The 81,836-nt window shown below is 48.4% G+C and carries 80 protein-coding genes; 38 read left to right on the top strand and 42 right to left on the bottom strand.

Going from position 1 to position 81,836, the window contains the following annotated elements:
* The first annotated feature begins 544 nt into the window (after nt 1-544).
* Nucleotides 545-1,480, top strand: a complete 936-nt coding sequence (znuA, locus tag KBW69_RS17040) for a zinc ABC transporter substrate-binding protein ZnuA (protein WP_257254129.1) — start codon at nt 545-547, stop codon at nt 1,478-1,480.
* 153 nt (nt 1,481-1,633) lie between these two features.
* Here the strand turns inward: znuA and KBW69_RS17035 are convergent, their stop codons facing one another.
* The 3 genes from KBW69_RS17035 to KBW69_RS17025 all read right to left on the bottom strand — a co-directional run bounded on the left by KBW69_RS17035 (nt 1,634) and on the right by KBW69_RS17025 (nt 5,347).
* Nucleotides 1,634-1,900 (bottom strand): Lar family restriction alleviation protein, encoded by a 267-nt coding sequence (locus KBW69_RS17035; RefSeq protein WP_257281630.1) that lies wholly within the window; start codon nt 1,898-1,900, stop codon nt 1,634-1,636.
* Nucleotides 1,901-2,049: 149 nt separating this feature from the next.
* Nucleotides 2,050-3,699 carry a hypothetical protein gene (locus KBW69_RS17030; protein WP_257254127.1) on the bottom strand — a complete coding sequence of 550 codons (1,650 nt, stop codon included), beginning with the start codon at nt 3,697-3,699 and terminating at the stop codon, nt 2,050-2,052.
* Nucleotides 3,700-3,757: 58 nt separating this feature from the next.
* On the bottom strand, nt 3,758-5,347 hold the full coding sequence (locus KBW69_RS17025; protein WP_257281629.1) for an FGGY-family carbohydrate kinase: 1,590 nt from the start codon (nt 5,345-5,347) through the stop codon (nt 3,758-3,760).
* A gap of 160 nt (nt 5,348-5,507) precedes the next feature.
* Here KBW69_RS17025 and def (KBW69_RS17020) point away from each other — a divergent pair, with 160 nt between their 5' ends.
* Nucleotides 5,508-6,116, top strand: a complete 609-nt coding sequence (gene def, locus KBW69_RS17020; protein WP_257281628.1) for a peptide deformylase — start codon at nt 5,508-5,510, stop codon at nt 6,114-6,116.
* Nucleotides 6,117-6,121: 5 nt separating this feature from the next.
* On the opposite strand, the gene KBW69_RS17015 is transcribed toward def (KBW69_RS17020), so the two are convergent.
* The 8 genes from KBW69_RS17015 to KBW69_RS16980 form a co-directional block, all read right to left on the bottom strand.
* The gene (locus KBW69_RS17015; protein WP_257252901.1) at nt 6,122-6,463 is read right to left on the bottom strand and encodes a hypothetical protein; all 342 of its coding nucleotides are present in this window, start codon (nt 6,461-6,463) and stop codon (nt 6,122-6,124) included.
* A 10-nt stretch (nt 6,464-6,473) separates the two neighbouring features.
* On the bottom strand, nt 6,474-7,055 hold the full coding sequence (locus KBW69_RS17010; RefSeq protein ID WP_257275351.1) for a hypothetical protein: 582 nt from the start codon (nt 7,053-7,055) through the stop codon (nt 6,474-6,476).
* Nucleotides 7,045-7,659, bottom strand: coding sequence for an NUDIX domain-containing protein (locus KBW69_RS17005; RefSeq protein WP_257252903.1), 615 nt, complete (start codon nt 7,657-7,659; stop codon nt 7,045-7,047). The genes KBW69_RS17010 and KBW69_RS17005 overlap by 11 nt, the downstream gene beginning before the upstream one ends.
* Nucleotides 7,660-7,667: 8 nt before the next feature.
* Nucleotides 7,668-8,231: an adenylyltransferase/cytidyltransferase family protein gene (locus KBW69_RS17000; protein WP_257281627.1), complete on the bottom strand. Its 564-nt coding sequence runs from the start codon at nt 8,229-8,231 to the stop codon at nt 7,668-7,670.
* Nucleotides 8,228-9,100, bottom strand: coding sequence for an endonuclease/exonuclease/phosphatase family protein (locus KBW69_RS16995; RefSeq protein ID WP_257275869.1), 873 nt, complete (start codon nt 9,098-9,100; stop codon nt 8,228-8,230). Before KBW69_RS16995 ends, KBW69_RS17000 begins: the two co-directional genes overlap by 4 nt.
* A gap of 65 nt (nt 9,101-9,165) precedes the next feature.
* Nucleotides 9,166-9,861: a thiol:disulfide interchange protein DsbA/DsbL gene (locus KBW69_RS16990; protein ID WP_257281626.1), complete on the bottom strand. Its 696-nt coding sequence runs from the start codon at nt 9,859-9,861 to the stop codon at nt 9,166-9,168.
* A gap of 304 nt (nt 9,862-10,165) precedes the next feature.
* A complete protein-coding gene (locus KBW69_RS16985; RefSeq protein WP_257253240.1) occupies nt 10,166-10,771 on the bottom strand; it encodes a cytochrome c in 606 nt (201 codons plus the stop codon).
* A gap of 123 nt (nt 10,772-10,894) precedes the next feature.
* The gene (locus KBW69_RS16980) at nt 10,895-11,152 is read right to left on the bottom strand and encodes a hypothetical protein (RefSeq protein WP_257275871.1); all 258 of its coding nucleotides are present in this window, start codon (nt 11,150-11,152) and stop codon (nt 10,895-10,897) included.
* A gap of 56 nt (nt 11,153-11,208) precedes the next feature.
* Here KBW69_RS16980 and yihA point away from each other — a divergent pair, with 56 nt between their 5' ends.
* Nucleotides 11,209-11,841 (top strand): ribosome biogenesis GTP-binding protein YihA/YsxC, encoded by a 633-nt coding sequence (yihA, locus tag KBW69_RS16975; RefSeq protein ID WP_257253237.1) that lies wholly within the window; start codon nt 11,209-11,211, stop codon nt 11,839-11,841.
* A gap of 98 nt (nt 11,842-11,939) precedes the next feature.
* Here yihA and KBW69_RS16970 read toward each other — a convergent pair whose 3' ends face one another.
* A complete protein-coding gene (locus KBW69_RS16970; RefSeq protein ID WP_257281625.1) occupies nt 11,940-13,064 on the bottom strand; it encodes a transposase in 1,125 nt (374 codons plus the stop codon).
* Nucleotides 13,065-13,783: 719 nt separating this feature from the next.
* Nucleotides 13,784-16,522: a DNA polymerase I gene (polA, locus tag KBW69_RS16965; RefSeq protein WP_257281624.1), complete on the bottom strand. Its 2,739-nt coding sequence runs from the start codon at nt 16,520-16,522 to the stop codon at nt 13,784-13,786.
* A gap of 151 nt (nt 16,523-16,673) precedes the next feature.
* Here polA and KBW69_RS16960 point away from each other — a divergent pair, with 151 nt between their 5' ends.
* From KBW69_RS16960 to znuB, 4 genes are all read left to right on the top strand, one after another.
* Nucleotides 16,674-17,084 carry a DUF2782 domain-containing protein gene (locus tag KBW69_RS16960; protein ID WP_257281623.1) on the top strand — a complete coding sequence of 137 codons (411 nt, stop codon included), beginning with the start codon at nt 16,674-16,676 and terminating at the stop codon, nt 17,082-17,084.
* 158 nt (nt 17,085-17,242) lie between these two features.
* A complete protein-coding gene (locus KBW69_RS16955) occupies nt 17,243-17,728 on the top strand; it encodes a Fur family transcriptional regulator (protein WP_257253355.1) in 486 nt (161 codons plus the stop codon).
* A gap of 50 nt (nt 17,729-17,778) precedes the next feature.
* Nucleotides 17,779-18,558, top strand: a complete 780-nt coding sequence (gene znuC / locus KBW69_RS16950; RefSeq protein ID WP_257253357.1) for a zinc ABC transporter ATP-binding protein ZnuC — start codon at nt 17,779-17,781, stop codon at nt 18,556-18,558.
* Nucleotides 18,551-19,333 carry a zinc ABC transporter permease subunit ZnuB gene (gene znuB, locus KBW69_RS16945; protein WP_257253353.1) on the top strand — a complete coding sequence of 261 codons (783 nt, stop codon included), beginning with the start codon at nt 18,551-18,553 and terminating at the stop codon, nt 19,331-19,333. Before znuC ends, znuB begins: the two co-directional genes overlap by 8 nt.
* A 5-nt stretch (nt 19,334-19,338) precedes the next feature.
* On the opposite strand, the gene KBW69_RS16940 is transcribed toward znuB, so the two are convergent.
* The 8 genes from KBW69_RS16940 to KBW69_RS16905 all read right to left on the bottom strand — a co-directional run bounded on the left by KBW69_RS16940 (nt 19,339) and on the right by KBW69_RS16905 (nt 27,097).
* Nucleotides 19,339-20,001, bottom strand: a complete 663-nt coding sequence (locus tag KBW69_RS16940) for an SCO family protein (protein ID WP_257253350.1) — start codon at nt 19,999-20,001, stop codon at nt 19,339-19,341.
* Nucleotides 20,002-20,045: 44 nt separating this feature from the next.
* Nucleotides 20,046-20,963: a heme o synthase gene (cyoE, locus tag KBW69_RS16935; protein WP_257253349.1), complete on the bottom strand. Its 918-nt coding sequence runs from the start codon at nt 20,961-20,963 to the stop codon at nt 20,046-20,048.
* Nucleotides 20,960-22,045: a heme A synthase gene (locus KBW69_RS16930; RefSeq protein WP_257281622.1), complete on the bottom strand. Its 1,086-nt coding sequence runs from the start codon at nt 22,043-22,045 to the stop codon at nt 20,960-20,962. The genes cyoE and KBW69_RS16930 overlap by 4 nt, the downstream gene beginning before the upstream one ends.
* Before the next feature lie 16 nt (nt 22,046-22,061).
* The gene (locus KBW69_RS16925) at nt 22,062-22,667 is read right to left on the bottom strand and encodes a hypothetical protein (RefSeq protein WP_257281621.1); all 606 of its coding nucleotides are present in this window, start codon (nt 22,665-22,667) and stop codon (nt 22,062-22,064) included.
* Between the two features lie 48 nt (nt 22,668-22,715).
* Nucleotides 22,716-23,903 carry a diacylglycerol kinase family protein gene (locus tag KBW69_RS16920; RefSeq protein WP_257281620.1) on the bottom strand — a complete coding sequence of 396 codons (1,188 nt, stop codon included), beginning with the start codon at nt 23,901-23,903 and terminating at the stop codon, nt 22,716-22,718.
* Nucleotides 23,904-23,964: 61 nt separating this feature from the next.
* The gene (locus KBW69_RS16915; protein WP_257253343.1) at nt 23,965-25,191 is read right to left on the bottom strand and encodes a diacylglycerol kinase family protein; all 1,227 of its coding nucleotides are present in this window, start codon (nt 25,189-25,191) and stop codon (nt 23,965-23,967) included.
* On the bottom strand, nt 25,188-26,339 hold the full coding sequence (locus KBW69_RS16910) for a diacylglycerol kinase family protein (RefSeq protein ID WP_257253342.1): 1,152 nt from the start codon (nt 26,337-26,339) through the stop codon (nt 25,188-25,190). Before KBW69_RS16910 ends, KBW69_RS16915 begins: the two co-directional genes overlap by 4 nt.
* A complete protein-coding gene (locus KBW69_RS16905; protein WP_257281619.1) occupies nt 26,336-27,097 on the bottom strand; it encodes an SURF1 family protein in 762 nt (253 codons plus the stop codon). The genes KBW69_RS16910 and KBW69_RS16905 overlap by 4 nt, the downstream gene beginning before the upstream one ends.
* Nucleotides 27,098-27,235: 138 nt before the next feature.
* Between KBW69_RS16905 and KBW69_RS16900 the strand changes: the two genes are divergently transcribed.
* On the top strand, nt 27,236-27,451 hold the full coding sequence (locus KBW69_RS16900) for a twin transmembrane helix small protein (protein ID WP_257253340.1): 216 nt from the start codon (nt 27,236-27,238) through the stop codon (nt 27,449-27,451).
* Between the two features lie 50 nt (nt 27,452-27,501).
* On the opposite strand, the gene KBW69_RS16895 is transcribed toward KBW69_RS16900, so the two are convergent.
* From KBW69_RS16895 to coxB, 5 genes are all read right to left on the bottom strand, one after another.
* Nucleotides 27,502-28,398 (bottom strand): cytochrome c oxidase subunit 3, encoded by an 897-nt coding sequence (locus tag KBW69_RS16895; RefSeq protein WP_257253338.1) that lies wholly within the window; start codon nt 28,396-28,398, stop codon nt 27,502-27,504.
* A 10-nt stretch (nt 28,399-28,408) separates the two neighbouring features.
* Complete coding sequence (locus tag KBW69_RS16890) at nt 28,409-28,978, bottom strand: cytochrome c oxidase assembly protein (protein ID WP_257281618.1); 570 nt, start codon at nt 28,976-28,978, stop codon at nt 28,409-28,411.
* Between the two features lie 12 nt (nt 28,979-28,990).
* Nucleotides 28,991-29,575, bottom strand: a complete 585-nt coding sequence (locus tag KBW69_RS16885) for a Uma2 family endonuclease (protein ID WP_257253751.1) — start codon at nt 29,573-29,575, stop codon at nt 28,991-28,993.
* A 96-nt stretch (nt 29,576-29,671) separates the two neighbouring features.
* Nucleotides 29,672-31,273: a cytochrome c oxidase subunit I gene (gene ctaD, locus KBW69_RS16880; RefSeq protein WP_257281617.1), complete on the bottom strand. Its 1,602-nt coding sequence runs from the start codon at nt 31,271-31,273 to the stop codon at nt 29,672-29,674.
* An 11-nt stretch (nt 31,274-31,284) separates the two neighbouring features.
* The gene (coxB, locus tag KBW69_RS16875) at nt 31,285-32,718 is read right to left on the bottom strand and encodes a cytochrome c oxidase subunit II (protein ID WP_257281616.1); all 1,434 of its coding nucleotides are present in this window, start codon (nt 32,716-32,718) and stop codon (nt 31,285-31,287) included.
* 972 nt (nt 32,719-33,690) lie between these two features.
* Between coxB and KBW69_RS16870 the strand changes: the two genes are divergently transcribed.
* Complete coding sequence (locus KBW69_RS16870) at nt 33,691-34,341, top strand: hypothetical protein (protein ID WP_257281615.1); 651 nt, start codon at nt 33,691-33,693, stop codon at nt 34,339-34,341.
* 147 nt (nt 34,342-34,488) lie between these two features.
* On the opposite strand, the gene KBW69_RS16865 is transcribed toward KBW69_RS16870, so the two are convergent.
* On the bottom strand, nt 34,489-34,740 hold the full coding sequence (locus KBW69_RS16865) for a YheV family putative zinc ribbon protein (RefSeq protein ID WP_257254639.1): 252 nt from the start codon (nt 34,738-34,740) through the stop codon (nt 34,489-34,491).
* Nucleotides 34,741-34,840: 100 nt separating this feature from the next.
* Nucleotides 34,841-36,886, bottom strand: coding sequence for an oligopeptidase A (gene prlC / locus KBW69_RS16860; protein WP_257281614.1), 2,046 nt, complete (start codon nt 36,884-36,886; stop codon nt 34,841-34,843).
* A 115-nt stretch (nt 36,887-37,001) separates the two neighbouring features.
* Between prlC and KBW69_RS16855 the strand changes: the two genes are divergently transcribed.
* From KBW69_RS16855 to oppF, 9 genes are all read left to right on the top strand, one after another.
* Nucleotides 37,002-37,541, top strand: a complete 540-nt coding sequence (locus tag KBW69_RS16855) for a gamma carbonic anhydrase family protein (RefSeq protein WP_257253374.1) — start codon at nt 37,002-37,004, stop codon at nt 37,539-37,541.
* 120 nt (nt 37,542-37,661) lie between these two features.
* The gene (locus KBW69_RS16850; protein WP_257253375.1) at nt 37,662-37,883 is read left to right on the top strand and encodes a hypothetical protein; all 222 of its coding nucleotides are present in this window, start codon (nt 37,662-37,664) and stop codon (nt 37,881-37,883) included.
* Between the two features lie 65 nt (nt 37,884-37,948).
* The gene (locus KBW69_RS16845; RefSeq protein WP_257253377.1) at nt 37,949-38,380 is read left to right on the top strand and encodes a hypothetical protein; all 432 of its coding nucleotides are present in this window, start codon (nt 37,949-37,951) and stop codon (nt 38,378-38,380) included.
* Between the two features lie 160 nt (nt 38,381-38,540).
* Nucleotides 38,541-39,131, top strand: a complete 591-nt coding sequence (locus tag KBW69_RS16840) for a YhgN family NAAT transporter (RefSeq protein ID WP_368736448.1) — start codon at nt 38,541-38,543, stop codon at nt 39,129-39,131.
* A 659-nt stretch (nt 39,132-39,790) separates the two neighbouring features.
* On the top strand, nt 39,791-41,428 hold the full coding sequence (locus KBW69_RS16835; protein ID WP_257281613.1) for an ABC transporter substrate-binding protein: 1,638 nt from the start codon (nt 39,791-39,793) through the stop codon (nt 41,426-41,428).
* A 175-nt stretch (nt 41,429-41,603) separates the two neighbouring features.
* On the top strand, nt 41,604-42,530 hold the full coding sequence (gene oppB / locus KBW69_RS16830) for an oligopeptide ABC transporter permease OppB (protein WP_257281612.1): 927 nt from the start codon (nt 41,604-41,606) through the stop codon (nt 42,528-42,530).
* A 42-nt stretch (nt 42,531-42,572) separates the two neighbouring features.
* A complete protein-coding gene (gene oppC, locus KBW69_RS16825) occupies nt 42,573-43,493 on the top strand; it encodes an oligopeptide ABC transporter permease OppC (protein WP_257281631.1) in 921 nt (306 codons plus the stop codon).
* A 1-nt stretch (nt 43,494) separates the two neighbouring features.
* Nucleotides 43,495-44,490, top strand: a complete 996-nt coding sequence (locus KBW69_RS16820) for an ABC transporter ATP-binding protein (RefSeq protein WP_257281611.1) — start codon at nt 43,495-43,497, stop codon at nt 44,488-44,490.
* Complete coding sequence (oppF, locus tag KBW69_RS16815; protein ID WP_257281610.1) at nt 44,487-45,509, top strand: murein tripeptide/oligopeptide ABC transporter ATP binding protein OppF; 1,023 nt, start codon at nt 44,487-44,489, stop codon at nt 45,507-45,509. Before KBW69_RS16820 ends, oppF begins: the two co-directional genes overlap by 4 nt.
* Nucleotides 45,510-45,718: 209 nt before the next feature.
* Here the strand turns inward: oppF and KBW69_RS16810 are convergent, their stop codons facing one another.
* A complete protein-coding gene (locus KBW69_RS16810) occupies nt 45,719-46,201 on the bottom strand; it encodes a DUF29 domain-containing protein (RefSeq protein ID WP_257281609.1) in 483 nt (160 codons plus the stop codon).
* A gap of 397 nt (nt 46,202-46,598) precedes the next feature.
* Here KBW69_RS16810 and KBW69_RS16805 point away from each other — a divergent pair, with 397 nt between their 5' ends.
* The 5 genes from KBW69_RS16805 to speB all read left to right on the top strand — a co-directional run bounded on the left by KBW69_RS16805 (nt 46,599) and on the right by speB (nt 52,088).
* Nucleotides 46,599-47,087 carry a hypothetical protein gene (locus KBW69_RS16805; RefSeq protein WP_257281608.1) on the top strand — a complete coding sequence of 163 codons (489 nt, stop codon included), beginning with the start codon at nt 46,599-46,601 and terminating at the stop codon, nt 47,085-47,087.
* A gap of 287 nt (nt 47,088-47,374) precedes the next feature.
* Nucleotides 47,375-48,253: a polyamine aminopropyltransferase gene (speE, locus tag KBW69_RS16800; protein WP_257281607.1), complete on the top strand. Its 879-nt coding sequence runs from the start codon at nt 47,375-47,377 to the stop codon at nt 48,251-48,253.
* Entirely contained in the window at nt 48,246-50,228 is a 1,983-nt protein-coding gene (gene speA / locus KBW69_RS16795) for a biosynthetic arginine decarboxylase (protein ID WP_257281606.1), read from the top strand. Before speE ends, speA begins: the two co-directional genes overlap by 8 nt.
* Complete coding sequence (locus KBW69_RS16790; RefSeq protein WP_257253405.1) at nt 50,228-51,157, top strand: S-adenosylmethionine decarboxylase proenzyme; 930 nt, start codon at nt 50,228-50,230, stop codon at nt 51,155-51,157. The genes speA and KBW69_RS16790 overlap by 1 nt, the downstream gene beginning before the upstream one ends.
* Before the next feature lie 4 nt (nt 51,158-51,161).
* Nucleotides 51,162-52,088, top strand: coding sequence for an agmatinase (gene speB, locus KBW69_RS16785; protein ID WP_257253402.1), 927 nt, complete (start codon nt 51,162-51,164; stop codon nt 52,086-52,088).
* Between the two features lie 12 nt (nt 52,089-52,100).
* Here speB and KBW69_RS16780 read toward each other — a convergent pair whose 3' ends face one another.
* The 5 genes from KBW69_RS16780 to aroE all read right to left on the bottom strand — a co-directional run bounded on the left by KBW69_RS16780 (nt 52,101) and on the right by aroE (nt 58,165).
* A complete protein-coding gene (locus tag KBW69_RS16780) occupies nt 52,101-52,766 on the bottom strand; it encodes a YiiX/YebB-like N1pC/P60 family cysteine hydrolase (RefSeq protein WP_257253401.1) in 666 nt (221 codons plus the stop codon).
* Between the two features lie 12 nt (nt 52,767-52,778).
* Nucleotides 52,779-55,982, bottom strand: coding sequence for a hypothetical protein (locus tag KBW69_RS16775; RefSeq protein ID WP_257281605.1), 3,204 nt, complete (start codon nt 55,980-55,982; stop codon nt 52,779-52,781).
* A 503-nt stretch (nt 55,983-56,485) separates the two neighbouring features.
* A complete protein-coding gene (locus tag KBW69_RS16770) occupies nt 56,486-56,794 on the bottom strand; it encodes a type II toxin-antitoxin system RelE/ParE family toxin (RefSeq protein ID WP_257281604.1) in 309 nt (102 codons plus the stop codon).
* Nucleotides 56,794-57,054 (bottom strand): type II toxin-antitoxin system Phd/YefM family antitoxin, encoded by a 261-nt coding sequence (locus tag KBW69_RS16765; RefSeq protein ID WP_257254905.1) that lies wholly within the window; start codon nt 57,052-57,054, stop codon nt 56,794-56,796. Before KBW69_RS16765 ends, KBW69_RS16770 begins: the two co-directional genes overlap by 1 nt.
* Nucleotides 57,055-57,328: 274 nt before the next feature.
* Nucleotides 57,329-58,165 carry a shikimate dehydrogenase gene (aroE, locus tag KBW69_RS16760; protein WP_257281603.1) on the bottom strand — a complete coding sequence of 279 codons (837 nt, stop codon included), beginning with the start codon at nt 58,163-58,165 and terminating at the stop codon, nt 57,329-57,331.
* Nucleotides 58,166-58,347: 182 nt separating this feature from the next.
* Here aroE and KBW69_RS16755 point away from each other — a divergent pair, with 182 nt between their 5' ends.
* Nucleotides 58,348-58,578 (top strand): CopG family ribbon-helix-helix protein, encoded by a 231-nt coding sequence (locus KBW69_RS16755; protein WP_257281602.1) that lies wholly within the window; start codon nt 58,348-58,350, stop codon nt 58,576-58,578.
* A gap of 3 nt (nt 58,579-58,581) precedes the next feature.
* Nucleotides 58,582-58,848 carry a type II toxin-antitoxin system RelE/ParE family toxin gene (locus tag KBW69_RS16750; RefSeq protein ID WP_257254902.1) on the top strand — a complete coding sequence of 89 codons (267 nt, stop codon included), beginning with the start codon at nt 58,582-58,584 and terminating at the stop codon, nt 58,846-58,848.
* 11 nt (nt 58,849-58,859) lie between these two features.
* Here the strand turns inward: KBW69_RS16750 and hemF are convergent, their stop codons facing one another.
* The 4 genes from hemF to purE form a co-directional block, all read right to left on the bottom strand.
* Nucleotides 58,860-59,846 (bottom strand): oxygen-dependent coproporphyrinogen oxidase, encoded by a 987-nt coding sequence (gene hemF / locus KBW69_RS16745; RefSeq protein WP_257281601.1) that lies wholly within the window; start codon nt 59,844-59,846, stop codon nt 58,860-58,862.
* Between the two features lie 54 nt (nt 59,847-59,900).
* Complete coding sequence (locus tag KBW69_RS16740) at nt 59,901-60,446, bottom strand: L-threonylcarbamoyladenylate synthase (RefSeq protein ID WP_257281600.1); 546 nt, start codon at nt 60,444-60,446, stop codon at nt 59,901-59,903.
* A 77-nt stretch (nt 60,447-60,523) separates the two neighbouring features.
* The gene (locus tag KBW69_RS16735; protein ID WP_257255482.1) at nt 60,524-61,663 is read right to left on the bottom strand and encodes a 5-(carboxyamino)imidazole ribonucleotide synthase; all 1,140 of its coding nucleotides are present in this window, start codon (nt 61,661-61,663) and stop codon (nt 60,524-60,526) included.
* 4 nt (nt 61,664-61,667) lie between these two features.
* Nucleotides 61,668-62,153 carry a 5-(carboxyamino)imidazole ribonucleotide mutase gene (purE, locus tag KBW69_RS16730; RefSeq protein ID WP_257255483.1) on the bottom strand — a complete coding sequence of 162 codons (486 nt, stop codon included), beginning with the start codon at nt 62,151-62,153 and terminating at the stop codon, nt 61,668-61,670.
* Between the two features lie 588 nt (nt 62,154-62,741).
* Between purE and KBW69_RS16725 the strand changes: the two genes are divergently transcribed.
* The 4 genes from KBW69_RS16725 to KBW69_RS16710 all read left to right on the top strand — a co-directional run bounded on the left by KBW69_RS16725 (nt 62,742) and on the right by KBW69_RS16710 (nt 66,264).
* Nucleotides 62,742-62,966, top strand: a complete 225-nt coding sequence (locus KBW69_RS16725) for a hypothetical protein (RefSeq protein ID WP_257253742.1) — start codon at nt 62,742-62,744, stop codon at nt 62,964-62,966.
* Nucleotides 62,967-63,040: 74 nt separating this feature from the next.
* A complete protein-coding gene (locus KBW69_RS16720; RefSeq protein WP_257281599.1) occupies nt 63,041-64,087 on the top strand; it encodes an SIR2 family protein in 1,047 nt (348 codons plus the stop codon).
* Nucleotides 64,072-65,112, top strand: coding sequence for a DUF262 domain-containing protein (locus KBW69_RS16715; protein ID WP_257281598.1), 1,041 nt, complete (start codon nt 64,072-64,074; stop codon nt 65,110-65,112). The genes KBW69_RS16720 and KBW69_RS16715 overlap by 16 nt, the downstream gene beginning before the upstream one ends.
* A gap of 60 nt (nt 65,113-65,172) precedes the next feature.
* Nucleotides 65,173-66,264, top strand: coding sequence for a DNA cytosine methyltransferase (locus tag KBW69_RS16710; RefSeq protein WP_257254288.1), 1,092 nt, complete (start codon nt 65,173-65,175; stop codon nt 66,262-66,264).
* Between the two features lie 221 nt (nt 66,265-66,485).
* Here the strand turns inward: KBW69_RS16710 and KBW69_RS16705 are convergent, their stop codons facing one another.
* Complete coding sequence (locus KBW69_RS16705) at nt 66,486-66,989, bottom strand: HNH endonuclease (RefSeq protein WP_257275702.1); 504 nt, start codon at nt 66,987-66,989, stop codon at nt 66,486-66,488.
* Between the two features lie 125 nt (nt 66,990-67,114).
* Here KBW69_RS16705 and KBW69_RS16700 point away from each other — a divergent pair, with 125 nt between their 5' ends.
* Complete coding sequence (locus tag KBW69_RS16700) at nt 67,115-67,243, top strand: hypothetical protein (protein ID WP_257254290.1); 129 nt, start codon at nt 67,115-67,117, stop codon at nt 67,241-67,243.
* Here the strand turns inward: KBW69_RS16700 and dprA are convergent, their stop codons facing one another.
* The 3 genes from dprA to KBW69_RS16685 all read right to left on the bottom strand — a co-directional run bounded on the left by dprA (nt 67,244) and on the right by KBW69_RS16685 (nt 70,507).
* Nucleotides 67,244-68,371 carry a DNA-processing protein DprA gene (gene dprA / locus KBW69_RS16695; RefSeq protein WP_257275701.1) on the bottom strand — a complete coding sequence of 376 codons (1,128 nt, stop codon included), beginning with the start codon at nt 68,369-68,371 and terminating at the stop codon, nt 67,244-67,246.
* A 6-nt stretch (nt 68,372-68,377) separates the two neighbouring features.
* Nucleotides 68,378-69,406 (bottom strand): LysM peptidoglycan-binding domain-containing protein, encoded by a 1,029-nt coding sequence (locus tag KBW69_RS16690; RefSeq protein ID WP_257275700.1) that lies wholly within the window; start codon nt 69,404-69,406, stop codon nt 68,378-68,380.
* A 321-nt stretch (nt 69,407-69,727) separates the two neighbouring features.
* On the bottom strand, nt 69,728-70,507 hold the full coding sequence (locus tag KBW69_RS16685) for an SPRY domain-containing protein (RefSeq protein WP_257281597.1): 780 nt from the start codon (nt 70,505-70,507) through the stop codon (nt 69,728-69,730).
* A gap of 636 nt (nt 70,508-71,143) precedes the next feature.
* Here KBW69_RS16685 and def (KBW69_RS16680) point away from each other — a divergent pair.
* From def (KBW69_RS16680) to KBW69_RS16645, 8 genes are all read left to right on the top strand, one after another.
* The gene (gene def, locus KBW69_RS16680) at nt 71,144-71,653 is read left to right on the top strand and encodes a peptide deformylase (protein WP_257254811.1); all 510 of its coding nucleotides are present in this window, start codon (nt 71,144-71,146) and stop codon (nt 71,651-71,653) included.
* Nucleotides 71,654-71,770: 117 nt separating this feature from the next.
* Entirely contained in the window at nt 71,771-72,736 is a 966-nt protein-coding gene (fmt, locus tag KBW69_RS16675) for a methionyl-tRNA formyltransferase (RefSeq protein ID WP_257254810.1), read from the top strand.
* A complete protein-coding gene (rsmB, locus tag KBW69_RS16670; RefSeq protein WP_257274413.1) occupies nt 72,736-74,130 on the top strand; it encodes a 16S rRNA (cytosine(967)-C(5))-methyltransferase RsmB in 1,395 nt (464 codons plus the stop codon). The genes fmt and rsmB overlap by 1 nt, the downstream gene beginning before the upstream one ends.
* Nucleotides 74,127-75,500, top strand: a complete 1,374-nt coding sequence (gene trkA, locus KBW69_RS16665) for a Trk system potassium transporter TrkA (protein ID WP_257281596.1) — start codon at nt 74,127-74,129, stop codon at nt 75,498-75,500. Before rsmB ends, trkA begins: the two co-directional genes overlap by 4 nt.
* An 86-nt stretch (nt 75,501-75,586) precedes the next feature.
* Nucleotides 75,587-77,035 carry a TrkH family potassium uptake protein gene (locus tag KBW69_RS16660; protein ID WP_257281595.1) on the top strand — a complete coding sequence of 483 codons (1,449 nt, stop codon included), beginning with the start codon at nt 75,587-75,589 and terminating at the stop codon, nt 77,033-77,035.
* A gap of 357 nt (nt 77,036-77,392) precedes the next feature.
* A complete protein-coding gene (gene glyQ / locus KBW69_RS16655; RefSeq protein ID WP_257274410.1) occupies nt 77,393-78,358 on the top strand; it encodes a glycine--tRNA ligase subunit alpha in 966 nt (321 codons plus the stop codon).
* Nucleotides 78,358-80,457, top strand: coding sequence for a glycine--tRNA ligase subunit beta (gene glyS, locus KBW69_RS16650; RefSeq protein ID WP_257281594.1), 2,100 nt, complete (start codon nt 78,358-78,360; stop codon nt 80,455-80,457). Before glyQ ends, glyS begins: the two co-directional genes overlap by 1 nt.
* Before the next feature lie 98 nt (nt 80,458-80,555).
* Nucleotides 80,556-81,304 (top strand): IS5 family transposase gene (locus KBW69_RS16645; RefSeq protein ID WP_257281593.1). Its coding sequence is split into 2 segments (ribosomal slippage): nt 80,556-80,886 and nt 80,886-81,304, totalling 750 coding nucleotides; the frame shifts between segments, so codons are not numbered across the junction.
* The last annotated feature ends 532 nt before the right edge of the window (nt 81,305-81,836 follow it).

Raw genomic sequence — 81,836 nt, 5'->3', positions numbered from 1 at the left:
GAGACACGTTACAGCTCGACGTTAAACCCTACGCAAGAGTGGAGTTAGACACGATTCGTCGTGCATCCACGGTGACGGCGTAGATAAGTCTACATAATTACAGATTATGTTAGATTTTTAGTAGCGGTATCATTGGGTTCAGGACACACCTGCCTCTGGGATCTTTTATCAGCACGAACAGTCACAGGATAAGACGATTGAACACCAGCGACCTCATCCGGTGCGGCAGGCTTAACCAAGTACCGCTTGTATCGCCCTGCCATTTTTGTCAGCCCGTTCCAGAAGTCTCGATAATAACTGGAATGGGTAGTGGCTCCGTTTATTTTATCATTTCCGTCCATTTCTTTTATTTCCCTCTATGGGTCCAGAGTCCGGTAATAGCACTCAGTTGTCATTATAGTTTCAACGAAGAAGCCGGGTATTTAGAGGACGATCACGATTTTTATCAGAGCTGCAAACCAATTCGTTGCAAAAACATGGGCATTCACTCTTAGCAATAGTTATAATATAACGTTTCACTTACAGACTGACACAGTTGCCCTTTATGATTTTTTCGAGAAAACCAAAGATACTATTCTGGCTGTCAGGCCTTTTACTCTCTCTATCACTGCCGACCCAGAGTCAAGAACCCCCCAAAGTGCTAACCTCCATTAAGCCCGTTCAGCTGATTGCTGCTGCTATCACCGAAGGTGTCACTTCGGCTGAAGTGCTGCTTCCTCCGGGAGCCTCTCCCCATAGTCATAGCCTGAAGCCTTCAGACGCCAGAAAGCTTTATGAAGCCGATGTTATGTTCTGGGTCGGACCCGATATGGAAGTCTTTCTGGATAAAACCCTGTCAGGTTCAACAAAAGCGGCCTCCGTGCCCTTGATGCAGGAAAGCAATCTGGAGCTTCTGAAGATGAATGAAGGAGAAGAAGAGATCCATCATCATCATGCCGAAGAAAGCGACCATCATCATCATGGCGAATACGACGTTCACATCTGGCTGAGCCCGAATAACGCCATAGCCATAGCCGAAACCATATCAGAGAAGCTGAGCGAGCTGGATCCTGAGCATAAAAAACAATACACGGATAATTACCATGTATTCAAAAAAGCGGTTCAGGCAGCTGACAAGCACAACATCAGCAAACTTGCTGTCTACCACAATCAACCCATGTTCGTTTTCCATGATGCTTATGGTTACCTGCAAAGGCATTACGAGTTGAATATTGTCGATCATTTCACTGCTAACCCGGAACAGCAGCCGGGTGCGAAACATCTTACTCAATTGCAAGAAAAGCTGAAAAAAGCCGGCAATAGCTGCGTTTTCCGTGAACCACAGTTCCAGCCTGCTTATATTGACCGGATCATTGATGGTACTGATGCCCATGTTGCTGTGCTCGACCCTCTGGCAACAGATGCAGCTGTAGGCCCTGATGGTTATATAGAGTTCATGGGCAGTTTGACGGATAACATTATCAGCTGCCTGAAGCAGTAACCATCGCTTAGTGCATGACACTCTATAAGGATGGAAATGCATGCATCAATCTCTATAACTTGAGATATTGTCTTGGTTCCCATGTTTTGTTCCACAGGGCATGGAAGCCAGACCCTTGCCCCGACGATTGGACGAGGGTTTACGGCGATTTAGCTAAAGCCTGAGCCCCATAAAACTACCGCCAAGAAACGCGGTCACAACCAGAAAGGGCAGAAGGGAAGCCAGCAGGGTTACCCACATTTTGAGCTTTGAGCGTTCCAGACGCAGATTCCATCGTTCTGCCGAAAAAGTCTGATCATCATCAAGTTCTGTGGATAACCCGCAGCTTGAACAGGTCACCTGCCACATTTCAGTGTCCCCAACCATCATCCTTGCCAATTCGGCTTCACCCAGACAACAGGGACACTTTTCCAGCTTCATAACGTCTCCTTCCTGTTTATGCACACATGAATGACAGCTTTTTCCAATACTTTTAACAGGTTATCCACAGATAGAGCTGTTATTCAAGGGCTATCTCATTAAGGAGCACTGCATTAGAAATGAGAGACGTGGCAATGTCCGTGAAGGTTTTAGACGGCAATATCGCCAGCTAAATGAACACGTATGTTTTGTGTCAGGGCCTGTGTGGCAAATGCCTGAACCACTTCTTTCAGGTTTTCTTGCGGTACATAGGCAATAGAGATGTGATTGCTCTGGTGACCCGCCATCAGGTCATCGCGGCCTACACCGTCCAGTACACAGTTCATCAAAGGCCACTCTTTACAGGTTGCATGAAGACGCCGCTGGAACTCTTCCTGAGGCAGTTCGAAGGCAGTGCCGGTGCCGATATGCATATGAACTTCCGTACCTTCATAATGTGCACGAGCCCATATAAACCTGCCTGCTTTACTCTGGCCGCTCACAGTAGAACCGCCTAACGGGAAATACATGGCAGGCTGACGGTGACCGACAGCACCAGCAATACCACCATTGATGTGTTCAAAAGGTATAGAACCGGAAATTTCGAAATCCCAGTAGAACGTGCCTTCAAACTCACTGCCCCAGCGAATATCGTGCAGGGTTGTCTCCGATGGCAGACCCAGACTGTCGAGCAGACGGAACATCATGGTTTGTGGTATGGCGGTCCCCATGTCAACTTCGTTAATGCATGGAATGGGCTTGCCTTCGGAAATCACTTCGCCATTTTCGTCTTTTATAGGGAAGCGGGCGGTTGAGCCGATGGCACCTTCCGCAAAGTCCGAGGCAGCACAACTGTCTTTCAGGCCTTGTTGATACTGAACACCCACGCTTGTCAGGCCAAAGCGTTTGGTGGCGCGAGCCATGGCGATCATCATGGCGCACTGCTCTTTTACCTGCTCACGAGTCAGTTCTGTGGCTGCATCGGTACCAAATCTGAAGTCCATGCCGCGATCGATATACCACTGCAAACATTCTTCGCGCTGCTCTTCGGAAACAAGGTTCATGTCATGTAAAAGGGCGGACTGGGATAATGCCTCAATGGGCATACCAATCCTGACCAGGGATTCCTGAGGAAATATGCCGTTCATCATGCCCATGCAGAACATGTCGTATAGCCCCATAATCTCCTTGTTTTTGAGAATGAATTCCCCTACCCGCTGACCTATTTTACCTGCCTCTGTGTTAGTCATTGGGTGTTCTTTGGTGATTTCTTTCAAATAAGAGGTATCGTGTTCAATCTGTCCGCTTTCCAGCCACGATTGCAGGCTCATGTAGAAGAAATCATCGTCAAAGTTTTCGGACCAGAGGCGGCTGTAATCTCTACCCAGGCTGGTCAGGGTGCCAGCCATGCACAGAGCCCCCACCAGACCGGGCCATGTTCCATCGAAGTTAGCCAGCAGCAGGATGGGGCCTTCATGATGCACCAGAGATGGTGCCACATGGTGAGAATATTGCCATGCGGTCATCAGCATAATAATCGGAGCCTCAGGGTCAAGAGAGGCCAGTACATCAGAGCCTTCACGCTGGTTGCTGATAAAACCATGTCCCTGCGCGTCCTTTACGGGATGAGCACGTCGGACTCTGAAATCAAACTTCTCTTTTAAGACGGCTTCCAGTTTTTTCTCAAAAGATTGCTGAACTCCCCAGCATGTCCGGTTAGCAGTATCCCGCAAGTCGCCATTGGCAATAACGAAGACTTCTTTATTTTCCAGAGAACCAGGTTCTTTTTTCTCGGGCAGGGTCAGAGTTATAGCAGTCACAATATGCCTCCATCAGGCTATGAGTTCCAAAAGCTCAGGTTATTTTGTGTTCATCTGACTAAAATCCACACATCATGGCTTTGTACTTCATCTGGTCTTCGTGCATTTCGTGAAAGACCTTGTACTTGGCATCATGAAAAGCCCGGGTTGATGTTTGAGGTTTGATGACGTTGCCTGTGGATGACATAGCAGACATGGCGTCCTTTAACTCGTCATAATCACCACAGGCCGTTGCCGCCAGCATGGCAGAGCCAAGGACGACTGCTTCGTCCTCTTTACTGAGGACGATTTCACAACCTGTTGCATTAGCGTGTTCACGAAGCCACAGAGGATTTTTCGTACCTCCGCCGCACATATGAATGCGATTTATTTGATGACCAGCGAGGTTCATCGTTTCGATGATGTGACGTGTACCATAGGACACTGACTGAATAGCAGCCATATAAATTTTGGCCAGCTCGGTCAGGCTCTCATTCAGTGATAAGCCTGAAACCATGCCCTTTAAATAAGGGTTAGCCCGGGGTGAACGATTGCCATGATGATAGCCCAGCAAATGAAAGTGAGCAGTAAAATAGGGGTTTTCAGTCTCAAGCCGGGCAACCTCTTCATTCAGAATTTCATACTCACTGCGCTCCTGCCGTCCGGCCAGTTTCATGAGTTCCGGATAAAAAACATGGTCGCGAATAACGTGGTCGATCAGAGAGCCGACAGATGACTGTCCTCCTTCACTCAGCCACATGCCCGGAACCATAGCACCCCAGTATGGCCCCCAGACACCATCAACAAAAACCGGTGTTGTGCTGACGGCCATATGACAGGAAGAGGTTCCACCAATAATGGCGAGGGTTGATTCCGGCTGGTCGCCAATAATGCCAACGCCTCCTGCATGGGCATCGATCATGCCCACAGAAACAATAGTACTGGTGGTCAGCCCCAACGCTATTGCTGCGGCATCCGTCAACTGTCCGGCAGGCGTGCCCGGGTCAACGATGGCCTGACCGATTTTTTCACCAACAATCAGGTCTTCCAAATCCAGCTGCCGGAACAAAGAGGTATCCCAACGTTTGTCGTGGGCAAGATAAGTCCATTTGCAAACTTTGGTACAAGTGCTCCGAACATCCCTGCCAGTGGAGCGATAAACCAGATAATCCGACAGGTCGAAAAAACGCGCAGTGCGTTCATAGTGCTTTGGTAGGTGGCGTTTCAACCATTTCAGTTTAGGCAGTTCCATTTCAGGACTGACTTCACCACCCACAAACTTCAGGACCTCACTTCGTGTGGCATTCATTTCGGCAGTCTCTGCCAACGCCCGGTGATCCATCCACATGATGATATTCTGATCATCCAGTTCCGTCGGCGAGACGGTTACAGGGCAATCATCCGCGTCCACAGCAACCAGAGAGCAAGTTGCGTCAAATCCGATTCCCTTTACCTGCTCCGGCTTGATTGCTGAATCAGTCACTACATCTTTTACAACGTTACATACCTGCTTCCAGATATCAGACGACGATTGTTCAACAAAGTCCGTAGCAGGACGAAACTGCTTGATTGGGCTGGCAGCCAGGGCGATTTTCTCTCCCTTCGCGTTGAACAATCCCGCCCGCACACTGCCCGAACCCACATCCACACCAATGTACAAATGTTGCATAAATCGTCGTCAGGGTACGCCATTACATGAATTCAGGGAGATTGAATATTTGTAGCGTAAACAGATTCTTGTCATAGAAGCACTACTCCTCAGGCTATCTTGCTGCAACAATATTAGGCTATAAACCAAAGAGCGTATTTTATTCTGGAATCTATTTGTTATGAGACTGAATCAAGAGCCTGAGGTATTACTCATGGGCCACCCTCTGTTGTTTCAGGAACAACCTCAGGTCGCTGTCGGAGAAATAACTTCAGATGACTTCCAGCACAACCTTGAGATCCTCAAGCAAAAGCAATTGTGTACCCTGGGAGTAGGGCTTGCGGCTCCCCAAATAGGTTGGCCCGCCCGTGTTTTCAGTCTCGGTATTTCAGAAATCAACCGATCCAGATATCCTCAGGCTCCAGACATCCCTTTTGCATTCTGGATCAATCCACAAATCATCAACTTCAGCAGCAACACTTGCTGGACCTGGGAAGGCTGCCTTTCGGTTCCGGGCATGAGGGCATGGATTGAGCGTCCTGAGAGCATCACAGTGGTTGGCTATAACGAACAGGGAGAGCGCCAGCAAAGAGACCTGTCAGGTTTTACAGCCCGGGTCATGCAGCATGAACTGGATCACCTCGATGGAAAACTGTTCCCTATGAGGGTGGAAGATAAAAGTCTGATTATTCCCAACCAATCGATTGAGCATCAGGAAGAATGGGCAAAAGATTGGCCAACCGGAAGTGCTCGCAAAACGATACGTGGCCAGATTTCCGATACGCGGTAATGAAACTAGAAAATCTCATCACCGCCATCAATCAGATGAGTCGTGTCATCCTGAACACGTAACTCCTCACGATATCGGCGACGGTTCAGCAGTTTATTCTGTACTGGATCTGGCAACTCGGTAAACTGAATGATCTGCTTATCAATGAGCAGGTCGATCAGGTCTTCAAGCACGCGAATAAAATCGGCATCCGCCGCCTGCATAACCTTGCCACCAAGGGTTGGGTTTTGTTGCAGGAAGGTATGTACGGCTTCGTCTTCCAGATTGACGAGCTCCCAGTCTTCTGTAAGTTGCTTGTCTGCAACTGCCTGAATTTCACCTTTTTCATCTTTGAGTGCGTATAGCATCCTGCCGCTCCTAAATCCGCCGGTTGATAGGTAATGACTGTAGCAAATCAGAAATCAGCCCCCGGCTGATATCAAACAGATCATCGCCCTGCAGGCCTTCACTGGCACCGTTTACATCCCAGATCACTTCACCACTGCGGATATCAATAACCGTCAACCCCATGGAAACATGGGGCCTGCCACTGTCATCGTAATACCACTCGAAAATCTCACCGGCGAGCGCGAAGCTGATGTCATTCTGCTTGGCCCACTGCATGCCATTCTGGTAACGATGAGCTGCTTGCAGAGATTTTGAGGCTGTCGTCACTTCCGACTCAGGGTACAAACGGGCCTCCTCAATGCCCCGCGAAGGCAAATTAACCATCAGTATTCTTTCTACCTGAGTGGTAATACTGGTCGCTTTACTGTGATTAACAAAGGGAAGGACGGCCCAGTCAGCGGTACCTGGCAACCCTTCCCGATAAAGACCTGAAGTAGCCGCTGTACCACCCAGGCCACCCGAGATATTAAAACCGCCAGACTGACACCCTGTCAGAACCAGCATTGCTGTTAGCATCAGTATTAAAAATCCGGGCCTGGTTTCATTGAACATAATCTTTAAGTTCTCCATGGTTCAACCTTAACCATTGCAGCGCAATGACAGCCGGAGCGTTGGAAATACGACCATCTACAACCATCTGCCAGGCTTGTTCTGCTGTTAACACATGCACTCTGATATCTTCACCTTCTTCCGCCAGTCCGTAAACCCCGCCAGCCGATGAGGCATCGACAATGCCGCAATAAAGCATCATACGTTCATTGGTTGCACCGGGGCTGACGTAAAAATTGGAAACCGGTAAAAGATGCTTCACTTCACAATCAGCTTCTTCTTTTACTTCACGAATAGCAACCGATTCCAGGGATTCACCCGGCTCAGATATGCCCGCAACCACTTCGAGCAACCAGGGGTCGTCATCGCTCATCAGAGGGCCTATGCGAAACTGCTCGACCAGCACCACTTTTTCCAGAACCGGGTCATAAAGAAGTACACCTACAGAGGGCACTCGCAAAACCGCTTCCCGATCCAGTGCTTTACTCCACCCTCCCCGGAAAAGGGCATGTCTGACTTTATATCGGCATAGCTTCAGAAATCCAGACCAGACTCGTTCTTCGCTTTCAATATGAGTGTCTTCGACTCCAAAACCAGATAATTTCATAGCACACCTTATTGATATAAATGATGCTGAAGAATGTAATCATGAACCGAAGGCAGCAGCAAAGCAGCCAGGGCTTTTTGGTTGTTATCGTCTGAACTCCCCGAAACCAATAACTCCCTTACCCGGGTACTGCGAATATTCTGACGTTCACGGGCAGTAAAGACCTGCCAGCGCTGTTCAATGTCCTTAGATCGATAGAAGCGCTTCCAGTTCCGGGGATCCGCATTATCGGGTCCTCTGATAAACCCGAGCTGATCCCCGGGGTACTTCTGCTCTAAACGTTCCAGCAAATCAAAGGTATAGACTGGCTTTTCGGGATTATCTGCCAGCATTTCCTGCTCAATCCCAGAAACTTCTATCTGACATTGGGGCAGTTGTACTGAGTTCATCAGCCGCTGGCACATGGCCATCCGGTGATGAAACGGTAGCATCGACTTGGAAAAAGCATGGGCAGCGCTGGGCACCAGCAATATCAGGTCAAACTGCTGCCGGGCCTGTTCCAATACATCCAGATGCCCCAATGTTGGCGGGTTAAACGCAGAACCCAATATGCCTATTTTCCTGGCGGTCATAGTGTTGTTTCCAAAATCACACTCTTTGGTACTTCCACTTCCACTGCGATGGGCAAATGATCTGAAATAGGCAGATTAAGGACACCGAACTGATGGACTATCAAGGAAGGGCTGACCAGAATATGGTCCAGTGAGCGACTGGGGCGCCAGCTGGGAAAAGTATTTAGTTCTGAATGAACAGCCTGCAAGTCAGTGTCTTTCAGTGGTGAGTTATTGAGCAGTTGTTCAGCGTGGGTATTCATATCGCCCATCAGAACCACATGATTGTAAGTTCTGACCAAGTCTCTGATATAGGAAAGTTGGCCATTTCTGGCCCTCTGGCTGAGAGCCAGATGCATCATCACCACGACTAAAGGGTTCCGGGTATCTCCAAACCGGGCAACGATTGCTCCCCGTCCCGGAATCAATCCGGGCAGTTTGTGATCTTCAAGAATAGTGGGCTTGAAGCGACTCAGGAATCCATTGCTGTGCTGCGCCAGCTTGCCGAGATTTCGATTCAACTGGTGATACCAATATGGAAACTGGCATTTAAGGGCAAGGTATTCGGTTTGATTGATAAAACCGCTTCTGAGGCTTCCACCGTCGGCTTCCTGAAGAGCGACCAGATCAAAATCGGGGAGGGCAGCAGCAATCTGATCCAGTGTTCTTGCCCGCCTGGAATGAGGTAAAAGGTGTTGCCAGCCGCGAGTCAGATAATGACCATATTGCTGAGTATTGATGCCTACCTGAATATTAAAGCTCAGCAGACGAATGTGCCCGGGCTTTTGTGATCGGGGGTTGTAAACCAGCTCACTGCGGTGAACGGATCCCGGAGCTCTGTCCCTCTTCAAACGAGAAGACAAGGCCCCCTTCAAAGCTCTAATCGGCATCAGTGAAACCTGAATTCCGGATGCTGTTCAGTCCAGCATCTATCTTGTTGAAGGGGTCATAATGTTCAGCTTTTTGCCTGTGACGCTTGCTTAGCCTCAGGCTCTGCCTTGGCTGCACGCTCATCACGCACTTTCTTGATCAGGAAATCAGCAATAACAGGCATGTTTTCCAACCCCACCCTGGGTTCAATAACATATCGGCCATCAACTACCAAAGCTGGAACACCGTTTAACTGATAACCTTTGATTTTTGAACCACCCTGATTCATCAGGTTCAGAACTCCGAAGGAGTTATAGAAGCTGGCAAATTGCTTGGGATCAATACCGTGGCGATTCTGAAGAAAGTCCCCCATGGCTCTCACGTCGCCAAGACGGTTATTCCGATTCTGAATTTCAGCAAAAATACTTTCGTGTATTTCGTTCAGTTTTTTCTCTTCAGGAATCATAGTTTCCAGAGTGTAGTAAAGCTGGGCATGGACTTTCCAGATGTTTGGACCAAAGAAACCAGGCGTACGAACTACACGAGTGTCCTTTTCCAGAGAAGGCTTCCAACGCGCAACAATGGGTTCCAGAGTGTAACAATGCGGGCAGCCATACCAGAAGACTTCTGCCACTTCGATCTGGCTTTTCTTCACTGAAGTCTGAACCGGGTTAGACAGAACCTGGTAATCCTGACCTTCCTTGTATTTGTCCTCTACAGCAGCCTGCGCCATTAATGGCAAAACCAGAGCCAACCATAAAAATTTCAGTTGTTTTGGCATCTAAATACACTCCAAGCCTTTTATAATGATCTATCTGATGACAAGTTAACAGAAGTCCGGGGGCCCGTCTGCCTGAATTTGATACGTTCGTTGGTTCGTAAATCGGTTATACGCAGGGCAGGCTTGCACAGGAGTACCATTGATTGGCTTTTTTCATGGTAAAAAGCTCAGACGAAGAAAATATGTCCCTCTTCCTTCCAGTCATAAAAAACGGTTTGCAACTCATCATTGCAAACCGCTTTTTGCGCTTATGGCTAAACCACTGCACTATCAGCTCTTCTTAAACAGCCGATAGTGTTATCTGTTATCGCAGACCACTGATATAACTGGACAGAGCGTCCACTTCCTTATTGCTCAGCTTTTCAGCGATGCTTCTCATCACTTTGGTGTCGCCATCATTCATACGAACGCCCTCGCGGAAATCACGCAACTGCTTAGCCGTGTACTGAGCGTGCTGACCACTGATTTTCGGGAAGCCTGCCAAAGGGTTACCCTGACCGGTTGGAGAGTGACAGGCAGCGCAAGCAGGAATGCCTTTCTTCTGATCACCAAAGCGGTATAGCTGTTCGCCCAGCCCCACCATTTCAGGATCGGCTACCCCCTCAGGCGCAGGCTGACTGGCATAGAAAGCAGCGATATCTTCGATATCCTGTTCTGTCAGCTGCCCTACGAAAGGCATCATTTCCGGAACACTGCGGTTACCGGCCTTAATGTCTGAAATCTGTTTAACCAGATAGCGTTCGCCTTGCCCTGCCAGATTGGGGAAATTGGGAGCCAGGCTTACACCTGTTGCTCCATGGCAGGCGGTACAGTTTGCCACTTTGGCTTTTCCAGCATTTGCATCCCCTTTCGCAAATGCCACACCTGATACCCCCAAGGACACTACCAGAGCGAAAATAACTTTTTTCATTAACCTGACCCAGCTACGGCACTTGCCATGAGTGACTGTTATTATTCCAACCTTTCCAGTCAGCTGTTCAGCATCTGTTTGTAAAGGCGGAGACCTCTCTGTCTTTACAAACATCCTCATTATTCAGCTGATTTTTTCGACCTGTTTTCGGCCTTTATTCTGAAAATGGTGGATTAAAATGGCTGCATATGCCTCAAAACGACCGCCATTATATACCTTATTGCTATTTTCCGATAGGTGGTCGAGCCCAGTAAATTCGCCGCTGTTCAGACAAACTGTTTTTTCCCGGGACATCTGGCTCATGATAACCGGCTGCCAATCGTCGGCAATTGCTTCGCAGCTATTCCATTTGATCCACAAGTCAAGCAAAATTGCGCCCACTTTTCATTTCTATGGTAAAACTCCCTGACCAGGGAGCTTGCTGACAGGTCTGACACATGAGTGAACCCAGAAGCGGTTTAAATTATCGCAAGGCCAAATTTCTAACCAGCGCCCCCAGGCTGAAACTGTGCCCGCCCGATAATGGCAGGGAAGTCGCTTTTGCGGGTCGCTCCAACGCCGGTAAATCCAGTGCCCTGAATACTCTGGTGGGCTCAAAAATTGCCCGCACCAGTAAAACACCCGGACGCACCCAGCTGATCAACTACTTCAATATTGAAGAGAGCATCCATCTGGTTGATCTTCCCGGTTACGGCTACGCAAAAGTGCCGGAAGCGATGAAAATCGAATGGCAAAAACATCTCGATGATTATTTAACCAACAGAGAGTCTCTGATTGGTCTTGTGCTACTGGTGGATATCCGCCACCCTCTGAAGGAGTTTGACCGGATGATGGTCCAGTGGAGCATTGAATCTGAAATGCCACTGCATATTCTGTTAACCAAGAGTGACAAGCTGAAGTCTGGTGTCGCCAAACAAGCCCTGAATCATCTAAAAAGAGAGCTCTCTGAGTATCCGCAAATTTCCATGCAACTTTTTTCTGCCCTGAAGAAAACCGGTGTTGATCAACTGGCACAGCGTCTGGATACCTGGCTGCTGGTCGATGATGAAGAACTGGAAATGCAGGATTGACATCCTCCCACCACTAAACCGCAAGCGGTTATAGTGGGGGATTCCCGTTAGTCACCTAACAGGCTTCCTGTTTCAACACGCCTTCCCTAGATGGTTGCTTACGCAGCCACCCCCGTTCCAGTCGCTCCACAGGCTAACCCCGCCAGCCCGGCGGTTTTGATATTCAATGCTGCATTAATGTCCCTGTCGTGATGGGTTTTACACTCTGGGCACTCCCATTCACGAATAGACAACGGCAGACTTTCATGGACAAACCCGCAACCGGAGCAACGCTTTGAGCTTGGAAAGAATCGGTCGATCTGAACCAGTTCTCTCTCAGCCCACTCTGCCTTGTACTGCAACTGTCGGACAAATTCTCCCCAGTTTGCATCGGCTATGTGTTTTGCCAGTTTTGGATTCTTAATCATGCCTTTCACGTTCAGAGACTCTACACAAACAACTTGGTTCTCGTTAATGAGTTTGCGGGATGCCTTGTGAGTGGCATCCATCCGGCAATCGGCGATCTTGGCATGAAGGCGAGCAACCTTAAGCTTTGCTTTGGCTCTGTTGCTGCTGCCTTCCTGCTTTTTTGACATTTGGCACTGAAGGTAGGCGAGCTTTTGCTTGTAGCGTTTGGTGTACCTTGGATTACCGGATTTTTCACCGTCTGAAGTGATGAACAGATCATTTAAACCTAAATCAATGCCCACTGTCTTATTTCTAATAGGCATTGCTTTAGCTTCAAATTCGCACAGCATGGAAACAAAGTACCGGCCTGCCCGATCTTTGCTGATAGTGACACTGGAAGGCTCAGAAGACGGTTCTCTGCTCCAGCGGATACTCAGTGGCTCCTTGCTCTTGGCAATGAATATTTGCCCGTCTTTGAACTTGAAAGCAGACGAAGCAAAAGTTGCACTCTGTTTTGCGTGTCTCTTCTTGAAGGTCGGGTACTTAGCCCTACCTTCCCAAAAGTTCTTGAAGGAGGTTTGTTGATGGCGCAGTGATTGCTGAATGGGTACTGAAGAAACATCGTTTAGCCACTGATATTCAGGGTTCTTTTTCAGTTCGGTAAGCTGCTTTGATGCTGCGTTGTAATTAACACTGTTGCCGTTCTTGTAGTACTCGTCGGTACGCCAGCGAAGAATATGGTTGTAGACAAAACGTACGCAGCCGAAAGTTTGGGCAAGTAGCTGTTCTTGCTCAAACGTTGGATAGAATCGGTATTTGTAAGCTCGTTTAGTCATTTTTACAAACATATTATCTTTTGTGTAAGGATTCAAGCTTTTGCCAGTCCTATCGGACTGGTCGCTATCTATCTCCACCCAAGCTCTGCGAGCTATGGATGGAGTATTCCGCGAGAATTGATAAAAAAGTTCCAGCCGTCGGGGGAGAGACGACTGGAGCGATAAGCTCCGCCACAAAAAGGCAGAGTGTTCGCAGTCACTCAACACACAAGGAGTGCTGTGAGAGAAAATGGCAGCCTTAAGACACTCGTCCAATGCCTGGCTTTCTTTGAGGCAAAAAAAAACCAGTTACCGAAGGGGGGGGTGGTAACTGGTTCATTGCAGGCTACGTCGGGGAACACAGCACTGCTTTTATTGCCAACACTCAACACACAAGGAGTTTGCAGAAAGGATTTTTTCCTCTCTACATATATTGAGACAACAGAATCTGAAAAAAGTTCCCGAAAGATGAATTTTTTTTTGTTTTTTTTCTGGCAGGTATCCAGGAAAAAAAAACCGGCGACCAAGGGGGACGGTCACCGGTTTATTGCACACTGTGCCGGGGCACAGCACTGCTATTATTGCCAACACTCAACACACAAGGAGTTTGCAGGAGGTTTTTTCCTCGCTACATATATTGAGACAACAGAATCTGAAAAAAGTTCCCAATGATGTGAAAAAAATACAAAATTCTTAAGCATCATGAAATTTTCAGGGAGACGATTATCATCAGAGAAGCTTCAGTGAGCTTCATCCCAGTTGTATCCATTGCCCGCTTCAACCAGCAAGGGCACATTCAGCTCTGCGGCTTGGGACATCTTCTCTACGATGCCGTCTTTTACGACCTCAAGCTGATCTTCCGCAACTTCCAGCACCAGCTCATCGTGCACTTGCATAATCATTCTGGCATCCAGATCACTCTTTAAAAGCCACTGATCCACTCGGGCCATCGCTTTTTTTATGATATCTGCAGCCGTTCCCTGCATTGGGGCGTTGATAGCAGTGCGCTCAGCTGCCTGACGACGCATACCATTGCGGGCATTGATTTCCGGAAGGTATAGCCTTCGCCCAAACAAAGTCTCAACATACCCTGTCTCTCTGGCAGACTCTTTCGTTCGATCCATATAGTGAAGAACACCTGGGTAACGATCGAAATAAAGATCGATGTACTCTTGTGCAGACTTTCTGGAAATACCCAGCTGTTTGGCCAATCCGAAAGAAGACATCCCGTAGATCAGACCAAAGTTAATCGCCTTGGCACTTCTGCGCTGATCAGAACTGACCTCTTCCAGTGCGACACTGAAGACTTCCGCAGCCGTGGCTTTGTGAATATCCAGACCCTGATCAAAGGCTTCCAGCAAACCGGCATCATTAGAAAGATGTGCCATGATTCTCAGCTCTATCTGTGAATAGTCAGCGGCAATCAACTGATACCCTTCAGGCGCGACAAAGGCCTGACGAACCCTGCGTCCTTCCTCGGTACGAATAGGAATGTTCTGAAGGTTTGGATCAGAGGAGGACAAACGACCTGTTGCTGTTACCGCCTGATGATAAGAAGTATGAATTCTTCCAGTGGCTGGATTGATCATCTGGGGCAACTTATCGGTGTAAGTCGACTTCAACTTGCTCAGGCCACGATGCTCAATCAGGAGCTTCGGCAGGGGATAATCCAATGCCAGCTCCTGAAGCACGTCTTCTGCGGTAGAAGGCTGTCCTTTAGGCGTTTTCTTGATGACCGGCAGACCCAATTTCTCAAACAAAATCGTCTGCAACTGCTTGGGAGATGCCAGGTTAAAAAGCTCTCCCGCTTCATCATGGGCCTGCTTTTCAAGCTCATGGAGACGCTTCCCAAGCTCCATACTCTGCTGTCCCAGCAGGCGGCCATCCACCTTGGCTCCCTGTCTTTCCATCCGCGACATAACGCCTACCAGTGGCATTTCTATGTCACGAAATACAGAGCACAGAGACTGCTCAAGCTCCAGCTGAGGCGAAATCGTTTCATGCAGTCTCAGGGTAATGTCGGCATCTTCTGCGGCGTAGGGTGCTGCTGTTTCAAGATCAATCTGGTTGAAGGTGAGCTGCTTTTTACCTTTGCCAGCAATCTCTTCAAAGGTGATGCATTGATGGTCGAGGTATTTCTGAGCCAGACTGTCCATATCATGGCGGGTAGCGGTTGAGTTCAACACATACGACTCAAGCATGGTATCCCAGTAGATACCTTCCAGACTGATATCATAGTTAGCCAGTACACTTTTATCGTATTTCAGGTTCTGGCCTACTTTTTTCCTGTCAGGATTCTCCAGCAACGGTTTAATCTGCTCCAGCACCCAGTTTCGATCCAGCTGATCGGGTGCACCAACATAGTCATGAGCTACTGGCACATAGGCTGCCTTACCCGCTTCTACAGCAAAAGAGAGTCCGACCAGTTCCGCTTCCATATAATCCAGGCTGGTGGTTTCGGTATCAAAAGAAAACAGTTCCGAGTCATTCAATACGTTCAGCCAACGGCCAAAGGTCTCTTTATCAAGAACCGTCTCATATTCAGCATGAATAGCAGGCCTGACGGGCTCAGGTTCTGCACCTCCGCCCATGCCTTTTTCCAGTTCAGCGATCATGGAACGGAATTCATACTCTTTGTACAGAGTCAACAGAGCTTCTTTGTCAATGGGTTCCGCTTTCAGATCTTCAATCGCAACAGGCAACGCCACATCGGTTTTGATGGTGGCCAGATCCCGGGAGAGCAAGACAATATCTTTATGTTCTTCAAACTTACTGGCAAAATTTTTGCTGCCCCTGAAGCCCAGGGCAGGTACTTCTTCCAGACGTCTTGCAATCTCATCAATACCACCAATCCCCTGTAACAGAGCCAGAGCGGTTTTCTGCCCAACACCGGGCATACCGGGAATATTGTCACTGGAGTCACCCATCAGGGCCAGGTAATCAATAATCAGGTGAGCAGGAATACCAAACTTGTCCACGACGCCGTCCAGATCGGTACGGGTATCATTCATGGTATCGATCAAAGTCACATGCCCGGAAACCAATTGAGCAATGTCCTTGTCACCGGTTGAGATGACGGTATCAATTTTCTTCTCTGTGGCTTCTTTGGCCAGTGTGCCAATGACATCGTCCGCTTCTACGCCATCAATCATCAACAATGGCATACCCAGGGCACGAACCATTTCGTGAATCGGCTGAACCTGTGAGCGCAGATCGTCCGGCATGGGCTTGCGGGTGGCCTTGTAATCTTCGTACATATCGTGCCGGAAGTTTTTCCCCTTGGCATCAAAGACCACTGCCACCGGACTGCCCGGATACTCCTTAAGCAGACTCTTCAACATGTTCGTCATCACACGGATAGCCCCTGTTGGACGACCGTCTGATGTTCTCAGGTTCGCTCGTTCTGAAGCATGGAAAGCCCGATAGAGGTAAGAAGACCCATCTACGAGCACAAGGGGCGTACAGGCTTGATCTGACATTGCTGAATTGATCTCTGGTTAATGGGTAACAGTAGCATTCAGACATTGATGTGGGTGAACACCGAGAGCTACAGCCTCCCAAATATTGGAGTAGACTGCTATTCTAATCCCTTTTTCCCGCTAGACACATGGTTATTCCTTGAGGCGCGCGATGAAATCAATAACAGGTTCACTGGCTTTTGCGACAATCATGTCTTTATTTCTCGTCGGCTGTGCCAGCTCTCCACCGTCCACTAACCCAACAGAAGCTGCATTGGAAAAGCCTCCCAAAGTTGTTCAACCTGAATCGGCAACAATCAGCAAAGAAGATTTTGAAAAAATCCCTAAAAATCTGCGTCCCGAAGATCTGGAGCAAAGGCATGACACCACTGTGGTCATTCGTTCCGGCGACAATGAAACCATCAGGGAATACCGGATAAATGGTTTTCTTTATGGTATTCAGGTTATCCCCAAAGTGGGCGAACCTTATTACCTCATTGCAGCAGATCACATGGGCAACTTTATAGACCCCACCAAACCCGAGATGTTGATTCCGTCCTGGACTATTTTTCGGTGGAAGTAGATAGCTGAGCCTTCCCCTGTGATGGCGTCTCAGAAAAATCTGACAAAGCTAACTGTGACCGAAGAGCACTCCCGTCCGGTTCTTCGAGAGTATTATTTCGATTATAAATAGAAGTTTGGTTATAATATAACATCGTTCATTCGCCACCTTTCATTGTCATGACCAGTGTCCACCAGCCTCACGATCATCACCACTGTATTTCAGGAGCTTTGCAGGAAGCTCGTACTCTCTGTCAACAGAGGGGAGCCAGGCTGACCCATCTCCGTGAGAAAGTACTGGAACTGATCTGGCAAAGTCATCAGCCCGTGGGAGCCTATGACATTCTTGCCGAACTGGCTAAGCAGGAAGAACGGGTGGCCCAACCCCCCACCGTTTATCGCGCCCTTGATTTCCTGATGGAGCAGGGTCTGATTCACCGTCTATCCTCACTTAACGCTTTTATTGGATGCCCCCACCCCGGCACAAAACATAACAGCTGTTTTCTGATCTGCCAGAACTGCCGCGTGACACAGGAAATCGATCATCAGGCCATTAATCAGTCCATTACCTCTTGTGCCTTTGATCAGGGATTCAAAATCACTGATGCCGCAATTGAACTCACCGGTTTATGCTCAAACTGCCAGAAATCCCGGGAGTCATTATGAGTTCAGACAAAGACAATAAAACAGCAACAACCAAGGATCTGAGTAAACCTATGTCTGAAGAAACATTGATCAGACTGAACAACATCCATGTTGCTTTTCGGGAACGAGAAGTCGTTACCGATATTTCACTGGACGTGGAAGCTGGTGAAATCGTGACCCTGATAGGCCCGAATGGAGCTGGTAAAACGACACTGGTCAGAGTTGTTCTGGGTCTGCTGTCTCCTGATTCCGGAAGCCGTTCGGTAAAAGAAGGTCTGCGTATCGGCTATATGCCTCAAAAATTGCATGTTGACGAAAGCATGCCCCTGAGCGTAAGACGCTTTCTTTCCCTGACAGGACAGTCAGAAAAACACATTTGTTCGGCACTGGCAAGAACCGGTGTCGCCCACGTCATGAACTCACCGGTTCATTCACTTTCAGGCGGAGAGCTGCAGCGAACATTGTTAGCCAGGGCATTGCTGAACAGACCTCATCTGCTGGTGCTCGATGAACCGGTTCAGGGTGTGGATGTCAATGGCCAGAAAGAGCTTTATCATCTGATTACCGAACTCAGAAATGGGAGCAGCCCCGAGCTGAAAGACGGCTGCTCTGTTTTAATGGTCTCCCATGACCTTCATCTGGTGATGGCTTCAACAGATCGGGTTATTTGTCTGAACCAGCATCTCTGTTGCTCAGGCCACCCCCATCAGGTTCGTCAACACCCTGCTTACCTGAAGCTTTTTGGTGGAGAGTCCGAAGAGCTGGCTATCTACACCCACCATCATGATCATGAACATACCGTTGATGGTCATATCATCCACAAGAATGACAATAGGAGCACTCATGCCTGAACTGCTCCTTACCGCACTGCTGGCAGGATCAGGGGTTGCCATAGTGGCAGGACCTCTGGGTTGTTTTGTTGTCTGGAGGAAGATGGCCTACTTTGGCGATACTCTCTCTCATTCGGCACTGCTGGGCGTAGCCTTGGGGTTGCTGCTCGATATTGATCTTAACCTGACCATCATAGTGTGTTCGCTGTTTCTTGCTGTTCTTCTGGTCTCGCTTCAGGAACAACAAAAAATGGCATCCGACACGTTACTGGGAATACTTGCCCATAGCAGTCTTTCCCTGGGCCTTGTTGCAGTCAGTTTTTCCGAGAACGTCCGAATCGACATGATGTCTTACCTGTTTGGAGACATTCTGGCGACCGCACCTACAGACCTGCTCTGGATATACGGCGGCGGCGCACTGGTCCTCACCACACTGGCCTGGCTGTGGCGGCCCCTTCTGGCCATGACCATTCATGCAGAGCTGGCACAGGTTGAAGGTTTTCCAGTTAAAAGAACCAAACTGATTCTGACCTTACTGATGGCCCTGGTCATTGCTGTGGCTATGAAAATTGTTGGTGTACTTCTGATCACTTCTTTAATGATTATTCCAGCCGCAACAGCCCAGAGGTTTTCCCGAACACCAGAACAAATGGCGATCATTGCCGGCATCATTGGCTTACTGAGCGTTGCAGGAGGACTGACTGCCTCCTGGCAGCTGGATACCCCATCAGGACCTTCCGTTGTCGTCTGTAGCTTCCTGATTTTTGTTCTGGGTTTGAGCTTCAAGCGCAGCTGACGAGATTAGTCCTGATACAATTCATCCACGCCCACCATCACCCGTGCCAGCTTGTCTGAATCCAGGGGTGGGCGAATAAAGCCGTGATAATCCCCCCTCGGATTGATGATGACCAGGTTGGCGCCATGATCCACCAGGTAATACTCATCCACCGGATCAATGACCGGTGTGTAGGGGATGTTCATTTGTACGGTCAGGTTATGGATATCTTTCTGGTTGCCCGTCACTCCCACAAAATCAGGGTTGAAGTGAGGGACGTAGCCATTCAGCTTCTCCACAGTGTCCCTGCGAGGATCCACTGTCACCATAAAATAGTGCATTTTCTTCGCGATTTCAGGGTTATCCTTCTTCAACAGTTTATCCATCTGGTTCAACTGACCCAACGTAGTGGGGCAGATGTCCGGGCAAAAGGTATAGCCAAAGTACACCAGAGACCATTTCCCTTCGAGATTAGCCTCAGTAAAAGGCTGACCCTTGTTATCCACCATGCCCTTCATTTCAAAGGTCCGTGGCTTGTCAAAAACCACTGCCCCCATCCGCTGCAAGTGCTCCAGTGTGAGCGATGGTTTGTTCATGTATTTGTAGAATGTCAGACCCATAATGACCGCGACAATAGCCACCAGAATCAATACTGTTTTATTCACGCTGTTTTTCATCCCGGATGCCATGAAAAATCCTTTGAGCCTTCAGCCTCAGTCTAACCGATAGCCTGTTAAAGCCATAAATAGAACGCATAATGATCCAGCAGCAGTACCACGAAGAGCAACATCAAATAAGTAATGGAATACTTGAATGTCTTGATAGCAGCATGGGGCCTGCTTTCTTGCAGGAGAGCAATAGCCCAGTAAAGAAACCGCCCTCCGAGAATCAATGCACCCGCCAGATAAAGAATGCCACTCATACCGGTCAGGAAAGGCAAAACACTGACCAGGACCATAATCACGGTGTACAGCAAAATATGCAGCTTGGTGTAAGCCTCACCGTGCGTCACCGGCAACATGGGAATGTCGGCCTTGGCATATTCAGCTTTGCGATGGATAGCCAAAGCCCAGAAGTGGGGTGGCGTCCAGGCAAAAATAATCAAAACCAGAAGTAAGGCATTACCTTCAAAGTGTCCGGTCACTGCCGTCCATCCCAGCAGGGGAGGGGAGGCACCGGCAATCCCGCCAATGACAATATTCTGTGGGGTCGCACGCTTTAAAATCAGAGTGTAAACCACGGCATAGCCCATCAGTGAGGCCAGTGTCAGCCAGGCGGTCAAAGGGTTGACCAGAAACACCAGAATTCCTATGCCCAACACACCCAGAGTAAAGGCAAACAGCAAAGCCTGAAGCGGCTCAACTCGCCCTGTGGCTATCGGTCTCTTGTGGGTTCTGGCCATCACCGAATCAATCTGTCGGTCGACCACATGATTGATCACTGCGGCGGATGCAGCCGAGAGGGCAACACCCAGATTACCAAAGATGAGAATATCCATAGGTACCATGCCCGGCGTCGCCAAACACATACCAATCACCACCGTCAGAACCATCAGGGCGACCACTCTGGGTTTGGTCAGCTCAAGATAATCACGCCAGTGAACGGATTCCTGAAGGGATGCGCCGCCCTGCTTTTGAATGATCTTACTCATGATTGAACCTCACTGAATCCTTCAGACACGTTCAGACGGAAGTTGAGAGCGACCAGAATCAGCAACAAAACCGCACCTCCCAGGTTATGAGCCACCGCCACTGAAAGTGGCAGGCTGCCCAGAATGTTACTGATCCCCAAAGTGACCTGTACCAGCAGAGCCAACAGCATCAGTGTAGCCAGCACTATCAGGCTGCTTCGGTTACTAGACGACTGAGCATTACTATATCGAAGTATCTGCATAAACAGAAACAGCAGCAACACGGTCGTCACCAGTGCCCCCAATCGATGTAAAAAATGTATCGCGGTCCGTGCTTCAGAGTCCATTTTCCCACCCAGATAATTCGGGCCAATGGACTGACTGAAATTCAAACCTTCTGCAAAATCAGCACCGGGCAGCCATTGCCCCTGACACATGGGGAAATCAGGACAGGCCAGAGCCGCATAATTGGAACTGGTCCAGCCCCCCAATGTGATCTGCAAAATCACCACTAACAGCCCGACCGCAGCTAACCCTCTCAAGCGATCTTTCTGTTCAGAGGAGGGGAGTTTTTCCCAACACAATCCGGACAAACGAAGGGTCATCAGAAACAACAAACTGAACGTAGCAAAACCACCCAAAAGATGTGCCGTCACCACTTGGGGCCAGAGCTTCAAGGTCACGGTCCACATTCCGAATGCCGCCTGCAGAATAATCAGCCCCAGAATGAATATAGGCAGCTTTAATGGCTGCCCAGGCTCTTGTCGGTTCCGAAAGGCTTGAATAGCGATCATCAGAACCAGCAGCAGTAGAGAGCCTGCTACATATCGATGCACCATTTCTGCCCAGCCTTTGTCCACCTCAACCGGCGCATGGGGAAAAAGTGTTTCCGCTATGGCTATTTCCTGCGCTGTTTCAGGCACTGTCAGGAAGCCATAACATCCTGGCCAGTCAGGACAACCCAACCCTGCATGAACCAGTCGTGTATAAGCCCCTAACCCGACAACCACAGCGGCCAGCAAGGTTGCGAACAGAGAGAGATAAAAACCCGTTCTCTGTCGCTTTGTCTGGCTTATTGTTTTTGTAATCGATGCTGTTGTCATGGAACACCTTTCAATGTCAGCCAATGTTTGATGCTTTAAGCAACTTCCTCAAGTCTTTTAATAAATCTCCACCGTACTGCCCTGGCTGATACTTCATCATGATATTCCCCAAGGGGTCAACGATGTAAAAGCCATTCGTTGGCCACGCTCTTTTTTCACCCGGTTTTTTACCCAGAGTGTTCAACACCGATTCTTTACGACTGCCCAACCAGATCAGATCAGGATGTTCACTGAGTACACGCTGGTTCAATTCAGGATTGGATGAGGAAGAGATAAAAAGCCGGACGACCCGGTCGCTGTCTCTGCCGAGCGCCAGATGAGCCTGACGGGTTTGATAGAGCGTTTCCTGACAGGCCTGATCGGAGCAGGCATCGTCACCAAATACCAGAATCCCCCAGCGACCCTCCAGTGCCTGCTGGTCAAACATTTCATTATTTTTCTCAAGCATCATACTTTGGAAGCTGGCGGGGGGTAATAGCAGCTCTCCCTTATTCGTACGACCATCCGGCACAAACTGCGTACCGAAGAAATAAAAGTACCAAGCCAACCCCATAGCCAGAGAAGGCATGAGAATGACCAGAGCCAGTTGCCAGCGACTTTTTGCTTTCTTTACTCTTTTCATTCTTATAATACCCGGTTGATTAAATAGTCATATTTCTACATTCAAAATTTAAAAGGAATCCGGATCATCACTAGCTTGCTCGAGGCCCATAAGGGAATAACCGGGTTCTCCATATTTGGGAGGTCCCATAAACCGTAACACAAACGGCAACCAGGTTATTTTTGCCGGTGTCTGCAGTAAAATATCGCCGTCGACCTGAATAGAAAGCGGTGTCTCATCCTGATGTTCAATGTCCAATTGAGTAAAGACAAGCGCTCGTTGACCTGACCAATTACGTAATCTCTCCATAGTCGTCCAAACCAGACCTGACCAATTGAGTAATCTGCCTATAGTCATCTGAATAAATGTCCATATAGGATGCATCCTCTGCTGACTATAAAGCACCTTCCCCCGCGTACAGAACGGCTTCATATAATTAAAAAGGGCAATTCCTCCTCCGAACGTTGGCCCTGTACTCGCAGCCAGAAAATTCAATGGAATATTGAACCTGCCTTTATCAGAAGTGCACCTGACCATGGGTGTATTCCATCTCATGGCTGAACTGATGGCTAACATTGCAGAAGCCATACTTCTGGGTGAATACCTGAGCAGTCGGCTTGGTCGCTCACCACTGTCGTGATCGTTTTTATTTTTTGTCATCTGAGTCGTCACACCCAGATTAAACCCGCTCACTGCCAGAACCGTTTGCTTCTCACAACTGCCTGTTTGACAACCTTCAATTTTGTAGGCACCAAAGGGCATAGAGGCTCCGTAAACCAGCGACCGAAGGGCATGCATCGGGTTACACAGTTTGAGTGTTCTCGCTATATCGTTTCCCTTGCCCGCCGGTATCACACCAATAACAACTTGCGGTTCACTTGCCAGACCCTGAACCACCTCGCGGACGGTGCCATCCCCACCAACGGCAACCAACAATAACTGATCTTCCTCAGCGTGTTGCCCCTGCTGCCAGTCCTCATATGCCTGCACTGCCAGGTACGTTGCATGACCGGCGTTTTCTGTAAAAAACACTTCAAATGTCGCTTGTTCCTGAGCAGCAGCCTGGTCTTGTGAGCCGACTGCTGTGTAGTACAGGTTGACAGCTTCTTCAATTCTGTCCCAGACCCTGGCACCTTTACCATTATTACTTGCAGGATTAACGATAAAGCAGACATGGCGAATCGTTGCAAATCCGTTTACAGGAACAAGAAATACAAAAAGCAGCAGGCCAGATAAACAAAAAACTTTGCTATTCACAGTGAGCTATCCTCTTTTCTGTTAGTCGCGTATACCTGTCCATAACCGCCACGTTCAAAATTTAAATGGAATCCTGCCTTTCCTTCGCTCTTTCATCCTCCGCTTCTTCAAGGTACATTCCGTGATAACCGTGATCACCAAATACGGGGGGTCTCAAAAACCGGAACACTTCCGGCAACCAGATTATTCGTGCCGGCGTTTGCAGTAAAATATCACCATCAACCTGGATATCCTGAGGTGTCTCTTTCACGTGCTCAATGTCCAATTGAGTAAACTGAGCCCGTTTCAGACCTGACCAATTGAGTAATCTCTGCATAGCGACCTGAGCAAGTGTCCAAAGGGGGGGATCCCATTTCTCACCATAAAGCAGCTCTCCCCGCTTACTTTCCGCTCTCTCGCCATATAAAAAGCCAAACTCGCCCCCGATCGTAGGCCCCGTCGCCCCTCCAGCCATAATATTCAAGGGGATATGGAACCTGCTACCCCCATCAATACTGCACTTGACCATAGGTGTATTCCATCTCATTGCAGAAGTGAAGTCTGATAGCGAATAGACCCTACTTCCGGGTGAAAAGCTCATCAGGCGACCCGCTCGCTCACCGCTCTGGTAATCGTTTTCCCTTTTTTTCACTTGAGTCGTCACACCCAGATCAAACTCATTGACAGCCAGAACCGTTTTCTTCTGGCAACTTCCTCTTTCACAAGCTTCAATTTTATAAGCACCTAAAGGCAGAGCGGTCCCATAAACCAGTGTCCGAAGGGCTCGAGCCGTGTCACGCAATCGAAGTGATCTCGCTATATTGTTTCCCGTACCCGCCGGTATAACCCCAAAAACAACCTGCTCCCGGTGAGCTTCCAGACCCTGAACCACCTCATGAACAGTGCCATCCCCTCCCACTGCAACCATTAATAACTGGTCAGGAATTCGGCTCCCTTCGCGCTGCCCTTGCTGCCAGCTCTGGTACGCTTGCGTTGCCAGCTCCGTTGCATGACCTGCATGTTCTGTAAAAAACACTTCAAATGTCGCTCGTTCCTGAACAGCCGCCTCATCCTGTGAGCCCACTGCTGCGAAATAATGATTGACAGCCTGTTCAATACTTTCCCAGACTCTCGCACCCTGACCGTTATTACTGGTTGGATTAACGATAAAGCAAACGTGGCGTATCTTTGCCAATCCGGTTTCCGGAATCACTGGAAATCGGTTTTTCGGAATCACTGCAAATCCGTTATTCGGAATAAGAAATACAAAAAGCAGCAGTCCATACACATAAAACACTCTGCTATTCACAGTGAATCCCCCCCTTTCCAATCAGGATCATCTCCGGCTTCGTCAAGGTCCATTAAAGCACGACCGAGCTCTCCATATTCGGGGGGTCGCATAAACTGGAACACTGCCCGCAGCCAGGTTATTTGTGCCGGTGTTTGTAGTAAAACATCACCATCGACCTGAATAGAAAGAGGCGTCTCATCCTCGTGTTCAATATCCAATTGAGTAAAGCAAAACCGTTGCAGATCGGACCAATTGAGAAATTTCTCCATAGTCATCTGAATAAGTGTCCAAAAAGGGTTGGTCCTCTGCTGACTAAAAAGCATCTGTCCATGGCAACTGTATGGAGTCATATCGTTAAAAAGGGCAACTCCACCTCCGATCGTTGGTCCTGTCCCCGCTACCAGAAGATTTAAGGGGATACTGAACCTCTCACGATTAATACTGCACCTGACCGTGGGTGTATCCCATGTCATTGCTGAACTGACAGCTAACATTGAATAGGCCACACTTCCGGGTAAGTATCTCAGCAGTCGGCTCGGTCGCTCACCACTGTCGTGATCGTTTTTCTTTTTTGTCATCCGGGTCGTCACACCCAGCCCGAACTCACTCACTGCCAGAACCGTTTTCCGCTCGCAACTGCCTCTTTGACAACCTTCAATTTTGTAGGCACCAAAAGGCATAGCGATTCCATAAACCAGCGTCCGAAGAGCATGCATCGGGCTCCTCAATTGGAGTGTTCTTGCTATATCGTTTCCCTCACCCGCTGGTATAACACCGAACACAACTTGCGGTTGACTTTCAAGACCCTGAACCACCTCATGAACAGTGCCATCCCCACCAACGGCAACAATCAATAAATGACCTTCCTGCTCCAGCTGCCAGTTAAAACTTGCCTGAGCTGCCAGCTCCGTTGCATGACCGGCGTGTTCCGTAAAAAATACTTCAAATGTCGCTTGCACCTGAGCAGCAGCCTGATCTTGCGAGCCGACAGCTGTGAAGTAACGATTGACATCTCTTTGAATACGGTTCCAAACCCTCGCACCCTGCCCATTATTACTGGCAGGATTAACAATAAAGCAGGCGTGGCGAATCACGGCAAACCCGTTTTTCGGAATAAGAAATACAAAAAGCAGCAGGGCATATAAATAAAAAAATCTGCCAGTCACGTTGAGCCATCCTCTTTTTCGTCAGTCCCGGATACCTGTTTATGTTTATGTTGGCTTTGACCCAAGCCTGAGGATCGCATCTGCCAGAGATACAGACCCAGCAGGACCAGAGCCATTAAAAACCATTGAATAGCGTAGCCGAGATGTTTCTGAGAGGTGGTTTTCATTGTCAGAGGGCGAATCAGATAGGTGCCGGGCTGATTCTGTTCCAGCTTAAGAATATAAACGGGTAGAGACTGTCCCAGCGCTTCCCCCATTCGCTCAAAGTTGACGACCTGGATTCGCTTGGGCCATTCTTCGTGCCAGATATCTTCACCCAGTGTGAAGGGGTTCCCCAATAACCGATACAGTTTGCCCCTTAACTCAAGCTCTCCATCGAGTGTTTCGATTTCCGGCAATCGTTCTCTCGATTCAGCAGGCAGCCAGCCTCTGTTGACTAGCAGATACTGACCGTCATTGACCAGAAAAGGCATGATCAGGTCGTAACCGGCACGACCTTCGTGAATCTGGTTATCAAGAAAAAAAGCCCGATCGGAAAGAAAACGACCACGGACACTGACAGGCAGATACATGGAATCAGAGTAACCACTGACATCAGACAGACTGAGTGCAGGCATGGTCTGTCGCTCTGCCAGAGTTCGCTCAAGCTCAAGCTTCTCCTGGTATCGTGACATCTGCCAGAACCCCAGTTTGATCAGCAGGGGTAAAAGCAGCACCACCAACAACGACAACTTAACGCGATAGCTATACTTCGACATCGGGTGCTCTACCAAACTCCACTGTTATTCTGATCTGAATGCCGATAACGTAAGAAAAACAGTTACACCACAGATTTATTTAAAAACCGGTTTAGCAAACTGTTTTTCATAAACTCAGGCTTCAGCAGGGAGCGTTATATGTGGTTAAAAGTTATTATTGTTCTTCTCTTTTTTGCCGTCGTATTCTGCTTGGGCAGAGGTCTGTACTTTCTACTTAAAGGTGATAGCGGTTCCGCCAAACTGGTGAATTCGCTCACTGCCCGGGTTGGCCTGACCGCCCTGATCATGCTGATCATTGTGGTGGCCTGGCTGTTTGGAGATATTCACAGCAACGCTCCCTGGCTTTACCGTTAAACGACTGAAATCGTTAACCGCCACTTCCTTCAGGGAGTGACGGCATTACCTCAAATCAGATAGACAAAAATGAACAGGCCGATCCAGACCACGTCGACAAAGTGCCAGTACCAGCAGGATGACTCAAAAGCAAAATGGTTATCCGGCTCAAAATGCCCCTTATAGATACGAATCAGCATGACCAGTAACATCATGGCACCGAGAGTGACATGTGCCCCGTGAAAGCCGGTCAAAATAAAAAACGTTGAGCCATAAATACCTGCGCTCAAAGTCAACCCAAGCTCATTGTAGGCTTCAGCATATTCTGCAGCCTGAAAGTAAAGGAAGGTAAAACCCAGAATCAGGGTGAGTATCATCCATACCTTAACCTTGGCTCTTTCCGCCTTTCTGAGGGCATGGTGAGCAATCGTCAGGGTGATACTGGAAGCGACCAGTAACAGGGTGTTCAGCAGTGGAAGATGGAAGGGATCGATGACCCCACTGGCTCCCGGAAATGTTTCATTATCTGGATTGGTCATCAGCGGCCAAGCCGCTTCGAACTCTGGCCAGAGGTGTTCATGAGTGGAAGCACCATCTCCCTCACCAGCCAACCAGGGCACGGCGAAGTAACGGATATAGAAAAGCACTCCAAAGAAAGCCGCGAAGAACATGACTTCAGAAAAGATAAACCAGCTCATACTCCAACGGAAGCTCCGGTCCATCTGATCACTGTAGAGCCCTTTGCGGGACTCTTCGATGACGTTACTGAACCAGCCAAACAGCATATAGGCCATGATCAGGGAGCCACCGAAAAACACATAATGTGCAAACGAATCTTTTACCCCGGCAGACATGTCATTCATCATCATGCCTGCACCCAACAGCGTGGTAAAAAGACCTATCGAAGCAATGATCGGCCACTTGCTCTGGGCCGGAACATAATAGGTACCTTCACCTTCTTGCGCCATCAGAATCTCCTCAGGACGGCTGCGTCCTCTCTCCCATTGTCGTCACATCAAACAAGGTGTACGACAACGTTAGTTTGGTGATATGCCGGGGTAATGCCTGATCCACAATAATTCTCAGCGGCATGATTTTTTCTTCGCCTGCTTCCAAAGTCTGGGTGGTGAAGCAAAAACACTCCACCTTGTGCAAATAGTTGGTGGCCTGAAACGGTGAAACACTGGGAATGGCCTGGCCAATCATTCGCTCACCGGTTGGGTTGCGGGCAAAGAACTCCAGCTCTCCAACCTCTCCGGGATGAACTACTACTTCTGTGACGCTGGGCTTGAAGTCCCAGCTCATCTCAGCATTGTTGGTGGCCACAAACTGCACTTTCACACTACGGCTGGTATCTACTTCAGCCGTCTCGGCGTTATACCGGTATGGATTCGGATCGGTTTTGCCGTTGAGACCCGTTACCTTGCAGAACACGTCGTACAGGGGAACCATGGCAAAGCCGAAGCCAAACATACCGCCAGCCACCAGACCTGTCTTGATGACGGTTCTTCGCGACAGGTCGTCCGGGGTATCATCGTCAGCATTCATTCAAACACTTCCCTACCGTTCGGAAAGAAACTCAACCGTATCATAAATATCGCTCATAGAAAGGCCGGTATTCAAGCTATCCAGCATGACGCCCGGCTCTCCATGACAGGCTGCCTTTTCTAAAAAAACATCTCCTTTCCAGCCCCAGAGACTGACCAGTTGACAACTACTATCAACTATCAGGTATTCACCTTTTTGAGCTTTCAGAGCCTCTTGATATTCTTCAAGTTTGGTCTCACAATCCACTTCGCGGATGCCAGGACTGAGCACCTCGACTAAGAACCGTGCGCTATTTTGTATATCCTTGTTATTTCTGGGACCACAATAAACCATAAAATCAGGATATCGATAGCTGACTTTCTGTTTACTTTGAATTCGCAGCTTCATATCACTGACAAACTGATCACACCCCATAGCTTTAGTGCGTGAAAACAAAGCACCAGCAATGTTAGTGATAATGACACCATGATTTCTGTTCCCAACGGCCATATCAAAAATTCTGCCATTGACGTATTCATGACGAATGTCTGAAGACCGCTCCCATTGCAGGTACTGTTCCTCTGGGTAAATTTCCAGAGAGCTATTAGGTTTTGCCAATCCCACTGGTCACACTCCTGACCGCCATTATTGTCTCCTCCATTACAAAAAACCGCCCTGCACAGACCCAACCACTGAAACTCAGCGGACAGCTTTTTACTTCACATCCGGTGGCGTGGTAAAGGTGTGGTAAGGTGCCGGTGAAGGCAGACTCCACTCAAGACCTTCTGCACCTTCCCAACTTTCAGCTTTGGCTTTCTCGCCCCCCTTGATGCACTTGACCACGATAAACAGGAACAGCAGCTGAGTGGTTCCGAACATAAAGCCGCCAATACTGGCAATCATGTTGAAGTCTGCAAACTGCAGGGCGTAATCAGGAATCCGGCGAGGCATGCCTGCCAGCCCGATAAAGTGCATCGGGAAGAAGGTCAGATTCATTCCAATGAAGGACAACCAGAAATGCGTCTTGCCCAGCGTCTCGTCATACATATGACCTGTCCATTTGGGCAACCAGTAATAGACTGCGGCAAAGATGGCAAAAATCGCTCCGGGTACCAGTACATAGTGGAAGTGAGCCACTACAAAATAGGTGTCGTGATACTGGAAGTCAGCAGGGGCGATTGACAGCATCAGTCCGGAAAAACCACCAATTGTGAACAGCACTACGAAAGCAATACTGAACAGCATGGGGGTTTCGAAGGTCATGGCTCCCCTGAACATGGTGGTGACCCAATTAAAGACCTTCACACCGGTGGGCACAGCAATCAACATGGTGGCATACATAAAGAACAGCTCACCCACCAGAGGAATGCCCACGGTAAACATATGGTGCGCCCAGACAATAAACGACAAAAAGGCAATACTTGCGGTGGCGTAAACCATTGAGGTGTAGCCAAACAGGGGTTTCCTTGCAAAAGTTGGCAGAATGGCTGACACAATCCCGAAAGAAGGCAGGATCATGATGTAAACTTCCGGGTGCCCGAAGAACCAGAAAATGTGCTGGAACAGCACAGGGTCACCACCGCCACCGGCGTTAAAGAAGCTGGTGCCAAAGTGGATGTCCATCAACATCATGGTTACAGCACCGGCCAACACTGGCATAACAGCAATCAATAGATAAGCGGTAATCAACCAGGTCCATACGAACAAAGGCATCTTCATCATGGTCATTCCAGGTGCCCGCAGGTTCAGAATGGTGGCGATAATATTGATCGCTCCCATAATCGACGAAATCCCCAGCATGTGGATGGCAAAGATAAAGAAGGTGGTTGACGGTGGTCCATAGGTGGTTGATAGAGGCGCATAGAATGTCCAGCCAAAGTTTGGGCCGCCACCTTCCATAAACAGTGTGCTGATCAGCATTACTGCTGCAAAGGGCAGAATCCAGAAACTCCAGTTATTCATTCTCGGCAGCGCCATGTCTGGCGCACCAATCATCAATGGAATCATCCAGTTAGCCAGACCGACAAAGGCCGGCATAACTGCACCGAATACCATAATAAGACCGTGCATGGTGGTCATCTGGTTAAAGAAGCCGGGATCAACAATCTGCATCCCTGGCTGGAACAGTTCCGCCCGGATGACCATCGCCATCGCACCACCGGTCAGGAACATGATAAAACTGAACCAGAGATACAGGGTGCCAATGTCTTTATGGTTCGTAGTCAGTACCCAGCGCATCAGTCCCCTGGCAGGGCCGTGATGGTCATGATGCTCGCTTGGCTTTTCATTTGAACATGTGTCTGTCACAGCAGTCATGGTTGTATTCCTCACAGTCCAGCCTGATGTGTATTGGTATTCGGCTCATTAGCCGTTGGCTTATCAACGGCAGCGGACCCGCCTGAATGTCCGGTAGCTGACGGTTTGTACTCCCCGGTATTCTTGTATTCCAGAATCTGCTTCGGCGTCACCAGATCACCGGTATTATTGCCCCAGGCGTTTCTTTCATAGGTAATGACTGCCGCCAGATCGACTTCGCTTAACTGGGCAGCAAAGGCCTGCATAGCGGTACCCTTCTTGCCGTTCAGCACAATGTCGATATGGGCTTTGACCTGATCTTTCTCAACGGTCATTTTTGATCCCTTGAGAGCAGGAAACAGCGGTGGCATACCTTCACCATTAACTTGATGACAGGCCGCACAGACTCTTTCGTAAGTATTTTTGCCACGCTCCATCAGCTCAGCCATGGTCCAGTTTTTACTGGTTAACTCACGCTCTCTGGCGGCCAGTGTTTTCTTCTCGGACAACCAGTCTTCATAGTCATCGGGTGACCTGACATCCACCACAATGGGCATAAAACCATGGTCCTTCCCACACAGTTCTGCACATTGACCACGATAAATTCCGGGACGATCGACGTTGGTCCAGGCTTCGTTAATAAAACCCGGAATAGCATCCCGTTTAACGGCAAATGAAGGTACCCACCATGAATGAATAACATCTGCTGCTGTCACCAGGAAACGGATCTTTTTACCCGCAGGTAGTACCAGTGGTTCGTCAACCTCCAGAAGATAGTTGGGGTCTTTGCTGCGAACGTTATAAATCTGTTCCGGTGTTGTTTTGAGATTACTGAAGAAGGACACTCCTTCTCCCAGATACTCGTATTGCCACTTCCATTGATACCCGGTAATTTTGATATCAATTTCAGCTTCATCCGTATCGTAAATATCAATCAGTGTTTTTGTTGCCGGAATTGCCATACCCACCAGAATTAAGAGAGGAATGGTCGTCCACAGTATTTCAACTATCGTACTTTCATGGAAGGGATGGGGCTTAGCGCCTCTTGATTTACGGTGCATGAAAATGGAGTAAAACATAACACCGAATACCAGAATGCCAATGACCACACAAATAATAAATATGGTCATATGCAAGTCGTAAACAGAACGACTGACTGCTGTAACCCCCTCGGTCATATTGACTTTCCAATCAGCTAACAGACGGCTGGGAATCAAAAAGCCTGATAAGATGGTCAAAAAAACCAGGAAAGATTTTCGACTTCCGGAAGGTAAACGAGCGGAATAGACCAGAAATTTTCTTGATCCCGGCCACGACAAAAATGACCGAATGGTTCGAAATACATCGGCATATCCGAAACCCGCCACTGGCACCGTCCAGAGTGGGCGATATTTACCGCTCATGGTTTTTGTCCCGCTCATGGCAGTTTTTATCAAAAGAAAGAGAGCTAGCGCGTGCTGCATCATTCCCTTACATCCCCTGACTGTCCGCCCAGACAGGCGGTGACTTTTTGTTATTATCCAGCAGACCCAAGTCTTGCTTTCAGAGGTGTTGGAGCAGTAAGCGTTATGGCCTGGACGTTCCAGAGCCACGCTTACTGACTTAATTGATTGCCGCTACTACACAGGAGCCATTACAGCATCTTGCCTGAAAACTTCAGTGCACTTTAACCATCAGAGCTTTCGACGACAGAACCTTCAGTCAAACATCGGCCTTTAGTTTGTTTTACCCTTCAGAGGAAAACAAACCAGCACTGCCCATGGTTGCCTGCCGATACTCAGAGTGCCAATATCCAATCGCAAGAGACCACTCAGTAACTGACAATGTCATACTACTTCGGACCCAACCTGCAAAACCCAAAACACAGGAACATCCTGCAAATACTAATACCCTTCAGACGCATCTCGTAAGACATTTAGTCTGACAACAATCGCTCAATGAGTATAGTCCCAGTACCTCATTAAACAACATGATTGCACAAAATGAAAAGAGTCTTTTCAAAAAACATCTTAAACTAAAATGTCACTTGTCGTTTAAATAAGTTATAAGAAATTTAATAGAAAGAAAACTTTTTTGAGCTTCATTCTGATGACTTTTCTGAGCCACCTCAGTTCTGTGTCGCTTATGACAGCTCTAAAATCCATTCAACTGAAAAACAAAATCTTCATTACGCCATAAAGTGATCTCTTCAGAATCATTTCTTCAAGCACATATAGTGCGTCATTTTTTTGACTACACAAGCGCTTGCACTTTTTCATTTTCATCGTGATTTACAGTCTTTTTTTAATTCTAATTTAATGAATAAAAGATCTTATTATTATGAAAAAGAGGTATTTAAAAAGGCTTGTGTTCTGATTGGCACTATGGTCTTTTTAACACCTTCAAGGTGGCGTTGCAGTACCCCAATTAATAGCAACCGCAACGGAGACGAGACAATCATGGACGTGCAGGCAATCAGCAATCTGATCGATTGCGCCCGAAAGCATGAAGAAGGCTCAGGCCACCTTCAGTCGCTTGTCTGTCAGCAGGTGGAGTATTTGCACCACACGATCGAACTTCCCGAAGACATGGCCAGTGAAACACTGCTGAAATTTGCAGTTGAATACATTGACCATATACCTGACTTTCTTGAAGCACTGGACCAGGCTTCAAAGGAACTGGATATTGAGGCTTTCATATCCCCGTTTCTGAGCATTGCCGAAGAGAACTTTCTTGCACCGGTTCTACAGTCCCAAAATAATGTGGGACTGTTTGATCTGCTCGATAAAGCCTACTTTACTCATCGCCTGATTGAGGAAGTAAACGACAGTTACCTGTCCCGAATCGGCTGTACCCTGATCCCGATGAACATGACCTGGGCCAACCTGATCATTCATGCCATTCTGGGTGAAGAGTTCGGCAATGAGCTGGACAAAATTGCTGAGCAGACGGCAAGACATATGATGCGTTCGCAGGAACTATACAATGACCGTATGCTCAAGGACTTCGCCAATAAGCGTAATCCGGAGCAGTGGGTATCAACCTGGTCAAAATGGAATTGCCTGTCCAGCCGGATGGGCATTGAACTGAAGTTTACGTCAGCAGCCTGACCCTGAACGCTGACGATTGAAGTAGACGTTAATGCAGAGGACTGTATTTGAAAGTCGCTTGTTAAACCCCGACAGCCATGGTGCTTCACTAAAGCAAAGCACCTCAGCAGGAATGGTTTATGACAACGTCTGATTTCGAACTCCAGGTTATTGATCCAGTATTCGTACGATCTGAACACCCTTGTCCTTGTTAGCATCATCATCCGACTCACCACCTTCCGGGGAGACCCTCGTCACTGGAGGCTTCCCCGCAAGAGAAGGGTCTTTTTCCATCACATCCGAATAATGGCAATCCACGCACTCGCGATAGTTTTCACCGTTCTCAGTGTACATTCTCACCGAATCCTGCCGACCACAGGAAGGGCAGACGGCTCCGGCAATAAATCTTTTCGTTGTCATAACTCTGAGGCCTACAGCGCATAGATGACCATGGCGCATAAAAAAATAACGAGGCTTCAAGACCCGGTGGCCTCAAAACCTTTGACTCATGACCGTCTGATCAGGAGATACCCGAATGGCGCAGCAAGGCATCCACTTCTGGCTCACGGCCCCGGAAATTCACAAACAGCTCCATCGGCTCGGCTGAACCGCCTTTTTCCAGAATTTCCTCAAGAAAGGACTCACCGGTCTGGCGGTTGAATATACCTGCTTCCTCAAATCGTGAAAATGCATCCGCAGACAGCACCTCAGCCCATTTGTAGCTGTAGTAGCCCGCCGCATACCCCCCCGCAAAAATATGACTGAAGCCATGCTGGAAACGATTGAAGGCCGGAGGCGTGACCACAGACACTTGGCTGCGAACTTCATCCAGTACCGATTGAACCGTTTTCCCTTCGCTATCGCTCTTTAAGAAATCTTTATGCAGTCTGAAATCAAAGAGCGAGAACTCCAGCTGACGCACCATCATCATGGCGGACTGGAAGTTTTTAGCGGCCAGCAGCCTGTCCAACTTATCCTTTGGCAGGGGTTCACCTGTTTCAAAGTGGCCGGAGATAAGAGCCAGACTTTCTTCTTCCCAGCACCAATTCTCAAGGAACTGACTGGGCAGTTCTACCGCATCCCAGGCTACGCCATTGATTCCGGATACTGCAGAATAATCAACCCGGGTCAGCATATGATGCAGGCCGTGACCAAACTCATGGAACAGGGTCACCACTTCATCGTGTGTCAGCAGGGCAGGTTGGTTCCCAACCGGTGGCGTGAAGTTGCAAGTCAGGTAGGCCACTGGCAGCTGGACTTTGTCGCCAATCTTGCGACGCACCCGGCACTCACCCATCCAGGCACCGCCCCGCTTGTGTTCACGGGCATAAAGGTCGAGATAGAATCGACCAATCACACCGCCATCACGAATGACATTGAAGAAACCAACGTCTTTGTGCCAGGTTTCAACGTCGGTCACCTTTTCAAAGGTAATACCGAATAGGCGCTCCACGACAGAGAACATGCCATTCACTACTTTCTCAGCCGGGAACCAGGGACGCAACTCTTCCTGAGAAATAGCGTAGCGTTGCTGCCTGAGCTTCTCGGCATAGTAACCAATGTCCCAGGCCTGCAAATCATCAGCACCATGCTCTGCTTTGGCAAACGCTCTCAGTTCATTCAGTTCTTTTTCTGCCTGAGGCTTACTCTTACTGGCCAGATCTTCCAGAAACGCCATGACCTTATCAGTAGAGTCAGCCATTTTGGTCGCCAGTGAGTATTCTGCATAATTGTTGAAACCCAGCAATTCGGCCAGCTCCTGACGCAGTTTGAGAATTTCATTAATGTTGTCTGAATTATCAAATTCGCCCGCATTCGGGCCCTGATCTGATGCCCGGGTACTGAATGCTGTATAAACCTCTTCACGCAGTTCACGATTGTCTGCATAGGTGATCACCGGGAAATAGCTTGGAAAATCCAGATTCAGCATCCAGCCTTCGCTGTGTCCTTTGGACTCAGCCAGCTGTTTCGCGCCTGCCAATGCCGATTCAGGCAAACCGATCAGCTCTGACTCATCGGTCATCAGCTTGGACCAGGCCATGGTGGCGTCCAAAACGTTGTCGGAAAACTGGCTGGTCAGTTCAGAAAGGCGTTTTTGGATGTCACCATAACGGGCTTTTTTCTCTTGGGGTAAGGCAACGCCCGCCAGTTTGAAATCACGTAAATTATCCGTAATGACTTTTTTCTGGGCCTTATCCAGCTTTTCGAACTCTGCTGACTCAGACAGCGTCAGATAGGCCTGATAGAGGTCCTGATTCTGACCCAGCCGTGTTGAATATTCAGAGAGCAGAGGCAGACAGGCATTGTAAGCATCTCTTAATTCATCGGTATTCACGACAGCATTCATGTGGCCCACCGGAGACCAGGCCTGATTAAGCCTGTCACCCAGACTGTCCATGGGTTCCTGAAGAGTCTTCCAGCTGAACGATTGATTTTTATCCGCCAGAAGTGCGTCTACCGCTTGCTCACTCTCGGCAATAATGGTCTCTATAGCCGGTTTTATATACTCTGGTTTAATCTTGGCAAAGGGAGGCAGTTCGCAGGTTTCCAGCAGTGGGTTGCTCATAATTCAGATGCTCGCTGTTTATTGTCCAAACTGAACGTTCTTTTTATGTCTATGGGTGCAGGATTATCGGTTTTCAAGGACAATGCAATACCTACGAGCAAAGAAGCCAAACACCATGACAAGCCATTCCATCAGAACCTTCAGAGGTCATACCCCAACACTGGGTGACCGGGTATTTATTGACGAAACCGCTCTGGTCCTGGGCGATGTAGAAATTGGTGAAGACAGCTCTGTCTGGCCCATGGCAGTAGTGCGTGGAGATATGCACCGCATCCGCATAGGCTCACGCACCAGTATCCAGGACGGTTCGGTGTTGCATATCACCCATGCCAGCACTTTCAACCCTGATGGTTACCCGTTGATTATTGGTGATGAAGTGACGGTCGGTCACAAGGTCACCCTGCATGGCTGCACGATCCACAATCGTTGCCTGATTGGCATTGGAGCTGTGGTAATGGATGGCGCAGTGGTCGAAGAGGAAGTCATTGTTGCTGCGGGCAGCCTGGTGCCACCGGGAAAACGACTGGAAAGCGGATTCGTGTACAAAGGCAATCCAGCCCAGAAAGCTCGCCCAATCAGTGAAAAAGAGAAAGCTCTCTTCTCTTACGGTGCGAACAACTATGTGAAGTTGAAAGACGAATACCTGGGCATTTAAAAAAGTTATTAAAAATTAATTTAATATAATTAAAATTCATTTTCGCCCATAGTATTACAGACGGTTGAACTAACCAGACCTAATCTTCCCATATCAGTTGATGATTTGGGGAGATTCACCATGAGCGAAACTATCAAGCCTATCGACAGACCTGCCTCTCAACAAGCCCACTGGATCGCAGACAGCCAAATGGATAATCAGGAAATCTACAATGCTGAAAAGCAGGCTGAGAAATTCCATGAAAATCTCAGTGCCCTAACCGCTGAGCAGAGTTCTGGACCTATGAAAGATAAACAGGCCAGATTGGCATTGTTGGTGAGCCAAAAGAATTTTGTTATTTAAGCCTGTGCAAGTTAAAAGGTCTGCTAAGCTGACGACTTCATTCACTTAAACAGGCTCCATGATTTATGTCCTTAGAAGCAAGACTCGAAAAGCTTGAAGCACAGCATAAAAATCTTGGCGCAGATGTGCACAGTCTGGCCAGGGTGTGTGCAGATATAAAAAACATTGCACTCACTAATCAGAGTGATATTACCGGATTAAAGTTAGATGTTTCCGAGGTGAAGACGGATCTCGCTGCCGTCAAAGCCTGCATAGCCGCACTGACAGAAGCTACCCACGCAGGGTTCAAAAGGGCGGATGAACAACACAACGAGTTCGTCAGGGAAACCCGTCAACGCTTTGATGAACATGATAAGCGCTTTGATGAACATGATAAGCGCTTTGATGAAGTCGATCAGCGCTTTGACAAGGTCGATGAGCGTTTTGACAAGGTCGATGAGCGTTTTGATCAGCTTGAGTTACTCATCCGTCAGAGGATTCCCAATACTCAAAACTGATCACTTCCCAAAGCTTATCCCTCCCCAAAAAGCTCGCCAGACTTCACTGGTCGGGCTTTTTCATACCAACATCAACAAATCAGGATTGGTTTTTTAAAAGCCAGATGATATAAGCCCGCTTAATCCTTTTTATTCCAATTTTCGAGTCTGAGCTGCACTGATGGAAATCTACTCCACAGCCATATTGCTGTTCCTGATTATGGATCCGCTCGGCAATATGCCAATCTTTATCTCTGTTCTAAAAGCTGTGCCTCCCAGGCGTCGGGTCAAAATCCTGATGCGGGAAATGCTGATCGCTTTGTTGATTCTGGTGATTTTCCTATTCGTCGGTGATGCCATGCTGCAAGTGCTCCACCTCAGGCAGGAAGCAGTCAGCATTGCAGGGGCGATCATCCTCTTTATTATTGCCATCAAGATGATTTTCCCGCCCAGCCGGGGTGGTGGCATTATGGGTGACTCCCCTGATGGCGAACCTTTCATCGTACCTTTGGCCATCCCTCTGATTGCTGGTCCTTCTATTCTGGCCACCCTGATTCTGCTGGGTAATCAGCATCCGGGAGAACAGGGTAAACTGGTGACAGCAATTTTGATCGCCTGGGCCGCATCTGCAGCCATCCTGATGTGCTCAAATCAATTTATGAGAGTCTTGGGCAACCGTGGTGTATTCGCTATTGAGCGATTGATGGGGATGATTCTGGTGATGCTTTCTGTGCAAATGTTTATGGACGGTATTGCCAAGTATCTGAGCTGACCACTAAACGCCTGGAGGCTGTCACAAGTCAGCCTCCAACGTCAAAACTCGTAAAATCATCCTTATTTATATCCTCCATGTAAAATACTTATCTCCTGATGCGCTGTAAAAAAAGTGTAACTTCGCCAGCATAAAAAAACTGCATCACCCTTATGAAAAAAATTTATAACTATATATCAAGGAAAAGCGAGTTTATTCACCTGTATTTTTATAAATTTCAACAAGTCTACCTTTTTGAATGATTCAATTTTTATGCACCTACGTTCAAAACCTTCTTGATCCTTTTTAAAACTTTTAGTTATATTCGGTTACCCGCCCGTTGTGATTCGGTTTTTCTGTATTAAAAATACAAAGTCCGAAGAGCCGATGAGCAGGGTCGGGGAAGATTTCCGTAATCTGTTTTTCGGGATCAATGCAATGCCCGGCGGAATTGACGACAGTAGTCCATCAAATAAAAACAACCACCATTAGATGACTCTTCGCTCAGGTTGAGATCATTGAACAAGGTGTTATAAAACGGCAATACACAGGATCGTGTGTTACTCGTCTTGCTCTGACACATTCGTCAGCAGCAACAGCACCCGCCCATTACCATAACTCCAATCAGAATTATGCGTTGACCGTTATCAGACCGGTCATCGAATGAAGGGGATAAGAATATGAAGAAGCCATTCAAGGCTCTGAAACTGGTCGGCATTCCGGCTTTGACTCTGGCCGCCAGCATCATGGCAGCCACCAGCGCCAGCGCCGCTGTCGTCCCGGCAGGCACACAACTGGCACAGGTCCAGGAACTGGTTCGCGGGAACGGCTCAGAACCTGCCTCTATCGACCCTCAGAAAGTGGAAGGTGTTCCAGGCTCTAACATCACCAAAGATCTGTTTGAAGGTCTGGTAACTCAGGATTCTGAAGGCAACACTATCCCGGGGCAAGCTGAAAGCTGGACTGTTTCCAAGGATAATAAAGTATTTACATTTAAAATTCGTGACACCGCGAAATGGTCCAATGGAGACCCGGTAACAGCGGGCGATTTTGTGTTTGCTTTCCAGCGTGCGGTTGATCCTGAAACAGCCTCCCGTTATGCCTGGTTCATGGAAATCCCAACCATCGTCAACGCTTCTGCTATCGTCAAAGGCCAAAAGCCAGCCGACAGTCTGGGCGTTAAAGCTATTGATGACAAAACCTTCCAGGTCACTCTGGAGCAACCTGTTCCTTACTTCATCAAAATGTTGGCTCACCAGACCACTTTTCCGGTTCCCCGGAAAGTCGTTGAAAAGTTAGGAGACAGCTGGACCCGTCCGGGCAACATGGTATCCAACGGGGCTTACAAGCTGGCTGACTGGCGTGTTAACGAAAAAATCGTTCTGGAGCGTAACAATAACTACTGGAACAATAATGAAACCGTTATCAACAAGGTGACTTACCTGCCTCTCCAGAACACTCCTGAGCTGAACCGCTACAAGGCCGGTGAAATGGACATGACTTACGTGATTCCTATTGAACATTTCAAGTCCCTGAAAAAGGCGAGCCCCAATGAAGTGAAGGTAACCCCATATCTGGGTACCTACTACTACAGCTTTAACACTCAACGTAAGCCTTTTGATGATGCTCGTGTTCGCAAGGCTCTGTCCTACGCCATCGATCGTGATGCAATCACCCAATACGTGAAAGGTCAGGGTGAGAAGTCTGCTTACACCTTCACCCCTGATACCATCAGCGGCTTTGTACCACCGACCACTGCCTACAGCAAAATGCCCCAGGCTGAGCGAAATGCACAAGCCAAGCGTCTGATGACTGAAGCTGGATACGGCCCGGACAAGCCTCTGGAGCTGGAAATCCTGTACAACACGGACGAGTCTCACAAGAAAATCGCTATCGCCATTGCCCAGATGTGGAAGCCACTGGGTGTGAAGGTCACTCTGGTGAACCAGGAGTGGAAAACCTTCCTCGATTCCCGTAACGACGGCAAGTTCGAAGTAGCCCGTGCCGGATGGATTGGCGACTACAATGAAGCCTCTACCATGCTGGATCTGAATACCTCCACCCACGGTCAGAATGACTCCCAGTTTGTAAACGAGATGTATGACGAGCTGATGGCTAAATCCAGAGTCGTGACCAGCGACGAAGAACGCTCCCACCTCTACACTGAAGCCGAGAAGATTCTGGCTGATGAGATGCCTGTCGCTCCTATCTACCAATACGTAACCAGCCGACTGGTTAAGCCCCACGTCGGCGGTTACCCCATGAGCAATGTTGAGGACAACGTTTACACCAGAGATTTGTATATCAAGAAGCATTAATCTCTCTGGCGTGGAAAACCCCTGGTTCCCACGCTCTTGAGGGATGTCGCAAACCTCTGATTCCCGGGCTCAAGCACGGGAATCAGAGGTTTCGTGACTGCCTCTCCTGCATGGAAACAAGTTTTACATACAGTCAGGGACACATAGTCGTCTAAGACTAACAAAGAGTGTACCTATGTTTATATTTATTCTGAAACGCATCGGCGTTGCCATTCCGACACTGTTCATTCTCGTTCTTTTGTCGTTTTTTCTGATGCAGATGGCTCCGGGCAGCCCTTTCACGGGCGATTTCAACATGCCGCCGGAAATCCTGGCCAACCTTGAAGCCAAGTACCACCTCGACAAGCCGCTCTGGCAACAATTTGCCTATTACCTGAAAGACCTTCTGCAGGGCGACCTGGGACCGTCTTTCAAGTACAAGGATTACACCGTTAACGAACTGGTGGCGCAGAGCTTCCCGGTTTCCCTGACCATTGGCTCACTGGCGTTTTTGTTCACCGTTATTGTGGGGGTTGGGCTGGGAACTCTGGCAGCCCTGAAACAAAACTCCTGGATCGACTACACCGTTATGACGTTCTCCATGGTGGGTGTCGTGCTTCCTTCTTTTGTGATTGCGCCGCTGATGGTACTGATCTTCTCCATCAGCCTGAAGTGGCTGCCAGCGGGTGGCTGGAACGATGGTAGCTGGCAGAACATGATTCTTCCCGTTGCTGCCATGGGTATTCTTTATGTAGCGGCAATAGCCCGTATCATGCGTTCCAGCATGATTGAAACCCTGAACAGCAACTTTATTCGTACTGCCCGGGCCAAGGGTCTGCCAAGGCATCACATTATTCTCAAACATGCCCTGAAACCGTCACTGCTGCCGGTTGTTTCTTATCTGGGTCCGGCTTTCGTCGGCATTATTACCGGCTCAGTGGTCATCGAAACCGTGTTTGGCTTGCCCGGCATGGGTCAGCACTTTGTTAATGGTGCACTGAACAGAGACTACTCGCTGGTACTGGGACTGACTATCATCATCGGATCACTGACCATTTTGTTCACCGCTATCGTCGATATTCTCTACGGGCTGATCGATCCAAAAATCAGGGTGGGGAGTTAAACCATGGCGTCTATTTCCTTGAAAAGCGGCACTGTGAATAACATGGTGAAAAATGAGAGCCACAAGGCTGTGGAAAACTTTTCTGAACAACTTGCCAACGGGCGGTTGGAGATTGAAGGGCGCAGCCTCTGGGCCGATGCCCGCCGACGATTTCTGAATAACAAGGCTGCTGTCGCCAGTATGATGGTTCTGGCAGCGGTGACGTTACTCATTATCTTTGGCCCTATGGCCAGTCAGTTCAGTTACGAAGAAATTGATTGGGCCAATATGGCTGCACCGCCCTCTATGGAAACCGGCCATTTCTTTGGTACCGACCATCTGGGCCGGGACCTTTTCGTACGTACCCTTGAAGGTGGACGAATCTCTTTTATGGTAGGCGCACTGGGGGCTCTGGTAGCCGTGATCATCGGAACCATCTACGGTGCCATGGCGGGCTTTTTGGGCGGCCGTGTTGATAACCTGATGATGCGGGCGCTGGAAATTCTTCAGTCTTTCCCGTTTATGTTCCTGGTTATCCTGATGATCACCTTCTTCGGACGCTCCATATTGCTGATCTTTATCGCCATAGGGGCCGTCTCATGGCTCGATATGGCACGTATCGTCAGGGGTCAGACCCTGAGCCTGAAGAGCAAAGAGTTTGTCGAAGCAGCCATCATCAGTGGTGCCAATTCCAGCCAGATTATTTTCCGTCACCTGATTCCGAACCTGCTCGGCATTGTGGTGGTTTACGCTTCCCTGTTGGTACCCGGCATGATTCTGTTTGAATCCTTCCTGAGCTTCCTGGGGCTGGGTGTTCAGGAGCCCATGACCAGCTGGGGCGCATTGGTCAACGAGGGCGCCATCTCTATGGAAGTGGCAATCTGGCAGCTGGCCTTCCCGACTGCTTTTTTGGTGATTACCCTGTTTTGTTTTAACTTTATTGGCGACGGGCTCCGCGATGCCCTGGACCCGAAGGATCGTTGATATGCAACTATTAGATGTCGATAACCTGCGGGTTAAATTTACGACACCCGACGGAGATGTCACGGCCGTAAACAATATGACCTTTTCTCTGAACGCCGGTGAAACACTGGGTCTGGTAGGGGAGTCGGGGTCAGGTAAAAGTCAGACCGCTTTTGCCCTCATGGGACTGCTGGCCAAAAACGGTATTATTGAGGGTTCTGCCAAATTTGAAGGCCAGGATATTCTGTCTCTGAGTGAAGCTGAGCTGAACCGTATCCGTGCCCAAAAGATCTCCATGATCTTCCAGGATCCCATGACCTCGCTGAACCCTTACATGAAAGTAGGGCCTCAGCTGATGGAAGTTCTCCAGCTGCACAAAGGCATGAGTAAAAAAGAGGCCTTTGAAGAATCCGTAAAGATGCTGGATGCGGTAAAAATGCCCGAAGCTCGCAAGCGTATGAGTATGTATCCCCATGAGTTTTCAGGGGGTATGCGTCAGCGGGTTATGATTGCCATGGCGTTGCTGTGTCGTCCCAAACTGTTGATTGCTGACGAACCAACCACCGCTCTGGACGTCACCGTTCAGGCCCAGATCATGGAACTGTTGAATGAGCTGAAGACCGAGTTTAACACCGCCATCATTATGATTACTCACGACCTTGGCGTTGTAGCTGGCATCTGTGACAAGGTGCTGGTGATGTATGCCGGTCGCACCATGGAATATGGCACCACTAACGAGGTCTTCTACGATCCTCGTCATCCATACTCCCGAGGTCTGCTGGGTGCGATTCCCCGATTGGATACAGAGGGTGAGACTCTGCCGACCATTCCGGGTAATCCTCCGAACCTGCTGAGCCTGCCACAGGGCTGCCCTTTCCAGGAGCGCTGCCCTCATGTCATACCACGTTGCCAGCAGGAAGCCGCCCCTCTGGAAAACTTTGGTGACGGTCGCCAGAAAGCCTGCTTCTGGACACCCGATACCCCCGTTAATACTTCCGGCAGGGAGGTGGCAGCATGAGCCTTCAGCGCAACAAAGATAGCTTTCAGCGCAAAAATAGCCTTCAGCCTATTTTGAAAGTTCGGGATGTAAAGGTTCACTTCCCGATTCATAAAGCCAAAAACTGGCCCTGGGAGAAATCCCCGGTTCTGAAAGCCGTTGATGGTGTCAGTTTTGATCTCTTCGAAGGAGAAACTCTCGGCGTCGTGGGTGAGTCTGGTTGCGGCAAATCAACACTGGCCCGCTCGATCATTGGTCTGGTGAAAGCTACAGAGGGTGAAATCCTTTGGCAGGAAAGCAATATTGCCGGGCTACCAGAAAAAGCCATGAGAGAGATCCGCAAAGATATCCAGATGATCTTTCAGGATCCTCTGGCGTCACTGAACCCGAGAATGACCGTAGGCGATATCATTGCCGAACCTCTGCGCAACTATTATCCGGAACTCTCGAAAGATGACATTCTTTCTCAGGTTCGTGAAATGATGGCCAAGGTAGGTCTTCTGCCAAACGTGATTAACCGTTATCCCCATGAGTTCTCTGGTGGTCAGTGCCAACGGATTGGTATTGCCCGGGCACTGATTCTCAAGCCGAAGCTGGTGATCTGTGATGAGCCGGTGAGTGCTCTGGACGTTTCCATTCAGGCGCAGGTAGTTAACCTGCTGAAAGAGCTTCAGAAACAAATGGGTCTGTCCCTGATCTTTATTGCTCACGACCTGAGCGTAGTGAAACACATCAGTGACCGGGTCTTGGTGATGTATTTGGGTAATGAAGTGGAAACCGCCAAAGCTGAACCCATGTATGATACTCCGCGTCATCCTTATACCAAAGCTCTGCTGTCAGCGGTGCCTATCCCTGATCCGGAAATGGAAAAAAAGAAGGAGATTGAACTGCTGGAGGGCGACCTGCCATCGCCTATCAATCCGCCCAGCGGCTGTGTCTTCAGAACCCGTTGCCCGATAGCAGGGGCCAGCTGCGCTGAGCATCGTCCAAGGCTGATGGATTTAGGTAGCCAGCATTTTGCGGCCTGTCCCAAGGCCTGATTGACTGCTCACCTGTCCAAGCAGCCTGTCGGAATTAAGGCTGTCCTACTGCGGTTGCAATAAATTGGTCTAAAAATTCCTGCTTCTTCGTCAAATAGCTCGCTATTCTCCTCAGAAGCAGAAATTTTTATCCTCAATTTCTTGCAATCCTCGCTACGGACGCTTAAGTCCGACAGGCTGCAAGGCAGGTGAGTCGTCTTGCCGTTCAACTAACCTTCCGGCAACCAATTCTCTGTCATGATTTGTTCAAAATCCCAGGGACAGGTTTCAGGAAAACTCCTCTCATTCAGTCTCTGATGCGGCTGGACATAATCATTCATGGCTTGAATAGCCAGTTTCTTGCCACTGGCGAAAGCGTCGCCAAATACCTCACAGACTTTGTGATTCAGGTGGGAACGGTCCTGTAGCAGAATGACCAGCTGTTCCCTCTGTTCCCGGATGGCGCCTTTCCAGCTTCGGCAGCTATAAGGCTCTGGAAGCAACGGATTAATGACCTGAGTCTGGTACTGGTATTTGAGCAAGTGCAGCAAGAGAGTCGTTAGCCTGGATCGAAGGGTGTTTCGATCATTGCCCGTATCATCAAACTCCTCAATGACTCTCTCCAGATCAAGTTGATCAAAGCGCCGGTTGATCAAGTGATCTTTCTGTTGCTCTTTCCAGCGGTAAAAGTCAGTTTCGTACAGGTTTTCCATAAGCTACCTCCATTGCTCTTCCACTTTAGGCAAAAACAAAAAAGGGAGCAAAGGCGAACTAAAGATTCATGATGATACAGAGCATATTTTTGACCAAATTGGATTTTGGATACGACTATTATGGATTTTTGGTGTGACTATTATGAATTTCAATCACTCAGTCATATTGCGTATCGGCTGGGTAAGTCAGTAAGGACAAGACTCCCCGACCTGATCCTCCCAGACAAAACAAACAATTGACCGGCACAGTGATTAGCTTATCCGAGAAGGGTAGGGTAACGACTTAATCGAAGAAGAAACGGGGGATTTTCACGGTAACAAACAGAACATAGTACGTGACACGCGTCCAATTTCAAATTGATAATCCGCTCCGATTGTGGCAACCCGGAGAAACATCGTGGACGTAAAGAAAACCGTCATCTTTGCTGTATTCGCTGGTCTGGCCTGCACTCATGCTTCTTCCAACGGCGATTATGTCTGTGGCGATGATACATTGGAGTACCTGACCTTCAAGTTAGAGAACCATACCAGTGAAGACATGCTACTGGATATGGGGCATCCCAAGTATGGCATCATCGAAGGCGGCAGAACACGTTATACTGTGTTCTCTCAAGGATCTATCACGCTACACGGATGTAACGGCTCGATCCTTGCCGGATTTGAGACCTATGTGCATCTGTACGGAGAACAATACCGTCAAATGTTTGACTGGCATATAAACATGCCTCTCTTTAAAACCGACAACAGCATTAGCTTCAATCGCTATGAACCCAAGCATACCTGTGATGTGACCTACTCCTATGAAGGTCACGGTTCCCTGAAAATGCAGGCGCATCAAAGCTTTCCTGGCGATATGGCCTCGATAGTGGTGGCCTGTCACGATTGATGGCACCTGAATTGGATTACCAACACAGCTCCCCGATGTGCACCCCCTGAGGGATAATGATTAAATCTGCCTCAGGGGTTGTCATCCTGACATTTCAAGGGTTTAATTCGCGCGTTCTAACAGCCTTGAGCTTGATCAAGGGTCGAGTCCCTCGCCAGAGTGAGGCACCTCTATAATGGTTCCAATTCACTGCTGGTCCTGAATTTCCAGACTCTCTACTGCTGTCCCGACAACTGGCTGGTTGGACCTTCCCGTTATTGAAGGTCGGTTTTAAAAGGAAAGGCATCATGCTAAAAGACAACACATACCTTGAGACCCTCTATGATGGCTACGGCCAGAGCTTTTCCGTCGATGAGATGCTGTTCGAACAGAAAACCGAACACCAGCATCTGGTCATATTCAACAACAAGATGTTTGGTCGCATGATGGCGCTGGATGGTGTTATCCAGACTACAGAGAAAGATGAGTTCATCTATCACGAAATGATGACTCATGTGCCGATCCTGACTCACGGAAACGCCCGGCGAGTACTGATCATCGGTGGTGGTGACGGTGGTATCCTGCGTGAAGTGCTAAAGCACAAAAACGTTGAGCACGTCACCATGGTTGAAATTGATGGCGCTGTGGTCGACATGTGCAAAAAGTGGCTGCCCAACCACTCCGCTGGCGCCTACGAAGACCCACGAGCCCACCTGGTGATTGACGACGGCATCAATTTTGTCAGTGACCGTGAAAAAACACCCGACGGCAGCTTTGACGTCATCATTTCTGACTGCACAGATCCCATTGGTCCTGGTGAAGTGCTGTTCTCTTCAGAGTTCTATGCTGGCTGCAAACGTCTGCTGAAAGAAGGCGGCATCTTTGTCGCTCAGAACGGCGTCTGCTTCATGCAACTGGAAGAAGTAGAAACCACCACCCGGCGTCTGGGCCATTATATGGATGACTGCTACTTCTACAGTGCTGCTGTACCCACTTATGCAGGCGGTATCATGACCTTTGCCTGGGGTTCCGACAATCCTGAAGCCCGTCATGTTTCTCTGGAAACAGTCACTGAACGTTTTGAAGCCTGCGGTGTCGAAACACGTTATTACACTCCCGCTATCCACAAGGCAGCTTTTGCTCTGCCCGGATACGTAGAAAAGGCGATACAGAAGGTCAATGACTAACCCAGCGATGCCCGACTTTCCGGAAAGCACGATCAGCAGCCATGAGCCACTGACTACAGACAGCGAATGGAGCGTGGAAGCGTCACGCTCCACCTACAATGCCCGCTATTGGAGTCAGGGATACTTCGATATTAACGATGACGGCGAGGTCGTCTATCTGCCCAGGGGCAGACCGGCTGTCAGTCTCAATAATATTGCTGCTCAACTGGTTCGCAAAGGGGCGTCATTGCCCATTCTGGTACGTTTTCCGGAGATTCTCCATGATCGGGTTAACACTCTGTGTGACGCCTTTAACCAGGCCATTGGCGAATACGGCTATCGAAATGATTACCTGGCGGTTTATCCCATCAAGGTGAATCAGCAGCGGGCCGTGGTCGAGGAGATTCTGGAAAGCCAGGCCTCCAGACAGGATCGTCAACTGGGTCTTGAGTGTGGCAGTAAACCTGAGTTGTTGGCAGTACTGGCCATGGCGAACCGTGCCAGCTCTGTCATTGTTTGCAATGGCTACAAAGACAGAGAATACATTCGTCTGGCGCTGATCGGTGAAAAGCTGGGGCATCAGGTGTATATCGTTCTGGAAAAAATCACCGAGCTGGAAATGGTTCTGAAAGAGGCCAAAGAACTGGGTGTCCCCCCCAGGCTGGGTCTTCGTGTTCGCCTTGCTTCTCAAGGCAAGGGAAAATGGCAGGCCAGTGGTGGCGAGAAATCCAAGTTTGGTCTGTCTGCCAGCCAGGTACTGAATGTCATCAAGCGGCTAAAAGACAGTGACAACATGGATTCTTTGCAGCTGCTGCACTTCCATCTGGGTTCCCAGATGTCGAATATTCGTGATATCCGCAAGGGGATCAGCGAGTGTGCAAGAGTTTATGCGGAACTGTATCGCCTGGGTGCCCCGATCCATTGTCTGGATGTGGGTGGCGGCCTGGCTGTGGACTACGAAGGTACCCGAAGCCAGAGCAACTGTTCCATGAACTACAGCCTTCAGGAATATGCGAACAATATCGTTTATACCCTGGGCGATCTTTGCGCTGAACAGGCCATTCCTGTGCCAAGGATTATATCGGAGTCGGGTAGAAATCTGACGGCGCACCATGCCGTCCTGATCACCGACGTAGTGGGTGTCGAAAGCTACGAGCCGGAAGAGCCTGTGGCACCGGGCAAAGAAGCCCCGCAACTTCTCCACAATATGTGGGGCTCCTGGAAAGATCTGGTGAAAGGTGTTGAGCAACGGGCACTGGTTGAATTGTTCCACGATACTCAGAGTGACCTTTCTGAGGTTCATACCCAATTCGGAATAGGCCTGCTGGATCTGGAACAGAGAGCCTGGGCAGAAAGTATTAATTTAAGAATCTGTTATGAGCTGTCCAAACGGCTGTCTCATAAAAATCGTTCGCACAGACCTCTGATTGATGAGCTGAGTGAAAAACTGGCTGACAAATTCTACGTCAACTTTTCACTGTTTCAATCGTTGCCCGATGCCTGGGGTATTGATCAGGTATTCCCGGTGCTGCCACTTTCCGGACTGAACCGCCCGCCCGAAAAGCGTGCCGTTATGCTCGATATTACCTGTGACTCCGACGGCACCATTGACCAGTACGTTGACGGTCAGGGTATAGAAACCACTCTGCCTGTCCCTGAGTGGCATTCGGACAAGCCTTACATGATTGGTATTTTCCTGGTTGGTGCCTATCAGGAAATTCTTGGTGACATGCACAATTTATTTGGCGACACCGACACAGTATCCGTTCGTGTCACAGACCTTGGATTAATTGAGATGTTTGATTTCCAGGCTGGGGACACCGTAGAAGATGTTCTTAAATACGTGAATCTGAAACCGGAAAGCTTCCTGCATACCTATCAGAAACTGGTGGAAGAATATCTGCCAGAATCCAGCCGGACCTCTGTGCTGGAAGAGCTGGAAGCAGGCCTAAAGGGCTACACCTACCTTGAACACCTGGGAGGAGTTGAGCTGTGATGTTCTTCGAAGGCTCTGAAAAAAAAGTAGAAGTCATTACAGCGGCCGAGGCGGGCTCGCTGCGTGAGCTGGGCAAAGACTTCTGGTCTGATATGGTGGCCAAGGCTCAGGCGGACATTCTGACGACCCTGAGTAATGACTATTGCGACGCTTATCTGCTGTCAGAATCGAGTCTGTTTGTTTGGGAAGACCGCTTCCTGATGTTGACCTGTGGAACCACGACTCTGGCCGATGCATTCCTTTATTTTCTGGAACACATCGCTGATGAACACATTCTGTTTGCCAGTTTCCAACGCAAAAATGAGTACCAGTCGCATCTGCAGAAAACGTCTTTCGAGAAAGATATTAACCGGATTCAGTCTGAGCTGGAGGGTAGTGCCTTCCGTATCGGCAGTCTGGACAGTCACCACAACTACATCTTCCATCTGAATCGTCCCTATCATCCCCATGCGGATGATCAGACCAGCGAATTACTGATGTATCATATCAAAGGTGCAGCTGCTCACTATCTTCGTAGTGAAGGACAAACGATTGAAGGCATCCGGCAATTGCTCAGACTGGATGAAATCCTGCCAGATTTTGATCTGAGTGACTGGTTGTTTGAACCCTTTGGCTACTCTCTCAACGCCATCAAGGATGATCGTTACGCCACTTTCCATATCACACCTCAGGAAGACAGCTCCTATGTCAGCTTTGAAACCAACCTGAATATGGAAGACACCGCTATTCTGGAAAAGCTACTGGAAGCCCTGCGCCCCGGGAGCTGGGATCTGATTGGCTTTAATGCACCGGCGCCCTTGCGGGAAAATGGCGAGTTCAGCTGTCTGACAGAGTGCCGTCTGCCTCTGCAGTGTGGCTATGAAATGAGCTTTAATCATTACCAGCACAAAGAGCAGCGCTCATTACAGGCGGTGGAACTGACGGGATAAAATCATGACTACGTCGATAAAAAAGGAAGACCACTCCCTTTACGCTAACGCCTTTGGCTTTCTGCGACAGCCGTTGGATTTCAATCCTGTTCAGTCGGGAGCTGACCTGATCATTACCGGCATTCCTTTTGATCTGGCGACTACAGGACGCAGCGGTGCTCGCTTTGGTCCCGAGGCCATTCGCAAGGCATCGGTAAACCTATCCTGGGAGGGCAAGCGCTGGCCCTGGTTCTTCAACCTGAAAGACTATCTGTCCATTGCTGACTGTGGTGACCTGGTCTTTGAATGCGGTAACGCCCAAGATATGAGCGATACCCTGTTTCAGCATGCCGACCAGCTATTGTCTGCTGGCAAACGTATGCTGTCGTTTGGAGGCGATCACTTTATTACCCTGCCTTTGCTGAGAGCTCACGCCAAATATCATGGTCCTTTGGCATTGGTCCACTTTGATGCTCATACCGACGACTATAACCAGGGTGGCAAGTTCGACCACGGAACCATGTTTTATCATGCTCAGGTTGAAGGGTTGATTGATGCCTCGGCTTCAACCCAGATTGGTATTCGAACCACTTACGATCACAAGAACACCCGTTTCAATGTTCTGGATGCCAGCTACGTTAACGGTGCACCAGTGGCAGAGATAATCGAAAAAATACGCGAAAAAGCAGGTGATCGTCTTGTTTACCTGACCTTTGATATCGACTGTCTGGACCCGGCCTATGCTCCGGGAACCGGAACACCGGTTTGTGGCGGCCTGAGCTCGGACCGGGCTTTGCAACTGCTCAGAGGTCTTCAGGGACTGGATATTGTGGGCATGGACGTGGTTGAAGTTGCACCAGCTTATGATCACGCCGATATTACCGCTCTGGCGGGTGCTACGATTGCTCTTGAGATGCTTTATCTACAGGCAGCCCGATCAGAAGCCACCTGACAACCCTTCAGCTCAGACAAGCTGCCCGTTAGTAGCCTGTCTGGCGGGAAGTTGTCCTACCACTCTGATCACATCAAGCTTATCCGAACATGAGAGCAGGGCGGGGTGTGAGCCCGGCTCTCCTTCCGGTATGGGTTGTCCTACCTTCTGATAAAAGTCTACCCAATAAGGCAATATTTCTCCGGTTTCCAGATCACGGAACCCCATGGGGGTTTCTGGAAATACCGGTTCTCCCTCGTTAGCAGACCTGAACGCTTCCAAAACAAGAGCGCTACAGTACCAGGCTCGTTCACTGATATCGGATCGAGCATGACCCTGCGGAGAAAAGTCCCTATTGTAAGGAATGTGCAACTGCTGATCAGCAAAGGCCAACGCTTTATTAACTAAAGGAAGCCATGGTGACTTGAGACGAGCCACCAGAATGCATGGTCGTCCCAGTCCATCGCACACCGATTTATCCATAAATTGAGTCAGGGTTATTGTCTGAACCTTTGGCATCACCGCTTCAACCAACTCCCCGCTCTCAGTCGCAATGGCCACATGATTCAGGGCCATGCCGTTATAACCAGCAAACAGTCTACTGATGACCCACTCCAGCTCTCCTCCCTTGCGAAGTTGAAACAGAAGGTCGCCTTTTTGCAGTTCTGGAATGGGCATGGAATTTGGCTGCTCAGTCATTTACCAAAATCCTCATCGTTGAAAATAGCGATCTAAAATTTGCTTTCTGATAAGATTTAATTGATGTTCTAATTCTGTATATAGAGATGGCAGAAATAATGACATATCTTGTTTCCCCAGCAATAGTTTTGTTGAATCATCTATAGACAGTCGGATCTGATCAATTTCTAAATTTCGCTCAACGTTATGTATAGATACTCTGACTTGTAATACTCCACCGACAATTACTTTTTCACTTAATATTTGAACCTTAACAGGGTTGTTCCAAACAAGCTGGTTGGTTTTCGAATCAAATTCATAATCTCCATCACTTGTCTTAGTAAGAATAATTTTTCGATCTAGAAACGTTATTTGATTTGGTATTGAGTTTGCTATATAGCCCTGAATCCCAGAGATTATTTCTGGAGAGCGACTTTCTAATTGAGCAAAGAGGCTTTCTAGTTCCTCCTCAATCATTTCTTTAGCCTCACCGTATACGCAAATTTTAGGGCCAAGGAGTTTTCCAAGGGGTTTTATAATCGGTTTTGTATCAAATGTGTAATGGTAATTATTAACCTTCCCTGTGTTACAAAAATGATTCAGACTTACTTCAGTCCTCAGGGTCATATCGAATTCTGTATGCTCTTGCCATATCTTCCTTTCACGAATAAATTTTGGAATTAATTTTAAAGAAATTATAGGTCTTATATATATGCGGCAAAACACATGATATGGGATCTCAAAATAGATACGATCATTTAACGAATCCACCTTAACTTTTATCTCATTAGTTTTTGTTATGCGTAATTTATGTTCTTTATTTCTCTCAAAGAGAAAGGGCTCGGTTTTAGATTTTTCATTTACCATTTCCTGTATATAGCCCGCTACAGATTTATCAATACAATCCCGTTCCTCAGGGGTTAGCTCCCTTTTGGTATAGTAAGAATATGCTCTGTGAGCGTTTACACCTCCGATTATAAATCCTATACCTGCACCTACAAGCGCTGCGGAGCCACACCCATCCAGCTTGTCGTTTCCCCTGAGCCAATTAGTGCTGAATCGACTTATCGCAGAGGTAGCACCGCCCGCTACAGATCCGCTTAAACTTCCAGCAATAACTTTCATAGGTTTGGATCTTGCCATTTCTTCATCACAAGCATTAATTACGCGAGCCGTTGCTTGGGATGATATCCCTCTTAATATATTCCCGACACCTCCGGCTGTACCACCTGAAAAAGCTCCAATAACAGCATTTCTTGCTGTTTCTTTAGTAAAAAAGGTACCGTTTTCTCGATTAATTACAGCTTTAGTTGCACTTTCGGCAAGATTTGAGCTAAATCCACCAACCGCTCCTGCAAGAACGTCATCCACTACTAAAAAGCCTGTGGTTGCGGCATTGCCTAGGGTTGCTCCGCTGGTTATTGAACCAGTAAATTTACCTAATACCTTCAATGCTCCGGAAGTACACAAACCAGCTACTGCTCCACTTATTCCTCCTATGAAGCTTTGTTTGATATACTCTCCTGGATCGCAGTCTCTTGCTTTACAGCTATATATTGAGCCTTGTATCCCTGAGCTAATCAATGCTCCTCCTACAGCCGCTTCCAGCTCACCCGTACGCAATGTAAGTGTTACTCCAGCCGCAACTTGAATGCCTCCTAAAGCAACCCCTATAGTCGTTCCGATAGGCCCTCCACCCCTTAATCTTGGATGAACATATACCTTATAACTTCCGTCGTTTAATCTGTGGAGGTCTACCCATGTTCCTTTACAAAATCCTCGCAAATGGCAGATCTCATTCTGGATTTCCTTTGGAATGTTTACAATGTCGTATGGGGGAATAAAAATCGTTTTCCCATCCTCCGACATAACCCAGGCTTCCAACCCATTTTGCCCGAGCATAAGAGCAACTTGCATGCCTTTAACCGTCCAGCTATTGATCAAGCCATTAGAGGTGTATGGCTCAGGTAAGCTAAATCGACTTCTTTCTTCATGGCCAGACTGCTTCTTTGTATTTTCTGGAAGTGAATCTGCCTGCTGATCTTCAATACCATTAGCTTGTGCACCTGCATCGGGGCCAACACTGCTTTTACCACCTCTTGCTACTTGCAATAACTGATCACTAACGCCGCTCGCCTCTGGTGCTTGCAGCATGTATTCATTAATGATTTCTTCAGAAGCTGTGCCCTCCGGTTCCAATCTCACTATCTCCTGTTTTTCGTTCAATAGCTTCAACTCAAAATCAAGATCGAATTCATCAGTCTGCTCAATCACTGCTGCAATCCGTTCAACGATAATGGCAGCCTGTATATCCTTTTCATGGTCTTCAATGCCTTCGGACATATCTAACAGGTGTTCTATAAACTCCGCCTGTCCGTTGAGCAGGGGCTTCAACCACCGTATGACTTGTTGTGTACTTCCCAGGTTTTTGAGGAGTTGATTGAATTGCGTTGGAGTGAGACGCAAAGAACTAACCTGGTTCCCATTGATATTTACACGCAGCCTTCTGTCGGACTCACCACTCCAGGTTCCAAACAGCCAGTGCATAGGGTTGTCACCTGTCAACTCTGTCAGCCAGCCCCAGTCCAGTCTGAGTATGGGACCTATGCTGATCTCCCAGTCGGTATTGCTTTGCAGTGCCATCCAGTGTGGTTTCCAATGCTGGTTATTGTCATCGCCGGGCCAAAAAATACCACCACCGTCACCACTCTCCGTTCTGTCAAATTTCGATCCTGCCTGAAGTCCTGTTATGTTCAGCCCTTTTCCCTTTTTATTTGGTTCATTTTCCGTCGTTTTTTTATCTTCCTTCTGGCTTCTGGCGGTTGCCAGAGCGAGTATGGGTTGAGTGGAGAGTATGAATTGACCAACGTCATAGCTGTATTTATTTAAGAGTGTTTCTGAGCATCGGTAGGGTCTTATCAGGGTGATATCCAGCTGCCAGCTTTTGGTGGTTAAATAAAAAATACTGCCCGAAGTTGAAGGGTCAAACTCCTCAGAGAGACTTATGATGTCAGCGTTATTTTTAGACTGGATATGTGCTGCGCAGATCACCAGTTGCTCAAAAGGCTGAATGGTGAGAGTCAGCTCAACGCTTCCTGAATATCCTGACTCTGGAGAAGGTTGGATGTAGAAACGGGACTTTATCTGATCTTCAAGTGTTGTCATTGATGGCGGTTGCCATTCGAGTAAGTGAGGGTGCGGGAGTGTTGACTCTGGTGTGTTTTCTTTTGAATCCATTGCTTGTGACTGATGTGGATGCGAACTACTCTGTTGACCAGCAACTCCATCCCATGCCTGCACGAGACCAGCAATCCAAAATAGAATCAATAAATGTAAGTATGCTCGTTTAAGGAATAACGACAATTTGAGGTTATTTTGTTTCCTCGCCGTCAAAACTTGAGGGGCCATGGAAATTTGCCATCAACAAGATGTGATTAAGCGGTGGGTGAAGAAAAAGCCCTTTGCACCAGTGACGAAGCGTAAAATCCAGCTGAGAAAGGGGTTGTTAAACCACGCACGATGCGCAGAGAATTATAGCAGAGTAGGGGTAGCTTCATTTTTTTGCTATGGAATAACAGCTGAATACGTTTTTGGTTTTTTTTCATTGCAGCCTTGATTAATGCCTACCGGCCAGAACCCCTAGCAGCCTGTCGGACTTAAGGCTGTCCTACTGCGGTTGCAATAAATTGGTCTAAAAATTCCTGCAATCCTCGCTACGGACGCTTAAGTCCGACAGGCTGCTAGATGATCTCTCGATTGATCAGGTGATTGAGCGGCACCATTCGTCTGTGTAAGACACCAAATACCACCAATACTTCCTCATGCATCATGTAATAGATGACATGGCTCGAATGGGAAAAACTCAACACATTTGATCCGACCTCTGTCCTATGCTTACCAAGGGATGGCGTTTCAGCAAGCAGGTGAATGGTTTGCCGGAGTTCCGATAGGTATTTTCCGGACTGAGCAGTTCCCCATTGTGCTACTGTGTACCGGCGAATTTCGATCAGATCAGATTGTGCATCCGGCGTTAAGCGATAAGCAGCCATCAGTCATGTTGGCCTGCTTCCAGCTCATCAAAGAATGCACCACCATCAGCCAGTTTGCCTGCTTCTATATCAGCTTTGGCCTGATCTGCCCTTAACTTCAACATTTGCAACTTGAGCGTCTCGATGTTTTGGTATTCGTCAGCTGAGATAACCACAGCAACGGGCTTACCATTCTTACTGATCTGAACAGGGCTACGCTGCGCTTTGAGCAACATATCTCCAAAATGGGTTTTGGCTTCATTAGCAGAAAGAGCCTGCATAGTTTTTAGTCTCCATAATATCGTTCGATTCGTTTATTATAATCAAATCAACCTATTTCCGCTAAAATGTAGAATATAAATTTCTGCTTCGTGATTTTCGACGGTTCACCCAAAAGCGCCGTATCACCTACGAAAAACCGTTACCAGGGATACGGCCTGCAAAATTGCTTTTAAGTCGCCTTTTTCTCGAAACGTCTGAGCATAGAGAATTACGAAAAAGCTATTGAAATGTTTTTTTCAGAGGCCGCCCCCCCGGGTTTGGCTGCTCAGTCGTTCAGCCTCCAGAGAGTTCATTTCTGAGCATTTCCAGAACAGGAATGGTCTCAGGACGAACACCTCTCCAGATAGCAAATTGCTCTGCGGCCTGTTCTACCAGCATACCCAAACCATCAATCACGGCTCCTGCCCCCTGACCCAAAGCCCATCGATTGAATACCGTATTAGACGCTGAATACATCATGTCATAGCAGCAGGTCGAAGCAGCAATGACTGTTGCCGGAACAGGAGGCAGATCGCCGTGTAAACTGGCGGAAGTACCGTTGATGATGATGTCAAAAGAGCCTTCGAGTTCTGAAAAACCGGAAGCTTTTACGGGTTGCTCAGGAAACAGACCAGCCAGAGTCTCAGCCTTGCTGACAGTCCGATTGGCAATCACCAGTTCCGATGGTTCCTGTGCAAGGATCGGCTCAAGGACACCTCTTACTGCACCACCAGCGCCCAAAACCAGTACCTTCGCTCCTTTGATAGAAACACTGTTGTTGACCGTCAGATCGCGAACCAGACCGAGTCCATCCGTGTTGTCTCCGTTGAGAGTACCTTGTTCATCCATCCAGAGTGTATTGACTGCACCTGCTTTCTCAGCCCTTCCCGTTCGCACGGTTGATAGCTGCCATGCCTGCTCCTTGAAAGGAACCGTTACACTCAGACCCAGGTAGCCACCATTATCAAAGAAGCGTTTAACGGCCTCTTCAAAGTCATCAACCGGAACCAGTTGGGCGTTATAACTCAGCCTGTGCCCGACAGACTCTGCAAACATGGCATGAATTCTTGGCGACTTGCTGTGCTCAATGGGGTTCCCCATCACAGCGTAGTGATCAACAGGTATGGCCATTCTTTTTTTCTCGGGGAATGCAGCTAAAAAACTTCCGGTACTCTAGAGGATGTTGGTAGAAAATGGGAGAGATAATTATCCAGCCATACAATATTCTCTGTTGAAAATGGACAGGATGTACCACTTGCGCAATAGTGTCAGGATGCTAATCTGTATATTTTATAGATATACGGATTAGTCTTATGGCCATGAAGATAAAGAACGTTCGATTTGATCAAAATGACCTCGAGCGGCTCGACAAACTCGCCGCTATTCATCAAAAAGATGTTTCGACGCTCATTCGGGAAGTGGTAACGGATTATATGGATGCTGAAGAGTGGCAACTCCAGCAGGTTGAAGAGACGGTCAGTGCCGTTGAATCAGGCGATATGGAAACCATCTCTCTGGAACAATTCCTGAAAGAGGAGCGTTAGTCAATGCAGGTCAGGTTGTCAGTTGCTGCCAGAAACGACTATCGGAAAATTGCCACCTATCTTGATGAACACTGTCCAGCCGTCACTGATCGAATTCTGGATACTCTGAAATTTAACCTGGATCGCCTGCAAGACCATCCTATGGCAGGCAATAAGGTGGGACGCTATCGCAAAATACAAGTGGTCGGTACGCCCTACGTGGTTTATTACCTTCTGACAACCAGAGAATTACTGGTTGCCCGTATCTTTCACGAAAAACAAAAGCGGTAGCTCGTTAAATATCAGACCCACTCTCTGGGTTTCAGGAATTCATTGTAAAGACGGGCCTCTTCTGTCCCATCTTCCGGGTGCCAATTGTAATCCCAGCGCACAACAGGAGGCAAAGACATCAGGATAGACTCAGTGCGCCCACCGGATTGCAGACCAAACAGTGTTCCACGGTCGTATACAAGGTTAAACTCAACATAACGCCCGCGTCGATACTCCTGGAAATAACGGTTCTGTTCCGTGTATTCAGTATCTTTACGCTTCTGAACGATAGGCAGATAAGCTTCGATGTAACTATTGCCTACCGCCCGCATAAACTCGAAGCAGCGTTCAAAGGGCCATTCATTAAGGTCATCGTAGAACAGGCCGCCCACACCACGGGGCTCATTTCGATGCTTCAGGAAGAAGTAATCGTCACACCATTTCTTGTAACGGGGGTAGACCTCTTCACCAAAGGGCTCACAAGCTGATCGGGCCACCTGATGCCAGTGTGTACAGTCCTCTTCGAAACCGTAATAGGGCGTCAGATCATAACCGCCACCAAACCACCAGACCGGATCGGCCCCTTCTTTTTCGGCAATCAACAGACGAACATTGGCATGAGACGTTGGCACAAATGGGTTCCTGGGATGAATCACCAGGGAGACTCCCATGGCCTGAAAGCTCCGACCTTCCAGCTCGGGTCTTTTCGCTGTGGCGGAAGGTGGCAGTTTATCGCCCTTCACATAAGAGAAGTTCACTCCCCCTTTTTCAAACAGCGAGCCGCCTTCAATAACCCGTGCACGACCACCGCCGCCACCGTGGTAATCCCAGGTTTCCTCACGGAAAACAGTGCCAGAGTCTTCTTTTTCCAGAGCATTACAAATAGCGTCCTGCAGTGACAACAGGTATTGCCTGACTCGGTCTACCTGTTCATGGCTGTCTACAGGCTCATGGCTGTCCAGCGATTCGCTGCTGTTTTCTGGACTGGTGGTTTTTCCAGTACGGGCATCGGTCACCATAATACTCCCTGAGCTGGCTGGATAAAAAAGAGACGCAGTTTAACAGAGCCGATATTAACCAGCCCGGACCAGTTGTCCTGTCTGAAGATCACGAATTTCAGAGGGTTCGGTCTGTGGACCCGTTTCACCGGAAACAATCAGAGATACCTGCTGCCCCATCTGTTCCTGAACATGTTGCTCTGTCATTAAAGGAGGTTCTCCTGCCCGATTGGCAGAAGTAGATACCAGCGGCTGCCCGGCCTGTTCACAGAGCTTTACAACCAACGGGTGAGCACTCACCCTGACAGCCACCGTATCAAATTTTCCACGAACCCAGTCCGGTGTCCACTGATCAGGATCAGGCAGCAGCCAAGTATAAGGACCCGGCCAACAGGCTGATAAGGTTTCAAGCTGCGCTTCAGTCAGGTTAGAAAGCAGGGGGGCAAACTGCTGTTGAGAGGAGGCGACCAGTATCAACCCTTTTTCAACAGGGCGATGCTTGATGGCCAGCACTTTGTAGACAGCTTCCCGATTCCAGGGGTCACACCCGAGCCCCCAGACCGCCTCCGTAGGGTAGGCTATGACGCCGCCCTGTTCGATAACAGCCTGAATTTTAGACATAGCGTTTTATCAACTTGATCAGCGAGTAGCAGAGTTTAGCAAGGCTGTGTAAACGCTGCTAGCTGATCAGGATTGACTCAAGCTTGTGTCGATGACTTCCGGACAAATTCATGCAGCGCAGGATAGGCTGCCTGATCGAGCCATTGCGCGAGATCAGAGAGTTTGTTTTGCACACTGCCAGAGCTATCACCACAAACATTGATGTGGCCCATCTTACGGCCAGAACGTTTTACTTTGCCGTACCAATGTACATGAACGCCTGCCACTGCCATCACCGCTTCAGGAAGCCTGTCTTCACCCAATATGTTGATCATGGTGGTTTCTCGGATCAGTCGGGTGCTGCCCAGAGGCATTGCACAGATAGCGCGAAGATGGTTTTCGAACTGACAGGTTTCAGAACCTTGCTGAGTCCAGTGCCCGGAGTTGTGCACTCTTGGCGCGATTTCATTGACCAGCAGGGAACCACTCACATCAAAAAACTCCAGTGCCAGCACTCCGACATAGCCAAGACTCTCAGCGACAGCAGTGAACATCTGCTTTGCCTGTTCCTGCAATGCCTGATCAGTGATGGCTGTAGAAAGACTCAGTACTCCGTTGGTATGAACATTCTCGGCCAGAGGGTAGACAGCAACCGTTCCGTTTGCACTTCGGGCACCGACCAGTGAGACTTCACGAACAAAGGGGACAAACTCTTCAGCAACAATCGCCTGATGATCAGTAGCTGCAATGCATTCGGCCATTTCTGCCCAGATGGTATCAGCCTGATCAAGCTCTTTTAACCGCCACTGCCCTTTACCGTCGTAGCCGCCCAAAGCACTCTTGAGAACCATAGGCACACCCACATGCTCAATCGCTTTGTGGAAGTCTTCATAAGTCTGAATGACAAAGTATCGGGCATTTTTAACACCGGCATCGTCCAGTCTTTTTTTCTCGATACGCCGGTCGCCACCTGCCTTGATGGCTTCTGTAGAAGGCAGAAATTTGCCGCTTTTCTCACAGACAGCCAGAATATCGAGGGGAATGTGTTCAAATTCTGCGGTAATGACATCAGCCTGTCTGATAGCGGATGCCAAGTCATTACCGGTGGTCATTTGAGTCAGCGGGTGAACCACTGTTTCGCTGTTGACATCATAAGCACTTATTTGAATGTTCAGCGGTGCGCCAGCCAATGACATCATTCGCGCCAGCTGGCCTGCCCCCAGCACTAAAACATGCATCAGATTAATCCTCAGCCGGATTGGGATTAGCCAGAACCGTGTCCGTTTGTTCTTTACGGAAAGCTTCTATCTTAGCCATGACCGCTTCATTGTGCGTACCAATGATTTGAGCAGCCAGAATACCCGCATTGGCGGCACCTGCCTCGCCAATGGCCAAAGTTCCTACGGCAATCCCCTTGGGCATCTGTGCGATAGACAGTAATGAATCTATACCTTTCAGTGCTTTGGACTGAACGGGGACTCCCAGAACAGGCAGGCTAGTGAAAGCGGCTGCCATGCCGGGCAGGTGAGCCGCGCCGCCTGCGCCTGCAATGATGACTTTGAGGCCCCGCTCTTTAGCGCCTGTGGCATAGTCAGCCAACAGCTGGGGAGTCCGGTGCGCTGAAACCACTCTGGTTTCATAACGGACTCCAAACCGGTCCAGCATGTCCGCTGCCAGTTTCATCGTTGGCCAGTCTGACCTGGACCCCATGATAATGCCGACTTCCATCTCAAACTCCTGTAAGCCGTGTAATGGTCGGTGGATGATTCGGGGTAGATTATAAGAAGACTTGTACGTTTGAGCGAATAGGCATTAAAAAATCTTGCAATAAAATCTGAATCACAGGGAAAACGATCATTTTTTATTCAGTGTGAGACTCAGGCCCACACTAATGAGCATAAGCATCCCCAACGTGAATCGGGTTCTACAAACTAATACCATAGGGATGAAACCTGTTCATGGTTTCATTTCGCTGTGCTGCTGGCAAACCAGCCTTGATGCGTTTCCGGACTTTGCCGGTCCACAGTCTAGTCGGTGATGTTCGTCTTACAGACCCCACTTTTCTAGTTAATGACCGTGAAGATTCTGATCTTTGTGCCTGTTATGAAGTTTGGCTTGTAGTGCAAAATTGGAACACAAAAATTTTTTTAACACAGTGCGCTGCAAGGTTTAAAATAAGCATCTTTAAGACTATTTAATTCAGGGGTAGTAATGGAACCGTACAAGCAGTAGTTTGGCAAGGATTACCCACTGGGCATCCGTATTCCGGTCTACTTCAAAGACCAGTCGTACCGTAACGATACCGGCCCTTCCTTCGTGTACGTGCAGGGGCACAAAATTCTGAAAATCTGCGTGCTTCCCGAAGACCCTCGACACCGGGAAATTGACGACAGCCTGCGTTACTCTCTGATGGAAATGAAAACGTCACAAGATGATGATTATCAGGAGTTTGTAGACGTGCGATTTGAGGCAGAGTCGCCAGAAGAGTTTGAACAGGTCATTTTTGATGAGCCAAAACTGAAGCAGTGGTTAGTAGGTTAGGCGTAGCTGCTTGAAAACAAGTTCCGCTTTGCCTGCAAACATTAATTTGTCTTATAGAAATACAAGGAATTTTTTTGAGTAAGAAGTTGTTCTTGATTCTGGGTAACGGATTCACCATAGATTTCCTGAAACATATTGGTCGATTTGATGATATAGACGTAATAAATTTGTTTCGAAGAGGCACCGAGGTTCCTTGGCCAGCAACAGGAATGCCGGGCTTCCTGTCTTTTAAACACTGTCCGAACTTATGGAACCTAGGGGCCAGACCAAACATGAGTGCCAGGGACGCAATGGATCTGATCGAGGACATTATCACGTGCGTAAACGTCTATGCATCAAAGAAGAAGCCTGATGAGGTTGGCCTAGGTGACCGACCTAACGATATCTATATCCACGCCTACAAGGAATTCATCCAATATATTAAGCACTTGTTTGTTTTTTATAACAAACAAGTGCCAGAAATACCGGACTCAGCTCAGAGCTGGCCTTGGCTTGAGTTTATAAGGCATGCCAGTCAGTCAGATAGCTATAGCGAAATAGTGGTCGTCACATACAATTACGACGTATGGCTAGAGCGCCTTCTAGACCGATTCAAGATACCCTACAAAGTTGGGCTTGTGGGTGACAGAGTGGAAAATGCAAGGATAAAAATACTCAAGCCTCATGGCTCAATTAGTTTTCTTCATGAGAGCAAATCTGCCAGAGACTCTTATGGAATAAAGTACGACCGTGAGCTTCAGGATGGTTCGACAGAGGAATTTTCGGTTGCTTATGATGGCCTGGATGATAATCACCTTATTACAGCCCTGATTCCCCCAGCAGGTGACTCAGAGCGTTTTCGTCACACGTGGTCTTTTCCTATTAGAGCTGAAGCAAAGCTCAAGGCTGATAGGCTAGACAAGGATGACGAAATGATTATTTGTGGCTTGTCTTACTGGCACGTAGACAGGTCTGAGCTTGACGAGCTGTTTACGGGCTGTGACCCCTTACTCGACGTGACCATGATAAACCCTAACCCTCAAAGAACAATCAATGCTGTTCTGACAAGTATATTCAGTAATTTTGTTACATATTCCAGTTCTGAGACTCTCAAGGAGAAGATGAAATGTCAGTCAGCCTGATGCGAGAAACGAACACGATCACGGTGGCTAACTTCTGGGAGAGCTACTTACTGAACAAATATAATTTTGCCCCTGCTTACCAAAGGGACAGTGTTTGGAGCGACGAAAAACAGTCATTTTTCATTGATAGCTTGCTTAAAAACTTTCCCATTCCGCCTATTTTTTTACATCAAAAAATAGACGATGATACAGGTAAAACAAAATATGATGTCATCGACGGCAAGCAGCGTTTGACCTCTATAGTTCGGTTTTTAAAAAATGAAATACCGGCATCAGATGAGTTTGAAAACACACCTTTTCATGATGAAAAAATAGCCGGGGTGTACTTTAGGGATTTAGATGAAAAGAATTTGACTGATTATAAAAAACGGTTTTGGAGGTATGTTATTCCCATTGAATATATAGATACTTCAGATAAAGAAGTAATAGATAATATATTCGACAGACTAAACCGTAACGGGGAGCCATTGAAGGGACAAGAGTTGAGAAGGTCAAAGTATCATGGAAGCCAGCTTCTTGACCTTATCGAAAGGGTTTCTGAAATCCCATTTTGGAGAGAGCGACTGGAAGGTACAGATGTCGCCAGGATGGAGCATTACGAATTTATTTCGGAAATAATGTTTCAGCAAATTGAGGGGAAGCCATTGCATGCGAACCAGAATATATTGGATGAGCTTTATGAGAAGTACAGTAAAGAAACTCTAGACTGGAGTTACATCAAAGCCAGGTTTTCACTTGTTACTGACTTTATGAAATCTTTGGATATTGAGTATCAAAAGTTCAATGTCGGAGGCGTTTCACATCTTTATGGCATCTGGTGTCTGTCAGACTTTTGTGAAAGAGAAGGCATAAAACCTCATTGCATTAAGGGAAAACTTACTGAATTCTATACAAAACTTCGCTCCCGAGACTCTGACAATGAAAATGTCGAAGCCTACAGCAAAAGTATGTCTTCCAGAACCAAGGATAAAGGGCAGCGGCAGCGTAGAGTGAAGGCGCTGAAAAATTATCTCGAGTTGGAGTGATTTTTTTCATACAGTTGAACTTGGTATAATTGCCGTTTTGAACATTAAACAGGTTTTTTGATGAAAACGATTGAAATGTGTGCTGGTGCCGGCGGTCAGGCCATAGGTTTGCACGTGGCAGGTTTTTCTCATGCAGCCCTCATTGAGATCGATCATCATGCCAGTCAGACTTTGCGCCTCAATAATCAGGCTCATGGCTTGGGGTGGGACAATATCATTGAGAGTGACCTAAAGCACTTTGCAGAACATGAAGCTGAAGACTACCAGGGGCAAATTGATCTGGTTGCAGGGGGAGTGCCATGCCCTCCATTCAGCAAAGCCGGTATGCAGCTTGGTAGCAATGATGAACGTGATCTTTTCCCCACGGCGCTGGAGATTCTTCAGAAGGTTCAACCTAAAGCCGTGATGCTGGAAAATGTTCCAGGGCTTCTGGAAGATAAGTTCAAAGATTACCGAGATGAAATATCTAATACGCTCTTTGAGATGGGTTATCTCTCTGATTGGAAGCTGCATCAGGCCAGTGATTTTGGTGTGCCCCAGTTAAGACCCAGAGTTATCCTGGTGGCAATGAAGCCTGATTACTTTAAGCATTTTCACTGGCCTCAACCTCTGAATACGCGACCTAAAACTGTAGGTGAAGCTCTTTGTGATCTCATGTCATCGAATGGTTGGGAAGGCGTTGATAAATGGAAAAAGAGGGCTGATAAAATAGCTCCGACACTTGTAGGTGGATCTAAAAAACATGGAGGACCCGATCTGGGGCCTACCAGAGCCAAACGACAGTGGCAAGAGCTTGGTGTAAATGCTCACCGAGTTGCAAATGATGATGAGATTCCAGGAGAAGGTTTCATAGGCGTTCTCAAAAGAGATGGAACGATCCAGCCTGGTTGCGAAGGGATGCCGTTGCTGAATATTCGAATGGCTGCAAGAATTCAGGGTTTTCCTGACTATTGGGAGTTTTTTGGTGGAAAGACCCATGCCTATCGACAGGTCGGCAATGCATTTCCCGCACCTGTTGCAGAGGCTGTAGGTAGACAAATCAGGAAGGCACTTCTGCAGAAAGCACCGGTTCGTAAGTTGGCGTCATCACATCGAGCCTTTGAAACAATGGATATGTTTAGGGATCAGGATCTCACTGCACGGGCAGGCTGATCATTAACAAGCATTTGCATGAGCGATACCACCCAATCATGTCGGCTTACTGGTCAGAAATTCTTCACGATAAGCTTCTACAGCTATTCTGATAGCCTCTTCTCGACTGATGGATTTAGTCTCGCTGATACTGTCAATAACCTTCAGTACTGGCTCACTGAGGTTCAAAATAAAAGGTACACCATGTTTTTCAGGGAAAGCCCATGAACAGGTCTAACAGTTCAGGTGGCAACCTTCGCAAGCTCTCCTCTTCCCAACATTGCAGTTGTTACACATAGGCTGCCAGTTTCTAAATCATTAGTTCCTCCGCGGGAAAGAGGTACTTTGTGGTCTGCTTGTAAACCTCTGACACCCGCTTCGGTTTGTGTAGCGCAGGTTGCACAGGTATTTTCAGCTTCAGTAAAAAGACGATCTTTTTGCGCTTTTGTGAGATATTTTCGCGCTTGTGGAGCAGTCAGAGTGTCTGATCTAAAACGCCAGGCATGGCCTTCAAATTCTTCCTGATAAGCAGATTCCAGGTCACAACCCAACGCATCTCTTAACTCTCTGGTTCGACGATCAAAGTACTTCTGACTTGTCAGTTCAAGCAGTTCAGCGGAAGATACCCAAGGCTTAGGAAATGGATTGCTATCTTGTCCCCATAAACGCTTCAAGATGGTCTGCTTTACATTACTCAACTTCTTCTTGTTGATGGGAAGCTTCTGATAATACTCTTCGAACGTCATAGATATTTCATTTCTTGTACGAAAGTTTGTGGTATATCGTACCAGAAGTGAAAGATTTAAATTATTAGTGAATGTCATTGTCTGTGCGGCTTGGATTGGCGAGTTATAACCCGATGGCTTGCGGAATGGCGCACTCCCGCATAGGGATGCCCCTGCTTTACGACCTGCCGAAATTACGACATACCGCAAAGCCCATGCAGGTTGAGGCTATTATTGACCGATATGAAGCAAGAGCTGGCGAGGAAGTGAGATAATTACCCCACTCGGATATAACCACCAGGCACCGACTCAATAAAACCCTCCAGCTCCATCTCAGTCAGAATGACAGAAACTTCGTCAAACGAGAGCCCTGATATCTGGCAAATCAGATCCACACTGATGGCTTCAGCGCTCATAATTTCCAGAATGACTCTCTGAACCCCTGATAAATCAGAGTTGATCGGTTCTGGCTCAGAGGTGGATACCACATAAGCTCTCAGATAGCTCTGTAACTCGACCAGGATATCCTCAGCCGATTCAACCAGAACAGCTCCTTCCTTTATGAGCTTATGACAACCACGACTGAGAGGATTTAAAACAGAACCCGGTACAGCAAACACTTCTCGTCCCTGCTCAGCAGCCAGTCTGGCCGAAATCAATGAACCGCTGTTAAGCGCTGCTTCTACCACCAGAACACCGACAGACAAACCACTGATGATGCGATTTCTTCTTGGAAAATGTCCGGGTTTAGGTGTCGTCCCCAGAGGAAACTCACTCACAATTGCGCCCTGCATGGCTATAGCCTGATAAAGGTCGCCATGACTCCTTGGATAAACCACATCCACCCCGGTTCCCAGAACCGCTATGGTACTGCCATAACTGCCCAATGCTCCCTGATGAGCGGCTGCATCAATTCCCAGCGCCATGCCGCTGGTAATCACCAGTCCCTTTCGAGACAAATCCATGGCCATCTCCTGAGCCAATCGACGAGCCTGAGGGGTCGGCCTGCGGCTTCCGACAATGGCCACTTGGGGCTCATTCAACAGATCGAGATTACCCATCACGTAAAGCAAGGGAGGAGGGTCACTTAACTCCTTGAGAGCAGCAGGGTATTGAGGCGATTGCAGGGTAATAATGTGATGAGCCTGACTGGATTCCAGCCAGAGTCGACAATGGTTCAGACGCTCAGTAATATCTGGTGTCTCAGGATTTCCCGATAATTGCGCCGCCAGTTTTTCCGGCAGCCCCATCCTCAATGACTGATAAGAGGCTGACAAAACAGCGCTTGCAGAACCAAACTCCCGGACCAGGGCATTGAGGCGAACCGCACCCAGTCCGGGCTGAAATGAAAGCAGCAGCCATTGTTTTAACTGCTGCCAGCTGGAGTCATGTTGTTGAATCATCGCACCTCAGGGGCTTTTCAGAGTATCGCCTACACCTATTTCTTCATAGGCCGTCAGCACAATACCATAGCTCACTTTTTCAAAAGGGCGATAAATCATGATCATGCCGGCTTTCTCAGGAGGCAAATTGACCATTTCACCACTGATCTGATCTTTAACCTCCGTATTCTTGTAGGCGTTGAATATATCGCCCTGACGCAAACCTTCCCGGATACCCCGGTTAATAATGACGCTGTTGAACTGACCCACTTTTTTTACACCATCAACAACAGAGACAATTTTGCCTTCTAACGGCGCATCAGGTGCCCTGGGAAAAAAGGTGGTTTGGAGGCTAAAGGTGTCTGCCGGCACTACCTTATCACCCGGCCTCACCTCCTGAAGACTTGTCTGGATGTTCAGGCTGGCAATGCCATTGTCTACTTTTTGCAGGGAGGCACCTGCTATTTCATGGCCGATAATACCCAGTACTTCACCACTGTCAGGATCCCTCAAAACGCCTCCGGCCCTAAGAATGTCGAGATTCTTGTCCAGTGAATCTATGGGTCCCCGGGCATAAACCTTGTCTCCCGCACCGGTAATGATCCGTTCCTGTCTGGAAGCAAATATATAAGGAGCACCGTCTAACGCCAGTTTAGAGGTAAATACCCGGCTGCTCTTGAGAAAGGCATCGATTGCGCTGAGTGGGATAGCAGGAATAGCCGCTTCAGCAGGCAGTGTTCTCACTTTCGGGCTAAGTTTGACAGTTCTGCCACTCTCGCCACGACGGACAACCGTCAGCCTCGGGCGACCATCGATGTAGACAAGGCTCACCAGGTCTCCGGGGAAAATCAGATGGGGGTTATGTATCTGGGGGTTTGCGTGCCAGATTTCAGGCCACAGCCAGGGACTTTTCAGAAAACGGTTGGAGATTTCCCAGAGCGTGTCCCCTTTTTTTACCAGATAATCCTGGGGAGAATCTGACTTGATCGGATTCTCGTAAGCTATCCCTGCTGACGACAGGCAGAGCAGAAGAATGCCCAGTACTGTGCTTCTCATTGGTTCACGATCCCTTGCACTTGTTGTTGGTTTTATCCCGGCAGTTTACCAACGGGTCCTGTCATCGGGCAATCAAACGCTTCAATACGAAGAGAATCTGCCCACTGAATTGTGACTTATCCTTTTTATTTCGCTGGCCCCATAGCCGATAAAACAACAGATCGGAGACAAGACTGAATCACTATTGTTCTCGACCGGCAACGGTCTTTCTGTACTTCAGAACAAATCAGAAAACTATCCAAACCAGTGATTTTTGCCTACATTAGGATGGCTGGAAAGCAGCCGGGAAGATGAAGACACCCGTTAAAGCAGCCAGCAAAGTTATATATTTTCCTGGTCAGTATTATCATCGTTGCCATCAGCGTCGGTCATTTCCTGATCGGCAATGAATCTCTTTAATGGTGGAGCAGTAGGAAGTTGGGCAATTTGCTCTTCAAATTTAACCCGCTTTCTTATTGCCAGCTTTGACAGATCTTGTAGCGAAAGAGTGGTATTAGAGCCTTTGATATAGTTGACAGAGATTGCTGTGCTTGTCCGAACAACGGACACAGCCAGGAAAACAGTTTTATGCTTTAGCCCCGAAAATGCGTCTCCCAGATATTTCCCGCCGATTTTGAAGCCTATAACTCCTGCATTCATATCAATTATACAGCTTATCTTTTCGGGCACATCAAATGATCCATTTGATTTATCTTCGGGGTAATTGCCTATAATTTGACCATTATGAAGCAGTTCCTTGCTTTTTATATCCCAGCCCCATGATGACTCTGTGCCGCCAAGAAGATTTCTGTAACCTATTCCTTGATTAGGGGATCCTTCCAGTGCGACCCCAATCACCGGATGAGTACCTCGCATTCCGGTCGGCCATTCAATATCCAGAATATGAATACCTTTTGAAAAGCCGGTATCCGACATGGCAGTATCTATTCCTTTACCGGGGTTATTACGTTCTAATTTTGTTGGGTCATCTTCGTAGATGTTAATATTGCTGCTGCTTTTGGCTTTATCCCAAATGGTGCGTGCGGAGAGAGCAGTATAATCCTCACTTTCCAAGGCTTTTAAAGATAGAGATGTATAGGTACACTCAGGCAATCGGACCATTTGGTCGACTTTCCTTCCTGCCCAGTAACTATAAAAGCAGGAAGTTAGAGAAGGTATTGATAAATACGACAGGTAATGTGAAATATGGCTTGTTAGATTCATAATTACATCCTTGTTAATTACTCAATATCTATATTTATTTCGACAACTTTAAATTAAAAAAGTTCTTTTTTCTGACCCTATCTTCACCACTCCATAGGTAACTTTCCGGGTTTGAACGATTAAAAATCAACTTCAAACAGCCGGTCCTCGCCAACAGTCATACACTTGTCCCTGCCTGCCATTGTCTGACTGACTGCCAGACAATGGCAAGACCATGGAAATCATACTCCGATGCTGCGCTCTTCTTAAGCCCACGACCATCTAGCAGCCTGTCGGACTTAAGCGTCCGTAGTGAGGATTGCAAGAAATTTTTAGACCAATTTATTGCAACCGCAGTAGGACAGCCTTAAGTCCGACAGGCTGCTAGTTACTTCCCCCGATAAAACTGCTTTAAACACAGGCAGCTCTCATCAAGTTCAGCACCTGACCGTAAATAAATACTTAAAAATGGAACGTTCGCACTTAAAACTATCTATATACCAAAAAGAAATTTAAAATTACCTTCTAATCAAACAAAGTAGCTTGAGAATACCCATGGCGCTTCTGGAAATCCTTCAATACCCTGACGAAAGACTTCGCACCATTGCCGAGCCCGTGGCTGAAGTAAACGACGATATTCGTAAAATAATCGATGACATGCTTGAAACCATGTACAAATCCGGGGGCGTTGGTCTGGCAGCCACTCAGGTCGATATCCATCTGCGCATTGTCGTGATGGACTTTTCCGATGATGGCAACGAGCCAATGGTTCTGATCAATCCAACGTTCGAACCTCTGACCGACGAATTAACGGATCTCTCTGAAGGCTGTCTGTCCATCCCGGGATTTTTCGAGCTGCTGGATCGTCCGGCTCAAGTCCGTTTGACTGCCCTGGACAGAGACGGAAACCCATACTCAAAAGATCTCGATGGCCTGCCTGCTGTCTGCGTACAGCATGAGATGGATCACTTGAATGGCAAACTGTTCGTGGATTATCTGTCGCGCCTGAAACAGGAACGTATTCGCAAAAAACTGGTGAAAAACAAGCGCCTTGCTATGGCTTAATGCTTCTGAAGACCTCCCGGAAGATGAGTTCCGGGGGGACTCAGATTTTACTCAGCCCCTTACTTTATCTATCATCGCCGCCAACCCTATCGTTCTGTCGAGCTTGTAGAAAACCCAATGAAAAGCCTTCGTATTGTCTTTGCCGGTACTCCGGATTTTGCCAGCGCCCACCTTCAAGCGGTTCTGGACAGTCAAGCGGTCATAGACAGTCAGCATGAAGTCATTGCCGTATACACCCAGCCAGACAGACCGGCGGGACGGGGCAGAAAACTGAAGCCCAGCCCGGTGAAAGCGCTGGCGCTGCAACATAATATCCCAGTGTTCCAGCCACTGTCTCTGAAAAAAGATGAAGCTGCCCGTGAACAGCTCGCCGCACTCAAGCCAGATCTGATGATTGTAGTAGCCTATGGTCTCATACTTCCGAAGAGTGTTCTGGATATTCCAACCTTTGGCTGCATCAATGTGCATGGATCGATTCTGCCGCGCTGGCGCGGTGCAGCCCCTATCCAGAGGGCCATTGCGGCCGGAGACGAAGAGTCCGGAGTCACCATTATGCAGATGGATGAAGGCCTGGATACTGGCGATATGCTGATTAAAGCCCACTGCCCGATTCACAAAACAGACACATCTTCCAATTTGCATGACCGCCTGATCGAAGTAGGCCAGCCGGCCCTGATCGAAGCCATTAATGCTATCGCTGAAGGCACTATTACTGCGGAAAAGCAGGATGACCGTTATACCAGTTACGCCCACAAAATGACTAAGGAAGAAGCCCGCATTGATTGGCACAAAACAGCAGCTAATCTTGACTGCCTGATACGGGCATTTAACCCTTGGCCAGTAGCGACAACCGAGTTGGAAGGGATCGCCATTCGGGTCTGGGAGGCAGAACGGGTTGAAGAAAACCACGCTGAAACACCCGGCACTCTGATTAAGGCTGACAAATCAGGTCTGGATATTGCCTGTGCAAAAGGCATACTCCGTCTGACTAATGTACAGTTATCTGGCAGTCGTGCCATGCCCGTTCAGGACCTGCTCAACAGCCGCAGGGATATGTTTATACCCGGGACAAAATTCAACTAATGGCCAAACAATCTTCCGTTCGACTGGCAGCAGCCAAAGTGATTAGCCGTGTTGCTTCCGGTGAATCCCTGAGTCAGGTTCTACCTGAATATCAGGAGGGTCTGCGCCAGAAAGATCAACCCCTTCTGGCAGAGCTGAGCTACGGCACGCTGCGTTACTATTTTCGTCTGGATAACTGGCTCAGTGCCCTTATGGACAAACCGCTGAAATCAAAAGAGCAGACCATTCACAGCCTGATTCTGGTGGGACTCTACCAACTTTTCTATACGCGCATTCCAGCACACGCCGCTATCGGAGAAACGGTCCAGGTCACCCGTATGATGGGTAAAGCCTGGGCCAGGGGTCTTGTGAATGGCGTTCTGCGTTCTGCACAGCGTCAGGAAGATGCGCTCAATGCACTGTCCGATTCCAACGATATTTGTCTCACCGCTCACCCACAGTGGCTGATCGGCAAGATCCGTAAAGCATGGCCTGATCATTGGCAGGCTATAGCCCGGGCCAACAATCAGTCTCCTCCCATGACCCTGCGGGTTAATGAGCAGCATTTAAAGCGTGATCGTTACCTGAAAAAATTGCTGGATAACTGTATCCAGGCTTCATCTTCTCTGGTGTCTCCCCAGGCAATCACCCTCACACGGGCTCTCCCGGTAGAACATCTGCCCGGCTTTTCTGAAGGTGTGGTCAGTGTTCAGGATGAATCCGCCCAGCTTTCCGGAAACCTGTTGCCCATCAAAGAAGGCGACAAGGTTCTCGATGCCTGCTGCGCCCCGGGAGGAAAAACCTGCCAATTGCTGGAAATGTTTCCGGGTATTGAACTGGATGCCCTGGACATAGATGAGAAGCGACTGACTCGTGTTCAGGAAAATCTGGATCGCATTGGCCTGAAAGCCCAACTCCTGACCGGTGACAGTACTCAGCCTGATCAATGGTGGAACGGACAGAGTTACGATCATATTCTGCTGGACGCTCCCTGCTCAGCTACCGGCGTAATCCGCCGCCACCCGGATATTAAACTGCTTCGCAAACCCGAGGATATTGATGCATTGGCCGAGCTACAAGGCAAAATCCTTAATACCCTATGGTCATTGCTAAAGCCCGGTGGCACACTGCTCTACGCGACTTGTTCCATAATGCCGGCTGAAAACAGCAAACAAATTGCCGTTTTCCTCGAACGACAAGTAGACGCAGCACTGCAACCCCTTCCCGGAGAATGGGGACTGGATACCGGCTTTGGGCGACAAATTCTGCCTGGTTCAGGAGACGGCTTTTTCTATAGTCTGCTGAAAAAAGTACGCGGTGATTCTGACGTGACCATTGAGAGCCCTCAGCCTGGTGAGAGCTCTCAGCCTATTGAAAGCTCTCTGATAATAAAAAGCCATCAGGAAAGTCTATGAAAATCATCATTCTCGGTGCCGGACAAGTAGGTGGAACTCTGGCAGAAAACCTGGCCAATGAAGAGAACGACATCACGGTAGTGGATGCCAACGGCGAGCTTCTCAGGGAGCTACAGGATCGTATTGATATCCGGACCATCCAGGGTATGGCCTCATTCCCCTCTGTACTCAAACAGGCCGGTGCTGATGATGCTGACATGCTGGTAGCGGTAACTAACAGCGATGAAGTGAACATGGTGGCCTGCCAGATCGCCTACACCCTGTTTCACACACCTTCCAAGATTGCCCGTATTCGTCAGGCGGCGTACCTGAACAAGGAAAACCTGTTTGGCGATGATGCTCTGCCCATCGATGTATTGATCAGCCCGGAGCAAGTCGTCACCAACTACATTCGACGCCTTCTTGAACGTCCCGGAGCACTTCAGGTTCTGGACTTTGCCAATGGCCGCGCCCAACTGGTGGCTATGAAAGCCTATTATGGCGGTCCATTGGTTGGCCAGGAATTACGCTACCTGCGTGAACATATGCCCAGCGTTGACACCCGGGTGGCTGCGATTTTCCGCCGCGGCAAGGCCATCATGCCCAAAGGTACAACGGTGATTGAGGCCGATGATGAGGTCTTCTTCATCGCTGACCGCTGTCATATCCGGGCTGTCATGAGTGAACTTCAGAGGCTCGATGATGATTACAAACGCATCATTATTGCCGGCGGTGGTAACATTGGTCTGCGCCTCGCCCAATCGGCTGAAAATGATTTCAAGGTGAAAATCATTGAACAGAATATGGAGCGCTGTCAGTTCCTGTCCGAGACCCTGATCAAAGCCATGGTTTTCAACGGCAATGCCTCCGATAAAGAACTGCTGATTTCTGAAAACATTGAAGAGACAGATGTCTTTTGTGCCCTGACCAACGATGATGAAGCTAACGTCATGGCCGCTATGCTGGCCAAACGTCTTGGTGCCCGTAAAGTAATGGCTCTGATTAATAATCCTGCCTACGTTGATCTGGTTCAGGGAGGTGAAATAGATATTGCGATTTCCCCGCAGCAGGCCACTATCGGGAGTCTTCTGAAACACGTACGAAGAGGGGACGTTGTTAACGTTCACTCTCTCCGTCGAGGCGCAGCAGAAGCCATTGAAGCCATTGCTCACGGCGACGAACATTCATCCAGAGTCGTCGGTAAAACGGTTCAGCAGGTCGAGCTACCTCCCGGAACAACCATTGGGGCCATAGTCAGAAACGATGAAGTGTTAATTGCACACGACACTACCCGTATAGAGTCAGGAGATCATATCATTCTGTTTCTGACCAACAAAAAACGTATTCACGAAGTAGAACAGCTCTTTCAGGTTGGACTGGGCTTTTTTTAAACGATGCAGTCGTGCTGGTCTTGCGCACTTAATCATTGAATCAGACAGCATGGCCGCTGTCTGTATAACCAGAAAAACAGGGTCTTATGCAGTTTTCTGTCGTTTTGCCTGTCTTGGGCATTCTTTTGATGCTATTCAGCTTCTCCAGCCTTCCTCCTCTGGCGGTGGCGATGATTTATGGGGAAACTGAAATTTCACTGTTTTTATATACTTTTTTCCTGACGTTTCTCATCGGTTTGTTACTCTGGTTTCCTTTCAGAAAAATCAAATCAGATTTACGCCCCCGCGAAGGCTTTATCATCACCGTCCTTTTCTGGGTCGTTTTGGGAGGCATGGGTTCCCTGCCACTCTTACTGATGGAAGACCCGGGCCTCAGTGTGACGGACGCTGTATTCGAGTCCATGTCGGGCCTCACCACCACTGGCGCTACGATACTGACGGGCATTGATCATCTGCCTAAATCAATCCTCTTTTACCGTCAGCAACTTCAGTGGCTGGGGGGCATGGGTATCATTGTTCTGGCAGTGGCTATCATGCCTATGCTGGGGGTCGGAGGTATGCAACTTTATCGGACAGAAACACCGGGCCCCATAAAGGACAACAAGCTGACACCCCGAATCAAGGAAACAGCGAAAGCACTATGGCTGCTCTACCTGACACTGACAGCAATATGTGCGCTGGGTTACTGGCTGGCAGGTATGAATCTTTTTGATGCCGTCAGCCACAGCTTTTCCACCGTAGCCATTGGTGGTTTCTCAACCCACGATGCCAGCATTGGCTATTTTGAATCACCACTGATTAATGCCACTGCCACCTTCTTTATGCTGGTAGCCGGTATTAACTTTGCGCTTCACTTTTTCGCCTGGCGTAATAAATCCACCTATCACTACTGGAGAGACCCCGAGGTTCGCACTTATTTGCTGATCCTTCTGGTGGTCTCATTAATTACGGTGGCAGGTCTCTATTTCTCCGGCACTTATGATCTGGCAAACTCACTGGATCACGGTATTTTCGAAGTCGTTTCTGTTGCCACGACCACCGGTTATGCCACCAGCGGTTTCTCAGCCTGGCCAACATTCCTGCCACTTCTTCTCTTTATGACCAGTTTTGCCGGGGGATGTGCCGGCTCAACGGCAGGTGGCATGAAGGTGATTCGTGTGCTGCTGATCTTCAAACAGGGGGTAAGAGAACTTCGTCGTTTGGTTCATCCCAATGCTGTTTACACCATCAAACTGGGTGGCAAGGCCGTTCATAGTCGAGTCGGTGAGGCTGTCTGGGGATTCTTTGCCACCTATGTATTTCTGTTTGCTGTCATGATTCTGGCCGTAATGGCCACGGGCGTTGACCTGACCACTGCTTTTTCTACCGTAGCGTCCAGCATGAACAACCTGGGCCCCGCCCTGGGTGAAGCCGCCGAAAATTACAGCGCTCTTCCCGATACAGCGAAATGGATTCTCTGTTTTGCCATGCTGCTGGGTCGTCTGGAAATCTTCACACTGCTGGTATTGTTTACACCCACATTCTGGAAATACTGAGAATAGAAAAGTTATTCACAGCTATCAACAACTTATCCACACCTTCATCAGAACTCCATGATCCTGCCCCATAGAGTTTTGAGGATATTGTTGCTCTGTTATACACAACGACCACATTTCCAGAGGGATACAACGGTATCCGCTCCAGAACCAAAACGTTATAATCCGCTGCTGTTTCCAGAAAATGACACTTAATGCACAAATGAGCCGTTTCACGCTCAGGCTTTCAGTGGCATTGCAAGCACCCGGGTCGTCATGGAGGTTGAACCAGAAGCGTCAGCTCCCTGAATTGTCGAGGCTATTGGCAGCCGGGATAGAGGAATAAAGCCTAATTTTGAGCCTCCATGAGGTAGTACTGTGACTTCTCAAAGCACGCCTGATATCAAGACATTCCAGGGCCTTATCTTGGCCCTTCAGCAGTTCTGGGCTCGCCAGGGCTGTGTCATTATGCAGCCACTGGACATGGAAGTGGGCGCAGGCACCTTCCATCCAGCGACCTTCCTTCGCGCAATAGGTCCTGAAAACTGGAACTCTGCCTACGTGCAGCCCAGCCGCCGTCCAACCGATGGACGCTATGGTGAAAACCCAAACCGCCTACAGCACTACTATCAGTTCCAAGTGGTGATGAAACCCTCTCCGGATAACATTCAGGAACTTTACCTGGATTCCCTCAGGGAGCTGGGCATCGACCCACTGGTGCATGACCTTCGCTTTGTAGAAGACAACTGGGAATCCCCAACACTGGGTGCCTGGGGTCTGGGCTGGGAAGTCTGGATGAATGGCATGGAAGTCACTCAATTCACCTACTTCCAACAGGTAGGTGGTATTGAGTGCTATCCGGTCACTGGCGAAATCACATACGGCCTTGAGCGTCTGGCCATGTATATTCAGGGTGTTGACAACGTATACGACCTGATTTGGACTGAAGGTCCACAGGGCACAGTGTCATACGGCGATGTTTTCCACCAGCAGGAAGTAGAGATGTCTACTTTCAACTTTGAACACGCTGACACTCAGGAACTGTTCCATCAATTCGATTTTTATGAAGCCGAATCCAGGCGTCTGGTTGAAGCGGGCCTGCCTCTGCCTGCTTATGAGTATGTCCTGAAAGCTTCTCATACCTTCAACCTACTGGACGCCCGTCACGCCATCTCGGTGACAGAGCGTCAGCGCTTTATTCTGCGAGTCAGAACCCTGGCCAGAGCCGTAGCCAAAGCCTACTTTGATACTCGCCTTCATCTCGGCTTCCCACTGGCCAGTGACGATATCCGTACAGAAGTTCTGGCCAGTCTGGAAGACAGCAAGACACAGGAGAAGAAGTAATGAGCCAGAAAGATTTCCTGGTCGAGCTGGGAACAGAAGAACTACCCCCGAAAGCGCTGAAAAGCCTTTCCAATGCATTCACTCATGGCATCCTGGATCGCCTGAAGAACGCTCAACTGTCTTTTGACAGCTTTGAAGCCTTTGCCGCACCTCGTCGTCTGGCTTTGCTGATCAAGGGTCTGGATACTGCACAACCTGATCAGCAGCTTGAGCGCCGCGGCCCCGCGGTAAAAGCCGCCTTCGACAGAGAAGGCAAGGCCACTAAAGCAGCCGAAGGTTTTGCCCGTTCTAACGGCGTTTCAGTCGATCAGTTGGAAACGCTGACAACCGATAAAGGCGCCTGGCTTGTCTACCGTACGGTTCAACAGGGTTGCGAGACCACTCAACTACTGCCAGACATGGTCAGCCAGTCTCTGAATGAACTGCCTATTCCCAAGCGTATGCGTTGGGGAGCACAGCGCACTGAGTTTGTTCGCCCAGTCCACTGGTTAGTGATGCTGATGGGGGAAGAGGTAGTCGATTGCGAAATTCTGGGCCTTCAATCAGGTAACCAGACTCGAGGCCACCGATTTCACGCTAACCAGCCTCTGACCGTTAACCAGCCTGCCGATTATCATAATCTTCTGAGAGAGCAGGGTAAGGTGATGGCTCTCTTCGAAGAAAGACGCAATCTCATCAAGCAACAGGTGGCAGAAGTGGCGAGCGGCCTGGGTGGCGAAGCGGTCATTGATGAAGACCTGCTCGATGAAGTGACAGCATTGAATGAGTGGCCCGTTGCCCTGTCCGGTCGTTTTGATGATGAATTTCTGGAAGTCCCCGCAGAGGCCCTGATCTCTTCCATGAAGGAGCATCAGAAGTATTTCCATGTCGTGTCAAGAGATCCATCTCAGGAAGGAAAGTTACTTCCCCATTTTATAACCATTTCTAATATCGAGAGCGTAGAGCCCGAACAAGTAGTATCCGGTAATGAACGGGTAATAAGACCCCGTCTCTCGGATGCCAAATTTTTCTTTGATACGGACAAAAAAACCACACTTGAAGCTCGCAGGGAGACCCTGAAACCTATCGTCTTCCAGGCACAACTGGGATCGTTGTTCGATAAAAGCGAACGTATTGCTAAACTGGCTGGTTTCATCGCCAGACAGGAGACTGGGCAAGAACAGTTGGCTGTCCGTGCCGGAGAACTGTGTAAATCAGACCTGACTTCAGAAATGGTTCTGGAATTCCCTGAATTACAGGGCATCATGGGTCAGTACTACGGCGCAAACGATGGCGAAGCACAGGAGGTATGTCTCGCTTTGAATGAGCAGTACATGCCACGCTTTGCAGGTGATCAACTGCCTTCCAATCTGACAGGTTGTGCCGTAGCGATTGCTGACAAAATCGATACTATTACCGGCATCTTTGGCATCAATCAACCACCTTCAGGTAATAAAGATCCGTTTGCACTGCGAAGAGCCACCCTGGGTGTCCTGCGTATTATTGTTGAGAAGAAACTGGATCTGGATCTTCGTGATCTCATTAATCAGTCTGTCGAAGGTTATCAGGCACAAGGGGTTGTGCTGCCAGCAGCCAATAATGAACAGCTGACAGAAACTGTTCTGGATTTCATGCTGGAGCGATTCCGCTCCTGGTATCAGGATGAGCAGATTCCTGTAGAAGTCTTCCTGTCTGTTAAGGCCCTGAAACCTTCTCGCCCCTTCGATTTTGATCAGCGCGTTAAGGCAGTGCATCGCTTTAGCCAAATGGCCGAAGCCGAAACGCTATCTGCCGCCAACAAGCGTGTTTCCAATATTCTGGCTAAAGCCGGAAATCTGGTCATTCCTGACGCCGTTGACCCCGGACTGATGACAGAAGCCGCGGAGAAGGCTCTGGCCAAAACCCTGGCCGACAGCAAAGAAAAGGTTGCACCGATTCTGGAACAGAGACAATACTCAGTCGCTATGGAAAGTCTGGCACCACTGAAAGACTCTGTAGACCGCTTCTTTGATGAAGTATTAGTCAACGCTGAAGATGAGCAGGTTCGTTTGAACCGCTATGCGCTTTTGAAACAATTACGCAGGCTGTTCTTACACGTTGCCGATATTTCATTACTCTAGGGGGCGTTCTTATCCAACCGAACGAACAGATAAAAACATCAGTAACCTGACCGGAAAGACACCTAAAAGTGATCTAGAGTATGGCATTTAGGTTTGCTATGACTCGCACAGTACTCAAAGATCAACAATGGGATCGGATCAAAGACATGCTGCCGGGTAAAGTCTCTGACCCCGGACCAACAGCTGACAACAGGTTATTCATTGAGTCGATTCTCTGGCTTGCTCGTACCGGAGCGCCTTGGAGGGACATGCCTGAAGAGTTCGGTGACTGGCACAATATATACAACCGATTTAGTCGCTGGAGCTCGAAAGGAATATGGAGTCAAGTCTCTGAAGAACTGAGTCAGGATTGTGATATGGAATACCTTCTGGTTGACGGATCAATCACCCGTGTTCATCAACACGGTGCTCCAAAAAAACGGATAACATTGCCGAAGCAGTTGGAAAATCAAGGGGAGGTTTAACAACCAAGATCCACGCTGCGACGGATGCACTTGGTAATCCTGTTCGCTTCATTCTCACAGCTGGACAAGCATCAGAGTACGGACAGGCAAATGCCCTGATAGAGGGATTTTCAGCGGACTTCGTTCTTGCTGACAAGGGATATGACTCAAATGCATTCCTCCTCGAGGTCAAGAAGTCAGGTGCTGAAGCAGTGATTCCTCCGAAGCGAAATCGGATAGATCAGCGAAAATATGACAAAGAAATTTACAAGGAGCGAAATCTAATTGAGCGACTATTCCAAAAGCTCAAGAACTTTCGGCGAGTTGCAACTCGCTATGAACGCTTGGCACGAAATTATATGGGAATGCTTCAGATAGCAGCCATCATGATCTGGTTAGCATGACAAAATCAGTAAATTGATCGTCTGGTTAGATAAGAACGCCCCCTAGGTTGCAATCAGGACTGTCTTTGTTGCAGAAATTCTGATCAAAGCTTGATACAGTGAGTGCGGCTTTTATGTCGCACTTTTTATTTACAGGGACATTAACAGGATCAATATTGTCTTGGAATTGCATAACCTCTCCATGTAAGCGGGAAAGTGACGCTGGAGCGATTTCTGGTAGTTACCTGTCAGAAATGCCGCTATTTCATTTTTGTAAGTTTCCATTCGAAGATAAATCTACCTACGGCACTTCCAACCCTAAAAGCGGCTGCGAAATTGATCTCAGCAGTGGCGGGAACAGATTTAAGAGGTTATGACGGCTGGACTCCTTTAGAATTGGACAAAGAATATAACTATCAATCGATTATTACCAAATTGAGCGGAAAGCCCCGTACTTCTAGTTCGGGGATGGATAGCTCGCAGTCTGAAAGACTGCCTATGCAAAATACTTGTTGTATTTACAGCTTTCATTGTAAAATGTAAGCATGACTAA

The sequence above is a fragment of the Endozoicomonas sp. ISHI1 genome, from assembly GCF_024606225.1.
GTDB lineage: Bacteria > Pseudomonadota > Gammaproteobacteria > Pseudomonadales > Endozoicomonadaceae > Endozoicomonas_A.
This window is presented reverse-complemented; position numbering and strand designations above follow the sequence as displayed.

Bases quoted from the DNA above. Each gene is read 5' to 3' on its own strand.
- KBW69_RS16900 (WP_257253340.1), top strand. From the start codon at position 27,236: ATGTGGTTAAAAGTTATTATTGTTCTTCTCTTTTTTGCCGTCGTATTC.
- KBW69_RS16775 (WP_257281605.1), bottom strand. From the start codon at position 55,982: ATGGATTCAAAAGAAAACACACCAGAGTCAACACTCCCGCACCCTCAC.
- purE (WP_257255483.1), bottom strand. From the start codon at position 62,153: ATGGAAGTCGGCATTATCATGGGGTCCAGGTCAGACTGGCCAACGATG.
- speA (WP_257281606.1), top strand. From the start codon at position 48,246: ATGACTAACCCAGCGATGCCCGACTTTCCGGAAAGCACGATCAGCAGC.
- KBW69_RS16750 (WP_257254902.1), top strand. From the start codon at position 58,582: ATGCAGGTCAGGTTGTCAGTTGCTGCCAGAAACGACTATCGGAAAATT.
- KBW69_RS16845 (WP_257253377.1), top strand. From the start codon at position 37,949: ATGTCCTTAGAAGCAAGACTCGAAAAGCTTGAAGCACAGCATAAAAAT.
- KBW69_RS17010 (WP_257275351.1), bottom strand. From the start codon at position 7,055: ATGTTCAATGAAACCAGGCCCGGATTTTTAATACTGATGCTAACAGCA.
- KBW69_RS16955 (WP_257253355.1), top strand. From the start codon at position 17,243: ATGACCAGTGTCCACCAGCCTCACGATCATCACCACTGTATTTCAGGA.
- def (WP_257281628.1), top strand. From the start codon at position 5,508: ATGAGACTGAATCAAGAGCCTGAGGTATTACTCATGGGCCACCCTCTG.
- KBW69_RS16770 (WP_257281604.1), bottom strand. From the start codon at position 56,794: ATGGCTGCTTATCGCTTAACGCCGGATGCACAATCTGATCTGATCGAA.
- KBW69_RS17035 (WP_257281630.1), bottom strand. From the start codon at position 1,900: ATGAAGCTGGAAAAGTGTCCCTGTTGTCTGGGTGAAGCCGAATTGGCA.
- KBW69_RS16940 (WP_257253350.1), bottom strand. From the start codon at position 20,001: ATGGCATCCGGGATGAAAAACAGCGTGAATAAAACAGTATTGATTCTG.
- oppB (WP_257281612.1), top strand. From the start codon at position 41,604: ATGTTTATATTTATTCTGAAACGCATCGGCGTTGCCATTCCGACACTG.
- trkA (WP_257281596.1), top strand. From the start codon at position 74,127: ATGAAAATCATCATTCTCGGTGCCGGACAAGTAGGTGGAACTCTGGCA.
- KBW69_RS16895 (WP_257253338.1), bottom strand. From the start codon at position 28,398: ATGGCGCAAGAAGGTGAAGGTACCTATTATGTTCCGGCCCAGAGCAAG.
- coxB (WP_257281616.1), bottom strand. From the start codon at position 32,718: ATGATGCAGCACGCGCTAGCTCTCTTTCTTTTGATAAAAACTGCCATG.
- KBW69_RS17005 (WP_257252903.1), bottom strand. From the start codon at position 7,659: ATGAAATTATCTGGTTTTGGAGTCGAAGACACTCATATTGAAAGCGAA.
- aroE (WP_257281603.1), bottom strand. From the start codon at position 58,165: ATGGCCATACCTGTTGATCACTACGCTGTGATGGGGAACCCCATTGAG.
- oppF (WP_257281610.1), top strand. From the start codon at position 44,487: ATGAGCCTTCAGCGCAACAAAGATAGCTTTCAGCGCAAAAATAGCCTT.
- KBW69_RS16930 (WP_257281622.1), bottom strand. From the start codon at position 22,045: ATGACAACAGCATCGATTACAAAAACAATAAGCCAGACAAAGCGACAG.
- KBW69_RS16905 (WP_257281619.1), bottom strand. From the start codon at position 27,097: ATGTCGAAGTATAGCTATCGCGTTAAGTTGTCGTTGTTGGTGGTGCTG.
- KBW69_RS16735 (WP_257255482.1), bottom strand. From the start codon at position 61,663: ATGCATGTTTTAGTGCTGGGGGCAGGCCAGCTGGCGCGAATGATGTCA.
- KBW69_RS16765 (WP_257254905.1), bottom strand. From the start codon at position 57,054: ATGCAGGCTCTTTCTGCTAATGAAGCCAAAACCCATTTTGGAGATATG.
- KBW69_RS16990 (WP_257281626.1), bottom strand. From the start codon at position 9,861: ATGCCAAAACAACTGAAATTTTTATGGTTGGCTCTGGTTTTGCCATTA.
- znuA (WP_257254129.1), top strand. From the start codon at position 545: ATGATTTTTTCGAGAAAACCAAAGATACTATTCTGGCTGTCAGGCCTT.
- speE (WP_257281607.1), top strand. From the start codon at position 47,375: ATGCTAAAAGACAACACATACCTTGAGACCCTCTATGATGGCTACGGC.
- oppC (WP_257281631.1), top strand. From the start codon at position 42,573: ATGGTGAAAAATGAGAGCCACAAGGCTGTGGAAAACTTTTCTGAACAA.
- fmt (WP_257254810.1), top strand. From the start codon at position 71,771: ATGAAAAGCCTTCGTATTGTCTTTGCCGGTACTCCGGATTTTGCCAGC.
- KBW69_RS16925 (WP_257281621.1), bottom strand. From the start codon at position 22,667: ATGAAAAGAGTAAAGAAAGCAAAAAGTCGCTGGCAACTGGCTCTGGTC.
- KBW69_RS16780 (WP_257253401.1), bottom strand. From the start codon at position 52,766: ATGACTGAGCAGCCAAATTCCATGCCCATTCCAGAACTGCAAAAAGGC.
- KBW69_RS16850 (WP_257253375.1), top strand. From the start codon at position 37,662: ATGAGCGAAACTATCAAGCCTATCGACAGACCTGCCTCTCAACAAGCC.
- KBW69_RS16865 (WP_257254639.1), bottom strand. From the start codon at position 34,740: ATGACAACGAAAAGATTTATTGCCGGAGCCGTCTGCCCTTCCTGTGGT.
- KBW69_RS16705 (WP_257275702.1), bottom strand. From the start codon at position 66,989: ATGACGTTCGAAGAGTATTATCAGAAGCTTCCCATCAACAAGAAGAAG.
- KBW69_RS16995 (WP_257275869.1), bottom strand. From the start codon at position 9,100: ATGCCGATTAGAGCTTTGAAGGGGGCCTTGTCTTCTCGTTTGAAGAGG.
- KBW69_RS16710 (WP_257254288.1), top strand. From the start codon at position 65,173: ATGAAAACGATTGAAATGTGTGCTGGTGCCGGCGGTCAGGCCATAGGT.
- glyS (WP_257281594.1), top strand. From the start codon at position 78,358: ATGAGCCAGAAAGATTTCCTGGTCGAGCTGGGAACAGAAGAACTACCC.
- KBW69_RS16740 (WP_257281600.1), bottom strand. From the start codon at position 60,446: ATGTCTAAAATTCAGGCTGTTATCGAACAGGGCGGCGTCATAGCCTAC.
- KBW69_RS17025 (WP_257281629.1), bottom strand. From the start codon at position 5,347: ATGCAACATTTGTACATTGGTGTGGATGTGGGTTCGGGCAGTGTGCGG.
- KBW69_RS16790 (WP_257253405.1), top strand. From the start codon at position 50,228: ATGTTCTTCGAAGGCTCTGAAAAAAAAGTAGAAGTCATTACAGCGGCC.
- KBW69_RS16715 (WP_257281598.1), top strand. From the start codon at position 64,072: ATGTCAGTCAGCCTGATGCGAGAAACGAACACGATCACGGTGGCTAAC.
- polA (WP_257281624.1), bottom strand. From the start codon at position 16,522: ATGTCAGATCAAGCCTGTACGCCCCTTGTGCTCGTAGATGGGTCTTCT.
- KBW69_RS16660 (WP_257281595.1), top strand. From the start codon at position 75,587: ATGCAGTTTTCTGTCGTTTTGCCTGTCTTGGGCATTCTTTTGATGCTA.
- ctaD (WP_257281617.1), bottom strand. From the start codon at position 31,273: ATGACTGCTGTGACAGACACATGTTCAAATGAAAAGCCAAGCGAGCAT.
- KBW69_RS16685 (WP_257281597.1), bottom strand. From the start codon at position 70,507: ATGGTCCGATTGCCTGAGTGTACCTATACATCTCTATCTTTAAAAGCC.
- yihA (WP_257253237.1), top strand. From the start codon at position 11,209: ATGAGTGAACCCAGAAGCGGTTTAAATTATCGCAAGGCCAAATTTCTA.
- KBW69_RS16810 (WP_257281609.1), bottom strand. From the start codon at position 46,201: ATGGAAAACCTGTACGAAACTGACTTTTACCGCTGGAAAGAGCAACAG.
- KBW69_RS16870 (WP_257281615.1), top strand. From the start codon at position 33,691: ATGGACGTGCAGGCAATCAGCAATCTGATCGATTGCGCCCGAAAGCAT.
- KBW69_RS16890 (WP_257281618.1), bottom strand. From the start codon at position 28,978: ATGAATGCTGACGATGATACCCCGGACGACCTGTCGCGAAGAACCGTC.
- KBW69_RS16840 (WP_368736448.1), top strand. From the start codon at position 38,541: ATGGAAATCTACTCCACAGCCATATTGCTGTTCCTGATTATGGATCCG.
- rsmB (WP_257274413.1), top strand. From the start codon at position 72,736: ATGGCCAAACAATCTTCCGTTCGACTGGCAGCAGCCAAAGTGATTAGC.
- KBW69_RS16970 (WP_257281625.1), bottom strand. From the start codon at position 13,064: ATGACTAAACGAGCTTACAAATACCGATTCTATCCAACGTTTGAGCAA.
- speB (WP_257253402.1), top strand. From the start codon at position 51,162: ATGACTACGTCGATAAAAAAGGAAGACCACTCCCTTTACGCTAACGCC.
- cyoE (WP_257253349.1), bottom strand. From the start codon at position 20,963: ATGAGTAAGATCATTCAAAAGCAGGGCGGCGCATCCCTTCAGGAATCC.
- KBW69_RS16985 (WP_257253240.1), bottom strand. From the start codon at position 10,771: ATGAAAAAAGTTATTTTCGCTCTGGTAGTGTCCTTGGGGGTATCAGGT.
- znuC (WP_257253357.1), top strand. From the start codon at position 17,779: ATGTCTGAAGAAACATTGATCAGACTGAACAACATCCATGTTGCTTTT.
- KBW69_RS16960 (WP_257281623.1), top strand. From the start codon at position 16,674: ATGAAATCAATAACAGGTTCACTGGCTTTTGCGACAATCATGTCTTTA.
- KBW69_RS16755 (WP_257281602.1), top strand. From the start codon at position 58,348: ATGGCCATGAAGATAAAGAACGTTCGATTTGATCAAAATGACCTCGAG.
- prlC (WP_257281614.1), bottom strand. From the start codon at position 36,886: ATGAGCAACCCACTGCTGGAAACCTGCGAACTGCCTCCCTTTGCCAAG.
- KBW69_RS16855 (WP_257253374.1), top strand. From the start codon at position 37,002: ATGACAAGCCATTCCATCAGAACCTTCAGAGGTCATACCCCAACACTG.
- KBW69_RS17015 (WP_257252901.1), bottom strand. From the start codon at position 6,463: ATGCTATACGCACTCAAAGATGAAAAAGGTGAAATTCAGGCAGTTGCA.
- KBW69_RS17000 (WP_257281627.1), bottom strand. From the start codon at position 8,231: ATGACCGCCAGGAAAATAGGCATATTGGGTTCTGCGTTTAACCCGCCA.
- KBW69_RS16820 (WP_257281611.1), top strand. From the start codon at position 43,495: ATGCAACTATTAGATGTCGATAACCTGCGGGTTAAATTTACGACACCC.
- KBW69_RS16700 (WP_257254290.1), top strand. From the start codon at position 67,115: ATGGCGCACTCCCGCATAGGGATGCCCCTGCTTTACGACCTGCCGAAA.
- KBW69_RS16690 (WP_257275700.1), bottom strand. From the start codon at position 69,406: ATGAGAAGCACAGTACTGGGCATTCTTCTGCTCTGCCTGTCGTCAGCA.
- KBW69_RS16835 (WP_257281613.1), top strand. From the start codon at position 39,791: ATGAAGAAGCCATTCAAGGCTCTGAAACTGGTCGGCATTCCGGCTTTG.
- znuB (WP_257253353.1), top strand. From the start codon at position 18,551: ATGCCTGAACTGCTCCTTACCGCACTGCTGGCAGGATCAGGGGTTGCC.
- def (WP_257254811.1), top strand. From the start codon at position 71,144: ATGGCGCTTCTGGAAATCCTTCAATACCCTGACGAAAGACTTCGCACC.
- hemF (WP_257281601.1), bottom strand. From the start codon at position 59,846: ATGGTGACCGATGCCCGTACTGGAAAAACCACCAGTCCAGAAAACAGC.
- dprA (WP_257275701.1), bottom strand. From the start codon at position 68,371: ATGATTCAACAACATGACTCCAGCTGGCAGCAGTTAAAACAATGGCTG.